Source organism: Mesorhizobium sp. LSJC280B00 (genome assembly GCF_000502835.1).
In the GTDB taxonomy this organism is placed as follows: Bacteria; Pseudomonadota; Alphaproteobacteria; order Rhizobiales; family Rhizobiaceae; genus Mesorhizobium.
In genome coordinates this window covers 1-112,271 of sequence record NZ_AYVL01000003.1, presented here as the reverse complement: position 1 = coordinate 112,271, position 112,271 = coordinate 1, and the positions used below count along the sequence as shown (strand labels likewise).

General features: G+C 62.2%; 114 protein-coding genes and 1 tRNA gene (1 of these 115 running past the window's edge). 38 read left to right on the top strand and 77 right to left on the bottom strand.

Annotated features, from left to right (window positions below):
• The 12 genes from lpxI to X773_RS45180 form a co-directional block, all read right to left on the bottom strand.
• A protein-coding gene (gene lpxI / locus X773_RS45235; protein ID WP_023674944.1) for a UDP-2,3-diacylglucosamine diphosphatase LpxI crosses the window boundary here: on the bottom strand, positions 1–714 show its 5' portion. 186 nt of this gene lie to the left of the window's left edge; only the first 714 of its 900 coding nucleotides appear in the window; it begins with the start codon at positions 712–714; its stop codon lies off the left edge, out of view.
• Positions 715–720: 6 nt separating this feature from the next.
• Positions 721–1,554, bottom strand: coding sequence for an acyl-ACP--UDP-N-acetylglucosamine O-acyltransferase (gene lpxA / locus X773_RS45230; RefSeq protein ID WP_023674943.1), 834 nt, complete (start codon positions 1,552–1,554; stop codon positions 721–723).
• A gap of 13 nt (positions 1,555–1,567) precedes the next feature.
• A complete protein-coding gene (gene fabZ, locus X773_RS45225; RefSeq protein WP_023674942.1) occupies positions 1,568–2,032 on the bottom strand; it encodes a 3-hydroxyacyl-ACP dehydratase FabZ in 465 nt (154 codons plus the stop codon).
• Positions 2,025–3,083: a UDP-3-O-(3-hydroxymyristoyl)glucosamine N-acyltransferase gene (gene lpxD / locus X773_RS45220; RefSeq protein WP_023674941.1), complete on the bottom strand. Its 1,059-nt coding sequence runs from the start codon at positions 3,081–3,083 to the stop codon at positions 2,025–2,027. Before lpxD ends, fabZ begins: the two co-directional genes overlap by 8 nt.
• A gap of 179 nt (positions 3,084–3,262) precedes the next feature.
• Positions 3,263–5,617, bottom strand: a complete 2,355-nt coding sequence (bamA, locus tag X773_RS45215; RefSeq protein ID WP_023674940.1) for an outer membrane protein assembly factor BamA — start codon at positions 5,615–5,617, stop codon at positions 3,263–3,265.
• A gap of 217 nt (positions 5,618–5,834) precedes the next feature.
• Complete coding sequence (gene rseP / locus X773_RS45210; RefSeq protein WP_023674938.1) at positions 5,835–6,977, bottom strand: RIP metalloprotease RseP; 1,143 nt, start codon at positions 6,975–6,977, stop codon at positions 5,835–5,837.
• A gap of 104 nt (positions 6,978–7,081) precedes the next feature.
• Entirely contained in the window at positions 7,082–7,915 is an 834-nt protein-coding gene (locus X773_RS45205; RefSeq protein WP_023674937.1) for a phosphatidate cytidylyltransferase, read from the bottom strand.
• 3 nt (positions 7,916–7,918) lie between these two features.
• Complete coding sequence (locus tag X773_RS45200; protein WP_023674936.1) at positions 7,919–8,641, bottom strand: isoprenyl transferase; 723 nt, start codon at positions 8,639–8,641, stop codon at positions 7,919–7,921.
• Positions 8,642–8,673: 32 nt separating this feature from the next.
• Positions 8,674–9,228 (bottom strand): ribosome recycling factor, encoded by a 555-nt coding sequence (gene frr, locus X773_RS45195; RefSeq protein ID WP_084640965.1) that lies wholly within the window; start codon positions 9,226–9,228, stop codon positions 8,674–8,676.
• Between the two features lie 91 nt (positions 9,229–9,319).
• A complete protein-coding gene (gene pyrH, locus X773_RS45190; protein ID WP_023674934.1) occupies positions 9,320–10,042 on the bottom strand; it encodes a UMP kinase in 723 nt (240 codons plus the stop codon).
• A 132-nt stretch (positions 10,043–10,174) separates the two neighbouring features.
• On the bottom strand, positions 10,175–11,281 hold the full coding sequence (locus X773_RS45185) for an aldo/keto reductase (RefSeq protein WP_023674933.1): 1,107 nt from the start codon (positions 11,279–11,281) through the stop codon (positions 10,175–10,177).
• A 54-nt stretch (positions 11,282–11,335) separates the two neighbouring features.
• Positions 11,336–11,764, bottom strand: coding sequence for a nuclear transport factor 2 family protein (locus X773_RS45180; RefSeq protein ID WP_023674932.1), 429 nt, complete (start codon positions 11,762–11,764; stop codon positions 11,336–11,338).
• Between the two features lie 114 nt (positions 11,765–11,878).
• On the opposite strand from X773_RS45180, the gene X773_RS45175 reads away from it, so the two are divergent.
• Positions 11,879–12,817, top strand: coding sequence for a LysR family transcriptional regulator (locus X773_RS45175; RefSeq protein ID WP_023674931.1), 939 nt, complete (start codon positions 11,879–11,881; stop codon positions 12,815–12,817).
• Here the strand turns inward: X773_RS45175 and tsf are convergent, their stop codons facing one another.
• The 5 genes from tsf to X773_RS45155 form a co-directional block, all read right to left on the bottom strand.
• Positions 12,818–13,741 (bottom strand): translation elongation factor Ts, encoded by a 924-nt coding sequence (gene tsf / locus X773_RS45170; protein ID WP_023674930.1) that lies wholly within the window; start codon positions 13,739–13,741, stop codon positions 12,818–12,820.
• A 119-nt stretch (positions 13,742–13,860) separates the two neighbouring features.
• The gene (rpsB, locus tag X773_RS0137280) at positions 13,861–14,658 is read right to left on the bottom strand and encodes a 30S ribosomal protein S2 (RefSeq protein ID WP_031211288.1); all 798 of its coding nucleotides are present in this window, start codon (positions 14,656–14,658) and stop codon (positions 13,861–13,863) included.
• 204 nt (positions 14,659–14,862) lie between these two features.
• The gene (locus X773_RS45165) at positions 14,863–15,141 is read right to left on the bottom strand and encodes a DUF4031 domain-containing protein (protein WP_023674929.1); all 279 of its coding nucleotides are present in this window, start codon (positions 15,139–15,141) and stop codon (positions 14,863–14,865) included.
• Positions 15,142–15,184: 43 nt separating this feature from the next.
• Complete coding sequence (locus X773_RS45160) at positions 15,185–16,483, bottom strand: hypothetical protein (protein ID WP_023674928.1); 1,299 nt, start codon at positions 16,481–16,483, stop codon at positions 15,185–15,187.
• Positions 16,484–16,618: 135 nt separating this feature from the next.
• Complete coding sequence (locus X773_RS45155) at positions 16,619–17,446, bottom strand: cell envelope integrity EipB family protein (protein ID WP_023674927.1); 828 nt, start codon at positions 17,444–17,446, stop codon at positions 16,619–16,621.
• A gap of 138 nt (positions 17,447–17,584) precedes the next feature.
• Here X773_RS45155 and X773_RS45150 point away from each other — a divergent pair, with 138 nt between their 5' ends.
• The 4 genes from X773_RS45150 to X773_RS45135 all read left to right on the top strand — a co-directional run bounded on the left by X773_RS45150 (position 17,585) and on the right by X773_RS45135 (position 20,596).
• Entirely contained in the window at positions 17,585–18,049 is a 465-nt protein-coding gene (locus X773_RS45150; protein ID WP_023674926.1) for a RidA family protein, read from the top strand.
• Positions 18,050–18,063: 14 nt separating this feature from the next.
• Positions 18,064–18,792 (top strand): glycerophosphodiester phosphodiesterase, encoded by a 729-nt coding sequence (locus tag X773_RS45145; protein ID WP_023674925.1) that lies wholly within the window; start codon positions 18,064–18,066, stop codon positions 18,790–18,792.
• Positions 18,793–18,832: 40 nt separating this feature from the next.
• Entirely contained in the window at positions 18,833–20,047 is a 1,215-nt protein-coding gene (locus X773_RS45140; RefSeq protein WP_023674924.1) for a GNAT family N-acetyltransferase, read from the top strand.
• 117 nt (positions 20,048–20,164) lie between these two features.
• A complete protein-coding gene (locus X773_RS45135) occupies positions 20,165–20,596 on the top strand; it encodes an HIT family protein (RefSeq protein WP_023674923.1) in 432 nt (143 codons plus the stop codon).
• 96 nt (positions 20,597–20,692) lie between these two features.
• Here the strand turns inward: X773_RS45135 and clpA are convergent, their stop codons facing one another.
• From clpA to X773_RS45120, 3 genes are all read right to left on the bottom strand, one after another.
• A complete protein-coding gene (gene clpA / locus X773_RS45130; RefSeq protein WP_023674922.1) occupies positions 20,693–23,161 on the bottom strand; it encodes an ATP-dependent Clp protease ATP-binding subunit ClpA in 2,469 nt (822 codons plus the stop codon).
• Between the two features lie 6 nt (positions 23,162–23,167).
• Positions 23,168–23,494 (bottom strand): ATP-dependent Clp protease adapter ClpS, encoded by a 327-nt coding sequence (clpS, locus tag X773_RS45125; protein WP_023674921.1) that lies wholly within the window; start codon positions 23,492–23,494, stop codon positions 23,168–23,170.
• Between the two features lie 272 nt (positions 23,495–23,766).
• A complete protein-coding gene (locus X773_RS45120; protein ID WP_023674920.1) occupies positions 23,767–24,096 on the bottom strand; it encodes a phasin family protein in 330 nt (109 codons plus the stop codon).
• Between the two features lie 297 nt (positions 24,097–24,393).
• On the opposite strand from X773_RS45120, the gene X773_RS45115 reads away from it, so the two are divergent.
• Positions 24,394–25,782: a D-alanyl-D-alanine carboxypeptidase gene (locus X773_RS45115; protein WP_023674919.1), complete on the top strand. Its 1,389-nt coding sequence runs from the start codon at positions 24,394–24,396 to the stop codon at positions 25,780–25,782.
• Between the two features lie 47 nt (positions 25,783–25,829).
• On the opposite strand, the gene X773_RS45110 is transcribed toward X773_RS45115, so the two are convergent.
• The 4 genes from X773_RS45110 to X773_RS45095 form a co-directional block, all read right to left on the bottom strand.
• Positions 25,830–26,528 carry a DnaJ domain-containing protein gene (locus X773_RS45110; protein WP_023674918.1) on the bottom strand — a complete coding sequence of 233 codons (699 nt, stop codon included), beginning with the start codon at positions 26,526–26,528 and terminating at the stop codon, positions 25,830–25,832.
• Positions 26,528–27,259: a hypothetical protein gene (locus X773_RS45105; protein ID WP_023674917.1), complete on the bottom strand. Its 732-nt coding sequence runs from the start codon at positions 27,257–27,259 to the stop codon at positions 26,528–26,530. Before X773_RS45105 ends, X773_RS45110 begins: the two co-directional genes overlap by 1 nt.
• Before the next feature lie 124 nt (positions 27,260–27,383).
• Positions 27,384–27,821, bottom strand: a complete 438-nt coding sequence (locus X773_RS45100) for a DUF1489 family protein (RefSeq protein ID WP_023674916.1) — start codon at positions 27,819–27,821, stop codon at positions 27,384–27,386.
• Between the two features lie 85 nt (positions 27,822–27,906).
• On the bottom strand, positions 27,907–29,310 hold the full coding sequence (locus tag X773_RS45095; RefSeq protein WP_023674915.1) for an L-serine ammonia-lyase: 1,404 nt from the start codon (positions 29,308–29,310) through the stop codon (positions 27,907–27,909).
• Positions 29,311–29,480: 170 nt separating this feature from the next.
• Between X773_RS45095 and X773_RS45090 the strand changes: the two genes are divergently transcribed.
• Positions 29,481–30,224 carry a DUF599 domain-containing protein gene (locus X773_RS45090; protein WP_023674914.1) on the top strand — a complete coding sequence of 248 codons (744 nt, stop codon included), beginning with the start codon at positions 29,481–29,483 and terminating at the stop codon, positions 30,222–30,224.
• Here X773_RS45090 and X773_RS45085 read toward each other — a convergent pair.
• The 6 genes from X773_RS45085 to X773_RS45060 form a co-directional block, all read right to left on the bottom strand.
• Complete coding sequence (locus X773_RS45085; protein WP_023674913.1) at positions 30,173–30,967, bottom strand: YdcF family protein; 795 nt, start codon at positions 30,965–30,967, stop codon at positions 30,173–30,175. The two genes, X773_RS45090 and X773_RS45085, sit on opposite strands and share 52 nt — an antisense overlap.
• A gap of 29 nt (positions 30,968–30,996) precedes the next feature.
• Entirely contained in the window at positions 30,997–32,631 is a 1,635-nt protein-coding gene (locus tag X773_RS45080; RefSeq protein WP_023674912.1) for an amidase family protein, read from the bottom strand.
• Positions 32,631–33,089: a GNAT family N-acetyltransferase gene (locus X773_RS45075; protein ID WP_023674911.1), complete on the bottom strand. Its 459-nt coding sequence runs from the start codon at positions 33,087–33,089 to the stop codon at positions 32,631–32,633. The genes X773_RS45080 and X773_RS45075 overlap by 1 nt, the downstream gene beginning before the upstream one ends.
• Before the next feature lie 7 nt (positions 33,090–33,096).
• Complete coding sequence (gatC, locus tag X773_RS45070) at positions 33,097–33,384, bottom strand: Asp-tRNA(Asn)/Glu-tRNA(Gln) amidotransferase subunit GatC (RefSeq protein ID WP_023674910.1); 288 nt, start codon at positions 33,382–33,384, stop codon at positions 33,097–33,099.
• A gap of 76 nt (positions 33,385–33,460) precedes the next feature.
• Positions 33,461–33,877 (bottom strand): hypothetical protein, encoded by a 417-nt coding sequence (locus X773_RS45065; protein WP_023674909.1) that lies wholly within the window; start codon positions 33,875–33,877, stop codon positions 33,461–33,463.
• A 24-nt stretch (positions 33,878–33,901) separates the two neighbouring features.
• Positions 33,902–34,609, bottom strand: a complete 708-nt coding sequence (locus X773_RS45060; RefSeq protein WP_023674908.1) for a metal-dependent hydrolase — start codon at positions 34,607–34,609, stop codon at positions 33,902–33,904.
• A 116-nt stretch (positions 34,610–34,725) separates the two neighbouring features.
• Here X773_RS45060 and ruvX point away from each other — a divergent pair, with 116 nt between their 5' ends.
• Positions 34,726–35,211: a Holliday junction resolvase RuvX gene (gene ruvX, locus X773_RS45055; RefSeq protein ID WP_023674907.1), complete on the top strand. Its 486-nt coding sequence runs from the start codon at positions 34,726–34,728 to the stop codon at positions 35,209–35,211.
• On the opposite strand, the gene X773_RS45050 is transcribed toward ruvX, so the two are convergent.
• The 3 genes from X773_RS45050 to X773_RS45040 all read right to left on the bottom strand — a co-directional run bounded on the left by X773_RS45050 (position 35,178) and on the right by X773_RS45040 (position 37,831).
• Positions 35,178–35,489, bottom strand: coding sequence for a DUF6105 family protein (locus X773_RS45050; protein WP_023674906.1), 312 nt, complete (start codon positions 35,487–35,489; stop codon positions 35,178–35,180). The genes ruvX and X773_RS45050 overlap by 34 nt on opposite strands.
• Positions 35,489–36,043, bottom strand: a complete 555-nt coding sequence (locus X773_RS45045) for a hypothetical protein (RefSeq protein ID WP_023674905.1) — start codon at positions 36,041–36,043, stop codon at positions 35,489–35,491. The genes X773_RS45050 and X773_RS45045 overlap by 1 nt, the downstream gene beginning before the upstream one ends.
• A 159-nt stretch (positions 36,044–36,202) precedes the next feature.
• On the bottom strand, positions 36,203–37,831 hold the full coding sequence (locus tag X773_RS45040; protein WP_023674904.1) for a DNA alkylation response protein: 1,629 nt from the start codon (positions 37,829–37,831) through the stop codon (positions 36,203–36,205).
• Between the two features lie 155 nt (positions 37,832–37,986).
• Between X773_RS45040 and X773_RS45035 the strand changes: the two genes are divergently transcribed.
• Genes X773_RS45035 through X773_RS45015 form a run of 5 tightly spaced genes read left to right on the top strand, consistent with a single transcriptional unit; the run spans position 37,987 to position 42,443 of the window.
• The gene (locus tag X773_RS45035) at positions 37,987–38,949 is read left to right on the top strand and encodes an aspartate carbamoyltransferase catalytic subunit (protein ID WP_023674903.1); all 963 of its coding nucleotides are present in this window, start codon (positions 37,987–37,989) and stop codon (positions 38,947–38,949) included.
• A complete protein-coding gene (locus tag X773_RS45030; protein ID WP_023674902.1) occupies positions 38,949–40,235 on the top strand; it encodes a dihydroorotase in 1,287 nt (428 codons plus the stop codon). Before X773_RS45035 ends, X773_RS45030 begins: the two co-directional genes overlap by 1 nt.
• Before the next feature lie 58 nt (positions 40,236–40,293).
• Positions 40,294–40,881: a glycerol-3-phosphate 1-O-acyltransferase PlsY gene (gene plsY, locus X773_RS45025; RefSeq protein WP_023674901.1), complete on the top strand. Its 588-nt coding sequence runs from the start codon at positions 40,294–40,296 to the stop codon at positions 40,879–40,881.
• Positions 40,878–42,002 carry a DNA-processing protein DprA gene (gene dprA / locus X773_RS45020; protein ID WP_023674900.1) on the top strand — a complete coding sequence of 375 codons (1,125 nt, stop codon included), beginning with the start codon at positions 40,878–40,880 and terminating at the stop codon, positions 42,000–42,002. Before plsY ends, dprA begins: the two co-directional genes overlap by 4 nt.
• A gap of 45 nt (positions 42,003–42,047) precedes the next feature.
• Positions 42,048–42,443, top strand: coding sequence for a hypothetical protein (locus tag X773_RS45015; protein WP_023674899.1), 396 nt, complete (start codon positions 42,048–42,050; stop codon positions 42,441–42,443).
• Positions 42,444–42,501: 58 nt separating this feature from the next.
• On the opposite strand, the gene X773_RS45010 is transcribed toward X773_RS45015, so the two are convergent.
• Positions 42,502–42,577, bottom strand: a tRNA-Lys gene (locus X773_RS45010).
• Positions 42,578–42,883: 306 nt separating this feature from the next.
• Between X773_RS45010 and X773_RS77250 the strand changes: the two genes are divergently transcribed.
• Positions 42,884–43,357 carry a BA14K family protein gene (locus tag X773_RS77250; protein WP_023674898.1) on the top strand — a complete coding sequence of 158 codons (474 nt, stop codon included), beginning with the start codon at positions 42,884–42,886 and terminating at the stop codon, positions 43,355–43,357.
• Between the two features lie 86 nt (positions 43,358–43,443).
• On the opposite strand, the gene glpK is transcribed toward X773_RS77250, so the two are convergent.
• The 15 genes from glpK to X773_RS44935 form a co-directional block, all read right to left on the bottom strand.
• A complete protein-coding gene (glpK, locus tag X773_RS45000) occupies positions 43,444–44,937 on the bottom strand; it encodes a glycerol kinase GlpK (RefSeq protein WP_023674897.1) in 1,494 nt (497 codons plus the stop codon).
• A gap of 146 nt (positions 44,938–45,083) precedes the next feature.
• Positions 45,084–46,811 carry an ABC transporter substrate-binding protein gene (locus X773_RS44995; protein ID WP_023674896.1) on the bottom strand — a complete coding sequence of 576 codons (1,728 nt, stop codon included), beginning with the start codon at positions 46,809–46,811 and terminating at the stop codon, positions 45,084–45,086.
• 77 nt (positions 46,812–46,888) lie between these two features.
• Complete coding sequence (locus X773_RS0137275) at positions 46,889–47,155, bottom strand: DUF2160 domain-containing protein (RefSeq protein ID WP_031211283.1); 267 nt, start codon at positions 47,153–47,155, stop codon at positions 46,889–46,891.
• A 173-nt stretch (positions 47,156–47,328) separates the two neighbouring features.
• Positions 47,329–48,243, bottom strand: coding sequence for a carbohydrate ABC transporter permease (locus X773_RS44990; protein ID WP_023674894.1), 915 nt, complete (start codon positions 48,241–48,243; stop codon positions 47,329–47,331).
• Between the two features lies 1 nt (position 48,244).
• A complete protein-coding gene (locus X773_RS44985; RefSeq protein WP_023674893.1) occupies positions 48,245–49,111 on the bottom strand; it encodes a sugar ABC transporter permease in 867 nt (288 codons plus the stop codon).
• Between the two features lies 1 nt (position 49,112).
• A complete protein-coding gene (locus X773_RS44980) occupies positions 49,113–50,180 on the bottom strand; it encodes an ABC transporter ATP-binding protein (RefSeq protein ID WP_023674892.1) in 1,068 nt (355 codons plus the stop codon).
• Positions 50,181–50,189: 9 nt separating this feature from the next.
• The gene (locus tag X773_RS44975; protein ID WP_023674891.1) at positions 50,190–51,269 is read right to left on the bottom strand and encodes an ABC transporter ATP-binding protein; all 1,080 of its coding nucleotides are present in this window, start codon (positions 51,267–51,269) and stop codon (positions 50,190–50,192) included.
• 39 nt (positions 51,270–51,308) lie between these two features.
• Positions 51,309–52,835: a glycerol-3-phosphate dehydrogenase gene (glpD, locus tag X773_RS44970; protein WP_023674890.1), complete on the bottom strand. Its 1,527-nt coding sequence runs from the start codon at positions 52,833–52,835 to the stop codon at positions 51,309–51,311.
• Between the two features lie 125 nt (positions 52,836–52,960).
• Positions 52,961–53,728 carry a DeoR/GlpR family DNA-binding transcription regulator gene (locus tag X773_RS44965; protein WP_023674889.1) on the bottom strand — a complete coding sequence of 256 codons (768 nt, stop codon included), beginning with the start codon at positions 53,726–53,728 and terminating at the stop codon, positions 52,961–52,963.
• A 129-nt stretch (positions 53,729–53,857) separates the two neighbouring features.
• Positions 53,858–55,270, bottom strand: a complete 1,413-nt coding sequence (locus X773_RS44960; RefSeq protein ID WP_023674888.1) for a pyridoxal-dependent decarboxylase — start codon at positions 55,268–55,270, stop codon at positions 53,858–53,860.
• Positions 55,271–55,331: 61 nt separating this feature from the next.
• Positions 55,332–56,063, bottom strand: coding sequence for a peptidase (locus tag X773_RS44955; protein ID WP_023674887.1), 732 nt, complete (start codon positions 56,061–56,063; stop codon positions 55,332–55,334).
• 31 nt (positions 56,064–56,094) lie between these two features.
• Positions 56,095–56,889: a transglutaminase family protein gene (locus tag X773_RS44950; RefSeq protein ID WP_023674886.1), complete on the bottom strand. Its 795-nt coding sequence runs from the start codon at positions 56,887–56,889 to the stop codon at positions 56,095–56,097.
• 61 nt (positions 56,890–56,950) lie between these two features.
• The gene (locus X773_RS44945; protein ID WP_023674885.1) at positions 56,951–57,892 is read right to left on the bottom strand and encodes an alpha-E domain-containing protein; all 942 of its coding nucleotides are present in this window, start codon (positions 57,890–57,892) and stop codon (positions 56,951–56,953) included.
• Between the two features lie 178 nt (positions 57,893–58,070).
• A complete protein-coding gene (locus tag X773_RS44940; protein ID WP_023674884.1) occupies positions 58,071–59,483 on the bottom strand; it encodes a circularly permuted type 2 ATP-grasp protein in 1,413 nt (470 codons plus the stop codon).
• Positions 59,484–59,655: 172 nt separating this feature from the next.
• A complete protein-coding gene (locus X773_RS44935) occupies positions 59,656–59,892 on the bottom strand; it encodes an Lrp/AsnC ligand binding domain-containing protein (RefSeq protein WP_023674883.1) in 237 nt (78 codons plus the stop codon).
• A 241-nt stretch (positions 59,893–60,133) separates the two neighbouring features.
• On the opposite strand from X773_RS44935, the gene X773_RS44930 reads away from it, so the two are divergent.
• The gene (locus X773_RS44930; protein ID WP_023674882.1) at positions 60,134–60,553 is read left to right on the top strand and encodes a DUF4864 domain-containing protein; all 420 of its coding nucleotides are present in this window, start codon (positions 60,134–60,136) and stop codon (positions 60,551–60,553) included.
• Between the two features lie 9 nt (positions 60,554–60,562).
• Here X773_RS44930 and X773_RS44925 read toward each other — a convergent pair whose 3' ends face one another.
• The 8 genes from X773_RS44925 to coaD form a co-directional block, all read right to left on the bottom strand.
• On the bottom strand, positions 60,563–61,942 hold the full coding sequence (locus tag X773_RS44925; RefSeq protein ID WP_156937286.1) for a hypothetical protein: 1,380 nt from the start codon (positions 61,940–61,942) through the stop codon (positions 60,563–60,565).
• Between the two features lie 221 nt (positions 61,943–62,163).
• A complete protein-coding gene (gene tgt, locus X773_RS44920; protein WP_023674880.1) occupies positions 62,164–63,294 on the bottom strand; it encodes a tRNA guanosine(34) transglycosylase Tgt in 1,131 nt (376 codons plus the stop codon).
• Between the two features lie 8 nt (positions 63,295–63,302).
• Complete coding sequence (locus X773_RS44915) at positions 63,303–63,572, bottom strand: hypothetical protein (protein WP_023674879.1); 270 nt, start codon at positions 63,570–63,572, stop codon at positions 63,303–63,305.
• Positions 63,562–64,647, bottom strand: coding sequence for a tRNA preQ1(34) S-adenosylmethionine ribosyltransferase-isomerase QueA (queA, locus tag X773_RS44910; protein ID WP_023674878.1), 1,086 nt, complete (start codon positions 64,645–64,647; stop codon positions 63,562–63,564). The genes X773_RS44915 and queA overlap by 11 nt, the downstream gene beginning before the upstream one ends.
• A gap of 12 nt (positions 64,648–64,659) precedes the next feature.
• Positions 64,660–65,058 (bottom strand): hypothetical protein, encoded by a 399-nt coding sequence (locus tag X773_RS44905; protein ID WP_023674877.1) that lies wholly within the window; start codon positions 65,056–65,058, stop codon positions 64,660–64,662.
• Positions 65,055–65,567, bottom strand: coding sequence for a peptidylprolyl isomerase (locus X773_RS44900; protein ID WP_023674876.1), 513 nt, complete (start codon positions 65,565–65,567; stop codon positions 65,055–65,057). Before X773_RS44900 ends, X773_RS44905 begins: the two co-directional genes overlap by 4 nt.
• A 29-nt stretch (positions 65,568–65,596) precedes the next feature.
• The gene (locus tag X773_RS44895) at positions 65,597–66,187 is read right to left on the bottom strand and encodes a peptidylprolyl isomerase (RefSeq protein ID WP_023674875.1); all 591 of its coding nucleotides are present in this window, start codon (positions 66,185–66,187) and stop codon (positions 65,597–65,599) included.
• Positions 66,188–66,262: 75 nt separating this feature from the next.
• Positions 66,263–66,763, bottom strand: coding sequence for a pantetheine-phosphate adenylyltransferase (gene coaD, locus X773_RS44890; protein ID WP_023674874.1), 501 nt, complete (start codon positions 66,761–66,763; stop codon positions 66,263–66,265).
• Positions 66,764–66,958: 195 nt separating this feature from the next.
• Here coaD and X773_RS74240 point away from each other — a divergent pair, with 195 nt between their 5' ends.
• On the top strand, positions 66,959–67,111 hold the full coding sequence (locus X773_RS74240; protein WP_023674873.1) for a hypothetical protein: 153 nt from the start codon (positions 66,959–66,961) through the stop codon (positions 67,109–67,111).
• A gap of 55 nt (positions 67,112–67,166) precedes the next feature.
• Here X773_RS74240 and gyrA read toward each other — a convergent pair whose 3' ends face one another.
• Together gyrA and X773_RS44880 are read right to left on the bottom strand one after the other, a co-directional pair.
• Positions 67,167–69,977: a DNA gyrase subunit A gene (gene gyrA, locus X773_RS44885; protein WP_023674872.1), complete on the bottom strand. Its 2,811-nt coding sequence runs from the start codon at positions 69,975–69,977 to the stop codon at positions 67,167–67,169.
• Positions 69,978–70,124: 147 nt separating this feature from the next.
• Positions 70,125–70,952: an AraC family transcriptional regulator gene (locus X773_RS44880; protein ID WP_023674871.1), complete on the bottom strand. Its 828-nt coding sequence runs from the start codon at positions 70,950–70,952 to the stop codon at positions 70,125–70,127.
• An 86-nt stretch (positions 70,953–71,038) separates the two neighbouring features.
• Between X773_RS44880 and X773_RS44875 the strand changes: the two genes are divergently transcribed.
• On the top strand, positions 71,039–71,569 hold the full coding sequence (locus tag X773_RS44875) for a hypothetical protein (protein WP_023674870.1): 531 nt from the start codon (positions 71,039–71,041) through the stop codon (positions 71,567–71,569).
• A 74-nt stretch (positions 71,570–71,643) separates the two neighbouring features.
• Complete coding sequence (locus X773_RS44870; RefSeq protein WP_023674869.1) at positions 71,644–72,273, top strand: MarC family protein; 630 nt, start codon at positions 71,644–71,646, stop codon at positions 72,271–72,273.
• Between the two features lie 8 nt (positions 72,274–72,281).
• On the opposite strand, the gene X773_RS44865 is transcribed toward X773_RS44870, so the two are convergent.
• Entirely contained in the window at positions 72,282–72,707 is a 426-nt protein-coding gene (locus tag X773_RS44865; RefSeq protein ID WP_023674868.1) for an OsmC family protein, read from the bottom strand.
• A gap of 123 nt (positions 72,708–72,830) precedes the next feature.
• A complete protein-coding gene (locus X773_RS44860; protein WP_023674867.1) occupies positions 72,831–73,343 on the bottom strand; it encodes a single-stranded DNA-binding protein in 513 nt (170 codons plus the stop codon).
• A 208-nt stretch (positions 73,344–73,551) separates the two neighbouring features.
• Here X773_RS44860 and X773_RS44855 point away from each other — a divergent pair, with 208 nt between their 5' ends.
• The 9 genes from X773_RS44855 to X773_RS44815 all read left to right on the top strand — a co-directional run bounded on the left by X773_RS44855 (position 73,552) and on the right by X773_RS44815 (position 81,216).
• Positions 73,552–73,941 carry a cupin domain-containing protein gene (locus X773_RS44855; protein WP_023674866.1) on the top strand — a complete coding sequence of 130 codons (390 nt, stop codon included), beginning with the start codon at positions 73,552–73,554 and terminating at the stop codon, positions 73,939–73,941.
• A gap of 82 nt (positions 73,942–74,023) precedes the next feature.
• Positions 74,024–74,338 (top strand): metalloregulator ArsR/SmtB family transcription factor, encoded by a 315-nt coding sequence (locus X773_RS44850; RefSeq protein WP_023674865.1) that lies wholly within the window; start codon positions 74,024–74,026, stop codon positions 74,336–74,338.
• Positions 74,335–74,859 carry an SRPBCC domain-containing protein gene (locus X773_RS44845; RefSeq protein WP_023674864.1) on the top strand — a complete coding sequence of 175 codons (525 nt, stop codon included), beginning with the start codon at positions 74,335–74,337 and terminating at the stop codon, positions 74,857–74,859. Before X773_RS44850 ends, X773_RS44845 begins: the two co-directional genes overlap by 4 nt.
• A gap of 26 nt (positions 74,860–74,885) precedes the next feature.
• Complete coding sequence (locus X773_RS44840) at positions 74,886–75,491, top strand: ATP-dependent Clp protease proteolytic subunit (RefSeq protein ID WP_023674863.1); 606 nt, start codon at positions 74,886–74,888, stop codon at positions 75,489–75,491.
• The gene (locus X773_RS44835) at positions 75,488–75,886 is read left to right on the top strand and encodes a hypothetical protein (RefSeq protein ID WP_348625915.1); all 399 of its coding nucleotides are present in this window, start codon (positions 75,488–75,490) and stop codon (positions 75,884–75,886) included. The genes X773_RS44840 and X773_RS44835 overlap by 4 nt, the downstream gene beginning before the upstream one ends.
• A gap of 696 nt (positions 75,887–76,582) precedes the next feature.
• Positions 76,583–79,504, top strand: a complete 2,922-nt coding sequence (uvrA, locus tag X773_RS44830; RefSeq protein ID WP_023674861.1) for an excinuclease ABC subunit UvrA — start codon at positions 76,583–76,585, stop codon at positions 79,502–79,504.
• The gene (locus X773_RS44825; RefSeq protein ID WP_023674860.1) at positions 79,504–79,914 is read left to right on the top strand and encodes a DUF302 domain-containing protein; all 411 of its coding nucleotides are present in this window, start codon (positions 79,504–79,506) and stop codon (positions 79,912–79,914) included. The genes uvrA and X773_RS44825 overlap by 1 nt, the downstream gene beginning before the upstream one ends.
• Positions 79,911–80,381, top strand: coding sequence for a GNAT family N-acetyltransferase (locus X773_RS44820; protein ID WP_023674859.1), 471 nt, complete (start codon positions 79,911–79,913; stop codon positions 80,379–80,381). The genes X773_RS44825 and X773_RS44820 overlap by 4 nt, the downstream gene beginning before the upstream one ends.
• Positions 80,382–80,409: 28 nt before the next feature.
• Positions 80,410–81,216: a DUF72 domain-containing protein gene (locus X773_RS44815; RefSeq protein ID WP_023674858.1), complete on the top strand. Its 807-nt coding sequence runs from the start codon at positions 80,410–80,412 to the stop codon at positions 81,214–81,216.
• A gap of 46 nt (positions 81,217–81,262) precedes the next feature.
• Here X773_RS44815 and X773_RS44810 read toward each other — a convergent pair whose 3' ends face one another.
• The 6 genes from X773_RS44810 to urtA form a co-directional block, all read right to left on the bottom strand.
• Positions 81,263–81,463, bottom strand: coding sequence for a hypothetical protein (locus tag X773_RS44810; protein ID WP_023674857.1), 201 nt, complete (start codon positions 81,461–81,463; stop codon positions 81,263–81,265).
• A gap of 217 nt (positions 81,464–81,680) precedes the next feature.
• A complete protein-coding gene (gene urtE / locus X773_RS44805) occupies positions 81,681–82,376 on the bottom strand; it encodes an urea ABC transporter ATP-binding subunit UrtE (protein WP_023674856.1) in 696 nt (231 codons plus the stop codon).
• A 70-nt stretch (positions 82,377–82,446) separates the two neighbouring features.
• Positions 82,447–83,193, bottom strand: a complete 747-nt coding sequence (gene urtD / locus X773_RS44800; RefSeq protein ID WP_023674855.1) for an urea ABC transporter ATP-binding protein UrtD — start codon at positions 83,191–83,193, stop codon at positions 82,447–82,449.
• A gap of 7 nt (positions 83,194–83,200) precedes the next feature.
• Positions 83,201–84,433 (bottom strand): urea ABC transporter permease subunit UrtC, encoded by a 1,233-nt coding sequence (gene urtC / locus X773_RS44795; protein ID WP_023674854.1) that lies wholly within the window; start codon positions 84,431–84,433, stop codon positions 83,201–83,203.
• The gene (gene urtB, locus X773_RS44790; RefSeq protein WP_023674853.1) at positions 84,430–86,046 is read right to left on the bottom strand and encodes an urea ABC transporter permease subunit UrtB; all 1,617 of its coding nucleotides are present in this window, start codon (positions 86,044–86,046) and stop codon (positions 84,430–84,432) included. Before urtB ends, urtC begins: the two co-directional genes overlap by 4 nt.
• Before the next feature lie 100 nt (positions 86,047–86,146).
• Positions 86,147–87,457, bottom strand: a complete 1,311-nt coding sequence (gene urtA, locus X773_RS44785; protein WP_023674852.1) for an urea ABC transporter substrate-binding protein — start codon at positions 87,455–87,457, stop codon at positions 86,147–86,149.
• A gap of 301 nt (positions 87,458–87,758) precedes the next feature.
• Between urtA and X773_RS44780 the strand changes: the two genes are divergently transcribed.
• Complete coding sequence (locus tag X773_RS44780) at positions 87,759–88,154, top strand: hypothetical protein (protein WP_023674851.1); 396 nt, start codon at positions 87,759–87,761, stop codon at positions 88,152–88,154.
• A 46-nt stretch (positions 88,155–88,200) separates the two neighbouring features.
• Here the strand turns inward: X773_RS44780 and X773_RS44775 are convergent, their stop codons facing one another.
• Together X773_RS44775 and X773_RS44770 are read right to left on the bottom strand one after the other, a co-directional pair.
• The gene (locus X773_RS44775) at positions 88,201–88,911 is read right to left on the bottom strand and encodes a DeoD-type purine-nucleoside phosphorylase (RefSeq protein WP_023674850.1); all 711 of its coding nucleotides are present in this window, start codon (positions 88,909–88,911) and stop codon (positions 88,201–88,203) included.
• Between the two features lie 82 nt (positions 88,912–88,993).
• The gene (locus X773_RS44770; RefSeq protein WP_023674849.1) at positions 88,994–91,567 is read right to left on the bottom strand and encodes a response regulator; all 2,574 of its coding nucleotides are present in this window, start codon (positions 91,565–91,567) and stop codon (positions 88,994–88,996) included.
• 203 nt (positions 91,568–91,770) lie between these two features.
• Here X773_RS44770 and X773_RS44765 point away from each other — a divergent pair, with 203 nt between their 5' ends.
• Positions 91,771–92,523: a flagellar biosynthetic protein FliO gene (locus X773_RS44765; protein WP_031211276.1), complete on the top strand. Its 753-nt coding sequence runs from the start codon at positions 91,771–91,773 to the stop codon at positions 92,521–92,523.
• A gap of 83 nt (positions 92,524–92,606) precedes the next feature.
• Here X773_RS44765 and dksA read toward each other — a convergent pair whose 3' ends face one another.
• Positions 92,607–93,023 (bottom strand): RNA polymerase-binding protein DksA, encoded by a 417-nt coding sequence (gene dksA / locus X773_RS44760; protein ID WP_023674847.1) that lies wholly within the window; start codon positions 93,021–93,023, stop codon positions 92,607–92,609.
• Positions 93,024–93,283: 260 nt separating this feature from the next.
• Here dksA and X773_RS44755 point away from each other — a divergent pair, with 260 nt between their 5' ends.
• From X773_RS44755 to X773_RS44740, 4 genes are all read left to right on the top strand, one after another.
• A complete protein-coding gene (locus X773_RS44755) occupies positions 93,284–93,787 on the top strand; it encodes a histidine phosphatase family protein (protein ID WP_023674846.1) in 504 nt (167 codons plus the stop codon).
• 63 nt (positions 93,788–93,850) lie between these two features.
• Entirely contained in the window at positions 93,851–95,329 is a 1,479-nt protein-coding gene (locus X773_RS44750; RefSeq protein ID WP_023674845.1) for a YcjX family protein, read from the top strand.
• Positions 95,326–96,420: a TIGR01620 family protein gene (locus X773_RS44745; RefSeq protein WP_023674844.1), complete on the top strand. Its 1,095-nt coding sequence runs from the start codon at positions 95,326–95,328 to the stop codon at positions 96,418–96,420. Before X773_RS44750 ends, X773_RS44745 begins: the two co-directional genes overlap by 4 nt.
• 87 nt (positions 96,421–96,507) lie before the next feature.
• A complete protein-coding gene (locus tag X773_RS44740) occupies positions 96,508–97,062 on the top strand; it encodes a hypothetical protein (protein WP_023674843.1) in 555 nt (184 codons plus the stop codon).
• Positions 97,063–97,125: 63 nt separating this feature from the next.
• Here X773_RS44740 and X773_RS44735 read toward each other — a convergent pair whose 3' ends face one another.
• Positions 97,126–97,392 (bottom strand): hypothetical protein, encoded by a 267-nt coding sequence (locus tag X773_RS44735; RefSeq protein WP_023674842.1) that lies wholly within the window; start codon positions 97,390–97,392, stop codon positions 97,126–97,128.
• A 229-nt stretch (positions 97,393–97,621) separates the two neighbouring features.
• Between X773_RS44735 and X773_RS44730 the strand changes: the two genes are divergently transcribed.
• A complete protein-coding gene (locus tag X773_RS44730; RefSeq protein ID WP_023674841.1) occupies positions 97,622–99,457 on the top strand; it encodes a monovalent cation:proton antiporter-2 (CPA2) family protein in 1,836 nt (611 codons plus the stop codon).
• 20 nt (positions 99,458–99,477) lie between these two features.
• Complete coding sequence (locus X773_RS44725; protein WP_084640962.1) at positions 99,478–100,026, top strand: DUF924 family protein; 549 nt, start codon at positions 99,478–99,480, stop codon at positions 100,024–100,026.
• 24 nt (positions 100,027–100,050) lie between these two features.
• Here X773_RS44725 and folK read toward each other — a convergent pair whose 3' ends face one another.
• Genes folK through folP form a run of 3 tightly spaced genes read right to left on the bottom strand, consistent with a single transcriptional unit; the run spans position 100,051 to position 101,767 of the window.
• Positions 100,051–100,575: a 2-amino-4-hydroxy-6-hydroxymethyldihydropteridine diphosphokinase gene (gene folK, locus X773_RS44720; protein ID WP_023674839.1), complete on the bottom strand. Its 525-nt coding sequence runs from the start codon at positions 100,573–100,575 to the stop codon at positions 100,051–100,053.
• Positions 100,559–100,918: a dihydroneopterin aldolase gene (folB, locus tag X773_RS44715; RefSeq protein ID WP_023674838.1), complete on the bottom strand. Its 360-nt coding sequence runs from the start codon at positions 100,916–100,918 to the stop codon at positions 100,559–100,561. Before folB ends, folK begins: the two co-directional genes overlap by 17 nt.
• Positions 100,919–100,921: 3 nt before the next feature.
• A complete protein-coding gene (gene folP, locus X773_RS44710) occupies positions 100,922–101,767 on the bottom strand; it encodes a dihydropteroate synthase (RefSeq protein WP_023674837.1) in 846 nt (281 codons plus the stop codon).
• 96 nt (positions 101,768–101,863) lie between these two features.
• Between folP and X773_RS44705 the strand changes: the two genes are divergently transcribed.
• Together X773_RS44705 and X773_RS44700 are read left to right on the top strand one after the other, a co-directional pair.
• Positions 101,864–102,481 carry a DUF922 domain-containing protein gene (locus tag X773_RS44705; RefSeq protein WP_023674836.1) on the top strand — a complete coding sequence of 206 codons (618 nt, stop codon included), beginning with the start codon at positions 101,864–101,866 and terminating at the stop codon, positions 102,479–102,481.
• 201 nt (positions 102,482–102,682) lie between these two features.
• Positions 102,683–104,164, top strand: a complete 1,482-nt coding sequence (locus tag X773_RS44700; protein WP_023674835.1) for an MDR family MFS transporter — start codon at positions 102,683–102,685, stop codon at positions 104,162–104,164.
• A 27-nt stretch (positions 104,165–104,191) separates the two neighbouring features.
• Here the strand turns inward: X773_RS44700 and X773_RS44695 are convergent, their stop codons facing one another.
• From X773_RS44695 to X773_RS44685, 3 genes are all read right to left on the bottom strand, one after another.
• On the bottom strand, positions 104,192–105,220 hold the full coding sequence (locus X773_RS44695) for an NAD(P)/FAD-dependent oxidoreductase (RefSeq protein ID WP_023674834.1): 1,029 nt from the start codon (positions 105,218–105,220) through the stop codon (positions 104,192–104,194).
• A gap of 82 nt (positions 105,221–105,302) precedes the next feature.
• Complete coding sequence (locus tag X773_RS44690; RefSeq protein WP_023674833.1) at positions 105,303–105,623, bottom strand: 2Fe-2S iron-sulfur cluster-binding protein; 321 nt, start codon at positions 105,621–105,623, stop codon at positions 105,303–105,305.
• 97 nt (positions 105,624–105,720) lie between these two features.
• Positions 105,721–106,089 carry an Hpt domain-containing protein gene (locus X773_RS44685; protein ID WP_023674832.1) on the bottom strand — a complete coding sequence of 123 codons (369 nt, stop codon included), beginning with the start codon at positions 106,087–106,089 and terminating at the stop codon, positions 105,721–105,723.
• Positions 106,090–106,374: 285 nt separating this feature from the next.
• Between X773_RS44685 and X773_RS44680 the strand changes: the two genes are divergently transcribed.
• On the top strand, positions 106,375–112,271 hold a 5,897-nt coding region (locus X773_RS44680), incomplete at its 3' end, for a kinesin (protein ID WP_023674831.1).

Below are 112,271 nucleotides of genomic sequence, written 5' to 3'. Positions count from 1 at the left end.
TTCCTGACCGGGCTTGGCGCATTTGACCAGAACACCGCGGCTCCCGCCGGCCAGCCTGCCGTGCCCGCGCAACTCCCTTGTCCGCTCGAGCAGCCCGTCGGTGCCTTCGACGCCTTCCAACGCAATGGCGCGGCCGCCGACCGCAACAGCCGCTTGGCCGATATCCAGCGCGCCGATGGCTTTTGCCGCCGCGTGCGCCGCCTTGATGTCGCGCCAGTCGGATCTGCGTGGCGCCGCCTTGGTCAGCAGGCCTTCGGCGGCGACCAGCTCCGGCACGATCTCGTCAGCGCCGACGACCTTGATGCCGCTGCGCTCGATCCTGCGCACGAACAGTTTCAGCACCGTATCGTCCCCCCGGGTTACACCGACGAAGAGGCTGGGTAGCCACGCGAGCAGGCCCAAATTGAGGCGCATGGCGCTCAACCTGGGGCGGCGCGTGATATGACCCGCGGTTACGAGATGCGTAACGTGATGCCGCTTAAGGATCGGCAGCAGCGAGCCGACGTCTTCCAGCCTCAAGGTTGCCTGCTCATAGGGCTCGAAATCGGCTATGCGATCGACCTCGCCGGCCGCCATCACGACGAAGGGCAATTTGCCTTGCCGGGCGAGCGCTCGGGCAATTTCGACCGGGAGACTGCCGCCGCCGGCGATGATGCCGACCTTGGCATCTGGCGCGAGATCAAGGCCCTTTCCGGCAGCCTCAATCTTCGTCATCTGCCCTCAGTCTTCATCATCGGTATCGTCGCCGTCGCTACCCTTGAGCGACGGCACGGCGTAGTGCCGCTTGCCGCGACCGGCGATGAAGTCGACGATCTTCATGGCAGTCGGCGACGAGGCGAATTCCGCCTTGGCGAATTCGATGTTCTCGCCGACGGTCCGGGAGCGATCGAAGATCGTCTTGTAGGCTTTGCGCAGCAAGTGGATCTCCGAACGCGGCAGGCCGGCGCGCTTCAGGCCAATGATGTTGAGGCCGCGAAGGCTGGCACGGTTGCCAACGGCGATGGCGTAAGGAATGACGTCGCCGACGATCGCCGAGCAACCGCCGAGAAAGGCGTTATCGCCGATGCGGACAAACTGATGAACCGCGGTAAGGCCGCCGATGTAGACATTGTCACCGACTTCGCAATGCCCGCCTAACGTCGCTTGATTGGCGAAGGTGGCGTTCTTGCCGACCACGCAGTCATGGGCAATATGGGCATAGGCAAGGAAATTGCCGTTGTTGCCGATCGTCGTCTCGCCGCGGCTGGAATCGGTGCCGACATGCATGGTGACACCTTCGCGGATCGTGCAGTTCTCGCCGATCACCAGCGTGGTACGGCCGCCCTTGTGCTTGGTGTTCTGCGGCGGCCCGCCCAGTATCGCCATCGGATAGACCTTGGTCGATGCACCGATGGTGGTCGCGCCAATCACCGAGACATGGCTGACCAGTTCGACGCGGTCGCCGATCACGGTGTCGGGGCCGACGTGACAGAAGGGCCCGATGCGGGCGCCTTCGCCGATTTGGGCGCCTGCCTCGATGACCGAGGATGGATGGATGACTGTCTGGATTTTCATTAGCATTCGTTTGTCAGCCGCTTGCGACCATCATCGCCGATATCTCGGCTTCCGCCGCCTTGGCGCCATCGACGAGGGCCTCGCAAGCGAATTTGAGAAGATTGCCGCGTTTCTTGATTTTCTTCACATGAATTTTCAGCTGGTCGCCTGGAACGACCGGCTTGCGGAACTTGGCATTGTCGATGGTCAGGAAATAAACCAGCGACGGCTTTTCCGTACCAAGGCTGCGGATGCAGATGGCGCCGGCCGTCTGCGCCATCGCCTCGATGATCAGCACGCCGGGCATGACCGGCTGGTCGGGGAAATGACCTTGGAAATGCGGCTCGTTTATGGTGACGTTCTTGATGCCGATGGCGGATTCGTCGCCATCTATGTCGACAATACGGTCGATCATCAAGAACGGATAGCGGTGCGGCAGGAGCTTCATCAGCCGCATTATGTCAACCGCTTCGAGCGTCGCCGCTGCGATGTCAGCCATTTCCCCCCTCACCCTGTTTGCGCGTCCGTGCAAGTCTGCGCAAGGCCGCTATCTCGCGCATGGCTTCCGCCATCGGCTGCGCCGGATATCCTCCCCAAATCTCACCGGCAGGCACATTGCTCATAAACCCGCTTCTTGCCGCAAGCTTGGCCCCGGACCCGATGGTCAAATGATCCGCAAGGCCGACACCGCCACCCATGGTGACGTTGTCGCCTACCGTCACGGAACCGGAAATACCCGAAAGCCCGGCTATTATGCAATTGCGGCCGATGCGAACGTTGTGCGCGATCTGCACCAGATTGTCGATCTTGGTGCCCTGGCCGATGATCGTGTCGGACATGGCGCCGCGATCGACGGTCGTATTCGACCCGATCTCGACGTCGTCCTGGATGATGACGCGGCCGATCTGCGGAACCCGCTCCGGACCCTTGGCGCCGGCCACGAAACCGAAGCCATCCTGGCCGATCCTGGCACCGCCATGGATGATGACGCGATTGCCAATCAACGCATATTGCACGCTGGCACCTGGACCGACATAGCCGTCGCGGCCAATCTGCGAAGACGGACCGATGACCGCATGCGGGGCAATGACGGTCCCGCTGCCGATGGCAGCGCGAGGTCCGATGATCGCACCCGCTTCGATGATCGCGCCGGCCTCGACATGGGCGGTCGCATCGATATGGGCATGCGGCGAGATACCGGTTTCGCCGGTCATCGGTCCAGGCGTTGCAGCCGCCGGAAAAAGCAGACGCCCGAGCATTGCGAAGGCCTGCTGCGGGCGCGGATGCACCAGCACCGCGATGCCCGCCGGCGCCTTGCCGGCAAATTCGGCAGGGCAGAGAACCGCCGCCGCCCGCAGTGACTGCATCAGGGCGAAATTGCGCCTGCCATCGACGAAGACAAGGGCGTTCTCGCCGCCTTCGTTGGCGGGCGCCAGAGCCTCGATCGATACATCGGAGAGACCGGAATCAACAAGCGTCGAGCCAGTCAGATTCGCGACTTCGCCGGCCGTATACCGGCGTGAGGGCGCGAAGAACACCGGATCGGTCATTCCAGAAGCAATATCCAGCTAGCGCATGACCCGAAAATCGGAAATCGACCCTCGGAAAGGATCATGCGCAAATCAAAGTGCTACACCGTCCTTTGCGCGTCCGATAGGACGCGCTGCGCTGTAGTGTCGGATCACTGCCATCCGGATCCAAACGAGCCGGAAGCATCATTGCCCGCACATCAGAAGCGGGTCGATATGCCGAAGTTGAATTCCTGCACGTCGTCGGTCTTTTCCTTCTTGACCGGGATCGCATAGTCGATGCGGATCGGGCCGAAAGGCGATGCCCACATCAAACCGACACCGACGGAAGCGCGCCATTCCATGCCGGTTGTCGAAGAATTGACAAGGCCACTTGCGATTTTGCTGCCGTAGAGCGTTGCCGCATCGGCGAACACAGCGCCACGCAAACCGAAGCTTTCGGGGATGACCGGCAGCGGGAACTGCGCTTCCGCCGAGGCATTGAAGTAGGTGGTGCCGCCGAGATGGTCATTGCTGTTGTCCGAAGCAACCGGGCCGATGCCGCCATATTCGAAACCGCGGATCATACGGTCGCTGCTCTGGAAATGGTCGAAGACGCGCAGATCGCCGTTGCCATAGCCTTGGACATGGCCGGCGCCGCCCGAAATGAGGCCCACCAGGTCCAATTGTTCGGACAGCGTCTGATAAATGCTGCCGCGCGCCGTGACCTTGATGAATTTGGCATCGCCGCCGAGGCCGGCCACTTCGGTGCCGACATTGGCATAAATGCCATCATGCGGGTTCTTCATGTCGTCGATCGTATTGTAGATCAGGCCGAGACTGACCGAAGACTTGAGCCATGGGCTCTCGTTAACGCCGTTTTGGATCGCCTGGGACACGTCGCAACCGGCCGATGGGTCGCAGCCCTCGTCGAACTCGTACTTCTCTTGCGCAATATTATAAGCGAGTTGCGTCGAGATATTGTCTGTGATCGGCAGGCCGAAGCGAACGGTCGCGCCTGTCGTGTCGCTGTCGTAATGGTCGTAGTTTCGGCTCTGTTTGTAGATGTCGAAGCCGGCCGCGATGCGGCGTCCGAGGAAATAGGGTTCGGTGAAAGAGAAGCTGTAGTCGCGCGAGTTCTTGCCACCGCCCGCCGCCACCTTGATGAATTGGCCTCGACCGAGGAAGTTGCGCTCACTGATGGAGCCTTCGACGGACGGACCTGACGTTTCACCGCCGCTCGAATAACCGGCGCCGACCGTGAACTCACCGGTCGATTTCTCGACCACATCCACCACCAGCACAACCTGGTCCGGCTCAGAACCCGGAACAGTGGAAATTTCGACTTTTTCAAAATAATCGAGCGCTTCCAGCCGCCTCTTCGCGCGCTGGATGAGCACCTGATTGAAAGCATCGCCTTCGCTGACATCGAACTCGCGGCGAATGACGTAGTCGCGCGTCCGATCGTTGCCGCGAATCTCGATGCGCTCGATATAGGCCTTGGTCCCCTGATCGACCGTATAGACGACCGAGATCGTGTGGTTCTCGAAGTTGCGGTCGCCGCGCGGCGTCACCTGGGCGAAGGCATAGCCGGATCCAGCGACCTTTTCGGTCAAGGCGATGATCGTGTCCTCGACGTTCTTGGCGTTGTAGACATCGCCCTTGTGGGTCTCGACCACCGATTCAAGCGACTTGGCGTCGACCTCGGGGATCGTGCTTTCGACGCTGACATCCCCGAACGTATAACGCTCGCCCTCCTGCACCGTGATGGTGACGGTGTATTTGTTGGTTGTGTCGTCGAGTTCGCCGACAGCCGAGACGACCTGGAAGTCGGCATAGCCGTGATTATAATAGAAGCGGCGCAGCAGCTCCTGGTCGGCGCGCAGCTTGTCCTCGTCATAAACATCGTCGCGCAGCACGAACGACAGGAAGGACGAGCGCTTGGTGGAGATGATGTCCGACAGACGGCGGCTCGAATAGGCGCTGTTGCCGACGAAATTGATCGCGGCGATCTGGGTGCGGCCGCCTTCGTTGATGTTGAAGACCACGTTTACCCGGTTGTCGCCGAGATCCATGATCTGGGTGGTCACGGCGGCATCGTCGCGGCCGATACGCCGGTATGCGGCCTTGACCGCCTCGACATCGGCATCGAGCTGCTGTTGCGAGAAGGTGCCGCGCGGCTTCAATTGCACCGCGGCCTCAAGCGCGTTGTCCTTGAGCTTCTTGTTGCCCTGGAACAGCACCTGGTTGACGACCTGGTATTCGGACACCTTGATGACCAGCGTCGATCCGACCTGGTTGATCTGCACATCCGAAAACAGCCCGGTGCCAAACAGCGCCTTGACCGCATCGTCGATATCCGAACTGGAAAACGCCTTGCCGGGCTTGATCGTCACGTAATTGCGGATGGTGTCCGCGTCGACACGCTGATTGCCGGTGACTTCGACTCTGGAGACGACAGCCGCCTCGGCGGCCGATGTGGCAACGAACTGCACTGCGAGCGCGCCTGGTACAACCAGAGCGGCGGACATAGCCACCGCGGACGCGGCGCTCAGAAACTTGGATGCTGCCTTCATCGGGCTTTTGTACCTTTTCTCGAAGTCCCCACGGCGAGAAAACCGGACGTGCGGTAATTTCCCCTACCGTATTAACCGGATTTTCCCTACACGCAAGGCTTCTGGTTAATTTGTATTTACTTAACCCTGCGGCGTGGCTTTCGCGTCACGCATATCCCCACGCATGGTAAACGGCGTCTCAACATTGCTCGTGCCGAAGCCAAATTCCTTCATGATTTCAGCACCCAAACAGATCGTTCCAGAAAACAAAGCCCATGAACCCGAGCACCAATATGAGGCCGCTTCGGTAAGCCATTTCCATCATGCGTTCGGACACCGGCCGCCGGATGACAGCCTCCACGCCGTAGAACAGAAGATGCCCTCCGTCGAGGGGGGGAATCGGCAAAAGGTTGAGAATCCCTATCCCGACTGACAGGAATGCAACAAGCTGCACGAGCCATTCAAAGCCGAGCTTTGCCGCCTGACCCGACATCTTGGCGATCTTGATGGGGCCGCCCAGCTGGCACTTGTCCTCGCGGCCGACAACGAAACGTTGCAGGAACTGGCCGGTACGCTGGATGACGTGTCCGGTTTCCTGGACCGCTGCCCCGACCGCCCCGGCCGGACTATAGGTGATCAGCCGTGGCTGGCCGAGTTCCTTGTTGTTGACGACGCCGATCACGGCCACCTGGACCTTATTGCCCAGTGCGTCTTGTTGTTCCATCAAGCGCGGCGTCGCCGTGACGGTGATTTCCTTGCCGGCGCGTAGCATGACGAAGGTGATGCTGTCGCCGGCGCGGCCAGAGACCAGACGCTGGACGTCGGCAAAGGTCTCGACCTTGCTGCCGTCGACGCTGACGAATCGGTCGCCGGGCATGATGCCGGCCGCGGCGGCCGGACTGCCGACGGTGACCTCAGCCACCATCGGCTCCAGCACGGGCCGGCCATGGACGGAAAACAGCACGGCAAAGACGGCGATCGTCAGCAGGAAGTTGAACAGCGGCCCCGCCACGACGGTCGCCGCCCGCTTCCAGATCGGCTGCGTGTGGAAGGCAACCTTGCGTTCTTCGTCGCTCAGCGCCTCGATCTCCTCCGAGCTGGGCTGGCTCGACGTCGCGTTCATGTCGCCGACGAACTTGACGTAGCCGCCGAGCGGTATGGCGCAAAGCTTCCAGCGCGTGCCGCGGCTATCGTTGAAGCCGATGATCTCTGGGCCGAAACCGATCGAAAAGGCTTTTGCGCCGATACCGCACCAACGCCCGACGAGGTAATGGCCCATTTCGTGGACAAAAACGACCACGGTCAGCACGAACAGGAAAGGCACCAGCGTGCCGAGGACAAAGCCCTCTGTGCTGAAAACCGCGTGAAAAATCTCGTTCAATTCATGCCCTCAAATTCATCCACGGCACAGATCACGCCGCGACTGTGACATCAATCCAGGCGAATCCATGACGCAGCCCCGCGCCGGCCCACCGACGATGCCGTTCAAACCGGAAACAGCCCCTGTGCCGGATGGTCGGCGGTCGCGGAAATCCAGCCGATGACGTATAGGGCGAAAGCCGCCGCGACAAGCCCATCTACCCGATCCATGATGCCGCCATGGCCGGGTATCAGCGTGCCGGAATCTTTACGGCCGTGGCGTCGCTTGACCCATGATTCGAACAGGTCGCCGGCCTGCGCGACAATCGAAAGCACCAGTGCGACCACGCCAAGCACGACGAGGTTGCCCGTTCCGGCTACGGCGGCCAGAAGCAGCCCGGCCACTACGCCGCCGACCACCCCACCGAGCGCCCCGCTCCGCGTCTTGCCCGGCGAGATCGACGGCGCCAGCCTTGGACCACCGATGGAGCGGCCGACGAAATAGGCAAAGATATCGGTCGCCCAAACCACGGCGAATAGGAACAGAATGGCCAGCAGCCCTGAATGGTCGCCGTCACGCAAGAAGGCCAGCGACAAGCCGGACACGGCCGCATAGGCAAGGCCGGATGCTTCCCACGGTCCTGCCCTGCGCATGGAAGAAGCGACGGCAGTGACAGCAACCAGAGCCGCGACGAGCGGCAGCAGCAAAGACGCAGGCAGGCCGGCGACGAGGGCACCAATAAAGACCACGATCAGCGCCTCGGGCAGAAAGCCGAGACCTGCCGTAGCACCAGCACCTGCCGGGGCAACGGGGCGGCTCATCCGCGTCCACTCGTAGAAGATGACCGCCGCCGTGGCAGCGCAAAGCAACCGGAAGGACAGTCCGCCGAGCCAGGTCAGGGCAAGCGTGACGATGGCAAGCACGACGGCCGAAATGACCCGGAGTTGGAGGTTGCTCATTCCTCAGCCTGAGGCGACATCTTGGGCGGCAAGTCCGCCGAAGCGGCGCTCGCGGCCGGCGAAATCGCGCAGTGCATCGGACAGGTGCTCGCGACTGAAGTCGGGCCAGTAGCAAGGCAGGAAAACGAGTTCGCTATAGGCGGCCTGCCATAACAGGAAGTTGGACAGCCGAAGCTCGCCGCTGGTGCGGATGACCAGTTCCGGGTCCGGAATGCCCTCTGTATCGAGCGAGCTGGCAAAGGAATCGGCCGTGATCGCCTCGCTCTCGATCTCACCGCGCGCCACCGCCGCTGCGAGCTTGCGCGCGGTGCGCACGATCTCGTCGCGCCCGCCGTAATTGAAGGCAATGACCAGTGTCAGCGCCTCGTTGCTGAGAGTGAGCGTTTCGGCTTCCTCGAGCAGCCCCCTTATGTCGGGCTGCAGCCCTGCCCTGTCACCGATGACCCTGATCCGCACCCCACTCTGGTGCAGCTCGGCAAGGTCACGTCGGATGAAAAGCTTCAGCAGGCCCATGAGGTCGCTGACTTCGGATTTCGGCCGTGACCAGTTTTCCGACGAAAAAGCGTAGACGGTCAGGAAGGAGATGCCTAGGCCGGGGGCGGCGCGCACTGTCTTGCGCAGCGCCTCGACGCCGGCGCGGTGACCGGCCAGCCGCGGCAAGCCGCGCGCCTTGGCCCAGCGTCCGTTTCCGTCCATGATGATCGCGACATGCGCGGGCGTTGCCATATTCTCGCTTCCGGGCCAGGCGTGGCCAGACCCTAGACCTGCATGATTTCCGCTTCCTTGTCGGAAAGCAGGTGGTCGATGGTGCTGATTGTCTCGTCGGTCAGTTTCTGAACCTGGTCGGCCCGTTTGCGATGGTCGTCCTCACTGATGTCGCCGTCCTTTTCCGCCTTTTTCAGAAAGTCCATGCCGTCCCGGCGAACGTGGCGTGCGGCGACGCGGGCATTCTCGGCATAACCGTGCGAGATCTTGACCAGCTCCTTGCGGCGCTGTTCGTTGAGCTCGGGCAGCGGAATCCTGAGATTGGTACCGTCGACGATAGGATTGAAGCCGAGATTGGCTTCACGGATGGCGCGGTCGACTGCGCTGACCATCGACTTGTCCCAGACCGAAACCGAAATCATGCGCGGTTCCGGCACCGACACTGTTGCCACCTGGTTGATCGGCATGGTGGTGCCATAGGCCTGCACCTGGACGGCATCGAGCAGGTTGCTCGACGCGCGGCCGGTGCGCAGCGAAGCCAGATCATGCTTGAACGCGGCGATCGCCCCGTCCATGCGCCGTTTGAGATCGTCGTACTCGCCACTCATCATCGTCTCCTCGACCCGTTAACCCGGGTTCACTGCTTAGGCCCTGTTCGAGCCTCATCCGCAACCGGTCCCTTTCGGGTTCATGGTCCGGTCAATCGTCTGCGACAACCGTGCAACGGCCGCCGCCCCTCAGGATATCGCCGAAGCCACCCTTCTCGTGGATCGAATAGACGATTATCGGAATGTTGTTTTCGCGCGCAAGTGCAATCGCCGCCGTATCCATGATCGAAAGCCCGCGTTTGATGACTTCGTCATGGCTGATCCGCTCGAAACGTGTCGCATGCGGGTCCTTCTTGGGATCAGCCGAATAGACACCATCGACCTGGGTGCCCTTGAACAGAGCATCGGCGCCGATCTCGGCGGCGCGAAGGGCCGCAGCCGAATCGGTGGTGAAGAACGGATTGCCGGTGCCGCCGGCGAAGATGACGACCTTGCCCTGGTTCATGTAGGCGGTCGCCTGACGCTGCGAAAAACTTTCGCAAAGCTCGGGCATGGCGATCGCCGACAGCACCACGGCGTCGACGCCGATCTTGTTGAGCGAGGTGCGCAGCGCCAGCGAATTGATAACCGTGGCAAGCATGCCCATATGGTCGCCGGTGACGCGGTCTCCGCCTTTTGACGCAACCGCGACGCCACGGAAGATGTTGCCGCCGCCTATGACGACACCGACTTCGATGCCCAATGCGCGGGCCTCGGCGATGTCGGCGGCGATGCGGTCGACCACCGATACGTCGATGCCGAAATGCTGCTCGCCCATCAACGCTTCGCCCGACGCTTTCAGCAAGACACGTCGGTAGAGGGGCTTCACCGTCATCTGGTCCTCGTCATCGTGCGTGTGACGCGTTTCGGTGCGCCCCGAAACACTGGGCGTTCCGATACACGAAGGGCGCCGCGATGTCACGCGGCGCCCGAGCCGGAAAGTTGAGATCGTGGACCGGGATAGCCGTCAGCTCACGCCGGCAAAAGTGCCTCGCATGAGCAGATCCGGCAGATAGCTTGCCGGCTTACCGCCAACCGCCTGCCCACCGGTCAGGCCGCCTTGTATTTCAGGGCCGAAGAACGAATACGGAAAGGGCGTGACCGGCCGGCTCACCGCATCGAGCCGTGCCCGAAGATCTTCGGGAATGTCGAAATCAAGCGCGCCGAGATTGTCCTTGAGCTGGTCAAGCCTGGTGGCGCCGACGATGACGGATGCAATGCCTGGCCTGTTTGCCGTCCAGTTCAAGGCGATCTGGGCCATGCTGCGGCCGAGCTGGCCGGCAACCCTCTCCAGTTCGGCGACGATTTGCCAGTTGCGATCGGTGAATTTCTGGAAACCGGGATTGGTCGAACCACGCATTGTCTCCAGCCGGCCACCATCCTCGACGATTGTATCGAAACGGTATTTTCCGCTGAGCAGGCCGCTGGCCAATGGACTCCAGACCATGATTCCGGCGCCATAGCGCGTGCCGAACGGCACGAACTCGTGCTCGATGTTGCGCTCGGCCAGCGAATATTCGAGCTGAAGCGCCGAAACCGGTTCATAGCCGCGATGCTCGGCGACGGCCTGCGCCCGGCTTGCGTACCAGGCCGGCACGTCGGACATACCGACATGCCGGATCTTTCCGGCGCGCACCAGATCGTCCAGCGTCCGCATCACCTCCTCCGGCGGCGTCAGCCTGTCCCAGGTATGGAGGATGTAGAGGTCGATGTAGTCGGTGCCGAGCCGCTTCAGCGAACCGTCTATCGCCCGCAGGATGTTCTTGCGGCCGTTGCCCCCGGCGTTCGGGTTGCCCGGTTCGGCGTTGTAGGTGAATTTGGTACTGATCACCGCCTTGTCGCGCAGCCCACGCTCGGCGATGAATTCGCCGAGCCAGGTTTCGGCCGTGCCACCGGTATAGAGATCGGCGGTATCGAAGAAATTGCCACCGGCTTCGACATAGGCATCAACCAAGGCGCGCGCGGTTTCCTTCTCCGCGCCCCAGCCCCATTCCGTGCCGAACGTCATGGTGCCGAGCGCCAGGCGGGTGACACGCAGCCCGCTGTTGCCGAGCGTGTAGTAGGACATGGTCATGGATTTCTCCTGAAGTTTGAAAAGCGGGATTGAGGTCTTGCCTGGGATACGCAGTCAGGCCTTGGCCAGCGCATCGACCACCACCTGGAAGCGGCGCGGATCGAAATAATCGTGGTAGGTGCTGATCAGACCGCTCTTGAAGTGGAAAATCGCGATATTGCTGTTGGTGTATTCAGTGCCGCCGATCAGCACCGCGCGGTTCTTGTACTCAACGACGATCGCGTCCGAATCCGCTGCCGGATAGATGGCTGTCAGCTGCGAATCGAAGGATTCGAAATTACCGAAGAGGCCTCGGAAGGCCGCCAGGATCGCGGCTTTACCATCGATGCTGTTTCCAAATCCTGCCGGCGGGTAGAAGACAAGTATACGGCCATCTTCAGCCCAAAGGTCGCCCCATGCCTCAATGTCCTTGCGGTGCATCAGATCAAAGAATTTACGCACGGTCTCGAGATTACGGGTTCGTTCGGAATCGAGGTCGGTCATTAGACGTCTCCTTGGCTGCTCGGCGATTGCCGTGTGATGCAGCCAAAGATGCGCCCTCCTTTCTCCGCCGATAAGATTGCATTATCCGAATGGACTATGCGATATCATGCATGAATGGACCGCGATCTGCTTAGCCACCTACCTGTAATCGTTGCCGTCGCGCGGCGTGGCGGCTTCGCGCCGGCAGCCGCCGAGCTCGGCATGAGCCCGTCAGCGGTCAGCCATGCGGTTCGGCTGGTAGAGGAGCGAATCGGCCAGCCGTTGTTTGCCCGCACCACGCGCAGCGTCTCGCTGACCGAGGCTGGCACCGCGCTTGTCGCTGCGGCGGAGCCGGCGCTGGAAGACATTGCCGACCGGATCGAACGTATCCGCTCTGTCAAAGGCCGGGCAAGCGGACTGCTCAGGATCAACGCGCCGCGTTTGGCGCTGCCTCTGGCGCTGATGCCCATCCTGACGGCGATGGCGGAACGTTACCCTGACGTGACGGTGGAGATCGTCACCGACGAACGTCTGAGCGATATCGTCGGCGAGGGTTTCGACGCCGGCATCCGGCTGGGCGAGATGATCGCCGAGGATATGGTGACGGTGCGACTGACAGGGCCTTTCCGCAGCATCATCGTTGCCTCGCCGGCCTATGTCGGCCGGCGCGGGCGGCCATGGGCGTTGGCCGATCTCGCCGCGCACAACTGCATCGGCTATCGGCTGTTGCGATCACGTGCGCTCTATCGCTGGGATCTGTCCGATCAGGGCAAGGATATCAGCGTCGAGACACGCGGCAGCGTGGTCGTCAGCGATCCGCTGTCGGCAAGGGAAATGGCGCTTGCCGGCATCGGCCTCGCCTATCTGTTCGAGCCGCTTGTCAAGCCCGACATCGAGGCAGGCCGGCTGGTCGAAGTCCTTGGCGAGGCATCGATCGAGGAACCGGGACTGTTCCTCTATTTCCCGCGCCGCGCCGCGATGGCCCCGAAGCTCCGCGCCTTCATCGACACCGCGCAAGAAATCGGCCGGGCATCCTCGCGGATACCCGGCCGAAAAAGCCTTTCAAACGAATAGTTACTTCTTGACCGCTGCCGCGACTTCCGCCGCGAAATCGGTCTCTTCCTTCTCGATGCCCTCACCGAGCGCGAAGCGCAGATAGGCCGCGATTTTGGCTGGCGCGCCGATTTCGCTTTCGGCATCCTTCAGCGCCTTCTCGACGGTAACGTCGGGATTGAGCACGAAAGCCTGCTTGAGCAGCACGACCTCTTCATAGAACTTGCGCAAACGGCCTTCGACCATCTTCTCGATGATCGCTTCCGGCTTGCCGGACTGGCGCGCCTGGTCGGCGAAGATCGCCTTCTCGCGTTCCACTGCGGCCGGATCGAGCTCTTCGGTGGTCAGGGCCATCGGATTGGTGGCAGCGACATGCATGGCAACCTGACGGGCGAAGGCGTTGGCGGCATGCGCGTTGCCTGTCGTCTCGATGGCCACCAGCACGCCGAGCTTGCCAAGGCCGTCGGCGACCGCATTGTGAACGTAGGTTGCGACAGCGCCGTGCTCGACGGTGAGCTTGGCCGAGCGGCGGAAGCCCAGATTCTCGCCGATGGTGCCGACAGCGTCCTTGATGGTCTCGGCGACCGACTTGCCCGAGCCCGGATAGGGAGCGGCGGCAACGGCCTCGGTCTTGCCGCCATAGGCAAGCGCGACCTTCGCGACATTGGCGACGATCTCCTGGAACGCAGCATTGCGGGCAACGAAGTCCGTCTCGGAATTGACCTCGACGATCGCTGCCTCGCGGACGCCGGAATCTACGCCGATCAGGCCTTCGGCAGCGGTACGGCCAGCCTTCTTGTCGGCCTTGGAAATGCCCTTCTTGCGCAGCCAGTCGATGGCTTCTTCCATATTGCCGTTGGTCTCGTTCAACGCCGCCTTGCAGTCCATCATGCCCGCGCCGGTCAAGTCGCGGAGTTCTTTGACCTGTGCAGCCGAAATGCTCATTGTCGCCTCTTTGTCTAAATGCACTGACGCACCATCGATTTTCGATGATGCGCCTGGTGCCGGTAGCGCTTACCGCGCCAACATATTGGAAAGATGAAGGCCGCAGCCGGCCTTCGCTACTATGCTTCCGGGGTCTGGGCTGCCGGGCTCTCGGCGGCCGGGGTCTGATCGAGCGCCGGCTCGACCGGAGCCTCGACCGATGCGCCGATATCGACACCGAGCGCGCCCTGCTGACGGGCGATGCCGTCGATAGCTGCCTTGGCGATCAAATCGCAATACAGCTGGATGGCGCGGGCCGCGTCGTCATTGCCGGGGATCGGGAAGTCGATCTTGTCCGGGTCGCAGTTGGAATCGATGATGGCAACGACCGGGATGCCGAGACGCTTGGCCTCGAGAATGGCGATCGCTTCCTTGTTGGTGTCGATCACGAACATCAAATCGGGCGTCGAACCCATATCCTTGATGCCGCCCAGCGCCTTGTCGAGCTTCTCACGCTCGCGGTCGAGGTTGAGGCGCTCCTTCTTGGTCAGGCCCTGAGCCTCGCCGGCCAGCATTTCGTCGAGCTTGCGCAGGCGCTGGATGGAATTCGAGATCGTCTTCCAGTTGGTCAGCATGCCGCCGAGCCAGCGCGAGTTGACATAGTACTGGGCCGAGCGCTGCGCGGCATCGGCGACGATGTCGGAGGCCTGGCGCTTGGTGCCGACGAACAGCACGCGGCCGCCCTTGGCAACAGTGTCGGAAACCTGCTTCAGCGCCTGGTGCAGCAAAGGCACCGTCTGCGAGAGGTCGATGATGTGTATGTTGTTGCGGGCGCCGTAGATATAGGGCGCCATTTTCGGGTTCCAGCGGTGGGTCTGGTGGCCGAAGTGAATGCCAGCTTCCAATAGCTGGCGCATGCTGAAATCAGGCAGAGCCATTCTTATTTCCTTTCCGGTTAGCCTCCACGGACACAGGCATTTTCGGACTTTGTCCTCGAACGCCACCGGAGGTTTCAGCCGGATTTCTCCCGGGCAGACACCAAAGTCCGTGTGTGGAATGAGCGCGCATATAGAGGGGAAGCGCGACAAACGCAAGCGCTGTGGCGTCTTGCGGCTCAGCGTGCGGCGATCAGCGCACCGGTATCATCGCCGCATCTTCCCCTTCGGCAACCGCACACGCCGGAAAACGGCGACGATCTCCTCGCGGCTGCATTCGATGGCGCCTAACCGCACTGCGCGGTCACGCTCGAACCCGGTTATGTCATAATGCGGCGCCGATGTCTTGGGCGGCCCTTGATAGGACGAGCGCTTGATGCCGAGCTGCGCGGCGAAGCGATGCAGCTCGTCAGTATCGTCTGCCAGCAGATGACACCAGCGGTGGCCGATCCATTTCCAGATCGCCGCATCGACATAGACCGCCATGAGATTTGCCGCACTCCTTCATCTTGCGCCGACCAACACGCCGCTAACGATGATAGAAGGGATTGGCATAGAAAATGAAGCCGCCGCCGGCCTCGAGTTGCGTCATCGTCCTGGTGACGGTCTCCTGCATCCGGTCGTGCAGTTCGGCGAGTGCCTCCTCGACGGAGCCTTGATAGGCGTGCAAGCCTAGCGGCTCCGGTACCCGGACATAGGCGCGGCGTGGGCCTGCCGGCTGCGGCACGAAACGGTTGATCGTATCGCGCAGCGTACCCTTGCAATAGTCGTTGCGGATCCGCTTCAAATGTTCGGCGATCTCCTCCTGCGTGATGCGCGGATTGGCTGAAGCCCACGGCCCGACACGCTGCAGGCGCTGGATTGTATCTGCCAGCGTTCGGACCTGCTTCTGGTTTTCGGTGCCGTCCATGTTCTCCCGCAGCCAGCGCCGCGACCGGCGCAAAAGCTCGGCAGTGTCGAGCGTGCCGGCGTCGACCGAGACAAGTTCGGCAAGGCGACGGCCGAGTTCGGTCAGCAGGTCCTTTTGACGTGCGTCGTACGAAGCCCGCACATCGGACCGCAGGCCATATGCAGCCTCATCGCGCGACAGCAAGGTCGCATAGATATGATGGATGCGCTCCGGCAGCGAATCGGCGGCACGGCGTTCGATCTTCAGGCTGTGCTCGACATAGGCGCATTCCTTTGCCAGCGCTGCCTCGACATTCCCCGTGAAAGCAAGCTTCCAGATCACGGGCGCGATCCAAACCTTGAAGTCCGGATCCGTCAGGCGGCCGCGCTTCAGCGCCTCGAACCCCATTTCGACCGCGCCCGGCAGCAGCGGGGCAATGATGTTGGCATGCCAGCCGACACCGCCTTCGGGATGCAGGAGCACGCCGTGCCCCTTCAGCGCCCAGGCCACCGAATGTTCCTTGGCGGCCGCGCTGTTGCCCGGGATTTGCGCGATCAGATTGTTGGCCAACCAGAATTTCTGCATCAGCCGGCCAAGCCCGTTGACGACGCCGTGCGTGGCCCAGGATGCCGCCAGCGGGCTTACCCGCGAGACGACCTCCTTGTCGATCATCCAGTCGGTAAAGAATTCGGGATGGTTGGGCGTGATGAACGTCGCCTTGCCCGCGCCGCAACAAGCCTTCAGCCTTTGCCGGTCATTCTCCGGAAAATCGATGTGGCGGACATTGGCGACGCCGCGCAAACCGGCCAGACGGTTGAATGGCAACAGGTCGCGAAACCCCGGAACGCCGTGCAGCATGACAATCCGGTTGACGAATGTCATAGCGTTGATCAGCGTCGCATTGGGCCGCGGCGCCACAAAAACGTCGATCCTGCTCAACCTGCTCCCCCGCGGCGCATACCGTCATAAGACGTTGATAGGCAATTGCGGCATGCTCAAGTCGATGCGACTTGCCCCGCAAGATTAAGCGCTACCATCCCGGATAGCGGCCGGCGGCTTGCCGTTCACTCGAGCTTATTTAGACGGGCAGGTCTTTGGCTGATCGAACAGCGACAGATTGACCAATTTGCCGGTCATTGAGAACTCGCCATAGTCCATGACGAGATCGCGCGTGATGCCGTTCTTGTGCAGCTTGAAGCTGATCCGGTATTCCGGCACCTCCTCGCCGCCTTTGTCGGCATCATCGAAATAGGCGATGTCGACCGGCCAGTATTTGTCGGTGGCGAGCTTGGCCAGCGCCGGCGCTTCCGGATCGGCATTGTCGGCATCGGCTTGCTTGCCGACGACGACGGTGGTGGTCACCACCTTGTTGGCATCCTCAGAGCCGTCGAACAGGTTGGTTTCGTAGAAACGCTCGCCCTTTTCCGCCTTGCCGATCATTTCGACCATTTGCTGGGTCGGGAACTGGGTCGGCGCGAGTTCCAGGCTGTTCTTCTCGGGCTTGTCGATATCGACCTTGAGACCGTTGGCTTCCTTCGTTGCGGTACCCTTGACCTCCTTGTCGAGGTTCTGGTCGACAAAGGATTTGTTCACGAAGGAGAAGGTCTTGCCCTCGGCATCCTCGAAGGTGGTCATCTGCTGGTCGGTCAGCCTGGTGTTGTCGCTGGTTACGATCTGGGTCACCAAACGGAACTTTACTGTATAGCCCTCGCAAGGCGAGCCGTTGAACTCGTAGACCATGCGGCCGGTGATGCCGGTAATACCGGAACGGTCTGAAGCCTTGTCGAGTGAAATGTCGTAAACAGCACGATGCGCCTGCAGCGCAGGCACCGCAAAAGCGGGAGCCGCCCAGGAAGCCGCTGTCAAGAGAACGGCGTTGAATGCGAGGCGCGTTGCGCGCATGGGGTGCTCCGATCATCGCGGCTAATGGCAAGCCGCATGGAAAGATGGTCCAGCTTAAAAAAAGTCGTGGCGGAAGCGAGGCAAAAATAGCAATTTCGGCCCGGCCTGCGCGGCACCTTCAAGCAATAGGGAAATAGCATGAGCGAAACAATCGAAAAGCGGCTAAGCGATCTCGGCGTGACGCTGCCGGCCGCCGCCGCGCCCGCCGCCAATTACGTGCCCTATTGCCGGACCGGCAATCTGCTGTTCACCGCCGGGCAGTTGCCGCTCAAGGAGGGCAAGCTCCAGGCGAGCGGACTGCTTGGCCGCGATGTCGACACCGCGACCGGCAAGGAAGCCGCAAAATACTGTGCAATCAACATATTGGCCCAGGCTCACGCGGCACTTGGCGATCTCGAGAAAATCCGTCGCTTGGTGAAGATCACCGTCTTCGTCGCCTCGGCACCGGATTTTGTCGAACAGCATCTGGTTGCCAACGGCGCCTCGGATTTTCTCGCCGCCGTGCTCGGCGATCGTGGCAAGCACGCTCGCTCCGCCGTCGGCACTGCCTCCCTGCCGCTTAATGCCGCAGTGGAAATCGAAGCGATCTTCGAAGTCGAATGACCGGGACTGCAACCATGACCGATCTTTCCTGGCTGACCGCCCGGCCCGTCGCCCATCGCGGCCTCCACGACATGAACAAGACGCGCTGGGAGAACACCCTTTCCGCCTTCGCTGCGGCGGCCGAGCGCGGCTACGCGATCGAATGCGATGTGCACCTGTCATCCGACGGCGTCCCCGTCATCATCCACGATGGCGATCTGCGGCGGCTGACCGGCGAGGACGGCTTCGTCTGGCAGCGTACGGCTGCAGAGATCACGGCGCTGAAGGTCGGCGGCACCGCCGACCATTTGCCGACGCTGCAGCAGGCGCTTGATCTGGTCGACGGCCGTGTGCCGATGGTTGTCGAGCTGAAAGGTGCTGCCGGGCACGACGAAGGCCTGGTCGAAAGCGTCGGCAAGATGCTCAAGCATTACAAGGGCAAGACCGCGATCATGTCGTTCGACCATTGGCTGATCCGCGAGTTCCCGAAATATGCACCCGGCATACCCGGCGGGTTGACCGCCTACGGCAACGACAACCACCTGATCGAGGCGCATTTCGCCATGCTGGCGCATGACATCGCCTTCACCTCCTACGCTGCCGGCGACCTGCCGAACCGGTTCGTCTCCTTCGTGCGAGAGAGACTCGGTATGCCGGTGATCACCTGGACCGTGCACGACCAGCCTGCCGTCGACCTGACCTTCAAATATGCCGACCAGATGACGTTCGAAGGATTCGAGCCCGATCTGGTACGGCTTGCCTGAGCGGGCTTGTATGGGTCCGCAGCGAGCTTAAGTAAGCCTCATGGATCAAGGGGACGACTGCGAAAGACAAACGGCGAATGCGGAGCTGTCGATCCGCATCGCCGCGGGCATCGGCGCCTTTACCAGCGCTGAATGGGACAGCCTCGGCGGCACTACACGCGGCGATGCAGAATACGGCTACAACCCGCTTGTCTCATTCGCTTTTTTGAGCGCGCTGGAAGATTCCGGCTGCGCTGTTCGGCGCACCGGCTGGCAAGGCCATCACCTCAGGCTGGAAACCGCGCGAGGCAAGTTGCTCGGAGCGGTCCCCTGCTATCTGAAGTCGCACAGCCAGGGCGAATATGTCTTCGACCATGGCTGGTCGGACGCGTTCGAACGCGCCGGCGGGCGCTACTATCCGAAGCTGCAATGCGCGGTGCCGTTCACGCCCGTCACCGGCCCTCGCCTGCTGGTCGGCAGGGGCGAGGACACCCCCGCCGTCAAGGCCGGTCTTGCGGCCGGCCTGAAGGCGGTGACGGATAAGCTCGGCGTGTCTTCCGCGCATGTTACTTTCGCGCCGGAGGACGACGTCCAGATATTGGCGGCGGCCGGCTTCCTGCATCGCACCGACCAGCAGTTTCACTTCTTCAACGAAGGCTTTTCGAGCTACGACGATTTTCTCGCAACGTTAGCCTCGCGCAAGCGCAAGGCAATGAAGAAAGAGCGGCGCGAGGCCCTCGCCGACGGCATCTCGATCGACTGGCTGACCGGCAAGGATCTGACCGAAAAGGCCTGGGACGACTTTTTCGCGTTCTACATGGATACCGGCAGCAGGAAATGGGGCCGGCCCTACCTCAACCGCGATTTCTTCTCGCTGATCGGCGAGCGCATGGCCGACGACATCCTGCTGGTAATGGCCAAACGCAACGGGCGCTACATTGCAGGTGCCATCAATTTCATCGGTTCAGACGCGCTCTACGGCCGCAATTGGGGCTGCATCGAGGACCACCCGTTCCTGCATTTCGAGGTCTGCTACCATCAGGCGATCGATTTCGCCATCTCGCGCAAGCTGAAGGTGGTTGAAGCCGGTGCGCAGGGCGAGCACAAGCTGGCGCGCGGCTACCGGCCCGTGACGATGCATTCGGCGCACTACATCGCCCATCCAGGTCTGCGCAATGCAGTGGCCGACTACCTCCAGCGCGAGCGGCGCGAAGTCGAGCGGATGAGCGAATATCTGGAAGAGCACACCCCGTTCCGCAAGGACATGGCGGAGTAGGGTAGCGAGCCCAATCGCTCAGCCGCGCGGGCCCGCATGGCCGATGTCGATCGATCGTCTTGCCCGCCCGGAACAGCTTCGCTACACGAGACAGCGAGCCAAGAACCGGAGCGCGCCATGGCCGAAGCAACCTACGACAGCAGCAACATCTTCGCCAAAATCCTGCGCGGAGAAATCCCTTCGCACCGCGTCTACGAAGATGACGCGGTCATCGTCTTCATGGATGTGATGCCGCAAGGGCAGGGTCACACGCTAGTGGTGCCGAAAGCGCCGTCGCGCAACCTGCTCGACGCGGATCCGGCGGTGCTTGGCCCGCTCTTCGTTCACGTCCAGAAAGTTGCGCGGGCCGTAAAGAAGGCCTTCGATGCCGATGGCGTCACGGTTATGCAGTTCAACGAACCAGCTTCGGGGCAGACCGTTTTCCACCTCCATGTCCATGTCATTCCGCGCTTCGATGGCATTCCCTTGAAGCCGCACAGCGGACAGATGGAAAAGCCTGAAGTCCTGGCCGAAAACGCCGGCAAGATACGGATGGCGCTGGCAAGCTGAACCGGTGCAACCGCTCTGGCGGGCGCCGGGCGGTTAACCGGAAGGTGTCACAAAAAAAGCCCCGTTTCCGGGGCTTTTTTTTGACTTGCGGATTCGTCAGTTCTTACGCGGCAGTTGCGGCACAAGGCTGCGCTTGCCACCATCCTTGCCTTTCGGCTCCGGCTTCTGCGCCACCGCCTTTTTCGCGGCGGGCTTCTTCGCCACCGCCTTCTTGGCCTTCGGCACGTCGTCCGGCTCTTCCTTCTTCGGCTTCACCGGCGCCTCGTCGGCGAGCGATTCGAGCTTCAGGCCGGTCTCGCCGGTTTCCTTCTTCTCGACGGTGACACGCACCGTGCCGCCCTTCTTGAGCTTGCCGAACAGCACCTCGTCGGCCAGCGGCTTCTTGATGTGCTCCTGGATGACACGGCCAAGCGGCCGGGCGCCCATGCGCTCGTCATAGCCCTTGTCGGCCAGCCATGCGATTGCATCCTGCGACAGGTCGAAGGTCACGCCACGCTCGGAAAGCTGTGCTTCCAGCTGCATGACGAACTTCTGCACCACCTGATGGATGACCGGCACTGGCAGCGAGCCGAACGGAATGATCGCATCGAGACGGTTGCGGAACTCCGGCGTGAACAGCCGGTTGATCGCCTCGACATCGTCGCCTTCGCGCTTGGTCGAACCGAAACCGATGGCCGCGCGCTGCGCGTCGGACGCGCCCGCATTGGTGGTCATGATCAGGATGACATTGCGGAAGTCGATCTGCTTGCCGTTATGGTCGGTCAGCTTGCCGTGGTCCATGACCTGCAACAGGATGTTGAACAGGTCCGGATGCGCCTTCTCCACTTCGTCCAGCAACAGCACGCAATGCGGATGCTGGTCGACGCCGTCGGTCAGAAGGCCGCCCTGGTCGAAGCCGACATAGCCGGGAGGCGCGCCGATCAGCCGTGAAACGGTGTGGCGTTCCATATATTCCGACATGTCGAAGCGGATCAGCTCCACGCCGAGCGAGGCGGCGAGCTGCTTGGCCACTTCCGTTTTGCCGACACCGGTCGGACCCGAGAACAGGTACGAGCCGATCGGCTTTTCCGGTTCCCGCAGGCCGGCCCGCGCCAGCTTGATGGCCGAAGTCAGCGCGGTGATCGCGGTGTCCTGGCCGTAGACGACGCGCTTCAACTCGATGTCGAGACCTTGCAGCACCTTCTCGTCGTCGGCGGAAACCGTCTTCGGCGGGATACGCGCCATCGTGGCGATCGTCGCTTCGATCTCCTTGATGCCGATGGTCTTCTTGCGCTTGGCTTCCGGCACCAGCATCTGCGAGGCGCCGGTCTCGTCGATCACGTCGATCGCCTTGTCCGGCAGCTTGCGGTCGTTGATGTAACGCGCCGAGAGTTCGACCGAAGCCTTGATCGCCTCGCTCGTGTAGCGGACCTTGTGGAACTCCTCGAAATAGGGCTTGAGGCCCTTCATGATCTCGATGGCGTCCTCGACGGTCGGCTCGTTGACGTCGATCTTCTGGAAGCGCCGCACCAGCGCGCGGTCCTTCTCGAAGAACTGCCGGAACTCCTTGTAGGTGGTCGAGCCGATGCAGCGGATCGCGCCGGACGACAGCGCCGGCTTCAACAGGTTCGACGCATCCATGGCGCCGCCAGAGGTGGCCCCTGCCCCGATCACGGTGTGGATCTCATCAATGAACAGCACGGCGCCGGGATAGTCCTCGAGCTCCTTGACGACCTGCTTCAGTCGCTCCTCGAAATCGCCGCGATAACGGGTGCCGGCCAGCAGCGTGCCCATGTCGAGCGCGAAGATGGTGGCATTGTGCAGCACTTCGGGAACGTCGCCCTCGACGATGCGCTTGGCGAGGCCCTCGGCGATCGCCGTCTTGCCGACGCCGGGATCACCGACATAGAGCGGGTTGTTCTTGGAGCGGCGGCACAGCACCTGGATGGTCCGGTTGATCTCGCTCTCGCGACCGATCAATGGATCGATCTTGCCGGCCTTGGCCTTGTTGTTCAGGTTGACGCAATAGGCAGTCAGCGCGTCCTGCTGCTGCTTCTTCTTGCCGCCTTCCTCTTGCGGCTCGGCCCCGCTCTGGCTGCCTTGCTCGTCGTCGGCGCCGCGCGGCGTCCGCGTCTCGGAAGCGCCGGGGCGCTTGGCGATGCCATGCGAGATGTAGTTGACCGCGTCGTAGCGGGTCATCTGCTGTTCCTGCAGGAAGTAAGCGGCGTGGCTCTCGCGCTCAGCGAAGATGGCGACGAGCACGTTGGCGCCGGACACCTCCTCGCGGCCTGACGACTGCACATGGATCACCGCGCGCTGGATGACGCGCTGGAAACCGGCAGTCGGCTTGGAATCTTCATCGTAGCCGGTGACGAGGTTGTCGAGCTCGGTGTCGATATAGGTGAGGACCGTATGCTTCAACTCGTCGAGATCGACGTTGCAGGCACGCATGACGGCCGCCGCCTCGGTGTCGTCGATCAGGGCGAGCAGCAAATGTTCAAGGGTTGCATATTCATGGTGCCGCTCATTGGCGAGCGTCAGCGCTTGGTGAAGCGCCTTTTCCAGGCCTTGGGAGAAAGCCGGCATGTTACCTCACTTCTTCTCCATCACGCATTGCAGCGGATGCTGATTCTGTCGGGCGAAATCCATGACCTGAGCCACTTTGGTCTCGGCCACCTCGAATGTATAGACCCCGCACTCGCCCACCCCATGATTGTGAACATGAAGCATTATGCGTGTGGCGGCTTCGCGGTCCTTCTGGAAAAAGCGCTCCAGCACGTGGACCACGAATTCCATGGGTGTGTAGTCGTCGTTAAGAATGAGGACCCGATACAGACTGGGCTTCTTGGTCTTGGTTTTTGTGCGCGTGATGACGGCCGTGCCGCGACCGGCCTCATTGCCGTTGCTGCCGTTCTGCATTCGCACCACGTAGCTCGTGGCAGTCAAACCTGTAGTCACGTAGTCCTGCCTCTTTCGAATCCTCATGCATGCTCGACATGTAGGTGTTCGATGGACGATTTTAAGCCCTTCTGTTTAGCTGACAATATGGCTAGGTGGCCAAACTTGACCGATTTTTCAAATCGTGAAGACCACAGGCCCCCGATTTCGAGCTGGCATGAAAAAACCCGGCCGCGTTCGCGACCGGGTCTGTCTTTGCAAGCCCGGGGGCCGGCTCGGAACGTTCGTCGAATTTACTTCGCCTTGGCGACGATCGATTCGAACGGCTTGTAGGCTTCCTTGGCGAGTTCGGCATAGAGATCGCCAAGCTTGGTGGCTTCGGTGACGAAGCTCTCATAGGACTGCTTGGCATAGTCGGACTGGATCTCGATCGCCTTGTCCAGCGACTTGGCGGAAAAGAGCTTCTCGACAGCGGCGCTACCGGCTTCGAAGCTTTTCTTGGTGTACTCGCCCGCCTCGGCGGCGATAGCCTGCGCACCCTTGGACAGCGAGGCGAAGCTCTTCAATCCGGTGTCCGCAAATTCCTTGCCGTATTTGCTGAAATCTTCATAGGTCTGGGTCATTTCACGCATTCCCTTGAACGGTTGCCTTGGACGATAGACGCGGCTTGTCCGGGCCGCGTTGTGCAATGCGTGTAAATATATTGTGCAGTGCACAAAAGTCAAGATTCCCGCGGCAATGCGCATCGTGAGCTGCCGGCAATCGCTAGGATTCGAATAAAGAGAAGCTCAATCACACAGAAAATGGTGAACGCGGCGGTTACCATAAACGGATTGGTAACGCTGCCCGCGTTAGCGTGGCCGGAGGTGAGGCAGGACCCTTTGCCGCCTCCAAGGCAACGGAATTCAAAGGAACTATCAGTGCGTAAGGCGTTGTCGGGCTTCGTTTCTAAATCCGCGTCCCCCTTCAAAACGATCATGATCCTCGCCATGGCGATGAGCTTCGTCGTCGCGGACGCGGCTTCATCCATGGCGGCCAAGTCGGCGGCCATCGTCATCGATGCCAAGACCGGCAAGGTGCTTTATTCGTCGGATGCCGATGGCCGGCGCTATCCGGCTTCGCTTACCAAGATGATGACGCTCTATCTGACGTTCGAGGCGTTGGCGAAGGGCAGGATCAGCAAGAATTCCCCGGTCGTGTTCTCGGCCAATGCCGCTGCCGAACCGCCGACGAAGCTCGGCGTCAAGCGGGGCGGCTCGGTCACGGTCGAGACCGCGATCCTGTCGATGGTGACCAAATCGGCAAACGATTCCGCAACGGCGCTTGGCGAGATGCTTGGCGGCAATGAAGCCAATTTCGCCCGCATGATGACCGCCAAGGCGCGGGCGCTGGGCATGAGGGGAACCGTTTTCCGCAACGCCAACGGCTTGCCTGATCCCGGCCAGTTCACGACCGCGCGCGACATGGCGATGCTCGGCATCGCCCTGAGAGAGCATTTCCCGCAATATTACGGCTATTTCTCGCAGCGCTCCTTTCTTTACGGGCGGCAGCGCATCAACGGCCACAATCGTCTGCTCGGACGCATCAAGGGCGTCGACGGCATCAAGACCGGTTACACCCGCGCCTCCGGTTACAATCTGGTCTCCTCGGTCTCGGATGGCGATCGGCGCATCGTAGCGGTGGTCATGGGCGGCAGGTCCGGCGGCAGCCGCGACAGCCAGATGGCCGGGTTGATCAATGCCTACATGCCGCAGGCGTCGTCGCGCGGCGGCGGCGTGCTGATTGCCAAGGCCGGCGGCGGCAATCCGATTTCAGCCTTGGCCAAGGTGCTTCTACCGAAGCATGACGCGCCGACACCGGACAGTAAGCCGGACGACGATGCCGTTGCCTCTCTTGTCGAGGAAAATGCGCCCGTCGTTGAAGATACCGCTCCGGTCGTTCAGGCCAAGAGGGTCAAGACGACGGCTGTGTCGACGGTGGACGACGTGGCGACAGCCCGGGTCGCCGCAGCCTATGCCGAACCGGCGGCAGAGGTCGATCCGGTCAGCACGGCGTCGGTGCCATCCGGCTGGGCAATACAGGTCGCCTCTTCGCCAAAACAGGCCGAAGCGAAGGCTTTCCTCGACAAGGCGACGAAGCAGGCGCCCTCCGTTCTGACCGATGCCTCCGGTTTCACCGTCGCCTTCGACAAGGACGGTGTCACCTACTACCGCGCCCGGTTCGGTGGTTTCGGTTCGAAGACGGCTGCCTGGAAAGCCTGCAACGCTTTGAAAAAGAAGAAGATCGAGTGCTACGCCGTCCAGCAGTAAGCGGCGCGCGAAACGATATCTTTCCCGAAGTTCTGCGTCGAAGGAGACTAGTTGTGATTGGAGAGCAAGACGTCCTTGGCTTCATTGATCCGCGCCGCCAGGAAAGACGTGCCACCGATATCGGGGTGCAGGCGCTGCATCAGGCGGCGGTGCGCCTTGCGGACATCCGCCGCGGCAGCCCCCGCTTCAAGACCAAGGATCTTGTAGGCCTCCTCCTTAGTCATGGCGCCAGAACCTGGCGCAACACCCAGCCCTTCGCCACCATTCGCATCAGCGTCTTTGCGCCAGATGGGAAATCTGCCGTCAAGATACGTCTCTAGCAATTGGCGGCTCTCCGGATCGCCGGAGAGTTCGCGATAGAGTTGCTGCAATTCGGCAAGCCCCATCGAGCCAAGCATCTTGCCTTCATGGCGCCCGGCCAGCACAAGGCCTTCGAGGCCGCCGGTATCGTGATCGAGTTCCATCTCAAGCGCCGCCGTACGAACTGTCGAACGCTTGCCTGCCGCCAGTTTGGCTGCCGGCCGATTCATGCGCATGGAGCCGTACCAGGCGAGCGCAGCCGACAGGATCAAGCCGCCGATGCCCTCGCGCCCGACCAGCAGCACGGCGACGCCGACCAGCCCGAGCAGCACAGGTCCAAGCGTCCTCATGCCGCGTGCAAGCTTCGCCGGATCGGCGCGCAGGAAGATGGTGAGCATGCCGAGAAACACCAGAAGCAATGCTACGAAAGCGATAATCGCGCCCATCAGTTTCCGCCGCCCCGCATATGCTCGATCATCAGCCGGTCCTCCGGCCTGCCCCGGGCCTCCAGTGCCTTCAGCCCGCCGGTCGCAAACACGGCGACGGACGAAAGCAGACCGGCCAAGGTTGCGGCAGCCCGCCGATCGAAGCGGAACCAGGCCCCTTTCGACAGCCGCGCAATTTCCTTGAACGCCTTTTCCGCGGCGGCATCATGGCCCTCCTGAAAGACGAAGACAGGAACGCCGTGCAGACCGAGGCTGCCGGCCTTTTCGGCCAGATCATCTATGTTTTCTTCCATCGCGTCGCCGATATAGACCAGCGCGTTGACCTTGGCCGCCGCCGTCTGTTTCAGCGCATGGGCGAGCACCTTGCCGATCTGGGTATGGCCGCTGCGGCAGTCGATGCGCGTCATCAGCTGTTTCAGAGCTTCGGTATCGGTGACGAATGCGGACGAGCGGCACTCGCCAAGGCCGCGAAAATAGACAAGTTGAACCTTGAGCGCCCCGGCCTTGCCGACGGCGTCGAACATCTCGGCCTGCAGCGCACAGGCGAGATCCCAGGTCGGCTGGCGGCTCATCGTCGCGTCGAGGGACAGGATCAGCCTGCCTGAACCGGTGGCGGATGCAGCGAGCGTCCTTGCCTGACGGAGAAACGCGTCGATCTCGCCGGTGCTCGATTGTGACTCGACCGGCGCAGGATTGGCCCTTGCAGGCACGGGCTGCTTCTTGTCGCTCATGACATTCAAGATGTGGCGTTGTTCCCCGGCTTGCAAGCCCAGATGAGGCGACCTGGAGGACCTGTGATGATGGCACCTGCGGACAGCGCTTCGGCTGGTGGTCTTGGCGTTGCGTTTCTCGGCGTCAGAGCAGGCCGAGATCGGCAAGCTCACGCCTGAGCTTCGGCGGCATCTCGATCAGCCCGGCTTTGCCCTTGCCGAGATCGGCCGGCGCGTCCGCCGGCTTCAGGTAGCGCCACCCCTGGAATGCACGGCGCGGTTGCCAGTCAGTGCGCACGACCTCGGGATCGAGGATCAGATGGCAACGGCCGATGCCCTCGTCATCGGTGAAGGGCCGGATTTCGGTGATCAGCTGGCGGCATTGGACATTGCCCTTGATCACCCAGTAGAGCGAGCCGCCGCCGGTAATCTCGGCGCCACGCGTCGGCACCATGCGGGTGGTGTGGTAGTGCTCGGCCGGTTCGCCGGCGCGGCGCCGCTCGTCGAGACGGAAGGCAATCCACTCTTCCAGATCCTCGACGCTGTCACAGCCGACGCAAAGCTTTATGAGATTGAGAGACATCGTTTAAGGTTTAGTCCAGCACGCGAACGCGTCAACGGCCTGATCGACTTCTCCACAGTGGTGGTCCAGGCCGCCAGATTGGCGCTCAGCACTCCACGACATTGACTGCCAATCCGCCAAGGCTGGTTTCCTTGTACTTTTCGTTCATGTCGAGGCCGGTCTGGCGCATCGTCTCGATCGCGGCATCGAGCGGCACGAAATGAACGCCGTCGCCCTTGATGGCCAGCGAAGCGGCGGTCACTGCCTTGACGGCACCAAGCGCGTTGCGCTCGATACACGGCACCTGCACCAGCCCGCCGACCGGATCGCAGGTCATGCCGAGATGATGTTCCAGCGCGATCTCGGCAGCATTCTCGACCTGCTCGGGCGTGCCGCCCATGACGGCGCACAATCCCGCCGCAGCCATTGCCGAAGCCGAACCGACCTCGCCTTGGCAGCCGACTTCCGCCCCCGAGATCGAAGCATTGGTTTTGATGATGCCGCCGACGGCCGCCGCCGTCAGCAGGAAATCGTGGATGCTGGGCTGGTCGGCTTCGGGATGGAAATGCAACCAGTAGCGCAGCACTGCGGGCAGAGTGCCGGCCGCCCCATTGGTTGGCGCGGTGACGACACGGCCGCCGGCGGCGTTCTCCTCATTGACCGCCATCGCATAGATCGACAGCCAGTCGTTGGCGAGCAGCGGGTTGGGCCGGTTCTGCTGCCATTGCTCCTGCAGCTTGTCGTGCAGCATCCGGGCACGGCGGCGCACCTTGAGTCCGCCCGGCATGATGCCGTCTTGCGACAGGCCGCGCTCGATGCACCCCTTCATGGCGCTCCAGATGCCATCGAGGCCGGCGTCGAGCTCCCCGCGCGACATCTGCGTCTCCTCGTTGACGCGCTTCATCTCGGCAATGGAAAGCCCGCTTTTCGCTGCCATGGACAGCATTTCGACGGCGTTCTTGAACGGATACGGAACCTTCTTGCCTTCGGTTGTCGCCGAGCCCCTTGCTTTCATCCGCTGCAGTTCTTCCTCGGACACTACGAAGCCGCCGCCGATCGAATAATAGACGCGCCTCAGCAGCAACCGGTCGCCGGCATCATGGGCAGAGAAGGCCATGCCGTTGGCGTGACCCGGCAGCGGCGTCTTGCGATCCAGCACAAGATCCGTTGCCGGGTCGAAACGGTAGGACGGATGGCCGGGCGGCGAAATCCGCTTCTCGGCGGCGATGCGAGCGACGATGCCGTCTGCTAGGTCGGGATCCACCGTCTGCGGCGTCTGGCCGGCGAGGCCGAGCACCACGGCACGATCGGAGCCATGGCCGATGCCGGTATAGGCGAGCGAGCCATGCAGGCTGGCCGCGATCCGGTCGACCTTGGCGCCGGCCGGGCGCGGCCAGTCGTCTCCCGCAATCTCGTCGAGAAACCGCCGCGCGGCCGTCATCGGCCCCATCGTGTGCGAACTCGATGGGCCGATGCCGATCTTGAACAAGTCGAAAACCGAAAGGAACACGTGGGCGTTTTCTCCTGGGACCCTGTTGAGGTCTACATATAGGAATTCCCATGATGTTTTCCGCTGTTTTAAGGACCGCCGCGCTGCGCCTGCCGACCTCGTTTGCTCCGGCAGCGACATTCCAGCTTCGACCATCGAAGCGCCCCCTCCGCCTGTGGTAAAAGCAACGCATGAGCGATTCCTTTCACCTATCGACGGCCGACCTTGCGGCGCTGGGGTTCTTCCTTACCGCGTGGGTGCTGCATACGCTCGCCGCCGACGGAATGCTGGTCAGCCGCATGTCGCTGACGAGGGCTATGAACGCGCAGCGCGAGGCCTGGATGCGGACCATGGCCGAACGCGAGATCCGCATCGTCGACACCGCTATCATGAGCGGGCTGCAACAGGGGACCGCCTTCTTTGCCTCCAGTTCGCTGATTGCGATCGGCGGCTGTTTTGCCCTGCTCGGCGCCTCCGATCAGGTTCTGACCGTGCTGAGCGACCTGCCGTTTGGCGCCACGTCCTCACGCGCGGCCTTCCAGACGAAGGTGTTCGGGCTGGTGCTGATCCTGGCCTTTTCCTTCTTCAAGTTCGGCTGGGCTTACCGGCTGTTCAACTATTGCTCGATCCTGATCGGCGCCGTGCCGATTCCACATGGCGAGGCGTCGCGCAATCCGGTCACCGAAACGGCGGTGTGGCGTGCCGCGCGCATGAACATGCTGGCCGGAAAGCATTTCAATTCGGGCCTGCGCGGCGTGTTCTTCTCGATCGGCTATCTTGGTTGGTTCGTCGATCCCACCGTCTTCGTGCTATCGACGCTGCTGCTTCTGGCGGTACTGGTGCGCCGCCAGTTTTTCTCGGCGGCGCGGCAGGCGGTGCTCGGTCAGCCGCCCGGTCCGGGGAAAGGCCGATCGATGCGGCCCGACAGCCAATAAGCGGTGAGCCCTATCCATTCGCGGATCGCAACAGTGGTGACCTCCAGCCAGTCGCCGGGATAAGGCAAGGTGCCGATGCTTTCCTTGCCGGAAGTGCGATAGTCGACCGGCCACGGAACGGTCGAAAAGCCGGCTTTGTCGAACAGCGCCTTGGCGCGTGGCATGTGGAAGGCCGAGGTCACCAGCAACCAGGTCTCGCCCGGTTTCGGCGTCACCAGTTCCCTGGTAAAGACAGCGTTCTCGTAGGTGTTGCGGGATTTGTTCTCGAGGATCAGCCGATCGGCCGCCACGCCGAAAGCGGCAAAAAAACGCGGCGCGGTATCTGCATCGCCTTCGCCGCCGCGGAACGTTTCGATGCTGCCACCGGAGATAACGACTTTCGCTGTCGGGAACCGCCGCGCCAGCACGGCCGCCTCGACCATCCGGTCGCCGCTGGAGTTCATTTCATAGCCGCCACGCACCAGATTGACGGCGCCATCCAGACTGCCGCCAAGCACTATGATACCGTCAACCTTTTCCGGCAGCGGTGGCCTGGGGAAGCGTTCCTCCAGCCGATTGAGCATCATGGGGCCGAGCGGGCTCCATATCGAAACCGCCAGAATGAGGAAGGCAAGAGCGCTGCCGGCGGTCGCCAACCGTCGCCGCCCGAACATCGCCGCGATCAGCCCCGCCAGCAACAGGAAGATCGCGAGATTCAACGGCTCGACGAAGAACCCGAGAACCTTGGAGACATAGAAGAACATCCCTCACCCCCTCAAGATGAGAAACGATCCTACCACCATTTTTCCGGCTGAAATGTGCCCGCCGCCTGTTCGATGACATGGGCGGTCTGGAACAGGGTTTCCTCGTCGAAGGGCCGGCCGATCAGCTGCAGGCCGAGCGGCAGCCCCTTGGCGTCGAGCCCGGCCGGAACCGCTATGCCGGGCAGGCCGGCCATGTTCACCGTCACCGTAAAGATGTCGTTGAGATACATCTTGACCGGGTCGGCGGCCATGTCCTCGTCGGCGATGCCGAAGGCAGCGGAAGGCGTTGCCGGCGTCAGGATGACGTCGACGCCTGCTGCGAACACATTTTCGAAATCGCGCTTGATCAGGTTGCGAACTTTCTGCGCCTGCAGATAGTAGGCATCGTAATAGCCGGCGGAAAGCACATAGGTGCCGATCATGATGCGGCGCTTGACCTCACGCCCGAAGCCGGCGGCGCGGGTCTTTTCATACATGTCGACAATGTCCTTGCCGGGCACGCGCAACCCATAGCGGACGCCGTCGTAACGAGCGAGGTTGGACGAGGCTTCGGCCGGCGCCACGATGTAATAGGCCGGCAGCGCATATTTGGTGTGCGGCAGCGAGATATCGACGATCTCGGCACCAGCATCCCGCAGCCAGGCAATGCCTTTCTGCCACAGCGCCTCAATCTCCGCGGGCATGTCGTCGACACGATATTCCTTGGGAATGCCGACCTTCATGCCCCTGATCGGGCGGCCGATCGCCGCCTCGTAGTCCGGCACCGGCAGGTCGACGGACGTCGTGTCCTTCGGGTCGACCGAAGCCATCGACTTCAACAGGATCGCGGCATCGCGCACGTCGCGCGCGATCGGCCCGGCCTGGTCGAGCGACGAGGCGAAGGCTACGATCCCCCAGCGCGAGCAGCGGCCATAGGTCGGCTTGATGCCGACTGTGCCAGTGAAGGCGGCGGGCTGGCGGATCGAGCCGCCGGTATCGGTGGCGGTGGCGCCGGCGCAGAGGAAGGCCGAGACCGCTGATGCGGAGCCACCGGACGAACCGCCCGGCACCAGTTGGGNGCCGGCGCAGAGGAAGGCCGAGACCGCTGATGCGGAGCCACCGGACGAACCGCCCGGCACCAGTTGGGCATTGTCCAACGTGCGCGCGGTCCTGGTGCCGCCCGCCGAAACGAAGCCGCCCTCGCCCTGATGTGTCGTCGGCATCACCACCGTGTCGAGGCGCGAACGCCGCCACGGGTTGATGACCGGCCCGTAATACGAGGTCTCGTTGGACGAGCCCATGGCGAACTCGTCCATGTTGAGCTTGCCGAGCATGACGGCGCCATCCGCCCACAGATTGGCGGTGACCGTCGATTCGTAGCGCGGCTTGAAGCCGTCCAGCACATGGCTGCAGGCCTGGGTGTGGACGCCTTCGGTGCCGAACAAATCCTTGATGCCGAGCGGGATACCCTCGAGCGACCCGCCCTCGCCCTTGGCCAGTTTCGCGTCGGAGGCCTTGGCCATGTCGCGCGCCTTGTCGTCGGTGACCACGACGTAGGCATTGAGCGCCGGATTGGCTCGCTCGACCGCCGATAGATAAGCCTCGGTGATTTCGGTGGCGGTGATCTCCCTGGAGCGCAATTTGGCGCGGGCCTGCGAAATCGTCAGCTGGGTCAGGTCGCTCATCAGGCAAGGCTCTTTTCGTAAAACACCGACCACTCGGAATCGGGATAATTCAGCACCGGCCCGCAACGCGAAAAACCGGCGCGTTCGTAGACGGTCCAGGCGGCGGGATGACGGTCGCCCGTCTCCAGCACCAGACGCTTAAGCCCTTCTTGGCGCGCCAGCGCCTCGATACGCTCGACAATCTTCGCGCCGATCTTGTGGCCGCGATGCGAAGGTCGCGTATACATGCGCTTGACCTCGCCTACGACAGCATCGTGGCGCTTCAGTGCGCCGCAACCGATGGCAAGGCCGTTGTCCCGGGCGATGAAGACGGTCGTGTCGCGGTCCGCCATCTGCTCGACCGTCAAATGGTAGCAATGCTCCGGCGGCGTCAGCTCCAGCAATGTGGCGTTGAGCTCCTCGACCAGCCCACGCACATCGTCCTGCAGCGGCGTCTCAGCCGCGATGTCGATTGCCATCAGCCTGCTACTCCACGACCTTCGGCACAAGGAAGAAATTCTCTTCGGTCGCCGGTGCATTGGCGACGATGTCGGCTGCCTTGCCGCCGTCGGTGACGACGTCCTGGCGCTTTTTCATTGCCATCGGCGTGACTGAGGTCATCGGCTCGACGCCGGAAACATCGACCTCGTTCAACTGCTCGACAAAGCCCAAAATGGCGTTCAATTCGCCGGTCATGCGCTCTGCATCCTCCTCGCTCACCGCAATACGGGCAAGATGCGCGACGCGCTTCACGGTTTTTATATCAACGGACATGTTTGTGCCTCGGGGAAAACCAGCGCTATAGCGGCGCGGCGCGTGCCGCGCAACATGCATCGTGCCATCAACTGCCCTATGGCATCGCCACGCCGTCGCAGAGGAAATAACTGCCGCCGTTGCCGCTCTGCTCGCCTTCGTCGGCGGCAGGCCGAACCGATATCAGGTCGATCTGCTTCGGGCTCATCTGTGTCAGTGAGAGAACATCGGGAAAGACGTAGCCCGGCTCCTGGCATATAGCGATCACCGCCCAGCTTGGTGAGCGTGTCGCTTTGGTGATCTGCAGGAATTCACAATTATATTCGATGCTTTCCAGGCCATTTGCCGACAGCACGATATTGCCACCCTCGATCACCGTCTGCAGCGTATCCTTTTTGGCCTGCGCGCAGAGGTCCTCCGATTGCAGATAGACGCCCTCGATGAAATTTTCTGCGGCCAGCGTCGGCGACGCGGCAACCAGCATGGAAAGGCAAAGAGAATTTCTCAAGCGCATCGTATTGTTCCGGACCGGCTTTCTTTACAGCGTAATCGTCTCGCCGATCTTCGGCAACGCAACTTTCACACCCGATCCATCCAGCCCGGCCACGAATTTGTCGGCGGTCTGATCGATCATCGGAAATGTGCCGAAGTGAGCGGGAACGACCGTCTCGAACTTGAAGAAACGCTGGCAGGCAAGGGCTGCTACCGCGCCACCCATGGTGAAGCGGTCGCCGATCGGCACGATGCCGATCTTCGGTTCGTGCAACTCGTTGATCAGCGCCATGTCGGAAAAAATGTCGGTGTCGCCCATATGATAAAGCGTCTTGTCCTCGGGAAAGTGCAGAACGAGCCCACCCGGATTGCCGAGATAGGTATTCTGGCCACCCTCGCCCGGAAAGGACGATGAATGCAGAGCCTGAACGAAGGTGGTGGTGAAGCCGCCGCAATCGACGGTGCCGCCGATATTGCCGGGATTGATCTGCTTGTCACCGACGCCCTTGCCGACCAGGTACATGCAAATCTCGAAATTGGCGACCAGCATCGCGCTGCTCTTCTTGAGCACTTCGATGGCGCCGCTGATGTGGTCGCTGTGGCCATGGGTGAGCAACACGTGCGTGATCCCTTCGGCCGGCCCTTCCCAGCCGCCCGTCCATGATGGATTGCCGACCAGATAGGGGTCGATGAGGATTTTCGCGCCTTCGATTTCGATTCGGAATGCCGAATGTCCGTACCAGGTCAGTTTCATCAATGCTTTCCTCGATTTTTGCTTCGGTAGAGGATAGAACGCCGACGGCGAAATTAAAGTGCCGCGCACGCTTTGCGCGTATAGGACGTGCGGCGTCGCGGTCAAAGGAAAAGCCGTTGGGCATCATCACCATCGAGGAGTTGCCGGCCCGGCTCGGCGGCGGCAAGACCCTGGCCGGTCTCGACCTCGGCGACAAGACAATCGGCGTGGCGGTTTCCGACCGCGGCTTGTCGTTCGCCCACCCGCGCCCCGTCATCATGCGCAGGAAATTCTCGCTCGATGCCGCAGTGCTGCTCGCTCTGTTGCAGAAGGAGAATGCCGGGGCCGTGGTGATCGGCCTCCCCATCAACATGGACGGCTCCGAAGGCCCGCGCGCCCAAAAATCCCGCGCTTTCGTCCGCAATATGGCTGGATTGACCGATCTGCCCTTCCTCTTTTGGGACGAACGACTGTCGACGGTGGCGGCCGAGCGGACGCTGATCGAGATGGATTTTTCCCGCAAGAAACGCGCCGGCAAGATCGATTCTGCTGCGGCCGCTTTTATCCTCCAGGGTGTTCTCGACCGGCTTCAGGCGCTCGGCGTCGATGCCTGGTCGAAATAGCGGTTGCGCATCGCCGTGATCCAGCCACCAATCGCCTTGCGGCGGCGAAATGCCCAGAACGCCACCAGCAGCAGCCCATCGAACACGCAAGCTTTCGCCACCATCCCCGGAATAAGCGCCGGATCAACGCCGAGCATCTGTCCATAGAGCTGGAAGACGAGATCGTGTAATTGGCGGCTCAGCACGACATAGCCGAAATTGATGTCGTTGAGCGACAGAAAGAACCAGCCCCAAAACAAGAGGAGCGGAGCCGCCCACAGCGCGAACAAGGTGCGCATCAGCGGTCATCCCTCGAATCCAGCCGGCCGGAAATGCGGGCAAGCGAGGAATTATGCGCCGCTGCCTTGGCCATGACATGCGCGGCCGCTCGGATTTCGCCGGTCCCTGGAGCTGCCGCGGCAACGGTCGACCGCCGCTCCGCGAGCACCGCGACATAGGACGCCAGAAGTGCCGCCAATTGCACCGCGACAATCATGAACAGCCCATTGATGCCTTGCGCGGCGCCGCCGATGACGATCAGCGACAGCACGCCCAAGGCGGAAATGAAGGCGATTCGCATGACGCTATCGGCGGGATCCGGGTTGGTCGTGTCGCTGGTCAGTGCTTCAACAAAGGCCCAGCAGAACAGCACCGCGACGACAAGCAGTGCCACGGCGAGCGGCGCCACGACGACGGCGTTTTCGAGATCGGCAGATCGAGTGTTCTGGACGGGAACGCCCAGTACGCCAAGGGCCGTCGCCACGCCTCGATTCCCGTCGATGCAAATGAACGCCAGCAGGGCGAAAACGGCCGCCCAATGCAATGCCAGAAAAGAGCTCAGAATATGCCGCATGACGCTCCTGCTTCGCAGGGCAAAGCCGCTCAAGCTGAACAATCCTTGCCTTAACCATAACACTGGGCTTTGCCATCGGCCGCCGCAATGGAAACCATTCGTTAAGGTTAACGATCATCCACAGGGTCGCGAGAGCGGCAGCGAATTGGGCGACGGCCCTTAGTTGATCGGCGGGTAGAGCGTATCGATGATCATGCGCGCATCATGGCGGGAATCGATCATGCCATAGGTATTGCGCCACTGGCCGGCGAGGCGCGTTTCGACGAAGGCGTCGGCGATCCGCCCTGCCCCCAGCCTGCGAAGCTCTGCTGCCGCCGCCGACAATGCCAATTGCTCGGTCAAGAGCCGCGCCGAGCCCTCGTCGGTTGCAGCGACCTGCATTGCCGCCTTGAGCACGCCGACGGTGCCGCGTCCGCCGGCGCCGAGATCGCGGTCGATGCCGGCCAGCACGTCATCGAACAGGCCGGGTGCACGCCCCAGCACACGTAGCACATCGAGCGCCATGACGTTGCCGGATCCCTCCCAGATCGCGTTGACCGGAGCTTCGCGATAGTAGCGGGCGAGCGGCCCCTCCTCGACATAGCCATTGCCGCCGAGGCACTCCATCGCTTCATAGAGCAGCGGCGGCGCAATCTTGCAGACCCAGTATTTGACGACCGGCGTCATGGCGCGGGCGAAGGCCGCCTCGCCGCGGTCGCCGGCCGCCTCGTCGAAGGAGCGCGCCAGCCGGAACGACAGCGCGGTAGCGGCGGCAACGTCGAGCGCCATATCGGCCAGCACACGCTGCATCAGCGGCTGCTCGATCAGATTGGTTCCAAACACCTTGCGGTGGCGCGTGTGGTGGACAGCCTCGGCCAGTCCGGCCCGCATGATCGCCGATGAGGCGACGGCACAGTCGAGCCGCGTCAGGGTCACCATGTCCATGATCGTCTTCACGCCCGCGCCGGGCTCACCGACCATCTCGCCGATGGCATTGACGAATTCCACCTCCGACGAGGCATTGGATCGGTTGCCGAGCTTGTCCTTCAGCCGTTGAAAACGGAAACCGTTGCCGGATCCGTCGCCGAGCAGGCGGGGAACGAGAAAGCACGACAGTCCCTCCGGCACCTGTCCGAGCACCAGGAAGGCATCCGACATCGGCGCCGACATGAACCATTTGTGGCCGGTCAGGCGATAAAACCCGCTGCCGGCGCGCTCGGCGCTGGTGACGTTGGCACGGACATCGGTGCCGCCTTGCTTCTCGGTCATGCCCATGCCGAGCGTCAGCCCGGCTTTTTCGACCGGAGGCTTTTGGCTTTGATCGTATTTGCGCGTCGTCACCCGAGGCGCCCATTCGCGAAACAGCTTCGGGCTGGCCATCAGCGCTGCCAGCGAAGCGCTGGTCATGGTGATCGGGCAGAGATGTCCGGTCTCGAGCTCAGCCGTGAGGTAAAAGCGTGCAGCGCGCACCTGGTGGCGGCGGCCGATCTCGGCGTCGCCATTCTCCCAGACCGACGAATGCAGCCCGTTGGCAACAGAGCGGCGCATGAGCGCGTGATAGGCGGGATGGAACTCGACCTGGTCGATGCGCCGGCCCTGGCGGTCATGGGTCCTGAGCTTCGGCATCTCGACATTGGCAAGACGGGCCAGTTCCTGCGCCTCATGGGTCAGAACGAAACGGCCAAGCCCGTCGAGGTCCTTGCGCACCGGATCGGAAAAGCGCTCGGCAAGCTGGATCAGCAACGGATCGCCCCGCCAGGCGTTGCCGCCGGCCAGCGGCGGCGGCTGGTTGGTCACGTCGTCAGTCACGCTTCGTCCTTATCACCTGAAGGCTGCGAATCCAAAGCCAAGGCGGTTTATAGCCTATGGCCAGCGGCGCGCGACGAAAATACCGGGGAGAACCAATCCAATCCCAAGCCGGTGCTTGCAGCCGCGGAGCCTCCCCCCTATAGCAGCGACTTGAGATGACCGACGCATCGTCCCTGCCGCTTTATCCCCACCGCCATCTTCTGGGCATCCGCGATCTTTCCCCTGCCGACATCGAGCTTCTGCTCGACCGGGCGGACAGGGCCGTTGCCATCTCGCGGCAGTCGGACAAGAAGACATCGACGCTGCGCGGCCGCACCCAGATCAATCTCTTCTACGAAGCCTCGACCCGTACGCAATCGTCATTCGAGCTGGCCGGCAAACGGCTCGGCGCCGACGTCATGAACATGTCCGTAGCGAGTTCGTCGGTGAAAAAGGGCGAGACGCTGATCGATACGGCGATGACGCTGAATGCCATGCGTCCCGACATATTGATCATCCGCCATCAATCGGCCGGCGCGGCAGCACTTCTCGCCCAGAAAGTCGGCTGTTCGGTGGTCAATGCCGGCGACGGCGCCCATGAGCACCCTACCCAGGCGCTGCTCGACGCACTGACTATCCGCCGCGTCAAGGGTCCGTTGCCGAAGCTGATCGTGGCGATCTGCGGCGACATCCTGCATTCGCGCGTGGCCCGCTCCAACATCATCCTGCTCAACGCGCTTGGTGCCCAGGTCAGGGTCGTCGCCCCTTCGACGCTTTTGCCCGCCGGCATCGAGAAGATGGGCGTCATCGTCACCCGTTCCATGGCCGAGGGTCTGAAGGACGCCGACGTGGTGATGATGCTGCGCCTGCAGCGCGAACGCATGGAAGGCGCTTTCGTACCGTCGGTGCGCGAATATTTCCGCTATTTCGGCCTCGACGCGGAGAAGCTGAAGGCGGCCAAGGACGGTGCGCTGGTCATGCATCCCGGCCCGATGAACCGCGGCGTCGAGATCGCCTCCGAGATCGCCGACGGCCCGCAAAGCGTTATCCAGGAACAGGTTGAGATGGGCGTCGCCGTGCGCATGGCGGTTATGGAAGCGCTGCTCGACCCCCGTCGAAACCACGAGGGCCGCGCCTGATGAGCATAACGGTCTTCCGCCGGGCCCACATCGTCGACCCGTCGCGCGGCGTCGATGAGGTCGGCACCGTCATCGTCGAAGGCCGCAAAATCGTTGCCGCCGGCAAGGCGGCCTTGAACCAGGGCGCGCCCGACGGCGCCACCATCATCGACTGCGCCGGCAAGACTATCATCCCCGGATTGATCGACGCGCGCGTCTTCATCGGCGAACCCGGCGGTGAACACCGGGAGACCATTGCTTCGGCGAGCATCGCTGCGGCGGCCGGCGGCGTCACCTCAATCGTCATGATGCCCGATACCGACCCGGTGATCGACAATGTCGCACTGGTCGAGTTCGTGCTGCGCACCGCCAAGGACACCGCAATCGTCAACATCTTGCCGGCAGCAGCGATCACCAAGGGGCTGGAAGGCCGCGAGATGACCGAATTCGGCCTGCTGCGCGAGGCCGGCGCGGTCGCCTTCACCGATGGCCGGCATTCTATTGCCAGCGCGCTGGTGATGCGCCGCGCGCTGACCTATGCGCGCGATTTCGGTGGCGTCATCGCGCATGAAACCCAAGACGCCGACCTCGCTTCGGCCGGCGTGATGAACGAAGGCCTTTACGCAAGCTGGCTTGGCCTTGCCGGCATTCCGCGCGAAGCCGAATCGATCCCCCTGGAGCGCGATCTCGCGTTGGCTCGGCTGACCGGCGGCGCCTATCACGCTGCCAAGATTTCGACGGCTATGGCGGCAAGCGCGGTAGCACGCGCGAAAGCCGATGGCGCCAATGTCACATCAGGCGTGTCGATCCACAATCTGTCGCTCAACGAGAATGATGTCGGCGAGTACCGCACCTTCTTCCGGCTGACGCCGCCGCTGCGCGCGGAGGAAGACCGGCTGGCGATGATCGAAGCGATCAAGGACGGCACCATCGATCTCATCGTCTCCTCGCACGACCCGCAGGACGTCGACACCAAGCGCCTTCCCTTTGCCGATGCCGCGGCCGGCGCCATCGGCCTGGAAACGCTGCTAGGCGCAGCGCTGCGGCTCTATCACAATGGCGACGTGACGCTGCTCCGGCTGGTCGAGACACTGTCGACCGCGCCGGCAAGATTGTTCGGCCTGCCCGGCGGCACGCTGAAACCGGGGGCATTGGCCGACCTTTCGCTCGTCGATCTGGACGAGCCATGGGTCGTCAGCGAGAGCGGCATCCGCTCACGCTCGAAAAACACCTGTTTCGAAGGCGCACGACTGCAAGGCAAGGTCTTGCAAACGATGGTGGCGGGCCGCACAGTGTTTTCGGCCTAGGACGAAAACAGGCGTCACGGCTTAAAATCCGCTCAGCCAAGGAAAGTTCGGGGGAACAATGGCTTACAGTCCCGTCTTGGCATTGGTGTTCGGCTATCTTCTCGGCTCGATCCCGTTTGGCCTGCTGATCACCCGTGCCGCCGGCCTCGGCGACGTGCGCAACATCGGCTCCGGCAACATCGGCGCCACCAATGTGCTGCGCACCGGCAACAAGAGCTTGGCCGCGGCCACGCTTCTGCTCGACGCCCTTAAAGGCACCGCGGCGGTGCTGATCGCAGGCCGCTTTGCGCCCGAGCTCGGACTTTGGGCCGGCTTCGGCGCGTTTTTAGGTCATCTCTTTCCGGTCTGGCTCGGCTTCAAGGGGGGCAAGGGTGTCGCCACTTACCTTGGCGTGCTGATCGGCCTTGCCTGGCAGGCGGCGCTGATCTTCGCCGTCGTCTGGCTGGCGGTGGCCTTCCTGTTCCGCTTCTCCTCGCTTGCGGCACTGACGGCAGCAGTCGTGGTGCCCATGGCGCTGTATTTCCTGAGCACGCCGCAGATTGCCGGGCTTTTCGCGGCGATGAGCCTAATCGTCATCGTAAAGCACCGCGCCAACATTGCGCGGCTGCTTGCCGGCACCGAGGGTAAGATCGGGGCCAACGAGTGAGCGAGCCCGACGCCGGGCCGCGCCTCAGCGACCGGCAGCGGCTGAGCTGGCTTCGTCTGATCCGCACGCCGAATGTCGGCCCGGCTTCCTTTCGCGACCTGATCAACCGGTTCGGTTCGGCCGAAGCAGCGCTATCGATGCTGCCCGAGCTGATGATTTCGGGTGGCGCCAAAAAAATCGTCCGCATCCCGTCCATTGCCGAGACCGAGGCGGAGCTGGAGACCGCCCGGCGGGCTGGCGCCCGCTTCGTCGGCATCGGCGAGGCGGATTATCCGCCGCTGATGAAAAGCATGGATCATCCGCCGCCGCTGCTCGCGGTCAGGGGCAATAGCGCGGTGTTCCGCTTGCCAGCGGTCGCCATCGTCGGCGCTCGCAACGCATCGCTGGCCGGCATCAAAATGGCGCGGATGCTGGCGGCGGATCTCGGCCGCGACGGCTATGGCATCGTCTCCGGCCTGGCGCGCGGCATCGATACGGCCGCGCACCATGGCAGCCTTGCGACTGGCACAATCGGCGTGCTCGCCGGCGGCCTCGATTTGCCCTACCCGCCCGAAAATGCCGGCCTGTGCGACGAGATCGCCGAGTGCGGCGGCGCCATCATTTCCGAAATGCCGTTTGGCTGGCAGCCGCGCGCACAGGATTTTCCGCGCCGCAACCGGCTCGTCGCCGGTGCTGCATTGGGATTGGTGGTGGTCGAGGCCGCACAGCGCTCCGGCTCACTGATCAGCGCCCGGCTTGCCGGCGAGATGGGCCGGCTGGTCTTTGCCGTTCCCGGTTCGCCGCTCGATCCGCGCGCTGCCGGCGCCAATGGCCTGCTCAAGGACGGCGCAACCCTTGTCACCGAGGCCGCCGATATCACCAGTGCGATCGCCCCGCTGGTCGGCGCCTGGGCCCCAAGGACATCGCCGCTTGAGGAGCCGCCCGACTTTTCGGCAACGCCGCCGCCGCGCGAGGACGACCGCGACCGCGTCGTCGAGGCGCTCGGCCCGACGCCAGTGGCGGTAGACGAGATCATCCGCCACACCGGCCTGCATCCCGCCCAAGTGTTCATGGTGCTGCTGGAGCTCGACCTAGCCGGACGGCTCGAGCGCCATGCCGGCGGTAATGTCTCGCTGATTTGACCGAGAGCTTGCGCATGTCCCGGCACGCAATTCCGACGTGATTCCATGACTGATCTAGGTGAGAAGCCAAAGCAGACGCTGTTCACTCGTACGACGGCCCTCGTTTGGGCAGCGTTGAGCGTCATGCTGGCGCTGAAATGGTCGATGGATCTCGGCATGCTGGGTTTTCCCGACGGCTACATAACGCCCTTCGCAAGAGCGACCAGCACGCTTTTGGGCATTCTGACCGCAGCCTGCATGGCCCAGGGTCTCTACTTTTTCTTGGCCGGTGTGTTGGGCAGGAAGGTAAGCGCTGCCCGTCTCGGTGTACAAATCCTTGCCGCAGCGGTTCTTACCGTGGCGCCAGTGCTTATCGTGAAGGATTGTCCGGGTTCTCAGCTGTGCAGCAAGGCCTATGAGGCACTCACAGGCACCATGCTGGACGATGGAGCCGGCGGCTAATACGACCGGGCCGCGATCGCCTCCCCGCTGCAAGAAGGTGCTGAATCTTATCGGATTGTGGTGAGCGCGATGGGATTCGAACCCATGACCTACTGATTAAAAGTCAGTTGCTCTACCGGCTGAGCTACGCGCTCCCGCGGGCTCAGAAAGGCCGCCCTCGAAATTGCGCGGAACATAGGGAGAGTGCCTCTGCCGGTCAACCGGAAAAAGACGGCTCGCAAACCGGACTGTCCTGCAGTGTCATCATGCCTTGCGGAGCGCTTCGGCGTCGACGGAACGGCCTCGTTCTCGCGCAAGACCGAAGCTCGCGCTATGCCGACGAAAGCAAGCAGCAAATCGGAAGAACCTTTGCGGATCAGCAACTTGGGATTTTTGGCGGAACAATTTGCGCAGCCTGCCCGTTTCCCGCGATAAGGGACATGCGTTTCAAGGAGAAGACCATGAATAGGATCATGTCGGGCCTACTGGCGACCACTCTTTCGATCTCATTCGCTGCCGCGGAGATCGTGCCAGTCAACGCTCAGCCCAGCTATGCGCCCCCGGCCCAGGGGCTCACCTCGAATGTCCAGACCGTCCAGTACGAGCCGTGGCGGAGGCACCGGAATTTCAATCGCGATTTCTCGCGTCGCGATTTCCGTCGCAATTTTTCGCGTGACGACGGCATGTACTGGCGTGGCCATCGCGGCTATCGCGAATATCGTCGCGGCTATCGCCGTCACGGCGACTTCTGGTTCCCGCTGGCTGCGTTTGCTACCGGAGCGCTGATTACCGGCGCGATCGTCAACCAGAATCGTGTCTATCGTGGCGATGCCCACGTGCAGTGGTGCTATGACCGTTATCGGAGCTATCGCGCTTCTGACAACACTTACCAGCCCAACTACGGTCCGCGCCGGCAGTGCCGGTCGCCTTACTGAGTCCCAGATTAGAGGCTGCAAGCCCGCGCCCGAAACGGCGCGGGTTTTTCATTAGTGCGAATCCCGGGGCATCGGGGCATCCCTGCCTATTGCGTACTTAGCGTCCTGCGCACAGCGTGGCGCCAACCTGCCAGCTTGGCGGCACGTGTCGAAGCATCCATGTCCGGCTTGAACCGGCGCTCGAGCGCCCAACTCCTGGCGAATTCCGCGGCCTTCGGCCAGACACCCGCCTTCGAGCCGGCCAGCCAAGCCGCACCGAGTGCTGTTGTTTCGAGAATTGTCGGCCGGTCGACCGGCGCATCGAGAATGTCGGCCAGCCGCTGCATGGTCCAGTCTGACGCCACCATGCCGCCATCGACCCTGAGCACGGTCTTGGCCGAGGCGGCCTTCCAGTCCTTGCGCATGGCGTCAAGCAGGTCGCGTGTTTGGAACGCAACGGATTCCAGTGCCGCGCGGGCAAATTCCGCCGGCCCCGAATTGCGGGTCAGCCCGAAGATGGCGCCGCGCGCTTCGGCATCCCAATGGGGCGCGCCGAGCCCGACGAAAGCAGGCACCAAATAGACGTTCTGCGTCGGATCGGCTTCCGCTGCCAATTTGCCGCTATGCTCGGCCTTGCCGATTACCTTGATGCCGTCGCGCAGCCATTGCACGGCGGCGCCCGCGATAAAGATCGAGCCTTCCAGAGCGTAGGTGGTCTTGCCGTTCAGCCTGTAGGCGATGGTGGTCAAAAGCCGGTTCTTCGAACGAACCAGATCGCTGCCGGTGTTGAGCAGCGCGAAGCAACCGGTGCCGTAGGTGGATTTCATCATGCCTGGCTCGAAACAGGCTTGGCCGATCGCCGCCGCATGCTGGTCGCCGGCCACACCGAGGATTCTGATCTCTGCACCAAACAGGCTTTTGTCGGTGATTCCAAAATCATCGGCACAATCTTTCACCTGCGGCAGCATTCTTGCGGGTATGCCGAAAATGGCCAGCAGCTCGTCGTCCCAAGCGTTTTGTTCGATGTTGTAGACCAGTGTGCGCGAGGCATTGGTGGCGTCAGTGGCGTGGACCTTGCCGCCAGTCAGGCGCCAAATCAGGAAACTGTCGATGGTGCCAGCCAGCAGTTCGCCCTTCTCGGCGCGTTTTCTGGCGCCCTTCACCTTGTCCAGCATCCAGGCGATCTTGGTGCCGGAGAAATAGGGATCGAGCAGCAGGCCGGTCTTTTTCGTGAATTTCTTCTCCAGCCCCAGCTTCTTCAGTTTCTGGCATAGCGGCGCGGTGCGGCGGTCCTGCCAGACAATCGCGTTGTGGATCGGCTTGCCGGTCTCCTTGTCCCAGATGACGACGGTTTCGCGCTGGTTGGTGATGCCGATCGCGGCGACTTCCGCTGCGTTGCGGCCGGCTGTCTTCAGCGCGGCTTTCACCGTTTCCACGACGCTTGCCCATATCTCCCCGGGATCGTGCTCGACCCAGCCGGAGGCCGGATAATATTGGGTGAATTCCTTTTGCCCGCTGCCGACGACCTTCATCTTGTCGTCGAACAGGATCGCCCGGCTCGATGTCGTCCCCTGGTCGATTGCAAGGATATATCCGGTCATTCTCTCTCCCGTCGAAGCGAGTTCAAAGGTGCTGCGATTTCTCGACGCCGGATGGCGCGGAGCCGTTCACGCAAACAGGGGAGACGGCAACATGCCGCCTCCCCTGAGCATGGCGATGCGGGCGCGGACGCCCGCATCAAACGGTCCTATTGCTGCCAGCTCTTCACCAGCTCGTCGTAGTTGATGGTGACCGGCTTTTCCTTCTCGTTCTCGATCTTGAGCTGAGGAGCGAGATTGCCCTTCTTGACCGCGTCCGCATTCCAGTAGGCGAGGTCATGCTCTTCGGCCATCTTCGGGCCAACTTCGCCCTGGACGCCCGACTTCTCGATGCGGCTCATCACCTTTTCCTGCTCGGCGCAGAGCGAGTCCATTGCTTCTTGCGCGCTCTTGGCGCCCGACGAAGCATCGCCGATCGCCTGCCACCAGAGCTGTGCCAGCTTCGGATAGTCCGGCACGTTGGTGCCGGTCGGCGACCACTGGACGCGCGCCGGCGAGCGGTAGAACTCGATCAAGCCGCCGAGCTTTGGCGCACGTTCGGTGAAGCTCTTGTCGTGGATCGTGCTCTCGCGGATGAAGGTCAGACCGACATGGCTCTTCTTCACGTCGACCGTCTTCGAGGTGACGAACTGCGCGTAGAGCCAGGCGGCCTTGGCGCGGTCGGTCGGCGTCGACTTCATCAGCGTCCAGGAACCGACGTCCTGATAGCCGAGCTTCATGCCGTCCTTCCAGTAGACGCCATGCGGCGACGGCGCCATGCGCCACTTCGGCGTGCCGTCGTCGTTCAGCACCGCCTTGGCGCTGGCGTCGACCATGCTGGCGGTGAAGGCGGTGTACCAGAAGATCTGCTGGGCAACCGCGCCCTGCGCCGGAACTGGCCCCGATTCGGAGAAGGTCATGCCTTGGGCTTCCGCCGGTGCATAGGCCTTCAGCCAATCGAGGTACTTCTGGATGGCATAGACGGAAGCCGGACCATTGGTGTCGCCGCCGCGCGCCGTGCAGGAACCGACCGGACGCGAATTCTCGTCGACCTTGATGCCCCATTCGTCGACGGGCAGACCGTTCGGAATGCCCTTGTCGCCGTTGCCGGCCATCGACAGCCAGGCGTCGGTGAACCGCCAGCCGAGCGACGGGTCCTTCTTGCCATAGTCCATATGGCCGTAGACCTTCTTGCCGTCGATCTCACGCCCGGTGAAGAACGCTGCAATGTCCTCATAGGCCGACCAGTTCACCGGCACGCCGAGGTCGTAGCCGTATTTGGCCTTGAAGTCCGCCTTGTTCTTCTCGTCGTTGAACCAGTCGTAACGGAACCAGTAGAGGTTGGCGAACTGCTGGTCGGGAAGTTGGTAGAGTTTCTTGTCGGGCGCGGTGGTGAACGAAGTGCCGATGAAATCCTTCAGGTCGAGATTCGGGTTGGTGACATCCTTGCCGTCGCCTGCCATCCAGTCGGTCAGGTTGCGCACCTGCTGGTAGCGCCAGTGCGTGCCGATCAGATCGGAATCGTTGACCCAGCCGTCATAGAGGTTCTGGCCGGTCTGCATCTGGGTCTGGATCTTCTCGACGACGTCGCCTTCCTGGATGACGTCATGCGTAACCTTGATGCCGGTGATGGCCGTAAAGGCCGGCGCCAGCACCTGCGATTCATACTGATGCGTGGCGATGGTTTCGGAAACCACCTTGATATCCATGCCGGCGAAAGGTTTCGCGGCATCGATGAACCATTGCATCTCGGCTTCCTGGTCGGCGCGCGAAAGCGTCGAAAGGGGCCCGATTTCCTTATCGAGGAAGGCCTTGGCCTCGTCCATTCCGGCATAGGCATTGCTTGCCCCGAGCAACAGGACAAGCGCAGTTGTTGATGTCAAGAATTGCCGTCGCATGTATTTCCTCCACTGTTAAGTTCAAAGTGCGATCTGGATCGGCGGCCGGCACGCCGCCGTTCCAACAGTTTCCCCCTCTATACGTAGCGGAACACGCCGACGGCGTAGACCACGGAGAGAGCGAGAGCCCACCACAGATTGGGTCCGACTAGACCCAGCCAAGCGAGATGGATAAAGGCGCTGCCAAGCAGCGACAGGAACAGGCGGTCGCCACGCGTCGTTTCGAACCGCAGCACGCCGACGCGCGGATTGCCGCCCGGCGAGACGTATTCCCACGCCGCCATGCCGCAAAGCAGCAGAAAGATGGTTCCAAAGAAGGCCGCGGTCGGCCACGTCCAGGCCATCCACGAAAAATCGAGGTTGGACGAGAGGTTAAATCCCCACAGGCGGATATTGGCCGGATCGCTGAAGCCCACCGTTATTGCCACGAAATCGATTTGAAGTGCCACCCAGGCCACGACGACCAGGGCGAGAAGCAGCACGGCCCACCACCATGGGCTTCTGTCGACCTGCTCCATCATACCCTCCCCAGGGCAAAGCCCTTGGCGATGTAGTTGCGCACAAACCAGATGACGAGCGCGCCGGGAATCAGCGTCAGCACGCCGGCTGCGGCGAGCAGCCCCCAATCCATGCCGGCGGCCGAAACGGTGCGGGTCATGGTCGCGGCGATCGGCTTGGCATCGGTTGTCGTTAGCGTACGGGCGATCAAGAGCTCCACCCACGAGAACATGAAGCAGAAGAAGCACGCCACGCCGATGCCGCTCGCAATCAGCGGCATGAAGATCTTGATGAAGAAGCGTGGGAACGAATAGCCGTCAATATAGGCGGTCTCGTCGATCTCCTTGGGTACGCCCGACATGAAGCCTTCGAGGATCCACACCGCCAGCGGCACGTTGAACAGGCAATGCGCCAGAGCCACGGCGATGTGGGTGTCGATAAGGCCGAAGGCCGAATAAAGCTGGAAGAATGGCAGCGCGAACACCGCCGGCGGCGCCATACGGTTGGTCAGCAGCCAGAAGAACAGATGCTTGTCGCCGAGGAAGCGATAGCGCGAAAAGGCATAGGCAGCAGGCAGTGCCGCAGCCACCGAAATCACCATGTTCATAACCACATAGGTGATCGAGTTGATGTAGCCAGAGTACCAGGACGCGTCGGTGAAGATGGTGCGGTAATTCGCCAATGTCGGTGCGTGCGGGTAGAGCGTCAGCGACGAGACGATCTCGCCATTGGTCTTGAAGCTCATATTGATGAGCCAGTAGATCGGCAAAAGCAGAACGATGATGTAGAGCGTCGGCACGATCCACCACCAGCGCGACTCCTCGCCGCGACGGCGCATCAGCCGTGCGATCTCGTCCTGCCGTAGCGGGCTGGCGAGCCCTTCCGAAGCTGTCGTCTCGCTCACCCTATCGGCTCTCTCTTCGGTGCGGCTCATCTCAACGCTCCGCGTCGTAATTGGTCATCACGGTGTAGAACACCCATGACAACAACAGGACGATAAGGAAGTAGACCAGCGACATCGCCGCCGCCGGGCCGAGGTCGAACTGGCCGAGCGCAGTCTTGACGAGATCGATCGAAAGAAAGGTCGTCGAGTTGCCGGGTCCGCCGCCGGTCACCACGAACGGTTCGGTGTAGATCATGAAGCTATCCATAAAGCGCAGCAGCACGGCGATCAGCAGCACGCGGTTCATCTTCGGCAGCTGGATGTAACGGAACACCGCCCAGCGCGAGGCACCGTCGATCTTGGCTGCCTGATAAAAGGCATCCGGGATCGAGACCAGGCCGGCATAGCAGAGCAGAACGACGAGGCTGGTCCAATGCCAGACGTCCATGATGATGACCGTGACCCAGGCGTCATATGGGTCTTGCACATAATTATAGTCGATGCCGAGCGCGTTGACGTAATAGCCGAGCAGGCCAATGTCGTTGCGCCCGAACACCTGCCAGATGGTGCCGACGACGTTCCACGGGATCAGCAGCGGCAACGCCATCAAAACAAGGCAAACAGGCACGCCCCAACCCTTCTTCGGCATATTGAGCGCAATGAAGATGCCGAGCGGCACTTCGATCGCCAGGATGATGAAGGAGAAGACAAGGTTGCGGATCATCGCCTGCCAGAAGCGGCTGGAGGAAAGCAGTTCCTCGAACCATTCCGTGCCGGCCCAGAAGAAGACGTTATTGCCGAAAGTGTCCTGCACCGAATAATTGACGACCGTCATCAGCGGTATGACCGCCGAGAACGCCACCAGCAGCAGCACCGGCAGCACCAGGAACCAGGCTCTGTTGTTCCAGGTCTTTTCCACTTCAGGCCCCCATCTCGACGCGCCAGGAATCGGCATAGATGTTGATGCCGGCCGGGTCGAACCGCACCTTCGGATCAGCCGGAACTGTCTCGTCCTCGCCGATGACGGCGGCGATCTCGCGTCCTTCGAGATTGGCACGGACCACCTTGTGGCGGCCGACGTCCTCGACCTTGCTGACCCGGACGGCCATGCCCTGGCTGCCCAGACGCACATATTCGGGACGGATGCCGAGCTCGATGGCGCCGCCGTCCGCCTTGGGCACGCCCGGCAGTTCGATCTGCTGCGAGCCCAGCTTGGCTGTCTTGCCGTCGATCGCCACCGGCATGACATTCATGCCGGGCGAGCCGATGAAATAGCCGACAAAGGTGTGGCGCGGGCGCTCGAACAGCTCCGCCGGTGTGCCGATCTGCACGATTTCGCCGTCATACATGACGACCACCCTGTCGGCGAAGGTCAAGGCCTCGGTCTGGTCGTGCGTGACGTAGACCATGGTGTAGCCGAAGCGGCGGTGAAGCTGCTTCAACTGCGAGCGCAGCACCCATTTCATATGCGGGTCGATGACGGTCAAAGGCTCGTCGAACAGGATGGCATTGACGTCGGAGCGCACCAGCCCGCGTCCGAGCGAGATTTTCTGCTTCTGGTCGGCGGTCAGTCCGCGCGCCTTTCGTTTGGCCATATCGGCCAGCCCGGTCATCTCCAGCGTCTCGCGCACCTTGCGGTCGACGTCGGCCTCCGGCACGCCGCGATTGCGCAGCGGGAACGCCAGATTGTCGTAGACGGTCATCGTGTCGTAGATCACCGGGAACTGGAAGACCTGGGCAATGTTGCGCTCTTGGGTCGACAGATTGGTCACGTCCCTGCCGTTGAACAGCAGCTGGCCATGCGAGGGATGCAGCAATCCCGAAATGATGTTGAGCAGCGTGGTCTTGCCGCAGCCGGATGGGCCGAGCAGCGCATAAGCGCCGCCATCCTCGAACGTGTGGTGCACTTCCTTCAGCGCGAAATCGGCATCCGTGCGCGGGTTCTGCAGATAGGAGTGGCGGATATGATTGACATCGATGCGCGCCATCGCTTCCTCCTAAGCCGCCAGCTTCGGCGCGGCCATCGCGCGGCCGTGCTCGTCGAAGACCATGATGTGGCGCGGGTCGATGAACACCTCGACCTCCTCGTCCGGCTCGAAGTCGCGAATGCCGTGGGTCAGCATGACCCAGCGCGCATCGGCAAAATCGAGATGGATGAAGCTTTCCGATCCGGTGATCTCAGTGATCGTCACCTTTGCGCGCACCGGCACTGCGGCGGCGTTGGGCCGATCGAGGGACAGATGATGCGGCTGGAAGCCGATCGTATAGATCGCATCGGCGATGCCGAAGAGTTCCGCCGGCACCGGCAATTTCACGCCGCCCTCGAGCAGGAAATCCAGGCCCTTCTTGGCAAGCACGATGGTGTTGAGCGGCGGATCGGCGAAGGTTCTCGCCGTCACCAGATCGACCGGTTTGCGGAACACTTCGATGGTCGGCCCGAACTGGGTGATGCTGCCCTCGGAAAGCGTTGCCGTGTTGCCGCCGAGCAGCAAGGCCTCGTGCGGCTCGGTCGTGGCATAAACAAAGATTGTACCGGCGGCCGCGAAGACTTTCGGCAGTTCCGCGCGTAATTCTTCACGCAGCTTATAGTCGAGATTGGCGAGCGGCTCGTCGAGCAGCACGAGGCTGGCATTCTTGACGATGGCGCGGGCCAGCGCGGTGCGCTGCTGCTGGCCGCCCGACAGACTGAGAGGCGTCCGGTCGAGATAGGGCGTTAGTTTGAGAAGGGCGGCGGCATTGCGCACCTCCCTGTCGATCGTTGCCTGATCCGTGCCGGCCACCCGCAGCGGTGAGGCGATGTTTTCGTAGACCGTCATCGCCGGATAATTGATGAATTGCTGGTAGACCATGGCGACGTTGCGCTTTTGCACCGGCATGCCGGTGACATCCTTGCCATCGAACCAGACCGAGCCCGAGGTCGGCACGTCGAGGCCCGCCATCAGCCGCATCAGGCTGGTCTTGCCGGAGAGCGTCGGCCCGAGCAGGACGTTGAGCGAGCCGTGCTGAAGCGTCAGCGAGACGTCGCGGATATGTTCCGCCGCACCCACCGTCTTCGTCACGTTTCTCAGTTCAAGCATGATGCCTCCTCCCAGGCTTTCTGCATCAGTCGGCCGTTCCTATTCGGCAGCCGCTACGTGCTGCCGGCTTATTCCGCGCATGAACTCGTCGAGCACTGCCGCCTGCTCACGGCTGAGACGCAGGCCGCGCTTGGTCCGGCGCCACAATACATCCTCGGCAGTCATCGCCCATTCGTTTTCGACGAGGTAGCGCACCTCGGCTTCGTAGAGATCGGCGCCGAAGTTACGGCCAAGATCGACGTTCGACTTGGCGAGGCCCAGCAGCTTCCTTGCGCGGGTGCCGTAAAGCCGGGTCAACCGGCGGGCCAGCCGGGCGTCGAGGAACGGGTACGCCGTTTTCAGTTTCGCCACCTCGGCATCGAAGCCGGTGACGGGAAAGTCACCGCCGGGCAGCGGCGCGTTTGCCGTCCATGGTTTGCCGCGCTTGCCGAGAAAACCCTCGATCTTCTCGAGCATCGATTCCGACAATCGGCGGTAGGTCGTGATCTTGCCGCCAAAGGCGTTGACGATCGGGGCGGCACCCTCGCCTCCATCGGCCTTCAGCACATAGTCTCGGGTGGCTTCCTGCGCCTTTGAGGCGCCATCGTCGTAGAGCGGTCGCACCGCGGAATAGGTCCAGACGATATCCGACGGCTTGACCGGCTGCGCGAAATATTCGCTTGCCGCAGCGCAGAGATAGTCGATCTCGGCGTCATTGATCCTGACGTTGTGCGGATCGCCGGGATAGTCACGATCGGTCGTGCCGATGAGCGTGAATTCGTCCTCGTAAGGGATGGCGAAAATGATGCGCCCGTCCTTGTTCTGAAAGAAATAGGCGCGTGGGTCGTCGAATTTCTTGCCCACGACGATATGGCTGCCTTGTACGAGGCGGACATTGTGCACGTCGTTCAAGCCGACGGTGGCCGACAGCACCTGATCGACCCACGGGCCGGCGGCATTGACCAGCAGCCGCGCCTTGACCTCCTCGGTATCGCCGGTCCGCACATTTTCAAGCCTGACCGTCCAGAGATTGCCTTCGCGGCGTGCGCTGACGACCTTTGTTCGGGTTCGAATGGTTGCGCCGCGCTCGGCAGCGTCGCGGGCGTTCAACACAACCAGCCGGGCATCGTTGACCCAACCGTCCGAATATTCGAACGCCTTTCGAAACAGCGGCTTCAGCGGCTTGCCGGCCGGATCCTTGGCCATGTCCAGCGTTTTCGTCGGCGGCAGCAATTTGCGCCCGCCAATATGGTCGTAGAGGAAAAGCCCGAGCCGGATCAGCCAGGCCGGACGCAGTCCCTTGGCGTATGGCAGCACGAAGCGCATCGGCCAGATGATGTGCGGCGCGTTCCTCCACAGGACCTCGCGTTCCATCAGCGCTTCGCGCACCAGACGGAATTCGTAGAATTCGAGATAGCGCAAGCCGCCGTGGATCAGTTTGGTCGAGCCGGAAGAGGTCCCGCTGGCCAGATCGTTCATCTCGGCAAGAAAAACCGAAAAGCCACGTCCAACGGCATCGCGGGCGATGCCGCAGCCATTGATGCCGCCACCGATGACGAAAATGTCATGAATCGGTGATGCGCTCAAAGAATCCTCCCTCGATTTCGCATTGCAGCATTTTTGGGTTCTTGCGAAACCGTAGAGGGATTATTTCGAAATGATAACGAATGTCAAACGAAATATGATGGGCGGAAGATGCCGCTACGGCATCTCTAGGAGAGCGACGTTTCGATCAGCTGAACTTCTGCCTCCTGGCAGATCTTACGCACCGACGGGATGTCGCAACGATCGGTGATAAAGGTGTTGACCTGCGACAGATGGCCGATGCGGACGGGCGCGGTGCGCTCGAATTTGGTCTGGTCCGACACCAGGATCACATGTCGGGCGTTGGCGATGATCGCCTGAGCCACCTTCACCTCGCGAAAATCGAAGTCGAGCAGTGCGCCGTCATGGTCGATGGCCGAGGCGCCGATCACCGCAAAATCGACCTTGAACTGCCTGATGAAATCGACCGCTGCCTCGCCGACCACACCGCCGTCGGAACCGCGCACGACACCGCCGGCGATCACGACCTCGATCGAAGGATATATGCGCATCCTGTTGGCAACATTGATGTTATTGGTGATGACCATCAGGCCGCTGTGATCGAGCAGCGACTTGCTGACAGCTTCCGTCGTTGTCCCGATATTGATGAACAGAGACGCGTTGTCGGGGATCAGCCGGGCTGCTGCGCGGCCGATCGCCTCCTTCTCCTCGGCGGCGATCTTGCGCCGAGCCTCATATTCCATGTTCTCGATGCCGGAGGGGAACAATGCCCCGCCATGGATGCGGGACAAAAGCCGCTGGTCGCAGAGATCGTTGAGATCCTTGCGGATCGTCTGCGGCGTCACGTTGAAATGCGTCGCCAGCTCCTCGACCAGTACGCGGCCATGGTCCTTGGCCATCTGGATGATTTCGGAATGACGCGGCGACAGATACATCTAGCAACCTCTCATTTTCGTTTCTCTCGTCTATAGCTGAAAACGAAAGCCATGAACAGGTATGGGCCCGGCTAATGAAAATCGGGCGACTGCAGAGAGAAAAGCTCCGGCGCAATCTCGACGAGGGTATCAACTCAGCCCCCGCGCGATCTCAGTGATGACCTCGAAAGCAGTATCGACGTCCGCCGCAGTCGTTTCGAACTGCCCGACCTGAAAGCGGATCGCCACCTGCCCGTCCACCCGGGTCTGCGTCAGGTAAATGCGGCCGTCATCGTTGATCGCGTTGACCAGCCGCAAATTGTGCTCGTCAAGGCCGATTCCCGCAGCCGCGAGATGGCGGAATGAGAATAGCGACAGCATCGGTTCCGTGACGATCTCGAAATCCGGTTCCCGAGCCAGCCGCGCGGCGAGGCTCTCGCTCCAGGCGACATGGTTGCGGATCATGTTCCGCAGATTTTCCAAGCCATGCGCACGCAGCAGGAACCAAAGTTTCAGCGCGCGGAACCTCCGTCCGAGCGGCACCGACCATTCGGAGTAGTTGATGACCCCGTCGCGGCCATGCGTTTTCAGGAATTCGGGCTTGATCGCCAGCGTGCGGACCAGGTCTTTCGGCTGGCGGATGAACTGCATCGAGCAATCGAACTGTGCCCCCAACCATTTATGCGGGTTGAAGACGATGGAATCGGCATTTTCGGCGCCGGTCCAGAAATGCCGGAACTCGGGGCAGATCATGGCGGAGCCGGCCCATGCGGCATCGACATGCAGGTAGAGCCCGTGCCGCTTCGCCACCTCGGCAACAGCCGCCACGTTGTCGGTGCCGCCGGTACTTGTGCCGCCGACGCTGGCGATGATGCCCGCCGGCAGCATGCCGTTTTCGCGGTCGGTAACGATCGCGGCTTCCAGAGCCGTCGTCTGCATGGCGCGGAAGCGTCCGGCGACCGGAATGCGCACGAGGTTCGCCTCGCCGATGCCCGACACCCAGATCGCCCGGTCGATAGAAGTATGGACTTGGTCGGAAGAATAGATCCGCACGACCGGCTGCCCTTGCAAGCCGTTCTTGTTGCCTTGCCAGTCGAGCGCGCGCTCGCGCATGGTCAGCACGGCGGCAAGCGTCGCCGATGAAGCCGAATCCTGCATGACGCCGGAAAATCCCTCCGGCAAACCAAGCGCCTGCCGCATCCAATCGACGACCCGCGTCTCGAGCTCGGTTGCCGCCGGCGAGGTCTGCCAGAGCATGCATTGCGCGGCCATCGCGGAAACCAGATACTCGGCCACGACGGAGACCGGCGCCGCATTGGCCGGGAAATAGGCGAAGAAACGCGGATGCTGCCAGTGCGTCATGCCCGGCAATATCTTTTGTTCGAAATCGGCGAAGATTGCCTGCATCGTTTCGCCGTCTTCCGGCGGCGCGGCATCGATGCTTTTGAAGATTTCGCCCGGCTCGACAAGCGGCCGCACCGGTCTTTCGCGAAGGCTGTTTCTGTAGTCGACGCCCCATTCAGCCGCTCGCAGCGACCACTCGCGGAATTCGTTGCTATTCATCTTCTTCGCCTCCGTGGCGCCTCATCGAGCCGCGGTCAAAGAGCACGAAAAACGAAGGTTTTCATTCGGGAAAATCAGGCAGACTGGCAAAGGCGGTCTTCAGCGCGTTCGACCAGCTATCCGAGATCGTACGATAATATTGATCGTCCTGGTTTATTCGCTTTTTGAGGCCGACCTTGAAAGTGTCCTTTTCATAGAACAGCAGGTCGAGTGGCAGGCCGACCGACAGGTTCGACTTCAGCGTCGAGTCGAACGACACCAGCAGCAACTTCACCGTCTCGGCGAAACTCATCGTCCTTTCATAAGCGCGGATAATGATCGGCTTGCCGTATTTGGTCTCACCGATCTGGAAGAACGGCGTGTCGTCGGTGGATTCGATGAAATTGCCTTCCGGATAGATCATGAACAGGCGCGGCGGGCTGCCCTTGATCTGACCGCCAAGGATGAAGGAGGCGTTGAAGTAGGAGTCCGCCTTTTCGCCAGCCGGCGACGAACTGGCGATGACCTCCTTGACGGTGTCTCCGACCAACCGGACTGTCTGGTACATGGAGGGCGTTTCGAGCAACGTGGCACGGCGCTCCGCCACTGCCTTGGTGCGTTCGTCGAGCAGGCTGACCACGGCCTGCGTCGTCGCCAGATTGCCGGCCGACATCAAAACGATGACGCGCTCGCCCGGCTCTTCCCAGACATGCATCTTCCTGAAGGTCGAGATCGAATCCATGCCGGCGTTGGTGCGCGTGTCCGACATGAACACGAGCCCGCGATCGATCTTCAGGCCGACGCAATAGGTCATCGAATCTCTTTGGCAACAATCTTGCCGGGGATTACTGCTCCACGGTGACGGTGACCGCAAGCTGTTCTTCCGCCTGTCCCAGCCGAATTCCAGATACCGGCATGGCGTCGCGATAATCGCGGCCGGTCGCCACCTTCACATAACGCTCGTCCGGAGAAATGCCGTTGGCGACATCGAAGGCGACCCAGCCGAGGCCCGAGACATGCGCCTCGGCCCAGGCGTGGCTTGCCACCTGCTCGATGGCCGCATCCATCATCAGGTAGCCGCTGATATAGCGGGCCGGAAAATCCATGGCACGCGCCGCGGCAACGAAGATGTGGCTGTGGTCCTGGCAAACGCCGGTCTTGAGCGCCAGGGCCTCTTCGGCCGGCGTCGTCACGTTGGTGGTGTCCGGCGTATAAGCGACGCGCTCGCCGATCACCGCCATCAACCGGTGCAGCCTTTCGATGTCGGTACCCTTGCCGACCGAGGCAGCAAGCTCGCGAATGCCGCTGCCGATCGTCGTCAGCGGCGTTTCCTGGCCGAACAGCCAGAGCGGCGCGAAACCCTGGTGCGGTCCGCAGACGCCAGCGGTGTCGCGCGTCACCACTTCGCCGGCTGCTTCGACGGTGATGAAGTCGCGCTCGCCCTCGACGCTCAACAGCCGGGTATCATTGCCGAAATGGTCGGTGAAGCGCACTTCCTCGCGTGCGCCTTCGATCTTCAGCGCCCAGGACAGTACCGTCTGAGTGCGCCCGTTCACCGGGAGCAGCCGCAAACGCTGCAACAGATACTGCACCGGCGCATCGTAGCGGTATTCGGTTCGGTGGGTGATCTTCAGCCGCATCGCTCTCGTCCCTGGAGCATGAGCTTTTCCGAAAACCGATCTCCGCCTTTTTGGATCATGCTCAATAGAACCTGTAATCCTGCGCGATCTCGTCGCCGAGCCTGGTGTTGTCGCGGATGAAATTGGCTAGGAATTCGTGCAGGCCGGCGTCGAAAATATCCTTGATCGACCCGGCCGTCAGCATGGCCTGGGTCTTGGCAGCCGTCGCATGACAGGCGTGGCGCTCCCCATAGTCGTCACCCAGGAATTTGAGATGCTCCGTCAGGAAGCGGTAGCAAAAGGTCAGTGAGCGCGGCATGCGGACGTTGAGGATCAGATAATCGGCGATGTTGCTCGGCTTGTAGTCGGCATCATAGACCCAGCGATAGGAACGGTGCGCCGACACCGAGCGCAGGATCGATTCCCACTGGTAGTTGTCGAGCGTCGAGCCGACCCAGGAGATCGACGGCAACAGAACGTAGTATTTCACATCCAGGATGCGCGCGGTGTTGTCGGCGCGTTCGACATAAGTGCCGAGCTGCGAAAAATCGAAAATCTCGTTGCGCAGCATCGTGCCGTAGAACGAGCCGCGGATCAGCGCCGTCTCGCGCTTGATTGCGTCGAGCGCGTTGGGCAGGTCGCGCTCGTCGATCGGCTTGGCCAGCATCCGCTTCAGCGACATCCAGGCTTCGTTGATGCTTTCCCAGGTTTCACGCGTCAGTGCGGTACGCACCATGCGGGCATTGTTACGGGCCGTTTCGATAGACGACATCGTGCTCGACGGGTTCGATGTGTCGCGCAGCAGATAGTCGGCGACATTGGCGGCGGTGTAGTCGGAATATTTCTGCGTGAAGCTGGCATCCGAACCGGCGCTGAGCAGCACCGAATTCCACTCCTCCGAAGCGTTCTGAGTACGAGTCAGCGCCATGCGCAGGCCGGCATCCACCAATCGCGCCATGTTTTCCGCCCGCTCGATGTAGCGGTTCATCCAGTAGAGCCCGTTGGCGGTGCGGCCGAGAAGCATGTCAGGCGGTCCTGTGGTGAATAGTGAAAGGTGAATGGTGAATGGTGACTATCCAGATTCCAGGGCACGATTCCGCGCGCTTCACTTCAGGGCATTTCACCAACATCAACGACCCATATCCTTATCTATTCACTATTCACTATTCACTATTCACCATTCACTATTCACTACTTCCACTCTAATCATCTAACACCCACGTATCCTTCGTGCCCCCGCCTTGCGAGGAATTGACGACCAGCGAGCCTTCCTTGAGCGCTACTCGGGTCAGCCCGCCGGGCACGATCTGGATACGGTCGGAAACCAGCACATAGGGGCGCAGATCGACATGGCGCGGCGCCAGCCCCTTGTCCGTCAGGATCGGGCAGGTCGACAGCGCCAGCGTCGGCTGGGCGATGTAGTTCGACGGTTTTGCCGCGAGCTTTTTGGAAAACTCTTCGCATTCCTTCTTGGTCGCCGCCGGACCGACCAGCATGCCGTAACCGCCGGAGCCGTGGACTTCCTTGATAACCAATTCATCGATGTGCTCGAGCACGTATTTCAGGCTGTCCGGCTCCGAGCAGCGCCAGGTCGGGATGTTGCCGAGCATCGCCTTGCGGCCGGTATAGAATTCGACGATTTCGGGCATGTAGGAATAAATCGCCTTGTCGTCGGCGATGCCGGTTCCCGGCGCATTGGCGATCGTGATGTTGCCGGCGCGGTAGACGTCCATAATGCCCGGCACGCCAAGTGCCGAGTCGGGGCGGAAGGTCAGCGGATCGAGGAACGAGTCGTCGACACGACGGTAAAGCACGTCGATCTGCTTGTAGCCCTCGGTGGTGCGCATCGCGACATGGCCATCGACGACGCGCAGATCCTGCCCTTCGACAAGCTGCACGCCCATCTGGTCGGCAAGGAAAGCATGTTCGAAATACGCCGAGTTGAAGCTGCCCGGCGTCAGCACGGCAATGGTCGGCGCGCCCTTGGTGCTTTGCGGCCGCACTGCCGCCAGCGACTGGCGCAAGAGCTGCGGGTAATTCTCAACCGGCCGCACCTTGATCTGCTGGAACAGCTCGGGAAAGAGCTGCATCATCGTCTCGCGGTTCTCCAGCATGTAGGAGACGCCGGACGGCGTGCGCGCGTTGTCCTCCAGCACGTAGAACTCGTTCTCGCTGATGCGTACGATGTCGACGCCGATGATGTGGGTATAGACGCCGGCCGGCGGCCGCACCCCGATCATCTCGGGCAGGAACGCCTCATTCTTGGCGATCAACTCCTTCGGCACCCGGCCGGCGCGCAAGATCTCCTGGCGATGGTAGATGTCGTCGAGAAAGGCGTTCAGCGCCTGGACGCGCTGCTCGATGCCTTGCGTCAGCCGTCGCCATTCATTGCCCGAAATGATGCGCGGAACGATATCGAAGGGTATCAGCCGCTCCGATGCTTCCTGCTCGCCGTAGACGGCGAAAGTGATGCCTGTCTTGCGAAAGACGCGTTCGGCGTCCTGCATCTTCTCGGTAAGTCTGGCCGGGTCCTGTTCCTTCAGCCAGCGATCGTAAGCCGAATACGGTTTTCTCAGCCCGGAAACTTCCGGAAGCATTTCATCGAACGCTGCCAATCGCATACTCCCCTGTGGCGCCATTTCACTGGCCTCGCTGGAGAAAATCAAGCGCAATCGGTGATTTGTTGGGCGCCGGCGATCAGTATATCGCACTTGCCTAAAATTAAGGCAGCACCAATAGGGCCTTGATCAGGCTTTGCCTGGTGTCCGGGCAGATGCCGGATGCGGATCAAAACGCGCGAAAGGTGACGACCGTGAACGTGTCCTTGATACCGGGAAGAATCTGCACTTTCTCGTTGACGAAGTGGCCGATGTCTTCCTCGTCGTCGACATAGAATTTGGCGAGCAGGTCGTAGTTTCCGGCTGTCGAGTAGATTTCCGAAGCAATCTCGGCATCGGCCAGGGCGCTGGCAACGTCGTAGGCCTTGCCCAGATCGCACTTTATCTGCACGAAAAATGCCTTCATTGCCTGGTCCTGCTCACATCGCACGCTCTAGGTATAATCGAGCGGCCCTTGTGGCAGACTGCCGTTCGCCTTTCAAGCATCGGCAATCGCTCAGGCTGTTCTCGCCTCGACAATGCGTCTCGGTCTGGACACGGACTGCCACGCCGAATGTTTGCGCTCGGCTGAAACCCTGAAGCACTGCAAAGCGTATGGTATCATGTACCTTCAGGCAGCGATTTCTCAGGGACAACGGAGACAGGCCATGCGCCGCGCGTTTTTCGCATTCGCAGTCGTTCCATTCATTTTCGCATCCCAGGCCTTTGCTGGCGACGCCGAAGTCAAAGCGGCGCAGACGGTCATCGATGGGCAGTTGAGGGCCTTCATCGCCAATGACGGAATGACGGCCTACAGCTTTGCCGCACCGAATGTGAAGCGCATCTTTCCGACCGTCGATACCTTCATGAACATGGTGACCAACGGCTATCCGCCGGTGCGCCAGCCGCAGACCTACTCCTTCGGCAAGGTTCGCGAGACGAGCCCGACCTCGATCATCCAGCAAGTGCTGATCGTCGGCCCGGATGGCAAGGACTACGAGGCGGTCTACACGCTAGAACTACAGCCTGACGGCAGCTTTCGGATCACCGGCTGCAGCCTGCGTGCGTCCACGTCGCTCAGCACCTAAAGGGGTGTTTCAATCCTGTCGCCGGTAGAGCGTCCAGCTCAGGCCTGAAAACCCCCAATGCCTCGACGCATCGGCCCGTTCATAGGCCAGAGCGCATGCGGCCGTCGGTTCGACATGTTCGGCTTGTTTGTCCACGTCCCCCTCGAGGACCAGCCAGGCGGGCCGTTCGGTGCACATCCCGTCGTCTGGAACCAGCAATGCCCGACGATCCATTCGCGCCGCAAAATAGTCGACGACAATGGGGGTGCGGAAATTGCCGTCGCTGGCATAGGTGGTTGCGCCGTTCCTGGTCATTTCATCGACGATAGCGGCGTAGGAGCCGCGTCCATATTGATAGAACTGAAGCAGCGACGAAATGCTTCCACCCACCACGATCACCAGCGCTCCCATCGCAAGCAGCCTGGCAGTCCCGCGAGCATCCAGGCCGCGGCCAATCATCTCGCCGGCCCAGAGCAGCAGCAATGTTCCGCTGATGATGAAATAGCGCGGGAACTCAAGGTTGGGCAGATGCGCCTCCGCCATGAGCAAAGGCAGTCCGATAATCCCGATGGCATAAAGGCTGGCTCTTCGACCGCGCCAGACACCGGCGGAGAGGCCGACAAGACCGCAGGCGGCAACGATATAGGGCCCGTCGCCGAACCAGGGTGGCAGCGCGAACAGAGAGCGGATCATCCCGCCATAGCCCTGCGCGAAGGCGGCAATCGAGAACGGCGAAACACCACCGACACTGAAGCCGAACAGCCTGCCGCCGACAAACACGCCGACAGCCAGCGGCAACACGGCAAGCAAGCCCGGCAGGAAGATCGACGCCAGGTCCGCAACGACACGGCCGACCTTCGCCGTACGCTGCCAGGCGAGCCAGGCGGTCCATATTGCGAGGACCGCCACCATTCCGATCATGGTGAGGTGGCACAGGAAGCCGAAAAGGATCGCCGCTGCCAGGGCCACGCCAGACCACCGTCTACTGTCGAGCCGGCGCTCCAGAAAAACGACCGACAGCAGCGTGAACAGCACAAGGCCGGCATAGCCGCGCGCCTCCGAGCCGTAATGGATCATTGGGTAGCTCACGGCAAACAACAGGCTTGTGGCAATCATCGCCTGTCGTCCGCGCGATAAGGCGCTCGTTGCCGCCGCACCGATCGTGGCAACACCTAATGCTATCGACAGACCTCGCTGGATCAGCGGCGAAACATCGGGGCCAATGAGATAGAGATAGACCGAGTTGAGGAAATGATTGTTGTCGTGATTGACGCGCCAGAATATCTGGTCGATCGAGGTCAGCGGCTCGATCAGCGCAAAGCTCCAGATCTCGTCCAGCCAAAGGTCGCCGCGCGCGCCAAGTAAGCGCAAGACCAGGCCGGTCACTGCGATCGCCAGAATGGCAAGCAACGACCCAGCCGTCCATCGCTGAACCGCGATGGGGGTCGAAGGCGAAAGCTCGGCGATGCCGTTCGTCCGCACCGTCGTGCCAGGAACTGAAACTTGCCCCGAAACGAACAGGTTCTTGATCCTCGCCTGATGTCGTCCGGCAATGCTTATTAGGCAGTCGTTTCAAAACAGTTCATGGCAGGGGCAACTCCTCCCTGGAGCCGGATTCCTGGCGAGCATGCCTATCGGACGGCGAGGTCACCGTTTGCCCATTGCTGCGTGATGATCTCGGCTTGTTCGGCGAACCTGCCAGCCTCGATCGCTTCACGAATGTCGCGCATCAGCTGCTGGTAATAGGACAGATTGTTCCAGGTCAGGAGCATCGCCCCAAGCGCCTCTTGCGAGCGCACCAGATGGTGCAAATAGGCCCGCGAATAGTCGCGTGCGGCCGGGCAGTCGCTTTCCTCGTCGAGCGGACGCGGATCGTCGGCATGGCGGGCGTTGCGCAGATTGACCTTGCCGCGCCGTGTGTATGCAAGGCCGTGGCGCCCTGCCCGCGTCGGCATCACGCAGTCGAACATGTCGATGCCGCGCGCAACCGACTTCAAGATGTCGTCCGGGGTGCCGACGCCCATCAGGTAGCGCGGCCGGTCAGCCGGCAGCTCCGGGCAAGTGATGTCGAGCATCTCCAGCATCACCGCTTGCGGCTCGCCGACAGCCAGCCCGCCGATCGCATAGCCCTTCAGCTCCATTGCCTTCAGCGCCTGCGCCGAGCGCAGCCGCAGATCCGGCACGTCGCCGCCTTGCACAATGCCGAACATCGCCTTGCCGGGCTGCTCGCCGAATGCCGTCTTGCAACGCTCGGCCCAGCGCAACGACAACTCCATGGCACGCTCGATCTCGTTCTGCTTGGCCGGCAGCGCCGTGCATTCGTCGAGCTGCATCTGGATGTCGGAATCGAGCAGCCCCTGGATCTCTATCGAACGCTCCGGCGACATCTCGTAGGCGCCGCCGTCGATATGCGAACGGAAGGTAACGCCGTTCTCGGTCAGTTTCCGCAGCTTCGACAGCGACATCACCTGGAAGCCGCCGCTGTCGGTCAGGATTGGATGCTGCCAGCGGGCGAATTCATGCAGGCCGCCGAGCCGCGCCACGCGCTCGGCGCCGGGTCTCAGCATCAGGTGGTAGGTGTTGCCGAGGATAATGTCCGAGCCGACGCCGCGCACCTGATCCATATACATGGCCTTCACCGTGCCGCCGGTACCGACCGGCATGAAGGCAGGCGTGCGGATTTCCCCGCGCGGCATGGTGATTGCACCACGCCGCGCCCTGCCGTCGGTCGCCAGCACCTTGAAGGTGAATGCGTCAGTCATTGAATTCCCTAGCCATCGAACTCCTTGTCGAATACCGGCGCGTCCGGGGCCTGCTTGTCGAGTGATTGCCGGTAGCGGATGCAGCCGCGCATGAATTTCGGCCACGGCGGCACGGCAATCGCCGGCTCGGTCTTTTCGGGCAAAAGCGACCAGAGGTCGGGATGATGCCAGCACAGATCATGGCCGGTGGCGTCGCGGTGTTGGCGGATTCCGGCGCGCAGTTTCCTGACCTCGGCGATCAAGGCTTCGCGGCCGAAGGTTTCCAGGTCATCGTCCATCGGTATCCTCCCTGAACAGAAGACTTGCGTCTCCATAGGAATAAAACCTGTAGCGGTTCTCGATCGCATGCGCATAGGCCGCGCGCATCGTCTGCAAACCGCAGAAGGCCGAAACCAGCATGAACAGCGTCGAACGCGGCAGATGGAAATTGGTCATCAGCATGTCTGCGGTCTTGAAGCGATAGCCGGGCGTGATGAAGATGTCGGTCGGGCCTGACCATGCTGCCAGCCTGCCGTCCTCGCCAGCCGCGCTCTCCAACAAGCGCAGCGATGTCGTGCCGACGGCGATAATGCGCCCTCCTTTTGCTTTCGCCGCATTCAGCGCCGCGGCGGTTTCCGGGCTGACCGAACCGGTTTCGGCGTGCATCTTGTGGTCGGCGGTGTCGTCCGCCTTCACCGGCAGGAACGTGCCGGCGCCGACATGCAGCGTGACGAAACGGCGCTCTATGCCCTTGGCGTCGAGCGTCGCAAACAGCTCCGGCGTGAAATGCAGCCCTGCCGTCGGCGCGGCCACGGCGCCCTCCTCCTTGGCATAAATGGTCTGGTAATCGCTGCGGTCGCGTTCGTCGTCGTCACGCTTGGAAGCGATGTAGGGCGGCAGCGGGATGTGGCCGACGGCATGCAGCGCCTCGTCGAGGAACGGACCTGACAGGTCGAAGCCGAGCAGCACCTCGCCACCTTCTCCCTTCTCGACAACTGTCGCGTCGAGCTGGCCGAGAAAGCAGGAATTGGCGTCATGACCGAAATGGATGCGATCGCCGGCGGCGATGCGCTTGCCCGGACGCATGAAGGCGAGCCACCGGTCGGGCGCCATCCGCATATGCAGCGTGGCTTCGACCTGCGCTGCTGCTTCGCCGCGCCGCCTGATGCCTTTCAGCTGCGCCGGAATGACCTTGGTGTCGTTGAAGACCAGCACATCACCGGCCTTGAGCAGGGCCGGCAGGTCGCGCACCGTCCGGTCTTCGAGCCCCTCACCCGGCCTGACCACCAGCATCCTGGCACTGTCGCGCGGCTCGGCTGGGCGAAGCGCGACGCGCTCCTCCGGCAGATCGAAGTCGAAAAGATCGACGCGCAAGAAATCCCCGCCTCAAGGTTCCGGGCAGGTCACCGCCCAGGCGCCGACACTGTCTATGCTCAGCGTACCGCCCATTGCGAAGCTGGACTGCTCGCTGGCCTTGACCAGCCGCAATCTGGCGACGATCGAGCTGAGGCCCTCATCAGTGAGATCGATCAGCATGCGCTCGTCGTCTTCGAATGCCTGTCCAACGATGACTTTCGTTGAGCCTGCCTGTCCGTCCGTGGTCCATGTCTTGCCGCCGGCATCCAGCCACACACGCGCGACCGCAATGACGGCCGTGTGTCCCATCAAAACATCAATCGATGCCGCGCCGCCGTCGGCGCTGCAGACGATCGATTCCGTCGCCAGCGCCGGGGTGGCCGCCGCGACGAGCACAAATGCGATGGCCGCGACAGCCCGGCCGGTCATTTCACGTCGGCCGCGACCTTGAGCGACACGATCTTGTCAGGATCCTGCACCGGTTCGCCGCGCTTGATCTTGTCGACGTTGTCCATGCCTTCGATGACCTGGCCCCATACCGTGTACTGGCGGTTGAGGAAGGCGGCATCGTCGAAGCAGATGAAGAACTGCGAATTGGCCGAGTTCGGGTTCTGCGAGCGCGCCATCGAGCAGGTGCCGCGGCCGTGGTTGGCGTTGGAGAACTCGGCCTTCAGATCGGGCTTGTCGGAACCGCCAGTGCCGGCGCGCGATGGCGCGAAAGACGGCTTGTTGGAATTGCCGAACTTCACGTCGCCGGTCTGCGCCATGAAGCCGTCGATGACGCGGTGGAAGACCACGCCGTCATAGGCGCCTTCGCGTACCAGTTCCTTGATACGGCCGACATGGCCGGGCGCCAGATCTGGAAACAATTCGATGACGACCTTGCCCTTGGTCGTGTCCATGATAAGCGCGTTCTCGCGGTCCTTGATTTCGGCCATGTCAGAAATATCCTTTTGAACAATTGGGGTTACTTGCCGTCCGCGGCGATGCGCACCTTGATCATGCGATCGGGGTCGGTCACCGTCCCGTTCTGCGCCTCGTCGCCTTTCTTGATGTGGTCCACCAGCTCCATGCCGCTGACGACATTGCCAACGATGGTGTACTGGCCATCGAGCGGCGGTGCCGGCGCGAACATGATGAAGAATTGCGAATTGGCGGAATTCGGATCGTCGGAGCGGGCCATGCCGACCACGCCGCGCTGGTAGTGCTCGGTGCTGGAGAATTCGGCCGGCAGGTCAGGAAGATCGGAGCCGCCGGTGCCGACAGCGTCGGCATTGAAGCCGCTCTTCATGTTGCCGAACTTGACGTCGCCGGTCTGCGCCATGAAGCCGTCGATGACGCGGTGAAAGGCGACGTTGTCGTAGGCGCCCTGGCGCACCAGCTTTTTGATCTGCGCGACGTGCTTCGGCGCAAGGTCGGGCCTCAGCGCGATGGTCACGTCGCCGTCCTTCAGCGTTACGATCATGGAGTTTTCCGGATCGGCGGCAAAGGCCGACACGGATGCGGTCACAAGACCGGCAAGCACGGCAAGCAAGAAGGCAAGCTTTTTCAGCTGCATGGGATCTTTCTCCGAATATCTTCGTTCATGCATGTCGTTACCCAAAGCCGGGTTCCACTTTTGGGTGACATGCATTTATTTCGCGAATTTGGCGGTGAGCGCGCCGGCCACGGCCGCCGGCACGAAGGGGCGGATGTCGCCTCCCATCGAAGCTATCTGGCGCACAAGTGTGGCGGTAATGGTGCGCACTGAAGGGCTGGCGGGCAGGAACACGGTCTGCAGCTCCGGCGCCATGGTCTCGTTCATGCCGGCCATCTGCATCTCATAGTCAAGATCGGTGCCGTCGCGCAGGCCGCGGATGATGATCGAGGCGCCATGCTTCCTGGCCGCATCGATCACCAACCCGTCGAAGGCGACTACTTTGATACGCGCACCGTCGCTGCCGAATTCCGCCTTCGCGGCCGTTTCGATCAGGCCAACCCGTTCCTCGAAGGAAAACAACGGCTTCTTGCCGGGATGGATGCCGATCGCCGCATAGATTGTATCCGCCACGGCCAGCGACGCCTTCAGCACGTCGAGATGGCCGTTGGTCAGCGGGTCGAAAGAGCCGGCATAAAGGGCGATGCGTTCGGTCATGGCAGGTGCTTCTAGCGAGCCTCTCCCCTAAAGGCAAATCCGATCGCCAGCCCGCCCCGTGAACCTTTTGGCCGACGTGAACGACAGATGAATGTGCCGCTCACAACAGCTTCACGCAGTGTTCACTAAGTTGCCGCTGCAGAAGATGAAACCAAACACCCATCGAATCGTTGTTAGGCGCAGGAGAACATGCACATGCTGATCTACATCCTCGCCACCGCAATGACCGTCGCCATGCTGATCGCTACCGTATTCGGGTTGCATCAGGAAGCACAGCGCGTCCGCGCCAAGGCCAATACCAAGCGGTTCGAACGCTTCGGCAACCGCAAGCCTTATCGCCACTTCTAGATTGCTGGGGTGTCTTCACACGCCGGCCCATAGGGCTGGCGCCGTCGTGGCAAACTCACTCGACGGTAGTATCAGGCTCACCACCTTCGGCATCGGTGGAAGCGCCACCTTCAGCATCGACACTCTCTTCGATCTCCTCGTCGGCTTGCGGTTCTGAAATCCGCTCCACCGAAACGACCTTCTCGCCCTCTGCGGTATTGAAGATAGTAACGCCCTTGGTGGCGCGGCTGGCGAAACGAATGCCGTTGACCGGGACGCGGATGACGGTGCCGCCATCCGAAACCAGCATGATCTGATCGTCATTGCCGACCGGGAAGGTCGCCACCAGGCGGCCGATTTCGGCCGTTTTCGAGACGTCGGTGGCGCGAATACCCTTGCCACCACGGCCAGTCAGGCGGAAATCGTAGGACGATGAACGCTTGCCGTAGCCATATTCCGTCACCGTCAACACGAACTGCTCGTGCGCCTTGAGGAACTCATAGCGGTCGTCGGAAAGCTCCGCCTCTTCGCCGACCTCTTCATTGGTGAGCTGGATTTCTTCCTCCTCGCCGGCCGCGATGTCAGCAGCGAGCCGGCGTTCGGCCACCACCCGCTTGAGGTAGGCGGCACGTTCCGCCGGCGGCGCATCGACATGCTCGATCACCGCCATCGAGATCACCCGGTCGCCATCGGCCATCGCAATGCCGCGCACGCCGACCGAATTGCGGCTCTGGAAGACGCGTACGTCGCTGACCGGAAAGCGGATGCACTGGCCGGAACTTGCCGTCAAAAGCACGTCATCATTGTCGGTGCAGGTCTCGACGCCGAGGATCTCGTCGCCCTCCTCGTCCAGCTTCATGGCGATCTTGCCGTTGCGGTTGACCTGGACGAAGTCCGACAGCTTGTTGCGACGCACGGTGCCGCGCGTGGTGGCAAACATGACGTCGAGCTCGCCCCAACTCGTCTCATCCTCCGGCAGCGGCATGATCGTGGTGATGCGCTCGCCCTGTTCGAGCGGCAGCATATTGATCAGCGCCTTGCCGCGCGATTGCGGGTTGCCGATCGGCAGGCGCCAGACCTTTTCCTTGTAGACGATGCCGCGCGAGGAGAAGAACAGCACCGGCGTGTGCGTGTTGGCGACGAACAGCCGGGTGACGAAATCCTCTTCCTTGGTCGACATGCCGGAGCGGCCCTTGCCGCCGCGGCGCTGCGCCCGGTAGAGCGATAGCGGCACGCGCTTGATGTAGCCGGAATGGCTGACCGTGACGACCATGTCCTCGCGCTGGATCAGGTCCTCGTCTTCCATGTCCGCCCCGCCCTCGGCGAGCTCGGTACGGCGCGGCGTGCCGAACTCGTCGCGCACGGCGATGAGCTCGTCCTTGACGATCTGCTGGACGCGGGCGCGGGACGAGAGGATGTCCAGGTAGTCCTTGATCTCGTCGCCGATCGTGTTCAGCTCGTCGGCGATCTCGTCGCGGCCGAGCGCGGTCAGGCGCTGCAGGCGCAATTCGAGGATGGCGCGCGCCTGCTCCTCGGAGAGATTGTAGGTGCCATCCTCGTTGATGCGATGGCGCGGGTCGTCGATCAGAAGAATCAGCGATTCCACGTCGCCCGAAGGCCAGCGCCGCTCCATCAACTGCTCGCGCGCCGTCTGCGGGTCCGGAGCGCTGCGGATCAGCTTGATGACTTCATCGATGTTGGCAACAGCGATGGCAAGGCCGACCAGCACATGGGCGCGGTCGCGCGCCTTGCGCAGCAGGAATTTTGTGCGCCGGCTGATCACCTCCTCACGGAAGGCGACGAACGCCTTCAGCATGTCGGTCAGAGTCAGCAATTCCGGCTTGCCGCCGTTCAGTGCCACCATGTTGGCACCGAAGGACGTCTGCAGCGGGGTGAAGCGGTAAAGCTGGTTGAGAATGACATCGGCGACGGCGTCGCGCTTCAGTTCGATGACGACGCGATAACCCTGGCGGTCGCTCTCGTCGCGAATGTCGGAAATGCCCTCGATGCGCTTGTCGCGCACCAGCTCGGCCATCTTCTCGATCATCGACGCCTTGTTCACCTGATAGGGAACCTCGGTGATGACGATCGATTCACGATCGTTGCCGCGCGCCTCGACGTTGACGCGGCCGCGCATGACGATGGAGCCGCGGCCGGTCGAATAGGCGCTGTAGATGCCGGAACGGCCAAGCACGATGCCGCCCGTCGGGAAATCCGGTCCCGGAATGATCTCCATCAGCGCCGGAAGGTCGATCGCCGGATTATCGATGAGGGCAATGGCGCCGTTGCAGACCTCGCCCAGATTGTGCGGCGGGATGTTGGTGGCCATGCCGACGGCGATACCGCCGGAGCCGTTGACCAATAGGTTCGGGAAGCGCGCCGGCAGGACTTTCGGTTCGCTGCCGGACGCATCGTAAGTGTCCTGGAAATCGACTGTGTCCTTGTCGATGTCTTCCAGCAACTCATGCGCGACCTTGGTCAGCCGCGATTCCGTGTAGCGCATCGCCGCCGGCGGATCGCCGTCGATCGAGCCGAAATTGCCCTGCCCGTCGATCAGCGGCACGCGCAGCGACCAATCCTGCGCCATGCGCACCAAAGCGTCGTAGATCGAGGCGTCGCCATGCGGATGGTATTTACCCATCACGTCGGCGACCGGGCGTGCCGATTTCACATATTTGCGGTTCCAGTGATAGCCGCTCTCATAGGCGGCGTAGAGAATGCGGCGATGCACCGGCTTGAGGCCATCGCGCACGTCCGGCAGTGCGCGGCTGACGATCACGCTCATGGCGTAATCGAGATAGGAGCGCTGCATCTCCTCGATGATGGATATCGGCTCGATGCCGGTGGGGCCGCCGTCGGCGCCGCGCGGTGTCTTTTGGTCGGTCAAATCGGATCACAATCTAATCAGGAATCACTTGGTGCTTATATAGGAAGCCAGCCTGAAACTCCAACAATCGCGGCAGTTTTCCAGTGTGGTTTTTAGCGGCAAATTCAAAAGGATAAACCAATTGCGACGATATGGCCGTGCACCCTTTCACGGGCGTCGCCGGCGGGCGCGATAAGTACCCGGCGCCTCGCCCATCAGCCGCCGGAAACGGCGATTGAAGGTTGATAGATCGTTGAATCCCGCCGAAAAGGCAATCGCCGAAATCGTCTGATCCGACGTCCGCAGCCGCACGGCTGCCCTGTGCAGCCGCGCTCTCAGCAGGAATTGGTAGGGCGTCATACCGGCAACGTGCCGGAAGGTGCGCAGGAAATGGTAAGGGCTGGTGGCGGTCTCGTCGGCGAGTTCGGCAAGCGAGATCGGCCGGTCGGCATCGACTTCGATGCGCCGCACCGCTTCGGCGACACGCTTCTGGTCACGGCGGCTCGGCGTCCGTCCCCGATCCGTAGCGCTGCAAGCCGCTGTTACCGCGGCACCGGCAATGCGCAGGGCGAGTTCCTCGAACGCGCCGGCGTCGGCCATCTCGCGCGCCGCCTCCGCTTCGGCAAGCAGCGGCACCAGCGCCGGCAAGGGCGGCAGGCGCGGCGTGCCGAAATCGAGCGTCTTCGCGCCCGGCACGTCGGCGACGATCCGCTCCATATAGGCCGGTCCGAAATGGAAGGAGAGGCAACGGTCGCCGGCGCCATGCTCGTGGCCGCATTCGTAGCATGTGCCGGGATTGCCGAGCAGGAGCGCGCCCGGCGCCAGCATCGCCGTGCCCTCGCGCGCACGATAGCGGAAGGTGCCGTTGGTTACGGCGGCAACGCAGAAATCCCGATGCTCCTCCTCGAATGGCCTGTCGGCGGCGCTGGCGGTGCAGATGACATCCGACACCTGCCAGCCTCGGCCCGACGCCAGCCTGTGCGCGCTCGTCGTCATCGCCGAAACATAGCAACTTTTCCCAAGCACAGAACCCCTGTCGGCCTCTATGCTTGCCGGTCTCCTGACAAGATGAGAGCGAAGCCATGTCCAATTCCTTTGCCAAGGCCCTGCACAGCGATGGGCCCGTACCGGCCCTTGCCGAGAAACTGAATCTTTATGGCCGCTTCGTCGGCGCCTGGACGTTCGACGCCACGCGCCATCTCGAGGACGGTCAGGTGCTGACCGGGCGCGGCGAAGTGCATTTCGGCTGGGCGCTCGAAGGCCGCGCGATCCAGGACGTATGGATCCTACCTGCCCGTGACGCCGGCCCCTCGCCCTCGCTCGGCAAATGGACCTTCTATGGCACAACGTTGCGCGTCTACGATCCCGGCGTTGACGCCTGGCACATCTTCTGGAGCGATCCGCGCAATCAGTACTACAGCCGCCAGCTCGGCCGTGCCGAGGGCGACACCATCATCCAGCAAGGCGCAGACGGCACCGGATCTGCTGTGCGCTGGAGCTTTTCGCGCATCACCGAAAATTCGTTCCGCTGGCTGGGCGAACGCTCACAGGACGACGGCGCCACCTGGCGTCTCGAAGTCGAGTTTCTGGCGCGCCGGGCCGTCAGCCCCTGATCCGCACGGTTTCCACTGGCTCCGCTTTGCTCTACCAATCCCGTTATCCGGCTTTGCCGGCGGGGAGGGTCAGCATGCCGAGCTTCGACAGCCTGTTCAACGCCTTCGTCACCATACTGGTGACGATCGATCCGCCCGGCCTGGCGCCGCTCTTCCTCGCCGTGACCCGCGGCATGAACCGCGAGGAGCGCAACCAGGTCTCCGTGCGCGCCTCGGTCATCGCCTTCCTGGTAATGGCGTTGTTCGCAATCGCCGGCGCGTCGATCCTGTCAGTCTTCGGCATCACTCTGCCGGCCTTCCGCGTCGCCGGCGGCTTTCTGCTGTTCTTCATCGCCTTCGAAATGGTGTTCGAGCGCCGGCAGGACCGCAAGGAGAAGATCGGCGACGTCGCCATCACCAGGGACATGATCCACAACATCGCCGCCTTTCCGCTGGCGATCCCGCTTATTGCCGGTCCCGGCGCGATTTCGGCGACCGTCCTGCTCTCAAGCTCGTTTCAGGGTTTGGGCGCGCAGACAGCCCTTGTCGGCATCATCGCCATCTGCCTCGTCATCACCTACCTGGTGTTCGTGCTGTCAGAGCGCATCGACCGTATCCTCGGCCAAACCGGCCGTTCGATCCTGACAAGGCTGCTCGGCGTCATCCTGGCGGCGCTCGCCGTGCAGTTCGTCGCCGACGGCATCAAGGCGCTGATGGCGACGTAGGAACAGCCCTACTTCGCTGTCGTTTCAATGACTTCGAAGTCGTGGGTAATCTCGGCAGTCTTGGCCATCATTGCCGAGGCCGAGCAGTATTTCTCGATCGAAAGCCCGATCGCCCGCTTCACCTTGTCGTGTGATAGCGCCCGGCCCTTGACGACAAAATGCATGTGAATGCGGGTGAACACCCTGGGATCGGCTTCTGCACGGTCGGCATCGAGTTCGACCACGCAATCTTCGACCGCCTCGCGCCCCTTTTCGAGGATATGGACCACGTCATAGGCCGAGCAGCCGCCAGTGCCGATCAGCACCAGTTCCATTGGGCTCGGCCCCGGCGTCTTGCCCTCCGGCCCGAACGCAGTGCCTAGCACCAGCTTGTGCCCATTGGCGGACTCGCCAACGAAAGTGCGCTCCTCGACCCATTTGACCCTTGCCTTCACCTGATACGTCCTTTCACCGCTCAAACGCACAACGTCCCGAAAATCCAAGACAGATTTTCGGGACGCCATTTCGTGGCCAAGGTGCCGGCGCTTTTCGCCGCAAGGGCAGTCCGCCCCGGGAAATCAGAACGGGATTTCGTCGTCCAGCTCGCGCGACGAACCACCGCCGCCGCCCTTGTTGGCGCCACCGCGATTGAAACTTTCGCCCGGGCCGGACTGGCCGAAATCGGAACCGCGGCTCGCACCACCACCGGCATAGTTGCCGACCTGGCCGCCGCCCTCGCCCCGCGCATCGAGCATCTGCAGCTCGCCGCGGAATTTCTGCAACACGACTTCGGTCGTATAGCGGTCATTGCCGGTCTGGTCCTGCCATTTGCGCGTCTGCAGCTGGCCCTCGACATAGACCTTCATGCCCTTCTTCAGATACTGCTCGGCCACCTTGGCGATCTGGTCGTTGAAGATCACGACATTGTGCCACTCGGTCTTTTCCTTGCGCTCTCCGGATGTCTTGTCGCGCCAGCTTTCCGACGTCGCGATGCGGATGTTGACGACCGGGTCACCCGAATTCAAGCGGCGGATTTCAGGGTCCGCCCCGAGGTTGCCCACCAGAATGACCTTGTTGACGCTACCCGCCATGATACTTCTCCGCGCTCATCCGAAACCGAATTTTTGTCGCCGCACCTTACAGGCTATGGACAATCCCTGCCTGCCGTCGCTGCCTTTTCCCACAAGGTTTTTGTTCTCTTTTCGTTCTATAGGAGAGGCCCTGCACTGTCAATAGTTGTCAGTAAGAAGTAGTGTCTTGGCGTCGAATTTCCACAGACCATGGGATCGAGGCGAACGCATGAAGATGGTTGCGCATGACGATCAGCCGCAAGAAGAATGGCGGACGGGAGTAAAGACCCGCATGCATGTCTCGGCCTGCAACGGCGCAACTCAACTTTGCATATTCGAACAATGGGTCGAACCCGCGGTTGGCGCCCCGACACATTGGCACCCGGTCGAGGAAGTGCTTACCGTCATCGCTGGCAGGGCCGAGATGTGGATCGACGAAGAGCATCTCGTCTTGACTGCCGGACAGTCGCTTGTTGTTGCCGCGCACAGGCAACATGGCTTCCGAAACGTCGGCTCCGAATTGCTTCATATTCATGCTGTGCTCGCGTCACCAGTTTTCGAGGCGACGTTCAACGGATCCCCCGACATGGTGAGACGCTGGCTTCCAGCGAGTTTGTAAAACCTCGCCTGTCTTAAAAAACACCGCCTGTCTTAAAAAACACGGCTTGCCAAACCGATAAGTATTGACTTATGCTTTCGGCATGATCGAAGCAGACATTTTTCGGGCACTAGCGGATCCAACGCGTCGCGCCGTCTATGAGCGGCTCGCCGACGGCGAGATGACGGTGTCGGAACTGCGCACTGGCATACCGGTATCGCAGCCGGCGGTATCGCAACATCTCGCAGTGCTGCGCGGCGCCGGCCTCGTGGTCGAGCGCCGGGCCGGTCGCAACGCCTATTACCGCATCGATCCGAAGGGGCTTGCGCCACTGCTCGGCTGGATCGAACGCTACCGTGCGTTCTGGCCAGAGCGCATCGAAAGGCTCAAGACGGTTTTGAAGGACATGGACCAATGACCAGCCGAGGCAAAGAACGCGCCGAAATGGCCGCAGACAAGATCGAGTTCGAGTGCGAGCTGCCCGAGCCGCCGGAAAAGGTGTGGCGGGCGCTGACGGTGCCGGACCTGCTCGCGGCCTGGATGATGCCGAACGACATCAAGCCCGAAATCGGCAACCGCTTTGCCTTTAAAGCGCCGAATGCGCCGATCGAGTGCGAAATCCTCGACGCGGATCCCGGACGGCTGCTGCGCTATTCCTGGCGGGAGCGGCCGGCGCCCGGCGATACGCAGGTGCCGCCCGGCAGTCCCCTGGACAGCGCAATGAACGACAGCCCAGTGGACAGCATCGTCACCTTTACGCTCGACCGCACCGTTTCCGGCGGCACGCATCTGCGCATCGTCCATGATGGTTTTGCTCGGGCAGCAGTGCCGGAGATCGCGATGCCAGGCGCCGGTTGCCGGCTTTCCTTTGAAGCGCGCACTCCCAGGCACAAGCAGATCGCCGCAAACACCCCGCGCCTCTTCCTGCGCGCGGCCTGAACGACAACAGTCAACGGAGACAACCGATGAGCGGCCTTGCCAATCTGGTGCCGATGGTGATCGAGCAGTCGAGCCGCGGCGAACGTGCCTTCGACATATTTTCGCGGCTGCTGCGCGAGCGCATTATCTTCATCAACGGGGCGATCGACGACGGCACCTCGGCGCTGGTCTGCGCCCAGCTTCTGTCGTTGGAATCCGACAATCCCGACAAGGAGGTCTCGCTTTATATCAACTCGCCGGGTGGCGTGGTGACCAGCGGTTTCGCGATCTACGATACGATGCAGTATATCAGCTGCCCGGTCTCCACGGTTTGTATGGGCTTCGCCGCCTCGATGGCCTCGTTCCTTTTGATGGCCGGCACACCGGGGCGGCGGATCGCGCTACCCAACACCAGCATCGTGCTGCATCAGCCTCTCGGCGGTTTCCAGGGCCAAGCCTCCGATATCCAGCGCCATGCCGAGGGCATCCTTCGCACCAAGCGGCGCATGACCGATCTTTACGCCCGCCATTGCGGCCGCACCTACGAAGAAGTGGAACGCACGCTCGACCGCGACTTTTTCATGACCGCGCAGGAGGCCAAGGATTGGGGCCTCGTCGACCATGTTTTCGACACTCGCAAGCAGGCCGCATGAACGAGCCGGGCCGGCGGACGGAACTGACGCGATTGAGCGCCCGCAATTTCAGCGACATCGGTCTGGTCTTGCCGCTATCGCGGCACTATAGTCCGGCGATGACCGCCAGCCGCTCGTCCAGCCTGTTATGCCTTGCTATCGCTACCGTAGCCGGCACGAACATGCTGGTGGGTATGGCACTTGCCCAAGATAATTCGATGTCTTCGCAAAGGGGCGCCCTGCCCGGTGTGACCAGCGATTATCGCATCGCCGAGCCAGCGCCGCGGCCTGAGCCTGACGATATGGCTCCAGGCAGCGGCAACGGCACCTTCAAGATTGGCGATACCGACGTTCGGATTTCCGGTAGCATCACCATCGATGTCGCTACCGGCGGGATCAGGCCCTCCAGCCGCTAAGCTCGCCTGGTGTGAACCACAAATATTGCGCTTCAAACGAACAGCCCCGCCATTGCGTTTGCAACTGACGGGGCTTCTTGGATCTGAAATCCAAATTGCCGGGAGTGTACTGCCGGCATTTTATTTCGGATGCTTCGCGGCATTCAGCCGACGATCCGACTAGCAGTCTCTGATTTTATGGGGATCAGCAGGTCCGTTTGGCGGGCAGCGAAAACGCCTGACCCTGGCCACTTACACCTGCCGCGGCTCCAGCGACACGTGGAGCCTCAACGAACAATCCGGTGGAGTCATGCCTCTGCTCTCCTTCTGTTGGTTGCGACTGTCGTCGTCGAAGCGCTCATCGCATAACCCGCGGCGTCTCGCAGGCTAGCCCCAGGCCGCGAGGCCATCGAAAGACGGCCGGCTTCGTTGACGTCTGGAGTCTGCCCCCACGGTGCAGGGACGTCAACCTTGAATAGCCGATTACCGAAAAATGTGATCGCGAGACGTTTTGGGAAGCCGGCCCCACGGGCAGCTTTTGTCAGGAGCGTGTTCGGCCTTTGTTCTTTCCGCTTGCCCGTTCGCGCGAAAGGCGGTTAAACGCTTTGGTCGAGAGTTGTGGCGTCTCTCGAAAAGGCGGCGAAATTGCCTACATAGGGGGTGGTCGGGAAAACCCGCCCATCCCACGAATTCCAGATTCTGAGGCGGCGACCGGCGATGGCCGACCATAAATATCTCTCCATTCGCGGGGCACGCGAACACAATCTGAAGAATGTCGATCTCGACCTGCCGCGTGACAGCCTGATCGTCATGACCGGCCTGTCGGGGTCGGGCAAGTCGTCGCTTGCCTTCGACACCATCTACGCCGAGGGCCAGCGCCGCTATGTCGAGAGCCTTTCGGCCTATGCACGGCAATTCCTCGAAATGATGCAGAAGCCGGACGTCGACCAGATCGACGGCCTGTCGCCAGCCATCTCCATCGAGCAGAAGACCACCTCGAAGAACCCACGTTCGACGGTCGGCACCGTCACCGAGATCTACGATTATATGCGGCTTTTGTTCGCCCGCGTCGGTGTACCCTATTCGCCGGCCACCGGCCTGCCGATCGAGAGCCAGACGGTCTCGCAGATGGTCGACCGGGTGCTTGCAGTCGTGGAAGGCACCCGGCTGTTCATCCTGGCGCCGATGGTGCGCGGCCGCAAAGGCGAGTACCGCAAGGAGCTGCTGGAGCTGCAGAAGAAGGGTTTTCAGCGCGTCAAGGTCGATGGCGTCTTCTATGAGATCGCCGACGTGCCGGCGCTGGACAAGAAGTACAAGCACGACATCGACGTCGTCGTCGACCGCATCGTCGTGCGCGGCGATCTGGCGACGCGGCTCGCCGATTCCATCGAGACCGCGCTGAAGCTGGCCGACGGGCTGGCGGTGGCGGAATTTGCCGACAAGCCGCTCGACGCCAGCCAGACCGGCGAGGATTCGGTCAACAAATCGAAGAACGAGACGCATGAACGCATGCTGTTCTCGGAAAAGTTCGCCTGCCCGGTATCCGGCTTCACCATTCCCGAGATCGAGCCCAGGCTATTCTCCTTCAACAATCCGTTCGGCGCCTGCCCGACCTGCGACGGGCTCGGCAGCCAACGCGCCATTGATGCCAGCCTGGTCGTGCCCGACGAGAATGTCTCGCTGCGGGCCGGCGCCGTCAGCCCGTGGGCGAAGTCGACCTCGCCCTATTATGCGCAGACGCTGGAAGCTCTGGGCGTTGCCTATGGCTTCAAGCTCGGCGACAAGTTCAAGGATTTGAGCGAGGAGGCAAGGCAAGCCGTCCTGCACGGCACCGGCGAGCGCGAAATCACCTTCCATTATGATGACGGCCTGCGCTCCTACAAAACGACCAAAACCTTCGAGGGCGTCATCCCCAATCTCGAGCGCCGCTGGAAGGAAACCGAATCCGCCTGGATGCGCGAGGAGATCGAGCGCTTCATGTCGGCCACGCCCTGCCCGGCCTGCCGCGGCTATCGGCTGAAGCCCGAGGCGCTCGCGGTCAAGATCGCCGGCAAGCACATTGGCGAGGTGACCGAGCTGTCCATCCGCAAGGCCGACCAGTGGTTCACCGATCTGCCCGCTTCGCTCAACGACAAGCAGAACGAGATTGCGGTGCGCGTGCTCAAGGAAATCCGAGAGCGGCTGCGCTTCCTCAACGATGTCGGTCTCGACTATCTGACGCTGTCGCGCAACTCCGGCACGCTTTCAGGCGGTGAGAGCCAGCGCATCCGTCTTGCCTCGCAGATCGGCTCCGGCCTGACCGGCGTGCTTTACGTGCTGGACGAACCGTCGATCGGCCTGCACCAGCGCGACAATGCCCGCCTGCTCGACACGCTGAAGCATCTGCGCGACATCGGCAACACGGTCATCGTCGTCGAGCATGACGAGGACGCCATCCTGCATGCCGACTACGTCGTCGATATCGGCCCGGCGGCCGGCATCCATGGCGGCCACATCATCGCGCAGGGAACGCCGCAGCAGATCATGGCGACGCCCGCTTCGATCACCGGTAAATATCTGTCGGGCGAGCTCGAAGTGGCGACGCCGGCAGCGCGGCGTGAGGCCAAGAAGAACCGCCGGCTGAAGGTCGTCGGCGCGCGCGGCAACAACCTGAAGAACGTCACCGCCGAAATCCCGCTCGGCACGTTTACCGCCGTCACCGGCGTATCCGGCGGCGGCAAGTCGACCTTCCTGATAGAGACCCTGTTCAAGGCGGCGTCGCGCCGCATCATGGGCTCGCGCGAGCATCCGGCCGAGCACGACCGCATCGAGGGGCTGGAATTCCTCGACAAGGTCATCGATATCGACCAGTCGCCGATCGGGCGCACGCCGCGCTCCAACCCTGCCACCTATACCGGCGCCTTCACGCCGATCCGCGACTGGTTCGCCGGCCTGCCGGAGGCCAAGGCGCGCGGCTACCAGCCGGGGCGCTTCTCGTTCAACGTCAAGGGCGGCCGCTGCGAGGCCTGCCAGGGCGACGGCGTCATCAAAATCGAGATGCACTTCCTGCCCGACGTCTACGTCACCTGCGACGTCTGCCACGGCAAGCGCTACAACCGCGAGACGCTCGACGTCCTGTTCAAGGGCAAATCAATCGCCGACGTGCTCGACATGACGGTCGAGGAAGGCGTCGATTTCTTCGCCGCCGTGCCCGGTGTGCGCGACAAGCTGGAGACGCTGAAACGGGTCGGCCTCGGCTACATCCATGTTGGCCAGCAGGCAACGACTTTATCGGGCGGCGAGGCGCAGCGCATCAAGCTTGCCAAGGAACTGTCGCGCAAGGCGACCGGCAAGACGCTCTACATTCTCGATGAGCCAACCACCGGCCTGCATTTCCACGACGTCGCCAAGCTGCTTGAAGTGCTGCACGAGTTGGTCGACCAGGGCAACACGGTCATCGTCATCGAGCACAATCTAGAGGTGATCAAGACCGCTGACTGGGTGCTCGATCTCGGCCCCGAAGGTGGTGACGGCGGCGGCGAGCTGGTAGCGTCCGGCACGCCTGAGGAGATCGTTCGCGAAAAACGCAGCTATACCGGGCAGTTCCTGAGGGAATTGCTGGAGCGGCGCCCCGGAGGCAAGCGCGAAGCGGCGGAGTGATGGTAAAGAACGGTCTCATCACGCTCCAAAGCCGCTTCGGCGTGGCCGAAACGATCGATCGCCTGGTCGGGACTGTGGAACGTGCAGGATTGCTGGTCTTCGCCCGCATTGACCACGCCGCCGGTGCGCGCAGTGTCGAAGCTTCCCTGCGTCCGACCCAGCTTCTGATTTTTGGCAACCCGAAAGGCGGCACGCCGCTGATGCAGGACCGGCAGCTTGCCGGCATCGATCTGCCGGTCAAGGCACTGGCCTGGGAGGACGAGCAAGGCAAGGTCTGGCTCTCTTACAATGACGCGCACTGGCTCGCCGAGCGCCACGGCTTGGGCGACGCCAGTCGCAATGCCGTCGCCGCGATAGCGGCCGGCATGGACAAGGTGATTGCGGCCGCTGCCGGCGCGGGCCAGTTTTGATCATGAGAGCCGCTCGGGCCGATGATCTCCCCATGGTGATCTCGCTCACCACCGACGCCTACGCGCCCTACACTGCCCTGCTCGGCGCACCGCCGATCCCGGTCACCGAGGACTATGCGCCGCGCATAGAACGCGGCGAGGTCTGGCTTTCGGAGCAGGACGGACAGCCGGCCGGCTTGATCGTTCTCGAACGACATGCGGACCATACAATGATCTTCAGCGTCGCCGTTGCGCCCGCCTTTCAGGGCAAGGGTTTCGGCATCGGGCTGCTCAACTGGGCCGAGCGACAGACGCGCTTGTGGAGCTTGCCGGAAATCCGACTCTACACCAATGCCAGAATGGAACGGAACGTTTCGTTGTATAAGGCCTACGGCTTTCGCGAAACGGGTCGCCGGCCCAATCCATATCGGCCAGGATGGACGGTCGTCGACATGGCGAAAGCCGTCGAGACGACCGCCATCGCGTGATCCTTTTCTGCAAACCGGGAGGACGACCATGACTCAATCAGGAACAATCCGCGCCGGCATGGGCGGCTGGACCTTCGAGCCGTGGGACACGTCCTTCTACCCGGACAAATTGTCGAAGGCCAAGCAACTGCATTATGCCAGCCGGCAGGTGCTCACTATCGAGGTCAACGGCACCTATTATTCGAGCTTCAAGGAGCCGACCTTCGTCAAATGGGCCAACGAGGCGCCGGATGGTTTCGTCTATTCGCTGAAGGGCAACCGCTTCGTCACCAACCGCCGCGTGCTCGGCGAGGCCGGGGAATCGATCATGCGCTTCCTCGGGTCGGGCGTCGCGGCACTTGGCGACAAGCTCGGGCCGATCCTGTGGCAGTTCGCGCCGACCAAGAAATTCGACCCGGACGATTTCGAGGCCTTCCTCAAGCTGTTGCCGGAAAAGCAGGACGGCGTTGCGCTGCGCCACGCGGTCGAGGTGCGCAACGACAGCTTCATCGTGCCGGAGTTCGCCGCCTTGGCGCGAAAGCACAAGGCCGCCATCGTCTATGCCGACCACGCCAAATATCCGGGGATTGCCGACGTTACCGGCGATTTCATCTATGCGCGGCTGCAGACCGGCAGCGACGACAATCCCGATTGCTATACGCCAAAGGCGCTCGACGAATGGGCGGCGCGCGCAAAAACCTGGGCGGAAGGCAAGGTGCCGGCCGACCTGTCGCGCGCCGATCCTTCAACCGACGCGCCGGTCAAGCCACGCGATGTGTTCGTCTACTTCATCACCGAGGGCAAGGTCCGCGCTCCATTCGGCGCCATCGCGCTGATGAAGCGGGTCGCAGGCTGACGCCCCCGCTGTCGGTGGTCCGCCTGGCTTGGTCCTAAACTACCGGCTATGCGGCGCGTTCGTCCGGACGCCGATCAACCCTGACGATCTCGTTGAAAGCATCGAGGTCGACATAGAAGACCTTGGTGATCTCCGCGATGAGTTCGTCGTGGTCATACCCCTGCGATTTCAGAATGTTGATGGCTGTTAGGATATCGACGCGCTCCGTGAGCCGTCGTTTCTGGTAGTCCTCGACATAGCGCTCCATCGTCTAGCCCTGGCTCCCAAGCACCCGAAATGTTGGACGACAACAGATCGCTGGAAGGGAACGGCTTGCGCGCAAGCGTGCCGGCGCGGCCCGCGCCTTCCCCTGATCTGCCAAATTGGAACTGGTACGGAAAGCGGCCGACTCACCAAGGCCAAGCAAAATCTAGCACGCAATCTTCGGCGCGCCAGAGTTGCAAACCAATGGAATCAATAAGAATTCAGACAGTCAGGAATTTGCGGACGTCCGCCCGGTCGAGATCCTCGGCGGGGCCGGTATGGACGATCTGGCCGCGGTCCATGATATTGACCTCGTCGGCCAATTCCCGGCAGAAATCGAGATATTGTTCGACCAAAAGCACCGCAATGCCGGCCTGGTCGCGCAGATAGCGGACGGCGCGGCCGATGTCCTTGATGATCGACGGCTGGATGCCTTCGGTCGGCTCGTCGAGCACCAGCAGCTTCGGCCGCATCACCAGCGCCCTGCCGATGGCAAGCTGCTGCTGCTGGCCGCCGGAAAGATCGCCGCCGCGGCGCGCGAGCATCTGCTTCAGCACCGGAAACAATTCGAAGACGTGAGCGGGAATGTTGCGATCGGCGCGCTTCAACGGCGCAAAACCGGATTCGAGATTTTCCCGCACCGTAAGCAGCGGAAATATCTCCCTGCCCTGCGGCACGAATGCGATGCCCGACCGGGCGCGATCATACGCCGCGCTCCGGTCGAGCGCCTTCCCCTCGAAGGCAACGCTTCCGCTCGTCAGCCGGTGATGGCCGACGATCGATCTCATCAAACTGGTCTTGCCGACGCCGTTGCGGCCGAGCACGCAGGTGATCTTGCCGGCGCCGGCCTTCAGCGAGACGCCGCGCAGCGCCTGGGCAGCGCCGTAGTGCAGCGTGGCATTGGAGACTTCGAGCATGGTCAGCGCTTTCTCCAACGCGTGAAGAACGAAAGGTCGAAATGATGGAACGGAACGCGCCAGACCATGTTCATCTCCCCAGATAGACTTCGACGACGCGCTCGTCGGCCGAAACGAAGTCGAGACTGCCCTCGGAAAGCACCGAGCCTTCGTGCAGGCAGGTGACCTTGACGCCGAGCTCGCGCACGAAATGCATGTCGTGCTCGACGACAATGACAGAATGGTCGCGCGCGATGTCCCTGAGCAGCCGCGCGGTTTCCTCGGTCTCGGCATCGGTCATGCCGGCAACCGGTTCGTCGACCAGCAGCAGCTTCGGATCCTGCGCCAGAAGCATGCCGATCTCGAGCCATTGCTTTTGGCCGTGGCTCAGATTGGCGGCGAGTTCGTCACGCTTGTCGCCAAGCCGGATGATGCCGAGGATGTCGTCGATCTGCCGCACGTCCGCGGCCGACCGACGATGGAACAGTGCCGGGAAGATCGAGCGCGGGCCTTTCAGCGCCAGCATCAGATTGTCCTCGATCGTGTGGCTTTCGAAGACGGTCGGCTTCTGGAATTTACGGCCGATGCCCATCATGGCGATTTCGGCCTCGTCGTGTTTGGTTAGGTCGACCTCACCGTTGAAGAAAACTTCACCCGCGTCGGGCCGCGTCTTGCCGGTGACGATGTCCATCATCGTCGTCTTTCCGGCGCCGTTGGGGCCGATGATCGCCCGCATCTCGCCCTTGTCGAGCACCAGCGAAAGGTTGTTGATGGCGCGAAACCCGTCGAAGGAAACCGACACGCCGTCGAGATAGAGGATGGTGTTGCTCTTCGACATCAGGCCATCACTCCGCCGGCTGCGGTTCGGCGCCGGAGGCCGACCAGTCGCCCGGCCTTCTCGCCGCCGAGCGGTCGGTTTTCGGCGGCACCGGCGCATCGGGATCGATGCCGGCTTCTTCGGCAACCGAGGCCGCCCGCAGCGCCTTGGCGTTGCCGCGCCAGGAATCCCACATGCCGATGATGCCCTTGGGCAGGAACAGCGTGACGGCGACAAACAGTCCGCCCAGCGCAAACAGCCAGAATTCAGGCAGCACGCCGGTGAACCAGGATTTACCGGCATTGACCAGAAGCGCGCCGATGATCGGCCCGACGATGGTGCCGCGCCCGCCGACGGCCGCCCACACCACCACCTCGATCGAATTGGACGGCTCGAATTCGCCAGGGTTGATGATGCCGACCTGCGGCACGTAAAGCGCACCGGCGATGCCGGCCATCACCGCCGACACGGTGAAGGCGAACAGTTTGACGTTCTCCGCCCGCCAGCCGAGAAAGCGCGTGCGGCTTTCGGCGTCGCGCACCGCCATCAGAAGCTTGCCGTACTTGGAACCGACGATTGCCCAGGTGACGAAGACGGCAAACGCCAGCATGACGGCGCTGGCCGCGAACAGCGCCGAGCGCGTCATGTCGGCCTGCACGTTGAAGCCCAAAATGTCCTTGAAATCAGTCAGGCCGTTATTGCCGCCGAAACCCATGTCGTTGCGGAAAAAGGCAAGCAGCAGCGCATAGGTCATCGCCTGGGTGATGATCGACAGGTAGACGCCGGTGACGCGGCTGCGGAAGGCAAACCAGCCGAAGACGAAGGCGAGCAGGCCGGGCACCGCAAGCACCATGACCGCGGCAAACCAGAAATGGTCGAAACCATACCAGAACCATGGCAATTCCTTGTAGTTAAGGAACACCATGAAATCCGGCAGCAGCGGATTGCCGTAGACGCCGCGCGAGCCGATCTGGCGCATCAGATACATGCCCATCGCATAGCCGCCGAGTGCGAAGAAGGCGCCGTGGCCGAGCGAGAGGATGCCGCAATAGCCCCAGACGAGATCGAGCGCCAAGGCGAGCAGTGCATAGCAGAGGTATTTGCCGGTGAGCGCGACGATATAGGACGGCACGTAAAACGCACTTGTCGGCGAGACCGCAAGATTGAGCAGCGGCACGACGATTGCAACCGCCAGCAGGATGAAGATGGTGATGGCGACGCGGCGGTCGGCGCCGGCGGCAAAGAAGCGTCCCGTGATCATGCTTCCACCGACCTGCCCTTTAGCGCGAACAGACCGCGCGGGCGTTTCTGGATGAACAGGATGATCAGCACCAGGACGACGATCTTGCCGAGCACTGCTCCGGCATAAGGTTCGAGGAACTTGTTGACGATGCCGAGCGAGAAAGCGCCGACCAGCGTGCCCCAAAGATTGCCGACACCGCCGAAAACGACGACCATGAAGCTGTCGATGATGTAGCCGCGGCCGAGATTGGGCGAGACGTTGTCGATCTGGCTGAGCGCGACACCGGCGATGCCGGCAATGCCGGAGCCGAGTGCAAACGTTAGCGCATCGACCCAAGGCGTCCTGATGCCCATCGAGGCGGCCATGCGGCGATTGGCGGTGACGGCACGCATCTGCAGCCCCCAGGGCGTGCGTTTCATCACGTAGAGCAGCACAGCGAACACGCCGAGCGCGAATACCAGGATCCAGAGCCGGTTCCAGGTCACGGCAAGCTGGCCGATATTGAACGAGCCGGACATCCAGGACGGGTTGCCGACCTCCTGGTTGGTCGGCCCGAAGATGGTGCGTACGGCTTGCTGCAGGATCAGCGACACACCCCATGTCGCCAGCAGTGTCTCCAGCGGCCGGCCGTAGAGGAAGCGGATCAGCCCGCGCTCGATGACAAGGCCGACGAGCGCCGCCACCAGGAAGGCCAGCGGCAGGGCGATGACCAGCGACCAGTCGAACAGGCCGGGAAAGGAATTGCGGATAACCTCCTGCACGACGAAGGTCGTGTAGGCGCCGAGCATGACCATCTCGCCATGCGCCATGTTGATGACGCCCATGACGCCGAAGGTGATGGCAAGGCCAATCGCCGCCAGCAGCAGCACCGATCCGAGCGATATGCCGTACCAGACGTTCTGGCCGGCATCCCACAGCGCCAGCGTCGAATTGATGTTGGCGATCGCAGCCGTCGCCGCGTCTTTCACCGCACCTTCGGAACTGGCCTCGACCGACGTGAGCAGCGACACCGCATCGCGGTCGCTGCGCGCACCGATGAGCGCGATTGCCGCCAGTTTGTCGGCCTCCGGCCTGTCGGAAACGAGAACCGACGCGGCGCGGGCCTGTTCTAGCAGCGCCTTGACGCTTGCCACGCTCTCATTGGCGATGGCGGTGTCGAGCGGCTCGATGTTTGCCGCGTCGGGCGTTTTGAACATGGTGTCGGCGGCGGCAATGCGCACGGCCGGATCCTTTGAGCCAAGCGTCAGCGTGCCCAATGCATCGCGAATGACGCGGCGCAGCGTGTTGTTGACCTTGATCTTGGTGATGTCGGCCTTGGCAGCTTCGCCCGATCTTTCGCCGGTAAGCGCATCGAGCAGCTCGATGCCGTCGCCGCTCTCCTTACCGACAAAGACCAGTGAATCGGCCTTGCGCACGTAAAGGCTGCCCTCCGCAAGCGCGGCAAGCGGCCGTTCTACGGCCGGATCGCCGGAAGCCGCAAGCTCCCGCACCACGGCTTCTATCGCCGGAAAATTGGCGGCGGTGGCGAATTTGGCGATGACCACGCGCAGATCTGCTTCGCTGGCGTTCGACGGCAGCAGCGTCCCCTGGAGAAGGAGCAGCATCAGGCCAATCGCGCGGATCAGGATCATTGGTTTCTGGTGGCTCTTGAAGATTGAATGTCGCCTCCGGGCAGGCTGGAGGAGGAGCCTGCCCGGAGGCTTGCGGGTCTGGGAGGACAGACCGGGAGGATCAGTTGGTTCCCTTGCCGCCGCATTTGCCGGTGGCAACGTTGAAGTTGCCGCAGGACAGAGGCGCGCGCCAATCGGAGATCAGGTCCTTGGAGTCAGGCAGATAGTCGGACCACTCGTCGCCCATCACCAGGCCCGGCGTCTGCGAGACGGTTTCGAACTGGCCGTCGGCCTGGATTTCGCCGATCAGCACCGGCTTGGTGATGTGATGGTTCGGCATCATCGTCGAATAACCGCCGGTCAGGTTCGGCACCGAGACGCCGACCATGGCGTCGATGACCTTGTCCGGATCGGTGGTGCCGGCCTTCTCGACCGCCTTCACCCACATGTTGAAGCCGATATAATGGGCTTCCATCGGGTCGTTGGTGGTGCGCTTGTCGTTCTTGATGAATTTGTGCCAGTCGGCGATGAACTTCGCGTTCTCGGGCGTGTCGACGCTCTCAAAATAATTCCAGGCGGCGAGATGGCCGACCAGCGGCGCGGTGTCGAGACCGGCAAGCTCTTCCTCACCAACCGAGAAGGCCATGACCGGAATGTCCTCGGCCTTGATGCCCTGGTTGCCGAGTTCCTTGTAGAACGGCACATTGGCGTCACCGTTGACGGTCGAGACGACGGCGGTCTTCTTGCCGGCCGAACCGAATTTCTTGATCGCCGAGACTTCGGTCTGCCAGTCGGAGAAGCCGAACGGCGTGTAGTTGACCATGATGTCTTCGGCGGCAACGCCTTTCGCCTTCAGGTAGGCTTCGAGGATCTTGTTGGTGGTGCGCGGGTAGACGTAGTCGGTGCCTTCGAGCACCCAGCGCTTCACCGAACCGCCATCCTCGCTCATCAGATAATCGACGGCCGGAATGGCCTGCTGGTTCGGCGCCGCACCGGTGTAGAACACGTTGCGCTCGCTTTCCTCGCCTTCGTACTGGACGGGGTAGAACAGGATGTTGTCGAGCTCGCTGAACACCGGCAGCACCGATTTGCGCGACACCGAGGTCCAGCAGCCGAACACCGCGGCGACCTTGTCCTTCGAGATCAGCTCGCGCGCTTTTTCTGCGAACAGCGGCCAGTTGGAAGCCGGATCGACGACCACCGCCTCGAGCTTCTTGCCGAGCAGGCCGCCCTTGGCATTCTGCTCTTCGATGAGCATCAGCATGGCGTCCTTCAGCGTCGTCTCCGAGATCGCCATGGTTCCCGACAGCGAATGGAGGATGCCGACCTTGATGGTGTCGTCGGCCGCCCTGGCGGGAATGCTCATCAGCAGGCCGGCGGTGACCACGCCGGCCGAAAACATTTTTGTTATTGTCGAGAAACTGCCCCTCATACTTTTAAACTCCCAAGCTGGTTAACTGCATCGGAACAGGACCATGCAACGGCTGTGCCAATCACCGGCGAAAGATCGGAGTGTTTGAGATTTCCCAGCCCTGTCAGTCGGTTAATGTATTAGCCGCAGGAGATGAACCGCCCCTGCCAGGTTTGAAATGAGAAAAGATCACTCGTATCAGCCTAAGTTTTACTCACATATAGGCCAATGCCCGAATTTTGAGCAGCATCATATGAGCGCTGGCGAGGATTGCAGCGCCGCAGCGAAATGAGGCAAGTTCGAACCCTTAACGGGGGACTCCATGGCCTTCAGAGCTTCTTGCATTTTCACCGCCATGCTTCTGCTGGCGGCGACGACCGTAGCGCGCGCCGGCTTCAGCGACGGCAAGCTGCCGGACGGCTCCTATCATTGCGAAGTCTATCTGCTTGGCATGTTCCTCAGCCTCGGCGACATCACCATCAAGGGAAACGTCTATAGCGGTCCGGTGAGCTTCGGCATCGCGCCGCAAAGCTACAATTACCAGATGGATGCAGACGGCGTGATCACCTGGCTGGGTCCGCTGGGCGGCTACACCAGTGGCGGCAACTCGATCTCGCTTACGCAGGCGACGCTGGAAAGCGGAACCACCCCGTCCTTCGATATCATCATGAAGCAGCCAGACGGCGCCTTTACCGCCTCGACCTGCACGAAGCGTTGAAAAGTACGGAACCTGGCGAGGTTCCGTACTCCGAAGTAGAAGCCGCCTAGCTCTCCGCCGCCATGTCGAGCGCCAGCCGGGTCATATCGGTGAAAAGGCCCTGGCGTTCGGAATAGTCGGTCTGCTCGCCGGTTGCCACATTGTCGACGACGGTCAGGATCGACAGCGCCCGGGCGCCGAAATCGGCCGCAATGCGGTAGAGTGCGCTGGTTTCCATATCCACGGCGAGCGCCCCCTGTGCCTGTGCTTCGGCAAAGCGTTCGCGCCCCAGCGGATGATAAAAAATGTCGCTGCAGATCGTCAGCCCGGCCCGATGGTCGATCCCGAGTTCCGAAGCCCGGGCCAACGCCTGGGCCAACAATGCAGGATCGGGGCCGGCATCGGCACGATAGAGACCAAAAACCTGGCCGCTCTCCGCATTTTCGCCGCGCACCGATTGTGCGATCACCAGGCTGCGCAGCGCCATCTCGGCGGTCAGGCCGCCGCAGGTGCCGGTGCGGATCAACGTTTTCGCACCGTAGAAATCCAGCAGCTCGTGCACGTAGACCAGGAATGACGGGACGCCGATGCCGGTGGACTGGACGCTGACAGGCTTGCCGCGAAACAACCCGGTAAAGCCGAGCGCGCCGCGGCGGCGGTTGACGCAGCGCGACGCTTCCAGAAAGGTCTCCGCCATCCATTCAGCGCGCTGCGGGTCGCCCGGCAGCAGCACCGTGCTTGCGTAGTCGCCTTTGCTAGCCTCGTTGTGTGGCGTCACGGCATGCTTCCAAAACCCGTCGCCCGTTTCGCCTGCAATCATGGCAGTCTCACGACATTGCGCAAGCGGAGCGTTGGAAGGGTCAGGATTCCAGCATGTCCTTTACGATCGTGGCCAATTGCTTGAGCGAAAACGGCTTCGGCAAGAAGCCGAAATGCGCGTCGGCCGGCAAGTTCTTGGCGAACGCGTCTTCGGCATAGCCGGACACGAAGATAAACTTGATGTCGGGCTGCCGTTTGCGCAATTCGCCAAGCAGCGTCGGGCCATCCATTTCCGGCATCACCACGTCCGACACCACGACGTCGACCTTGCCGCCGAGCGCTTCGTAGACTTCAAGCGCCTCGACGCCCGACGACGCCTCGTGGACGGTGTAGCCGCGCGATTTCAGCGCCCGCATGCCGCCCATGCGCACGGCGTCCTCGTCCTCGACCAGCAGCACCGTGGCCGAGCCCGACAGATCCTTGGCTGAGTCGGCGATCTTGGCAGGGGCGGCCGGCACTTCTCCAGCCTCGCCCGCCTTCCTTGCCTCCGCAATGTGCCGCGGCAGGAAGATGCGGAACACGGATCCCTTGCCGACTTCGGAATCGCAGAAGATGAAGCCGCCTGTTTGCTTGATGATGCCATAGACCATGGACAGGCCGAGGCCGGTTCCCTTGCCAACCTCCTTTGTCGTGAAGAAGGGCTCGAAGATCTTTTTCAGCACATCAGGCGCGATGCCGCTGCCGCTGTCCTCGACCTCGACCAGCACATAGTCGGCCGGAGTAAGTTCGCGGTAGGAAAAGGTCTTGCACTCTCCGGCGCTGACGTTGCGGGTGCGTACGGTGAGCTCGCCGCCGGCCGGCATCGCATCGCGTGCATTGACCGCCAGATTGACCACCACTTGCTCGAATTGCCCGATATCGACCCTGACCGGCCACAGGTCGCGGCCATGGTCGATTTTGAGCTTGATGTCGTTGCCGACCAGCCGGGCAAGCAGCATCCTTAGATCTGCGAGCACGTCGGTCAGGTTGAGCACCTCCGGCCGCAGCGTCTGCTTGCGCGAGAAGGCCAGCAACTGCCGCACCAGCGAGGCCGCCCGGTTGGCATTCTGCTTGATGTTCATGATGTCCGGGAACGACGGATCGGACGGCCGGTGGTTGGTCAAAAGCAGGTCCGAGGCCATGATGATGGCGGTCAGCACATTGTTGAAATCATGCGCGATGCCGCCGGCGAGTTGGCCGACCGCCTGCATCTTCTGGCTCTGCGCCATCTGGCCCTCGAGGGCCTTTTGCTCAGTGGTCTCCACGGCATAGACGATGGCCGATTCCTCGGCGCCCTCGCCACCGGTACCGTCTGCGACCGCGTTGACGTAGAAGCGTATGTGGCGCTCCTCATTGCCGGGCAGCACCGTATCGATCGGCTCGATGTCAGCCTGTTGCTGGCGTGCCTTTTCAAAGGCCGCGGCGAAAGCCGGCCGGTCGCGCTCGTGGATCACCGTATCCAGCCGCACACGCCGATCGACCGCATCGCGGTCGACGACCGAGGAAAACAGCGACAGGAACGGCGCATTGGTGCGCAGGATGCGGCCGGCATGGTCGACGCCGGCTATCGCCATCGGCGTCGAGTTGAAGAACCGCGTGAAGCGTATTTCCGATGCGCGGAGGTCGGCCGAAGCGTCCTCGCCTTGCGTCCGGTTGAGCACGATGGTGCGAGTCGGGCCGTTGAGCCCCTCTCGGCTGGCCGAGACACGATGCATGAAGCGCACCGGCAGCGCCTCGCCGGTCATCGTCGTCAGATCGAGGTCGATAACGGCATTGCGCGTGGTACCAGCGTCGGCCTTGACCGAACGGACCAGCGCCATGCCGTCGCCGGCGACGATCTCCGGCAGCGTGATGGCGCCGGGAGTGAAGCTGGCCAGGTCGATGCCCAGCCACTCCGCAAGGGTCGCGTTGATATAGGTGACGCGGCCTTCCTGGTCGGCCGAAAAGAAACCGGCCGGCGCATGGTCGAGGTGATCGATCGCCTTTTGCAGGTCGAGAAAGAACCGCTCCTGCTCGGCCCGTTCCTGCGAGATGTCGGCAAGCTGCCAGGCAAGCATGGGCAGCCGCTGGCCGGGAACGCTGAAGGCGCGGGCCCGAACGCGGTACCAGCGAGCGCCCGGTTCGGCGCCTGGCCGAATGGACTGCGCGAGCCGAAACTCGCCGTCGCCAGGCTGGCCATCACGCAGGCCGGACGCCAGCCGGTATATGGTCACCGAGGCCTCGGGAACGTCTGAAAGCAAACCTTCGACGGTCTTGAGGTCGGCGGCCGACTCGGCACCCGTCATATCGGCATAGGTCCGGTTGGCGTAGATGATACGGCCTTTGGTGTCGGTGACCAGGAGACCTTGCGACATCGAATCGACGAAAGCTTTCGACAGTTCGTCGCTTGTCGAGCGCGGCGTGATGTGCACGAAGCCGATCGCAGTGGCGAATAGAAAGCCGACGCCGATCATCGCCAGCACGCCAAGCATGCCGAGCAGGAATGGATCGCCAAGGCGCTCGCGGAAAAGGCCGAAGACGATCGCTGCCCCAGTCAGGACGACGATGAAGACGATGAGCCGGGTGACCGCTCCCGGCCGCGTGTTCTGGTCGACGATAGGTACCGGATAGAAATCGCCGCGCGCTTCCTTGGCCATGTGCCCCCTGCTCGTGAATTCCGGTGTCGGTTGAATCATATTCTCAGGGTTGGGAAAAGGCCCGGCTGCAGATGTCCGTTAAAAATGACGCCGTTCGGCTCCCGGCGTTTCAAGCTGTTCACGAAGCGTGAAAGGCAACTTGCGGTGGCCTGCCGCAACAGTCTAGTGTCGCCTCTCTTCGAAAGCTGATTTTGGGGGAACCAATGCTGCAATGGCTGGATGGCGTGGCGGGTCCTGGTTATGCCGCAGCAATCCTATGGACGTTTGCAGTACTTGTCCTTCTGCTCATCATTCTTCTTATCATCAGGCTGGTCCGCAGCCTGACGTTCGGGACATTCGTCGCCGGCGGCAGGAACCGCAAGACGCGGCTGGCTGTCATGGATGCCACAGCGGTCGACAGTCACCGGCGGCTGGTGCTGGTGCGCCGCGACGATATCGAGCACCTGCTCTTGATCGGTGGTCCGACCGACGTCGTCGTCGAGCGCGACATCAGGCTCTCGGCGCTGCGGCGCCCGGCATTGACCGGAGACAACGGCCACCAGCCGGCAGCAAGGTCGGCTTCGATCACAGCCGCGCCGGCGAGGCAAGCGCCACCGCAGCCGGCAGGCGTAACCGCGACCCCTGTCCGAGCCCGCCAGACGGCGACGATGCCGGCAACAATGCCGGCGCCGGCGCCGAAACCGGCATCGAACGTCACGCCGTTGCCAAGTTATGGATCCGTCAACGCCAATGCCTCGCGGCATGCGCAGCCGCCGGCAAGACAGGACTCCCCGGCAAGATACGAGCCGCCGGCACAGCACGAGTCGATTGACGATGCGCTGATGAAGGAGCTGGAGGTTTCCCTCGACGAGCCACGCTTCAGCCAAACGCCGAGCAAGCCGGTGGCGAAGGCGTCGCCCTCTCTCGACGACGAGATGACGAAGCTCCTCGGCGAGTTGTCCAATCAGAAAAGATAGGCCGATAGCGAACGGCCAATGAAAATGGCCGGAAAACCGGCCATTTTGAACGCTTTACCGATGCCGCTGTTTTTCCCGGCGACTCAGTCGTCGCGGTAGACCTTCTCGCGCCGCTCATGGCGCTCCTGTGCCTCGATCGACAAGGTGGCGATCGGGCGCGCGTCGAGCCGCTTCAGCGCGATCGGCTCGCCCGTCTCCTCGCAATAACCGTAAGTGCCTTCGTCAAGGCGCTGGAGGGCCGAATCGATCTTGGAGATGAGTTTTCGCTGGCGATCGCGGGCGCGAAGTTCGATGGCGCGGTCGGTTTCCGAGGAGGCGCGATCGGCGAGGTCGGGGTGGTTGGCGTTTTCCTGCTGCAGGATTTCGAGAGTTTCGCGCGCTTCGCGCAAGATGTCGTTCTTCCAGGTGACGAGCTTCATGCGAAAGTAGGATTTCTGCCGCTCGTTCATGAACGGCTCGTCTTCGGAGGGTACGTAATCGGCGGTAACGATGTCGTTCATTCGACTCACCCAACAAACCCCAAATTTGGCGCCTATATATTCGCGGACCGAAAGCTGCACAAGGTCAATCGACGACAGTTTCACGCAATTGTTAGTCTCGGACAAACCACCATCGGCGATGCCCTTTTTGCGAAGAATACGACCGAATCCGTACATGATTCGCTATGCTTGAGGGGCGCTTGCCATTGCGCACGGAGCTCTTCTGATGGCAAATCCTGCGGCGTGCTGACGGGTTCGGTGCCCGGCACAACGGGGATCCGGTGACCAGACTTTACCTGCTGAGGCATGCGAAGGCCGGCTGGGCGCTGCCTGGCGTGGCTGACTTCGACCGCCCGCTCGATCCATCCGGCTTCGCCGATGCCGAAGCGATGGGCGCCCTGATGCGTTCCCGCAAATACGCACCGGCCCGCACCCTTTGCTCAAGCGCCAAGCGCGCCCGCCAGACGCTGGAAAGCTTGGCTGGCCATACGGACACGGGCCGGGTGCTGTTCTGTGACACCCTCTACAGCGACGATGCCGCCGCGTACCTCACTGCCATCCGGCAGAATGGCGGGCTGGAGGCCCTGCTCGTCATCGGCCACAATCCGATGATCGAGGATCTCGCCATGGCGCTCTCAGGCGACGGCGACGAGACCGCGCGGGCCATGCTGAACCACGGCTTCCCGACCTCCGCACTTGCGGTGGTCCGGTTCTACGGCAGTCTTGCCGAGGCTGCGCCGGGCGCCGGCTATCTCGAAGCCTTCCTGACGCCTGCCGATATCTGAGGCCATTTCAAAGCCGCCCATCAAAGCCTATATCGGATCCTGACCGGCCCGCGAGAACAGATTTTGGCATCATCGCTGACGACTTTCACCGACGAGGCGAAGATTGCCTTGGATACGTTGTCAGGCCGCGCTGCCGGGCTTTTCGCTCCGTCGCTGCGTCTTGGCGTGACCGGGCTGTCCCGCGCCGGCAAGACGGTGTTCATCTCGGCCCTTGTGCACAATCTGGTCCATGGCGGACGCTTGCCGCTGTTTGAGGCACAAAAATCTGGGCGCATCGCCCGGGCTTTTCTCGAAGAGCAGCCGGACGACGCGGTACCACGCTTCCTGTACGAGGATCACATCGCAGCTCTTGTCGACGACCGCATCTGGCCGGATTCGACGCGTGCGATTTCCGAACTGAGGCTCACCATCGAATACGAATCGGCCTCTGGCTGGAGCCGCATGTTTTCCGCCGGCAAATTGTCGGTCGACATCGTCGATTATCCCGGCGAATGGCTGCTCGACCTGCCGCTGCTCGGCAAGTCCTACGCCGATTTTTCGCGTGAGGCCTTCGAGATGGCCGTGTTGCCGGTGCGTGTCGACCTTTCGCGGGAATGGCGGGCGCTCTCCAATCCGGTCGACCCCAACGCCGAGGCCGACGAGATGACGGCGCGCCGTCTCGCTGAGAGCTTCGCGGCCTATCTCAAGGCCTGCAAACTCGACGAGCGGGCGCTTTCGACCTTGCCGCCCGGCCGCTTCCTGATGCCCGGCGATCTTGAAGGCTCGCCCGCTCTCACCTTCGCGCCGCTGCCGAATCTGGGCGGCCGGCGCGCCCGCTCGGGATCGCTGCAGGCTATGATGGAGCGGCGCTACGAGGCTTACAAGACGCATGTCGTCAAACCGTTCTTCCGCGAACACATCACGCGTCTCGACCGCCAGATCGTGCTCATCGACGCATTGCAGGCATTGAATGCCGGCCCCGGTGCGATGGCCGATCTGGAGCGCGCGGTCACCGAAATCCTGTCCTGTTTCCGGCCCGGCCGGGGCAACTTCCTGACCGACGTGTTTTCGAGGCGTATCGACCGCATATTGGTGGCCGCGACCAAGGCCGACCATCTGCACCACGAAAGCCACGACCGGCTGCAGGCGATCGTGCGGCGGCTAGCCGACCGAGCCGTGGCGCGGGCGAATTTCACCGGCGCCGACGTCGACGTCGTCGCCATGGCTGCCATGCGCGCGACCCGGGAAGGCACGGTCAAGCAGGGCCGCGAGACTTTGCCGGTCATTATCGGCACGCCATTGCGCGGCGAAAAAATCGATGGCGAAACCTTTGACGGAAAGACCGAAACAGCCATATTTCCCGGTGACTTGCCGGAGAAAGTTGATGCGGTGTTCGACGTTTCCGAATCGACCCGCCCGCAAAACAATGACGACCCCGCGATCCGCTTCGTGCGCTTTCGCCCGCCGAAACTCGAGCGCACCGCCGAGGGTGTGACGCTGTCGCTGCCGCATATCAGGCTCGACCGCGCGCTGCAGTTCCTGATCGGAGATCATCTCGCATGAGTGCGCCCCGCAGACCGGCGGCCTTTCGCATAGAGCCGGAGCCCCAGCAGAAGGAAGATTCGACGGCTCACCATGCTGCGTCCGAGGCCGCGCCGGCGCGAAAGCCGCGTACCGTGAAGGCGGATCTTGCCGTGGTCACACCGGCGGAGATCGACGTCTTCGACGAGCCTGATATCGTCGCTGCCGAACCGCCGCCGGCGATTGCGCCGCGAAAACGTTCGCCGCTTGGCAGCCTGTTCTTCGGCGCGCTGGGCGTTCTGGTTTCGCTCGCCGTCGGCCTCTGGACCGACCAGCTGATTCGCGACCTGTTCGAGCGCGCCGAGTGGCTGGGCTGGCTGGCTGCCGCTATGGCCGCGATCGCCATCCTGGCGCTTCTGATCATCCTCGTGCGCGAATTCATGGCGATTGCCCGCCTTGCCGAGGTCGAAAAGTTGCAGAAGCGGGCGCTCGATGCGATTGCCCGTGACGATCCGAAGGCCGCCCGCGCCGTGGTCGACGAGTTGTCGGTCTTTGTCTCGGCCAAGCCTGAAACCGCGGCTGGCAGGCGCTCGCTGGCCGAATTGCGCGGCGAGATCATTGACGGCGGCAATCTGGTGCGGCTGGCCGAGACCGAGATACTCGGCCCGCTCGATGCCCGCGCCAGGGTGATGATCCTCGAAGCGGCGAAGCGCGTCTCCCTGGTGACCGCGGTCAGCCCCCGCGCGCTGGTCGACGTTGCCTATGTCGTGTTCGAAGCCGGCCGGTTGATTCGCCGGCTGTCGGAGCTTTATGGCGGCCGCCCCGGCACGCTTGGCTTTTTTCGCCTGGCGCGCAGCGTTCTGGCCCATCTCGCGGTCACCGGGTCGATCGCCGTCGGCGACAGTTTCGTCCAGCAGATCGTCGGCCACGGCCTTGCCGCCCGGCTCTCGGCCAAGCTCGGCGAAGGCGTCGTCAACGGCATGATGACTGCGCGCATCGGCATTGCAGCGATGGAAACCGCAAGGCCCCTGCCCTTTTACGCGGTCAGGCGGCCCGGATTGGGCGATTTCCTCTCCGCGCTGACCTCCTTTGCAGCAAAGAAAGAAAAAGAAACATCCGCTTCCGGAACGTGACTATTGCCTTGGGGTGACAAAGCATTAACCAATCTTGTCCATGGTCGGAAGCGTCCAAACCAGTCTCTTTGTTGCCGGGTGTCGTCGATGAAAAGCGTTATTCTGTCCAGCGGGCTGCCCGTGGCGCTCGCGCTTGTCGCAACCGTCGGCATTGCCGGAAAGACCTCGGCGGCGGAACCGGACAAGCAGTTCTTTCGATCGGTCGAAGGCAAATGGGTCGGCCCCGGGGAAATCGTTGCCGGCAAATACAAGGGCACGAAATTCACCTGCAGCTTCATCGGCTCGACGCCTGACGGCAAGGTCGGCATGTCGCTCGACGGCGGCTGCCGGGTAGGCATGTTCACCCAGCAGATGTCGGCAACGATCGAACACAAGGGCCGGCAGGGCTACAAGGGCAGCTTTATGGGCGGGGCCGCCGGCTCCGGCCTCGACATTATCGGCGGCAATGTCGTCGATGCGCACAAGGTGGTTTTCACCATCAATCGCAATCAGTTGCGCGGCGTTATGCAGGCGCTTGTCCCCGACGACAATTCAATGACGGTGACCGTTGCCGTGCGCGTCGACCAGCAGCTGGTCCCGGTCATCGGCATGAAGTTGAAGCGGATCGATGCAGTCGAGGTCGGCTCCATAACGCCGAACTGACTTTCAGCGTGAGAAAAGGCGGCAACCAAACGGCGCCGCCTTCTTTAACATGCAAATGGGCGCTCAGCCCTTGATCACGGCAATCACTTCGTCATAGGCCTTGCAGGCCTCAGCCGCTGTCGTGCCGCCCTGATATTTGGTTGTGACCGCCTGGACCTTGGCCCCGAGGTCGGCTGCCTTGGCCGGATCCTTGGTAATCGCAGCCTGAAGTGCCGCAGTCATGTCCTGGGCCTTCTTGGTCAGCATCTCGGTCGTGCACTCCGGCGCCTTCGAACAGGCAGAACCGGCAAGTGCCGCGATGCCAACGGCAAGCAGCAAAAACGTCTTCATGTCAGTCATCTCCTCAAAAAAGGGCCGCGACTTGATCGTCGCTCGCCCTTCACTAGCCGAAGCCGGGCGTCCTTAGCGCCGGATTGCTGGAACAAGCAACGCCCGGGAGCCCATTATCCTGTTCAGTGCGCCTGCAATATCGCCTTCACAACGCGCCGGATTCGCACTGTTCGATCCGCCCCGTAGCCCCTATCTTGGCCGCTTGTTGCAAGAGAGCGGAACGGCAGGCATGGCGGCAGAGGCATCGAACGGCGATCTGATCCAGGTGGTGGCGCTGCTTGCCGCCGGCGTCGTTGCGGTGCCGATCTTCAGGCGTTTGGGACTTGGCTCCATCCTCGGCTATTTGGCGGCCGGCGTCGTGATCGGCCCATTCGGCCTGCGCATTTTTTCCGAATCGGAAGCCATTCTTCATGTCGCCGAACTCGGCGTCGTTATGTTCCTGTTCATCATCGGGCTGGAGATGCAGCCGTCACGGCTATGGGGCCTGCGCCGCGAGATTTTCGGGCTTGGCGCGCTGCAGGTCGGCGTCTGCGCGGTCCTGCTGACCGGCGTCGGCCTTGCGGGAGGTTTCCCGATCGCGCAATCCTTCGTCGCCGGCGCCGGTTTCGTACTCACCTCGACGGCAATCGTCATGCAATTGCTGGAAGAACGCGGCGACCTGGCCACGCCCAAGGGCCAGCGCATCGTCTCGGTCCTGCTTTTGGAAGATCTGGCCATCGTGCCATTGCTGGCGCTGATCGCCTTCCTCGCGCCGGGCGGCGCCGATATGAGCCTGTCGGATCGGTTGACGGAGGTCGGCATCGGCCTTGCCGCGATCGTCGGGCTGGTGCTTGCAGGACGCTATCTGCTCAATCCGTTCTTCCGTATCCTGGCGGATGCGCGCGCCCGTGAGGTGATGACCGCAGCCGCCCTTCTGGTCGTGCTCGGGTCGGCGCTCGCCATGCAGCTTTCCGGCCTGTCGATGGCCATGGGCGCCTTCTTGGCCGGCGTGCTTTTGTCGGAATCGACCTTCCGCCATCAGCTGGAGGCCGACATCGAACCGTTCCGCGGCATTCTGCTCGGACTGTTCTTCCTCGCTGTCGGCATGTCGCTCGACCTGCATGTGGTCGTCGTCAACTGGCAGCTCATTGCCATCTATGTCGTCGCCTACATGATGATGAAGGCGATCGGCATCTATATCGTCGCCCGCATTCTCAAAACCGGCCACCGGGAAGCGCTCGAGCGCGCGGTCTTCATGGCGCAAGGCGGCGAATTCGCCTTCGTCCTCTATTCCGCAGCGGCGGCTGTCGGTATCATCGATAGCCAGGCCAATGCGATGCTGACCGCCATCGTCATCATTTCCATGGTGCTGACGCCCTTAGCGATCATAGCATTGCGGTATCTGACGCCACGCGACGAGCAGTCGCTTGAAGGCGTCGATGTCGCCGACGGCCTGACCGGCAGCGTGCTGATCATCGGCTTTGGCCGGTTCGGCCAGATCGCCAGCCAGCCGCTTTTGTTGCGCGGCATCGACGTCTCGATCATCGACAATGAGGTCGAGATGATCCAGGCAGCGGCCGATTTCGGCTTCAAGGTCTATTACGGCGACGGCACGCGGCTGGACATCCTGCGTGCCGCGGGAGCCGGGCGCGCACGCGCCGTGCTGATCTGCGTTGACAAGCCCGATTCCGCCGTGCGCATCGCCGAGCTCATCAAGGCGGAGTTTCCGTTGCTGACGGTGCTGGCGCGGGCTTTCGACCGCGGCACGGCGTTGCAGCTCATTCGTGCCGGCGTCGACTATCAGCTCCGCGAGACGTTCGAATCGGCGCTTGTCTTCGGCGGCTCGACACTGGAAGCTCTCGGCGTCGATCCGGAAGAGGTCGCCGAGGTAGTCGAGGACGTCCGCCGCCGCGATGCTGCCCGTTTCGAACTTCAACAGGCAGAAGGCATCCGCGCCGGGCGGCGCTTCCTCAAAGGCAATATCGGCACCCCCATCCCGACGCCGCTCAGCACGCCACGGCGCGTGGGCCAGGCGCTCAACGAGGAGACCGCCGGCGTGCTGCAGAAATCCGAACCGGCCGATTAAACGTTGGAAAGACGCGAATGATGAACGAACTGGACGAGCGCGCTGTCTCCATCACCAGATTCTGGCGCGACGCCGGGGAGGACGCGTGGTTCGAGAAGAACGACGCCTTTGATGCCGACTTCCGCACCCGGTTTCTCGATCTGCACTTTGCCGCCGCCCGCCGCGAATGCGACGGCTGGTCCGAACACGCCGAAGGGTCGCTGGCACTGATGATCCTGCTCGACCAGTTTCCGCGAAACTGCTTTCGCGCCACCGGCCACATGTACGCCACGGACCCGCTGGCGCGGCATTTCGCCGGGAAAGCGATCGCTGCCGGCCATGACCTGGCACTCGACGAAGAGCTCCGCGTTTTTTTCTATCTGCCCTATGAGCATTCGGAGGACCTCGCCGATCAGCTCAAATCGGCAGAGCTTACCGCCGCCAAAGCCCCGATCTATCTGAAATATGCGATCGAGCATCGCGACATCATCCAGCGCTTCGGCCGCTTTCCGCATCGAAACAGGATGCTTGGCCGCGAGACGACACCGGACGAACAAATGTTCCTCGACGGAGGTGGGTTCTCCGGCTGATTTCAGGCACCGATGGCGGCAGCGTCAGGTTTTCCACCAATCCCGGCCTGACGGCAGCCGTTCAATGCCCGATGTGTCGACGGCGGCCAGCCGCTCCGATACGCTCTTGCCGTCGACCACAAGCTCCGGCGCAATTTCTGCCAGCGGCGCCAGCACGAAGGCGCGCTCCAACATGCGCGGATGCGGCACCTCCAGTCCGGTCTCGTGGATGATGCGGTCGCCGAACACCAGAATGTCGATATCGATCAGGCGTGGACCCCAGCGCTCCTCGCGCACCCGCTTCAGTTTTCGCTCGGCGTCGAGGCAAACGTCGAGCAAAGCCCGTGGCGCGAGCGCGGTCGAGATTTCGGCCGCCGCGTTGAGGAAATCCGGCTGATCGAGCTTGCCCCAGGGCGGCGTGCGGTAGAGCGACGAAACGGTAACGACGCGCGTTCTCTCGTTGGCATCCAGAATGCCCAGTGCCGCAGCCATCGACTTCGCCGGATCACCGAGATTGCCGCCAAGGCTGAGATAGACGGTGTTGTTGTTGTTACTATTCTGGCCAGACAACGGTCACCTCGACATGATCGAGCACACCCGGCACCGGGGCGTTCGGCTTGCGCACGGTGATCTCGGCCTTTTTGATCTGCGGAAACCGCGCCGTCAGCGCCCTCGCCACTTCGAGCGCCAGCGCTTCGATCAGAAAGCGCCGTTCGCCGGTAATGATCTTCTCGATGACCGCAAAGGCGATGCCGTAATTGACGGTGTCCTCGATGGAATCCTCGACCAGCGCCCGCCCGGGATCCACCGTGAGTGCCGCATCGACATAAAAACGCTGGCCGAGCGTCTCTTCTTCGTCCAGCACACCGTGCCGGGCAAAGAAGGCGCAGTTCTTCATGCGGATGACATACATGGCTCAGCGTTCCCCGATCTCACGTGCCAGCATAGCATCGGCGATGGCCAGCGCATCCACGTTGATTGCGACATCGTGGACGCGAAAGAGATGCGCGCCTTTGAGCCTCAGGATAACGCTGGTGGCCGCGGTCCCGGCGCCTCTTGCGGCTGCGTCGCGGCCGGTGACGGTGCCGATAAAGCGCTTTCGCGATGTGCCGGCCATCAGTGGAAAACCCAGCGCATGAAGCTCGGAAAACCGTGCCATCAGGTCAAGATTTTCCGCTGCCGTCTCCTTGGCAAAGCCGAAGCCCGGATCGAGCACGATATGGTCGTCGGCAACACCGCTCCGCCGCGCGATTTCCAGCGACTTCCTGAGGAAGAAGAGCTGATCGGCAATCACGTCGGGCAGTTTCTGCCGGTCCCGTCCAGTGTGCATGACGACAAGGCCAGCGCCGGTTTCGGCCGCGACGCGGGCAATGCCCGGTTCGCGCTGTAGGCCCCAGACGTCATTGACGATATGCGCGCCGGCTTGGACGGCAAGCCGGGCCGTATCCTCGCGATAGGTATCGACCGAGATCAGCGTTCCGCCAGACGTCGCGAGCGCCTCGATGACCGGCAATATGCGAGCCTGCTCTTCCTTTGCGGAGACCGCAGACGCCCCGGGACGTGTCGATTCTCCGCCGATGTCGATGACGGAGGCCCCCTCCTCGACCATGCGGCGCGCCTGGGCCACTGCTTTTTCCGGCGCATCGAACAGGCCGCCGTCGGAAAAACTGTCCGGCGTGATGTTGAGGATGCCGACGACCACGGCCTTGCCGCCAATGTCGAGATGGCGTCCGTGCGCCAACTGCCATCGCCCTGTCATCATTGCCCATCAACCATGTTCGATCCCGCGGCGTGGCCAGGGATCAATTCCGTTGCGCCGGAGACGGCGGTAAAGCAAGGTGGGCAAAGAGGCAACACGATGAAACGATCCCTCCTTTGCGCCCTGATGCTCGCCCTGACCGCATTCCCGGCCGGCGCTGCAACTCTCGTCAAGACATATAGTTATTTCCCGATCGGCGGCAGGACGCTCGACGACATCGAGACCCAGCTGTCGAAACTCGGGCCTCAGGTGAAAAGCACCGGGTCGCGGCATCCAGGCGCTACCCAGATGGCGTTCACCACCCGCGTCAGCTATGCGCAAAAGCCGGGCTCGTGCTGGATTGCCGACGCTGTCGTCACCGTCAAGGTCAAGGTCATCCTTCCTGAGTGGCGCCGCCCGCGCAAAGCCGATGCCGGCGTCAGGCTGTTCTGGGATACGTTGTCCGCCGACATCAAGCGCCATGAGGAACGCCACGTCGAGATTGCCAAGAACCACGGCCGCGAACTAGAAGACGCCTTGAAGGCGAGCTACCCGGAAAAGACCTGCGAACTGGCAAAGGCCAAGGCCGCAAAAATCACTGCGGCCATGCTTGCCAAACACGACCAGGACCAGATGCGCTTCGATCGTGTCGAAAGCGCCAATTTCCAAAGCCGCATCCTGCGGCTTTTGCACTATCGCATCGAGCGCATTGAGAACGGCCGACTCGCTCCCGGCTGAACTCCGCGTCGTCGGACAAAGCCAATTTTGCCGAAACATAGTGCCAGCTTCGGAAAACTTTCGAGCCGCTGTCGAAATCGGCCTATAGCGAACGACATATGCCAGGTTCGCAGGGATCAGCCTCCGGCAAACGCCAATCGGCGTACTAGATGCTTCCCAGCCCGTCGCGGACGTGCACGCAGGCATAATGGATGAACGGATATGGACCAGGCTGTCGACAAGCAAACGATGGTGGAAACCAGCGCGCCGCTGACCGAAACCGAGAAAAACGCCATCATCGGCGGCGTGCTTTTGTCGATGCTGCTGGCGGCGCTCGACCAGACCATCGTCGCGCCGGCGATGCCGACGATGGCACGTCTGCTCGGGCATGCCGAATATCTGCCATGGATCGTGACCGGCTATCTTCTGACCGCGACCGCCGTGGCGCCGCTCTACGGCAAGATCTCCGATATTTATGGTCGCCGGCCGACCGTCTATGCTGCAATCCTGATCTTTCTCGCCGGCTCGCTGGTCAGCGCCACGGCCCCTAACATGCTGGTCCTGGTTGTCGGCCGGGCGATCCAGGGCGCCGGTGGCGGCGGCCTGTTCGCCCTGACGCAGACCGTGATCGGCGACCTCGTGCCGCCGCGCGAGCGGGCCCGATACGCCGCCTGGATCTCGGGCACATGGGCCGTCGCCAGCATCGCCGGGCCGCTGCTCGGCGGCACCTTCGCCGAACATCTGCATTGGTCGCTGATCTTCTGGATCAACATTCCGCTCGGCCTGCTGGCCATGGCGATCATCAACAACCCGCTCAAGAAGCTGCCGATCGCCGCAAAACATCACCGCATCGACGGCCTCGGCGCGCTGCTTCTGGTCGCGGCCACCTCGCTGCTGCTGCTTGCCTTGAACTGGGGCGGCAGCGAGTATCCGTGGCTGTCGCCTGAAATCCTTGGACTGCTCGCCTGCTCGGCGGTGTTCTGGAGCGCGTTCGCGCTGCGGCTCATGCGCGCGGCCGAACCGCTGATCTCGCTCGAAGTGCTCGGCAATCCGATCGTTCTCGCCGGCACATTGTCGATGTTCCTGCTGCAGGCCGCCAGTGTCGGCTTGTCGGTCTATCTGCCGGTCTACCTGCAATCGGTCGTCGGCCTGTCGGTCAGTCAATCGGGCACCGCGTTGCTTGGGCTGATGCTCGGCACGGTGGCCGGTGCGACATTCAGCGCGCGAATGATCCCGCGCTTTTTCCACTATAAGCGCATTGCCATGATCGGAACTGTTTTCTCGATCCTGTGCCTCGGCGTGCTCAGCCTGGTCGCCGGGCATGCCTCACTTTTGCTCGTCGAGGTGTTGACGACCTGCGTAGGCCTGGGTACAGGCACGACCTTTCCGGTTGCCACCGTCTCGGTCCAGAACGCCGTCGATCGCATGCACCTTGGCGTAGCGACCGGCGTTCTCACCTTCCTGCGCTCGCTGGGCAGCGCGCTTGGCGTCGCTATGCTCGGTGCCGTCGCCCTTGGTTACGGGCTGCCGCTGGCCAGCGAAGGCACGCAGCCGGCTGGCCATATCGCCTCGGCCATGCCGTTCGTGATGATCTTTCTTGCCGCGGCCGCGATCTTGCTGTTGTCGCTCATCACGCTCTGGCTGATGCCGGAGAAAACGCTTCGCGGCCATGCCGAGGCTGTGGCTCCAGCCCTGGCGGAGTAGACCGGCCCGACGAAAATATGGCGAGGTTTAGTCGACCACGCCGAGCTTCTTCTGCAGACTGGTTGACGAGGTCGTATACTGAAAAACGATGCGCTCGCCGGGGCTGACGATGCGCTTGGCCGCTTGCGCCATCAAGGCGACCTCGTGGAAGCCCGACAGGATCAGCTTCAGCTTGCCGGGGTACCAGTTGATGTCGCCGACGGCGAAGATGCCGGGCACCGACGTCTGGAATTTTTCGGTGTCGACCGGGATCAGGTTCTCGTGGAGGTTGAGGCCCCATTCGGCGATTGGGCCGAGCTTCATCGTCAGGCCGAAGAACGGCAGCATCCGCGTGCACGGCACTTCGACATCGCCCTCCGGCCCCTTGATCGTGGCCGAGACTAGCTGGCCGTCGCTGCCGGTCAGGCCAGTCACCTGTCCAACCTGGAATTCCAGCTGCTTCATCTCCTGCATGGCGTACATCTTGTTGACGCTGTCGGGCGCTGCGCGGAATTCGGGCCGCCGGTGCACCAGCGTCACGCTCTTGGCGACCGGCTGCAGGTTCAGCGTCCAGTCGAGCGCCGAATCGCCGCCGCCGACGATGACGAGGTCGTGGCCGCGAAAGTCCTCCATCCGGCGCACCGAGTAGAACACGCTCTTGCCTTCATAGGGTTCGATGCCTGGAATCGGCGGCCGCTTCGGCTGGAACGAACCGCCGCCGGCGGCAATCACCACAATTTTGGCTTCGAACACCTCGTTTTCGTCGGTAATGACGCGGAAGCTGCCGTCGTCCAGCCTTTCCAGGCTCGAAACCATGCGGCTATAGGTGAATTCGGGCTTGAACGGCGCGATCTGCTCAAGCAGCTTGTCGACCAGGCCTTGCGCCGAGATCGAGGGCCAAGCCGGAATGTCGTAGATCGGCTTTTCCGGGTAGAGTTCGGCGCATTGCCCGCCGGGCCGGTCGAGTATGTCGATCAGATGGCACTTCATGTCGAAGAGGCCGAGCTCGAATACGGCAAACAGGCCGATAGGCCCTGCCCCGACAATGAGTACGTCCGTCTTGGTGATAGCGGTCATGAAGCATGCGCCTTTATGGGAAAACGGCGCGACACTGCATGACCATTGGTCCGCTGCCAAGCAGCAGCCGCAAAAATCGGCTTCAGCCCTGGCGGGCCGGCACACGCACGACCAGCCCGTCGAGGGCGTCGCGCACCTTGATCTGGCATGACAGCCGCGAGTTCGGCTGGACCTCGTAGGCGAAATCCAGCATGTCCTCTTCCATGGCTTCCGGCTCGCCGACCTCCGCCGTCCAGGCTTCGTCGACATAAACATGGCAGGTCGCGCAGGCGCAGGCGCCGCCGCATTCCGCTTCTATTCCCGGCACCGCATTGCGGATCGCATTTTCCATGACGGTCGAGCCGTTTTCGGCATCCACGTCAAAATGCGTGCCGTCATGGGCGATGAAGGTCAGCTTGGTCATTTGTCACCTGAAGGGAGTCTGAGCCGACATAATCACTCTGCCGGACAAGTCAACTGCGGCACCAAAGCGCCGCTGTGTGGCGTTTTGGGAATAAGCGCTATCGGCTGATGGCGGCGACGAAGTCGCGCACTTCTTCGATCAGCGAGCCAAGCCGCTTCAGCGTGCTGGCGTCTTCGGGCCGGCATTCGATCGCGCTGGCGCAATCGGCAATGGCGAAGGCGCCGACCCCGCGCGCCGAGCCTTTGAGCCCGTGTGCCAATAGCAGCCGCTGCCTGACATCCGCATGGACGATCTTGTCGCGCACCGACAGCGCCTGCTGCACGAACAGAGCCAGCACCTCCTGCTCGAGGCTCCGATCGCCCATCGTCTGGCGCGCAAGATGCGCCAGGTCGATCGGCCGCGCCCCGGCTGTCCCCGACACGTCGCCGCCGGGCATCGAGAAGGTAATGCCGTTTTCGCCACGTATCACTTTGAGACTCCGTTCTTCGACCGCCGCAAAAACTAGGCGTATCCGGTGGACAACGGGTTAATGATTGGCCCGGAAAAATGTCGCGATAACGGCGCCGGAATCACGGCTGTGTTAACCTTATATTTAAAGTTTTACGTATCGGGCGGAATGCATGTTTTCTTTACCCGGCTGTGTCATTACGATACGACAGGTCCATTTTCAGCCTCCTGCGCGGGACACGCTAGGCAGAATCAATAAGCAGAACCATAAGTCCCGCGGCAGCTTGTACAGGGTAGCGAAGGCATGGCGAAGAAACCAACGACGACAAGAACGCTCGACAGCGACGTAGCCAGGGAACTTGAAAAGGCACTTGATATCGATCTGAGCGGCGATGCCGGCGGCGACTTCGACATGGCTGCATCCATGGAAGATCTCGAAGCGCAAATATCGCAAGCCGCCGACGAGCTGGCGCGCGAAGGTCGCAGCCAGAACGAAGCGCCTGCCCCGGACCAGACCCAGAACGCGGCACCTGCCGCCAATCAAAGCCAGATCGCAAATCCCGCGCCAAAGGCCAAGCCGGCTGAGTTGCGTCCTGTCGCAACGCGCAATGGCTCGCAGCCGGCAGCTTTCTCGCCGGCCAACGACGATCGTCAAAAAGACTATAAGACGCTTCTGCACACCCTCAATCGGCGCGCCTCGAACACGATCTACTGGGTCGTGGCTTTCGTTTCGCTGGCCTGGATCGCCGGCGCTGGCGGCCTTGCGAACCTGTTGTTCGGACCTGGCATCTGGAACATCCGCACCTTCGATCAGTTTTTCGCCCGTCCGGAGCTGATCGGCCTAGCGGTCGCGGCAATCGTGCCCGTCATCCTGTTCTGGGCATTCGCAGTGATGATTCGCCGCGCTCAGGAGATGCGCCTTGCCGCGCAGTCGATGACCGAGGTGGCCTTCCGTCTGGCCGAGCCGGAAAATCTTGCCCAGGATCGCGTCATGATGATCGGCCAAGCGGTTCGCCGCGAGGTGGCAGCCATGGGCGAAGGCATCGAACGCACGCTTGCGCGTGCCATCGAGCTCGAAACGCTGGTCCACAGCGAGGTGAACCAGATCGAGCGCTCCTATTCAGAGAACGAGTCCCGCATCCGCTCGCTGGTCGACGGGCTGGGCAGCGAGCGCGAAGCGGTCGTCACCCATGCCGAGCGCGTGCGCGCCTCGATCACCGGCGCCCACGAGACACTGAAAGACGAGATCAACGCCGCCAGCGATATCATTCGCGACAGCATTCTCAACGCCTCGACCAAGCTGTCGATGACGATCAACGAATCCGGCGATACGCTGATCGACAGGATCAACGGAAGCTCGTTGTCGATCTTCGATTCGGTGGAAGGCCGGCTCGAATCGATCACCGATCGGCTGTCGACGTCGGGCGAGGCCTTCGCCAGCCTGCTCGACACCCGGATCGCCAAGCTGACGGACACCACCGATGGCCTGACGCGGTCACTGACCGACCTGCTCGACGACCGCACGAGCGGCATGGTGTCGCTGCTCGGCGGTGCCGCCCGCACACTCAATTCGGAATTCGAAGCCAGCCTCAACGGCATCGAGCGGACGCTTGCTGAACGTGGCCAGGCGCTGATCAGCGAGTTCCAAACCCGCGCCGAGGCGCTCGACACCGGCACGCAGAAGCTCAACGCCGCGCTGGAGGCTCGCGCACGCCAGATCAACGAGACGCTGGTCGAGCGCGCGCGCGAAATCGCCCACACCTTCCAGGATAGCAAGGAGACGCTGTCGGCGATGATCGATCAGGGCAAGACCCAGATCGGCGCCGACATGGCCGACATCATTTCATCGACCTCGACCATGCTTGAAGCCCGCGCCGGCGATTTCGCCGGGCGCATGGAAGCGGCGCGCCATGTCGTATCGCGTTCGTTCGATACGGACATCCAGCGGCTTGCCGATGCTCGCGCCGGCATCGAGGAAGCCGTCGAGAACCACAGCCGCAAGCTTTCCGAAAGCCGCGACCGGATGGCGGCGGCAATGCAGGCCGATCTGGCGAAGTTCGCCGAAGGTCGCGCCGAAATCGACGCAGCGGTGGCTAACCAGGTGCAGAAGCTAGCCGAAGGCCGCGGCCTGATCTCGCGCGCCCTTGAAGAGGATCTGCGCAAGGTCAACGAATCGCGCGCAGCGATCGACGCTTCGCTGGGCAGCCATCTCGAAAGCCTTGAAGAGGGTCGCAACAGGCTTGCCCAGGCCTTGAACGAAGACTCCGGAAAACTCGTGCAAGCTCGTACGATAATTGATGAAATGGTTGCCGGGCACGTCGGCAAGCTCGCCGAAGGCCGCAGCATCCTTTCGCGCGCGCTCGAGGCCGACCTCGGCAAGCTGGCAGAGAGTCGCGCCAGCATCGACGGCCTCGTCGCCGGTCAGGTCGAAAAGATCGCCGAGGGTCGCGCCATACTCGCCAGCGCGCTGGAAGCCGACATCGCCGGCATCAATGGCCTCATCGAGGCGCATTCGGCGAAATTGGCGCAAGACCGCAGCGGCCTTTCCCAGTCACTCGATAACGACCTGTCCGACATCAGGAGCCTGATCGCCGATCATTCTGGCAGGCTCGCCGATGACCGCAGCCTGCTTTCGAAGACGCTTGAAGACGATCTTGCCAAGCTGGCCGAAAGCCGGTCGAGCATCGATGGGCTGGTTGCCGGCCAGGTCGAGAAGCTGGCCGAAGGCCGCGACATCCTCAAGCGCGCGCTGGAATCGGACCTGAACGCGATCAAGGGCGTCATCGCCGGCCAGTCCGAAAAGCTGGCGGAAGACCGTGGCCAGTTGTCGCGGGCACTGGAGAGCGACCTGCAGGCTGTGCGGGGCGTTGTCTCCGATCACATGAACAAGCTCGCCGAAGACCGCTCGACGCTGTCGAAGGCGCTCGAAGACGATCTCGCCAAGTTGGCCGAAAGCCGCTCGAGCATCGACGTGATGGTTGCCGGCCAGGTCGAAAAGCTGGCAGAGGGCCGCGACATCCTCAAGCGTGCGCTCGAAGCCGATCTGAGCACTGTCAAGGATGTCATCGCCGGCCAATCCGAGAAGCTGGCCGAGGATCGCGGTCAGCTGTCGCGGGCACTGGAGACCGATCTCGAGACCGTGCGGGGCGTCGTCTCCGAACATATGAACAAGCTCGCCGAGGACCGTTCGGCCCTCTCGAAGGCGCTCGAGGACGATCTTGCCAGGCTGGCAGAGAGCCGGTCGAGCATCGACGGGCTGGTCGCAGGCCAGGTCGAGAAGCTGGCCGAGGGTCGCGACATCCTCAAGCGCGCGCTGGAAGACGATCTTGCCAAGCTGGCCGAAAGCCGCTCGAGCATCGACGGACTGGTTTCCGGCCAGGTCGAGAAACTGGCCGAAGGCCGCGACATCCTCAAGCGCGCCTTGGAGGCCGATCTCAGCACGATCAGGGGCGCCATCGCCGATCAGTCGCAGCTATTGACCGATAATCGCGCGCAGTTTTCGCGTGCCCTGGAAGCCGATCTCGGCAACGTCAACAGCCTTGTCGCAACCCACGCAGAGAAGCTCGTCCAGGACCGCTCGACCCTGTCGAAGGCGCTCGAGGACGATCTCGCCAAGCTGGCCGAAAGCCGCTCGAGCATCGATGGGCTGGTTGCCGGCCAGGTTGAGAAACTGGCGGAAGGCCGCGACATACTCAGGCGCGCGTTGGAAGCCGATCTGGAGAGGCTTGCAATGAGCCGCAGCGAAGTCGACGAGATTGTCGCCGGTCATGTCGGCAAGCTGAGCGAGGGCCGCGACATGCTGACCCGCGCATTGCAGGACGATCTCTCCAGGCTCGCCGAAACGCGCAAGGATGTCGACCGTTCGCTGTCCGGCCATATCGACCAGATCGCCGCCAGGAGCACCGACATCTCCGATGCGATCGCTGCGGACGTAGAAAAGATCGAGCAGGCGTTCAGCCGGCAGACAGGCATCATTGAAGAGCGCGCCAGCACAATGGAGCGGGCGCTGTCGACGGGTGTCGACAACGTGCGCAGTGTGCTCGAAAGAAGCGCGGTCTTCGTCGCCGGCGCGCTGCGCGAGAAGGTCATGGAAGTTACCAGCGCGCTGCATGAGCAGGCGGGCGCGGCATTCAGCGATGCCGACCGCAAGATCGCCGAGCGCGCCGAGCAGACCTCGGCCGCCCTGCTCGCCAGGGCGGAGGACATCGCCCGCACCTTTGAAGAGGCGGATCGTCGCCTCGCCGCCCGCGCCGAGGATACGTCGAGCGCACTGATTGCCCGCGTCGACGACACGTCGAACAGCTTGCTCGCGCGTGCCCAGGAAACGGCCGATCAGCTGGCAGCCAGAGCAAGTGAGATTGCCGGCACCTTCGACGCGGCGGACCACAGGCTGGTCTCTCGCGCCATCGAAACGGCCCAGTCGCTGGCGGCACGTGCCGGCGACATCCTGCGCAATTTCGAAACGGCCGACGAGCGGCTGGGCGTGCGCATCGGCGAATCCGCCGAAGCGCTCGCGGCACGCGCGTCGGATCTCGGTCGCATTTTCGATGCCGCCGACCAGCAACTTATTTCGCGCATTGCCGAAGGCTCCGAAGCACTTTCGGCCCGTGCGTCCGAGATCGGCCGCATCTTCGAGGAGGCGGATCATCGTCTGGTGTCCCGCATTGCCGACAGCAGCACCGCCATCGGCGAACATGCCGACACCATTGTCGGTGCCTTCACCAGCACCGAGCAGCGGGTTGCCGAACGCGCCAGGCAGACTGGCCAGGAACTCGCCGTCCATGCCCGTGAAATCGAGCAACTGCTTGCCGGTGCCGACGAACGCCTGGCATCGAGTGCCGCCGCCACAGCGGTCCGCGTCGAGGAGCAGGTCGCCAGCGTCGAGAACCGCCTCGCCTACTCCGCCGAGACAATGGGCCAAAAGCTCAACGAACAGGTCTCGAATGCCGAGGCGCAGTTGGTCTCGCGCGCCAACTCGATCGCCGAAACCTTCACCGCGGTCGGCCAGCATATCGGCCAGAGCACCAATGACGCTGCAAAGACCATCGGTGCCAATACTCGCGAGCTCAATACGATGCTTGCGGCACGTTCGGCCGAAATATCGAAAATCCTGGACGAGACGGCACGGCCTCTGGTCGAGCGCTTCGCCCAGGGCGGCTCCGAGCTGCAAAAGAGCATGGAAGAGGTCACCGAACGTGCGACCGAGAAGCTGCGCACTCAAAACGCCGCCCTCGTCGACGCCCTCGCCAGCCGTACGGCCGAAACCCTGTCGGCCGTCGAAGGCGCGCGCTCGACGCTTGCCGACAGCGTTGCCGACCTCATCGGCCGCATGACCACCTCCAGCTCGCAGCTCGGTCAGTTGATCGAGCAGGCGGCGACCAATCTCGGCCAGGTCGACGAACGCCTGACCGGCAGCACGCAAAGCTTCGCAGCGACCACCGAAAAGACCGCGCAGACCTTCGCCAGCTCGGCGCGCCTGGTCGATTCGAACACGACGCGGCTCACCGAGCTGTCGTCCTCGACCTTGCGCGAGGTTGCCTCTATCGCCACCAAGTTCGACGAGCACAGCCGGTTGCTTTCCAGTGCCTCGGACCTGTTGAGCTCGGCCCAGAGCAATCTCGAGCACACGCTCGAAAGGCAATCGTCACTGGAGGACCTCGCGGTCGGCCTTGTCAAGAAATCGGAAGATCTCGAAAGGGTCATGCGCTCGTTCGAGAATCTGGTCGGCCAGACGCTGCAGAACGCCGAAGGCAAGACGCTGGAATCCGCCGACAAGATCCGTACCGCGATTTCCGAAGTGGTCGATTCGGCCACCAAGCGCTTTGCTGATGCGACCGAGGAGATGCGGCGTACCGCCGGCTCGATCAAGAGCGAGCTCGACCTCACCCGCGCCGAGCTCAAGAAAGGCGTCATCGAGATGCCGGAAGAGGCAAAGGAATCAACCACGGCTATCCGCCGTGCCGTTTCAGAGCAGATCAACGCGCTGAAGGAACTTTCTGAAATCGTTGCCAAATCTGGCCGCAGCACCGACAGTTCGGAACAGCGCAACCTGCGTCCGACGCCGCAAGCGCCTGCCGCACGCCCCGCCGAACCGCCACGTCGCCCGGCTCCGGCTCCAGAACAGCGCCGTGCACCACAGGCGCCTTCGGGCGAGACGGCGCTGCGCGGCACGCTCGACCTCGAACGTCCCGCAGACCAAGC

What these genes read in the sequence shown, in the direction of transcription:
- lpxA (WP_023674943.1), bottom strand. Translation starts at nt 1,554, where the DNA reads ATGAAAATCCAGACAGTCATCCATCCATCCTCGGTCATCGAGGCAGGC.
- fabZ (WP_023674942.1), bottom strand. Translation starts at nt 2,032, where the DNA reads ATGGCTGACATCGCAGCGGCGACGCTCGAAGCGGTTGACATAATGCGG.
- lpxD (WP_023674941.1), bottom strand. Translation starts at nt 3,083, where the DNA reads ATGACCGATCCGGTGTTCTTCGCGCCCTCACGCCGGTATACGGCCGGC.
- bamA (WP_023674940.1), bottom strand. Translation starts at nt 5,617, where the DNA reads ATGAAGGCAGCATCCAAGTTTCTGAGCGCCGCGTCCGCGGTGGCTATG.
- X773_RS45205 (WP_023674937.1), bottom strand. Translation starts at nt 7,915, where the DNA reads ATGAGCAACCTCCAACTCCGGGTCATTTCGGCCGTCGTGCTTGCCATC.
- X773_RS45200 (WP_023674936.1), bottom strand. Translation starts at nt 8,641, where the DNA reads ATGGCAACGCCCGCGCATGTCGCGATCATCATGGACGGAAACGGACGC.
- frr (WP_084640965.1), bottom strand. Translation starts at nt 9,228, where the DNA reads ATGAGTGGCGAGTACGACGATCTCAAACGGCGCATGGACGGGGCGATC.
- pyrH (WP_023674934.1), bottom strand. Translation starts at nt 10,042, where the DNA reads ATGACGGTGAAGCCCCTCTACCGACGTGTCTTGCTGAAAGCGTCGGGC.
- X773_RS45185 (WP_023674933.1), bottom strand. Translation starts at nt 11,281, where the DNA reads ATGACCATGTCCTACTACACGCTCGGCAACAGCGGGCTGCGTGTCACC.
- X773_RS45180 (WP_023674932.1), bottom strand. Translation starts at nt 11,764, where the DNA reads ATGACCGACCTCGATTCCGAACGAACCCGTAATCTCGAGACCGTGCGT.
- X773_RS45175 (WP_023674931.1), top strand. Translation starts at nt 11,879, where the DNA reads ATGGACCGCGATCTGCTTAGCCACCTACCTGTAATCGTTGCCGTCGCG.
- tsf (WP_023674930.1), bottom strand. Translation starts at nt 13,741, where the DNA reads ATGAGCATTTCGGCTGCACAGGTCAAAGAACTCCGCGACTTGACCGGC.
- rpsB (WP_031211288.1), bottom strand. Translation starts at nt 14,658, where the DNA reads ATGGCTCTGCCTGATTTCAGCATGCGCCAGCTATTGGAAGCTGGCATT.
- X773_RS45165 (WP_023674929.1), bottom strand. Translation starts at nt 15,141, where the DNA reads ATGGCGGTCTATGTCGATGCGGCGATCTGGAAATGGATCGGCCACCGC.
- X773_RS45155 (WP_023674927.1), bottom strand. Translation starts at nt 17,446, where the DNA reads ATGCGCGCAACGCGCCTCGCATTCAACGCCGTTCTCTTGACAGCGGCT.
- X773_RS45150 (WP_023674926.1), top strand. Translation starts at nt 17,585, where the DNA reads ATGAGCGAAACAATCGAAAAGCGGCTAAGCGATCTCGGCGTGACGCTG.
- X773_RS45145 (WP_023674925.1), top strand. Translation starts at nt 18,064, where the DNA reads ATGACCGATCTTTCCTGGCTGACCGCCCGGCCCGTCGCCCATCGCGGC.
- X773_RS45140 (WP_023674924.1), top strand. Translation starts at nt 18,833, where the DNA reads ATGGATCAAGGGGACGACTGCGAAAGACAAACGGCGAATGCGGAGCTG.
- X773_RS45135 (WP_023674923.1), top strand. Translation starts at nt 20,165, where the DNA reads ATGGCCGAAGCAACCTACGACAGCAGCAACATCTTCGCCAAAATCCTG.
- clpA (WP_023674922.1), bottom strand. Translation starts at nt 23,161, where the DNA reads ATGCCGGCTTTCTCCCAAGGCCTGGAAAAGGCGCTTCACCAAGCGCTG.
- clpS (WP_023674921.1), bottom strand. Translation starts at nt 23,494, where the DNA reads ATGCAGAACGGCAGCAACGGCAATGAGGCCGGTCGCGGCACGGCCGTC.
- X773_RS45120 (WP_023674920.1), bottom strand. Translation starts at nt 24,096, where the DNA reads ATGACCCAGACCTATGAAGATTTCAGCAAATACGGCAAGGAATTTGCG.
- X773_RS45110 (WP_023674918.1), bottom strand. Translation starts at nt 26,528, where the DNA reads ATGGGCGCGATTATCGCTTTCGTAGCATTGCTTCTGGTGTTTCTCGGC.
- X773_RS45105 (WP_023674917.1), bottom strand. Translation starts at nt 27,259, where the DNA reads ATGAGCGACAAGAAGCAGCCCGTGCCTGCAAGGGCCAATCCTGCGCCG.
- X773_RS45100 (WP_023674916.1), bottom strand. Translation starts at nt 27,821, where the DNA reads ATGTCTCTCAATCTCATAAAGCTTTGCGTCGGCTGTGACAGCGTCGAG.
- X773_RS45090 (WP_023674914.1), top strand. Translation starts at nt 29,481, where the DNA reads ATGAGCGATTCCTTTCACCTATCGACGGCCGACCTTGCGGCGCTGGGG.
- X773_RS45085 (WP_023674913.1), bottom strand. Translation starts at nt 30,967, where the DNA reads ATGTTCTTCTATGTCTCCAAGGTTCTCGGGTTCTTCGTCGAGCCGTTG.
- X773_RS45075 (WP_023674911.1), bottom strand. Translation starts at nt 33,089, where the DNA reads ATGGCAATCGACATCGCGGCTGAGACGCCGCTGCAGGACGATGTGCGT.
- gatC (WP_023674910.1), bottom strand. Translation starts at nt 33,384, where the DNA reads ATGTCCGTTGATATAAAAACCGTGAAGCGCGTCGCGCATCTTGCCCGT.
- X773_RS45065 (WP_023674909.1), bottom strand. Translation starts at nt 33,877, where the DNA reads ATGCGCTTGAGAAATTCTCTTTGCCTTTCCATGCTGGTTGCCGCGTCG.
- X773_RS45060 (WP_023674908.1), bottom strand. Translation starts at nt 34,609, where the DNA reads ATGAAACTGACCTGGTACGGACATTCGGCATTCCGAATCGAAATCGAA.
- X773_RS45050 (WP_023674906.1), bottom strand. Translation starts at nt 35,489, where the DNA reads ATGCGCACCTTGTTCGCGCTGTGGGCGGCTCCGCTCCTCTTGTTTTGG.
- X773_RS45045 (WP_023674905.1), bottom strand. Translation starts at nt 36,043, where the DNA reads ATGCGGCATATTCTGAGCTCTTTTCTGGCATTGCATTGGGCGGCCGTT.
- X773_RS45035 (WP_023674903.1), top strand. Translation starts at nt 37,987, where the DNA reads ATGACCGACGCATCGTCCCTGCCGCTTTATCCCCACCGCCATCTTCTG.
- X773_RS45030 (WP_023674902.1), top strand. Translation starts at nt 38,949, where the DNA reads ATGAGCATAACGGTCTTCCGCCGGGCCCACATCGTCGACCCGTCGCGC.
- plsY (WP_023674901.1), top strand. Translation starts at nt 40,294, where the DNA reads ATGGCTTACAGTCCCGTCTTGGCATTGGTGTTCGGCTATCTTCTCGGC.
- X773_RS45015 (WP_023674899.1), top strand. Translation starts at nt 42,048, where the DNA reads ATGACTGATCTAGGTGAGAAGCCAAAGCAGACGCTGTTCACTCGTACG.
- X773_RS77250 (WP_023674898.1), top strand. Translation starts at nt 42,884, where the DNA reads ATGAATAGGATCATGTCGGGCCTACTGGCGACCACTCTTTCGATCTCA.
- glpK (WP_023674897.1), bottom strand. Translation starts at nt 44,937, where the DNA reads ATGACCGGATATATCCTTGCAATCGACCAGGGGACGACATCGAGCCGG.
- X773_RS44995 (WP_023674896.1), bottom strand. Translation starts at nt 46,811, where the DNA reads ATGCGACGGCAATTCTTGACATCAACAACTGCGCTTGTCCTGTTGCTC.
- X773_RS0137275 (WP_031211283.1), bottom strand. Translation starts at nt 47,155, where the DNA reads ATGGCCTGGACGTGGCCGACCGCGGCCTTCTTTGGAACCATCTTTCTG.
- X773_RS44990 (WP_023674894.1), bottom strand. Translation starts at nt 48,243, where the DNA reads ATGAGCCGCACCGAAGAGAGAGCCGATAGGGTGAGCGAGACGACAGCT.
- X773_RS44980 (WP_023674892.1), bottom strand. Translation starts at nt 50,180, where the DNA reads ATGGCGCGCATCGATGTCAATCATATCCGCCACTCCTATCTGCAGAAC.
- X773_RS44975 (WP_023674891.1), bottom strand. Translation starts at nt 51,269, where the DNA reads ATGCTTGAACTGAGAAACGTGACGAAGACGGTGGGTGCGGCGGAACAT.
- X773_RS44965 (WP_023674889.1), bottom strand. Translation starts at nt 53,728, where the DNA reads ATGTATCTGTCGCCGCGTCATTCCGAAATCATCCAGATGGCCAAGGAC.
- X773_RS44960 (WP_023674888.1), bottom strand. Translation starts at nt 55,270, where the DNA reads ATGAATAGCAACGAATTCCGCGAGTGGTCGCTGCGAGCGGCTGAATGG.
- X773_RS44955 (WP_023674887.1), bottom strand. Translation starts at nt 56,063, where the DNA reads ATGACCTATTGCGTCGGCCTGAAGATCGATCGCGGGCTCGTGTTCATG.
- X773_RS44950 (WP_023674886.1), bottom strand. Translation starts at nt 56,889, where the DNA reads ATGCGGCTGAAGATCACCCACCGAACCGAATACCGCTACGATGCGCCG.
- X773_RS44945 (WP_023674885.1), bottom strand. Translation starts at nt 57,892, where the DNA reads ATGCTTCTCGGCCGCACCGCCAACGGGCTCTACTGGATGAACCGCTAC.
- X773_RS44935 (WP_023674883.1), bottom strand. Translation starts at nt 59,892, where the DNA reads ATGAAGGCATTTTTCGTGCAGATAAAGTGCGATCTGGGCAAGGCCTAC.
- X773_RS44930 (WP_023674882.1), top strand. Translation starts at nt 60,134, where the DNA reads ATGCGCCGCGCGTTTTTCGCATTCGCAGTCGTTCCATTCATTTTCGCA.
- tgt (WP_023674880.1), bottom strand. Translation starts at nt 63,294, where the DNA reads ATGACTGACGCATTCACCTTCAAGGTGCTGGCGACCGACGGCAGGGCG.
- X773_RS44915 (WP_023674879.1), bottom strand. Translation starts at nt 63,572, where the DNA reads ATGGACGATGACCTGGAAACCTTCGGCCGCGAAGCCTTGATCGCCGAG.
- X773_RS44905 (WP_023674877.1), bottom strand. Translation starts at nt 65,058, where the DNA reads ATGACCGGCCGGGCTGTCGCGGCCATCGCATTTGTGCTCGTCGCGGCG.
- X773_RS44900 (WP_023674876.1), bottom strand. Translation starts at nt 65,567, where the DNA reads ATGGCCGAAATCAAGGACCGCGAGAACGCGCTTATCATGGACACGACC.
- X773_RS44895 (WP_023674875.1), bottom strand. Translation starts at nt 66,187, where the DNA reads ATGCAGCTGAAAAAGCTTGCCTTCTTGCTTGCCGTGCTTGCCGGTCTT.
- coaD (WP_023674874.1), bottom strand. Translation starts at nt 66,763, where the DNA reads ATGACCGAACGCATCGCCCTTTATGCCGGCTCTTTCGACCCGCTGACC.
- X773_RS74240 (WP_023674873.1), top strand. Translation starts at nt 66,959, where the DNA reads ATGCTGATCTACATCCTCGCCACCGCAATGACCGTCGCCATGCTGATC.
- X773_RS44880 (WP_023674871.1), bottom strand. Translation starts at nt 70,952, where the DNA reads ATGACGACGAGCGCGCACAGGCTGGCGTCGGGCCGAGGCTGGCAGGTG.
- X773_RS44875 (WP_023674870.1), top strand. Translation starts at nt 71,039, where the DNA reads ATGTCCAATTCCTTTGCCAAGGCCCTGCACAGCGATGGGCCCGTACCG.
- X773_RS44870 (WP_023674869.1), top strand. Translation starts at nt 71,644, where the DNA reads ATGCCGAGCTTCGACAGCCTGTTCAACGCCTTCGTCACCATACTGGTG.
- X773_RS44860 (WP_023674867.1), bottom strand. Translation starts at nt 73,343, where the DNA reads ATGGCGGGTAGCGTCAACAAGGTCATTCTGGTGGGCAACCTCGGGGCG.
- X773_RS44855 (WP_023674866.1), top strand. Translation starts at nt 73,552, where the DNA reads ATGAAGATGGTTGCGCATGACGATCAGCCGCAAGAAGAATGGCGGACG.
- X773_RS44850 (WP_023674865.1), top strand. Translation starts at nt 74,024, where the DNA reads ATGATCGAAGCAGACATTTTTCGGGCACTAGCGGATCCAACGCGTCGC.
- X773_RS44845 (WP_023674864.1), top strand. Translation starts at nt 74,335, where the DNA reads ATGACCAGCCGAGGCAAAGAACGCGCCGAAATGGCCGCAGACAAGATC.
- X773_RS44840 (WP_023674863.1), top strand. Translation starts at nt 74,886, where the DNA reads ATGAGCGGCCTTGCCAATCTGGTGCCGATGGTGATCGAGCAGTCGAGC.
- X773_RS44835 (WP_348625915.1), top strand. Translation starts at nt 75,488, where the DNA reads ATGAACGAGCCGGGCCGGCGGACGGAACTGACGCGATTGAGCGCCCGC.
- uvrA (WP_023674861.1), top strand. Translation starts at nt 76,583, where the DNA reads ATGGCCGACCATAAATATCTCTCCATTCGCGGGGCACGCGAACACAAT.
- X773_RS44825 (WP_023674860.1), top strand. Translation starts at nt 79,504, where the DNA reads ATGGTAAAGAACGGTCTCATCACGCTCCAAAGCCGCTTCGGCGTGGCC.
- X773_RS44815 (WP_023674858.1), top strand. Translation starts at nt 80,410, where the DNA reads ATGACTCAATCAGGAACAATCCGCGCCGGCATGGGCGGCTGGACCTTC.
- X773_RS44810 (WP_023674857.1), bottom strand. Translation starts at nt 81,463, where the DNA reads ATGGAGCGCTATGTCGAGGACTACCAGAAACGACGGCTCACGGAGCGC.
- urtE (WP_023674856.1), bottom strand. Translation starts at nt 82,376, where the DNA reads ATGCTCGAAGTCTCCAATGCCACGCTGCACTACGGCGCTGCCCAGGCG.
- urtD (WP_023674855.1), bottom strand. Translation starts at nt 83,193, where the DNA reads ATGTCGAAGAGCAACACCATCCTCTATCTCGACGGCGTGTCGGTTTCC.
- urtC (WP_023674854.1), bottom strand. Translation starts at nt 84,433, where the DNA reads ATGATCACGGGACGCTTCTTTGCCGCCGGCGCCGACCGCCGCGTCGCC.
- urtB (WP_023674853.1), bottom strand. Translation starts at nt 86,046, where the DNA reads ATGATCCTGATCCGCGCGATTGGCCTGATGCTGCTCCTTCTCCAGGGG.
- urtA (WP_023674852.1), bottom strand. Translation starts at nt 87,457, where the DNA reads ATGAGGGGCAGTTTCTCGACAATAACAAAAATGTTTTCGGCCGGCGTG.
- X773_RS44780 (WP_023674851.1), top strand. Translation starts at nt 87,759, where the DNA reads ATGGCCTTCAGAGCTTCTTGCATTTTCACCGCCATGCTTCTGCTGGCG.
- X773_RS44770 (WP_023674849.1), bottom strand. Translation starts at nt 91,567, where the DNA reads ATGGCCAAGGAAGCGCGCGGCGATTTCTATCCGGTACCTATCGTCGAC.
- X773_RS44765 (WP_031211276.1), top strand. Translation starts at nt 91,771, where the DNA reads ATGCTGCAATGGCTGGATGGCGTGGCGGGTCCTGGTTATGCCGCAGCA.
- dksA (WP_023674847.1), bottom strand. Translation starts at nt 93,023, where the DNA reads ATGAACGACATCGTTACCGCCGATTACGTACCCTCCGAAGACGAGCCG.
- X773_RS44745 (WP_023674844.1), top strand. Translation starts at nt 95,326, where the DNA reads ATGAGTGCGCCCCGCAGACCGGCGGCCTTTCGCATAGAGCCGGAGCCC.
- X773_RS44740 (WP_023674843.1), top strand. Translation starts at nt 96,508, where the DNA reads ATGAAAAGCGTTATTCTGTCCAGCGGGCTGCCCGTGGCGCTCGCGCTT.
- X773_RS44735 (WP_023674842.1), bottom strand. Translation starts at nt 97,392, where the DNA reads ATGAAGACGTTTTTGCTGCTTGCCGTTGGCATCGCGGCACTTGCCGGT.
- X773_RS44730 (WP_023674841.1), top strand. Translation starts at nt 97,622, where the DNA reads ATGGCGGCAGAGGCATCGAACGGCGATCTGATCCAGGTGGTGGCGCTG.
- X773_RS44725 (WP_084640962.1), top strand. Translation starts at nt 99,478, where the DNA reads ATGAACGAACTGGACGAGCGCGCTGTCTCCATCACCAGATTCTGGCGC.
- folB (WP_023674838.1), bottom strand. Translation starts at nt 100,918, where the DNA reads ATGTATGTCATCCGCATGAAGAACTGCGCCTTCTTTGCCCGGCACGGT.
- folP (WP_023674837.1), bottom strand. Translation starts at nt 101,767, where the DNA reads ATGATGACAGGGCGATGGCAGTTGGCGCACGGACGCCATCTCGACATT.
- X773_RS44705 (WP_023674836.1), top strand. Translation starts at nt 101,864, where the DNA reads ATGAAACGATCCCTCCTTTGCGCCCTGATGCTCGCCCTGACCGCATTC.
- X773_RS44700 (WP_023674835.1), top strand. Translation starts at nt 102,683, where the DNA reads ATGGACCAGGCTGTCGACAAGCAAACGATGGTGGAAACCAGCGCGCCG.
- X773_RS44695 (WP_023674834.1), bottom strand. Translation starts at nt 105,220, where the DNA reads ATGACCGCTATCACCAAGACGGACGTACTCATTGTCGGGGCAGGGCCT.
- X773_RS44690 (WP_023674833.1), bottom strand. Translation starts at nt 105,623, where the DNA reads ATGACCAAGCTGACCTTCATCGCCCATGACGGCACGCATTTTGACGTG.